The following is a 104,689-nucleotide window of genomic DNA, read 5'->3' as shown; positions in this document are numbered from 1 at the left end:
ACCTCTGGATGCCACCCGACCCGGTAACCGGCTGACCATCCCAGGATCGGCCGTACTCACGCATGCCTGAGGACGATCACACAGCGCGATCACCAGAAGCCGAAATGCGCTGGAGGTGAATGCTTACGTAGGGCTCACCTTGAGCGGACGCCGCCACGCTGGACAACTCAGCTGGTGGCGCCGATGTTCGGCGGTGTGTCGCGGGGGATCGGGGCGCCGTGGATGTCGCGATCGCCCGCATCGTGGAGGGCGAGACCGGCGCCGATGGCCGGGGAATCGCCGTTCAGCCGGAATCCGAGCAGGTTTTCCGGATCGACGAATTCCGGGTCCGCGACCACGGGGTTGGCGTGGTGTGGCGGCACGGCGACGTTGTGGTAGAGGTTGTGGTCGTAGACGCCCACCGCGTCATTGATGGCCGAGCCTTCTGCCCGGCCGGAGAAGATGTTGTTGGTGAAGGCGATCGGCGTGTGGTCGCCGCGGCTGCCGACGATGACGTCGGCGGCGGGGCTGTGGATCACGTTGTGGTAGAACTTCACGTTCCTGATCGCGTTGGCGCAGCCGTTGGCGACGACGGGGATCTCGAAATCCCCCAGGCGAAGGTCCTTGTCGTTCTGGCTGATGTTGTACCGGACTGTCGCGCCGTCGGTGTGCGAGCCGGGGATCGCGCAGAACAAAATGAACGGGCCCTCGTTGTCGTGGCTGTAGTTGTACTGGTAGACGAGGTCGGAATTGCCCGAGTCGACGCTGAGCGCGAAGGACGGCGGCGTGGCGGCGCCGCCCGTGATCTCGTTGCACTGCACGATGGGGCGGATCGAGTTGGACGCGAGAACTCCGGCACGGGATTCCGCCGTGCGCAGGCCGAATCCGTCGACCTTGTTGTGCTCCGTCAGCGAGTCCATGCCGTTCTGCACGAGGATCCCGTCACCGCCGAGCCCGCTGAGCTCGTTGCGGAAGATCCGCACATTGGTGATGGGCACGAAATGATTGGTGCCGGCCGAGAACAGTTCATGGCGATTCCACTGCGACAGCGTGCCGATGCCGATGTTGTCGACGTCGGACACGGTGCTGTGCGAGACCTGGATCCCGTCGAATCCGGTGGCCACCTTGGCGCCGGCGGCCTTGAACACGATGCCGCCGCTGTTCTCGAGGTCGGCCTTCAGCGCATCGGGGCCGGCCACGTCGTGGACCACCACATCGTCGACCACGTAATGCCGGCCGATGCCGTAGTCCTCCAGCAGAACGTAGATGCCCGCGCGCGCGGCCGCATCTCTGGGGCCGGGATTGGCGATGTCGAGCTCGCGGATCTCCCAGCCTTCCACGTTGTGCAGGAACACGGCGGCGCGGGCCCCGCCGCCGGTGATGGCGGGGCGGTCGCCGGTGCCGTAGGCGCCGATGAAGATGGGGTTTCCGACCGCGCCGGACCCCTGCGGCTTCAGCACGCCCTGATAGGTGCTCCCGCGGCGGAACAGGATCGAGTCGCCCGGTTTGAAGACGACCGAGTTGACCTGCTCCAGGGTCCGCCACGCCGCATGTGAGGACAGGCCGGTGGCGGAATCGTCGCCTGAACGGGAATCCACGTAGTAGCGCAGGCCGGTGGCGGCCGGAGCGCTGGCTCGACGAGGTGGGCTCTGCACCATGAAGCTCACTCCAGAAACGGGGACAGCCCCCTGCGGGAGGGGGCTGTCATGGGGACGGTCAGCTGACACAGGGCCCTTGGTAGGCGCCGATGTTCGGCCCGCTGGCAGGCACCTGGGAGCCGAAGATGTCGCGGCCGCCGTTGTCGGCGATGGCGACGCCGGCGCCGATGGCGGGCGAACCGCAACGCAGCCGGTATCCGAGGATGCTGTCCAGGCCGGTCCCGCTTCCCGGATTGACGAAGTTCGGGTCCGCGGTCACGGGGTTGGTGTGGTGGGACGGCACTTCGACGTTGTAGTAGAGGTTGTTGTCGTAGATTCCGACCGAGTCGTGGATGACCGAGTTTCCGGCGCGGCCGAAGAAGATGTTGTTGGTGAACTGGATGGGGGTGTGGTCGCCGCGGCTGCCGGAGATGACGTTGGCGTTCGGGCTGTAGATCACGTTGTTGTAGAACTTCACGTTCGGGATCCCGACGTCGCAGCCGTTGGCGACGACGGGGATCTCGAAGGTGCCGAGGAGCAGGTCCTTGTCGTTCTGGCTGATGTTGTAGCGGACGACCGCGCCGTCGGCGTGCGAGCCGGTGAACGCGCAGAACAGCATGAACGGACCGTCGTTGTCGTGGCTGAAGTTGTACTGGTAGACGGTGTTGGAGTTGCCGGCGTCGACGCTGAACGCGAACGACGGCGGTGTGGCGGCGCCGCCCGTGACCTCGTTGTACTGCATGACCGGCCGGTCGGAGTTGAACGCGACGACTCCGGCGTGCGAGGCGCTCGCCCGCAGGCCGAACCCGTCGACCTTGTTCCATTCCGTCAGCGAGTCGACACCGTTCATCACCAGGATGCCGTCGCCGCCCTGGTCGGAGACCAGGTTCCAGGAGACGCGCACCTTGGTGTTCGGCACGAAGGTGTTGGTGCCCGCGGGATACAGGGCCCGCTTGGACCACTGGGAGACGATGCCGATGCCGACGTTGTCCGTGCCCGAGACGATGTTGCGCGTGATCTCGATCCCGTCGAACCCGGTGGCCACCTTGGAGCCGGCGGCCTTGAACACGATGCCGCCGCTGTTCTCGAGCTCGGGCTGCAGGCAGTCACAGCCGGGCACGTCGTGGACCTTCACCCCGCTGATCTTGTAGTACTTGCCGATGCCGAAGTCCTCGAGCAGGACGTAGATGCCCGCGCGCGCGCTGCTGTCCCGGGTGGCCGGGTTGGAGATGTCGAGATCGCGGATCTCCCAGCCCTGCACGTTGTACAGGAACACGGCGGCGCGGGCCCCGCCGCCGACGATGGCGGGACGGGCTCCCGTGCCGTAGGCGCCGACGACGATGGGGCTGTCGGCCGTGCCGGACCCCTGCGGCTTCAGCACGCCCTGACAGGTGGTCCCGCGGCGGAACAGGATCGAGTCGCCCGGCTTGAAGACGATCGAGTTGACCTTCTCCAGGGTCCGCCACGCCGTGCTCGTGGACAGGCCCGAGGCGGAGTCGTTCCCGGAGGCGCAATCGACGTAATACCGGGTGCCGGCGGTGGTCGTCGTCGACGCTGCCGCCTGCGCGGGGGCACCGGCCATGACGAACGCGCTCATGACGGCGATGAGTAAGAGAATGTGGGCAGCGGGGCCACGGCTCCTCCGCACGATTTCCGACGTGTTATCCATGTGCTTTGCTCCAAGAAGGTATTGCTTGGGTCCAGGAAGGGACGTGGGAGCGAGTCTGAACCGACCGGCTCGACGGCCGCTCGATTAGGGCTGAACGGCCCATTCCTGGTGCCGCCAGGCGGCATCCGCGAAGGCCCACTCAAAACGTGCGCCAATGAGAAACTGCTCGACGAGCCGCTTCCTGTCGGCCTCCGAGCACTGCACGCCCACCTCGTCGACCATGGCGAGGTAGGCGTTCACGTAGCCCTCGTAGTCCCCGCCGGGCGGATACTGCGCGACCCACGAGGCATAGCGGGATCCGGGCTCGCAGCGCTCCCGCAGATCGTCGGAGACGAAGAGATGAAACCAGCTCATCGGCAGCAGACCGGCAATGCCGGCGGCGAACGAGATCGTGGGCGCGGCGAGCATGAAGGACGTGTAGGCGTGGATCACCGGGCGGGCCGCGGTGCTGTCCGAACCGGCCACGGGAAGCCCCGCGGCCAGGTCGGACAGTCCAGCGGCCAGCTTGGGCAGCGAGCCGAACGTGGCACTCGCCGCTGAGCAGAGCAGAGTGCCGTGCTCGTCCCGCTCGGCGAGCGCCGCGCACTGGGCCAGCGCCCGCGCATAGGTGGGAACGACATAGCGGGCGTCCTGCTCGGCGAAGTACCACAGTGATGACGGCGGCAGCGTGCCCGCACGCAGGCCCGTCCAGAACGGATGGTCCTTGACCTTGGCCACCAGCGGCCGCGCGATCGCCGACAGTTCCGCCCGCATGGACATCAGCGCGCCGCCGCCGTCACGCTGAGGCCGCCGGCGACCCGGCCGAGGACATCGGCCAGCACCTGCTCCGCGTCGGCCGCGCCGCCGCCCCGCCAGGCCACGAACGCGTCCGGCCGGACCAGGACGGCGCCGTCACGGGCGATGCCGAAGGTGGCGGCCCAGTCGTCGTCCTGCGGGACATAGTCGCCCTCCGCGCCCAGCCGTACCGCACACAGCGGCACGTCAGCGTGCTCGGCGAGCTTGGCCGCCGCCTCGTGCCAGGCGCCGCCGTCAGGGCCGGTGAGCAACACGTACGAGTCCCAGAACAGGTCGATGGTGGACAGCCGCTCGCCGTCGCGCTCCAGCCAGACGTGCGGCGCCCGGGTGCCCGGCTCGCCGGCCAGCTCCAGCGGCGCGGTCAGCGTCGGCCTCGGCGTCTCGGTCACCACCGCCTGGGAGCGGTAGCGGTAGCCGAGCGTGATGATGATGTCGTCGACCATCTCGTTCCGGACGTCTTCCGTGGCGTACCCGTGCCTGATGCGGTTCCTGACCATGGCCTGCTGGGCCATGGCGGCGCCCACCGCGTGGCGCTCGTCGTGATAGGTGTCGAGCAGCTCGGGGCCCGCCCAGCCGTGCAGCGTGGCCGCCAGTTTCCAGGCCAGGTTGTGCGCGTCGTGGATGCCCGTGTTGGCGCCGAACCCGCCCGCGGGCGGGTGCACGTGGGCGGCGTCCCCGGCCAGGAACACCCGCCCGACCCGGAAGCGCTCCGCCACCAGTTGCGCGCCCTCCCACGGCACCTTCGCCATGATCTCGACGTGCATGTCCGGCTTGCCGGACGCGGTGCGAACGATCTCCACGCAGCGCTCATCGGTGAAGTCGGCCGGTGACTCGCCCTTGTCCGGGTGGTAGATGGGGGCGGCCAGCCAGGGATCGCGCCCGTGCAGCCGGGACAGCCCGGTCATCGTCCCGCCCGCGGTCGCGTAACACAGGATGAACGGCCGGTCGGCCAGGATCTCCTCCAGCTCGGGCGCGCGGAAGTAGATGCTGAGCGCGTTGAACACGGTGCCGAGGCCGGTCCGGGAGACGCCGAGGATGTTGCGGACCGAGCTGCTCGCGCCGTCCGCACCCACGAGGTACTGCGCCCGGACCGTCGTGACCGTTCCGCTCGCCACGTCCTCCACCTGGGCGGTCACGCCGTCGTCGTCCTGCTCGATCGCGCGCAGCCTGGTCGCGAAGCGCACCTGGCCGCCGTACTCGCGGGCCTTGTCCGCCAGCACCACCTCGTAGCGGTCCTGGCCGCAGCCCATGACCCGCTCCGGGCTGATGGCCACGCCGTCCAGCGACGGAGCTTCGAGCACCTCGGCGTCGGCGATCTCGGAGAAGGTGTTGACCCGCAGGATCCCGCCCTCGAAGAACGGGTGCGAATCACCGATCTCCAGCGCCCGGACCTCCTTGCCCAGCCCCGCCGCCCGGAAGATCTCCATGGTGCGGGCCTGCAGGCCGGGCGCGCGAGGCAGCATGGAGGTCTCGCCACGCTTCTCGACGACCAGCGTCCTGATCCCGTGACGGCCCAGGAAGACCGCCGTGGACAGGCCGACCGGGCCGGCGCCCACGATCAGCACCGGCACGTTCTCGTCGTACATCAGATTCCTCCATCGACGTTGATCGTCTCGCCGTTCACGAACCGCGACAGGTCACTGGACAGGAAGGCGACGACTCCGGCTATGTCCGCGACGTCCCCGAGCCGGCCGAGGGGGATCATCTTCTGGTAGCGCTCGAGCACGGCGGGCGGCGTCGGCTCCTCGGTCTGGATCGGCCCCGGCGCCACCACGTTCACCCGGATCTGCCGCGGGCCCAGCTCCTTGGCGAGGGAACGGGTGAGCCCGACCAGGCCGGCCTTGGTGGCCGTGTAGTGGGCGCGCAGCGGGATGCCGACCGTGGCGACCCTGGAGCCCACGAAGATGACCGAAGCACCCTCGCTGAGCAGCGGCAGCGCCCGCTGCGTGACCAGGTACGGCCCGCCCAGGTTGTTGGTCACGACGCGCTGCCACTCCTCGAGCGGGAGCTCGGCGAACGGCACGTGGCTGATGACCCCCGCGTTGTGCACGACCACGTCAAGGGATCCGTACGCGGCGCGGCACTGCTCGACGAGGTTTTCCACGTCCGCCGGGTTGCTCACGTCCGCCCTGACCAGGTGGTGGTCGCCACCGGTCTCCTTGAGTTCGCGGGCCAGGCTCGTGACGGCCTCGCCCTCCGTGCGGTAGCACGTCACCACGTCGGCCCCCGCGCGGGCGAGGCCGAGCACGACGCCCCGCCCTATGCCCCGCGAACCGCCGGTCACGAGGATCTTCTTTGCGGTCAGATTGAGCTCCATCGTTCCATGGCTCCTGTGACATCTAGAGGAGGAGCGCCGCCGCCACGAGGTTGGCGATCAGCGCGGCCAGCGAGAGCACCACTCGCGCGGTGTTCCAGTTCTTCCAACGGACCCGCGGATCGCGTTCCGGCCAGTCGTTCGGTTGGCTCGCCGGGTCCAGCGCGGTCACGTACTTGTTGATCGGGACGTTCTTCACCAGGGAAATCGTCATGAGCACGGCCAGCAGTGCGGCGGCGAGCCAGAACAGGCCCGCCGCGTCCGCCCGCCTGCCGGAGCTCATCACCGCCAGGGCGACGTCCAGCCCGAACGCCAGCGCGTTCATGATGGGCAGGAACGGGTCGTAACGCGGCCACAAGAACTTGATCAGACTCACATACCCCGCGTACGGCAGGCGGAGGGCGAAGGCCGCCAGCCCGATCGCGTTGCCGAGCATGACGCCGGTCGCGACCCCGTTCGCGAACAGCGCCAGCGCGAGGAGCGCCCCGGTCATCCCGCGCCCTGCGGGGCCGCCGCAGCTGCCTTCTCCACCAGCCCCTTGATCCGGTTCATCTGGATCGCGGTGTTGTGGTTCAGGTACGCGGTCATCCCGTCGTCGTCGGCCGGGGCCTGCGGCTTCATGTGGAAGTCCTGCACCCAGCGCATCCGCACACCCTCAGGGACCTCGCGGTACTCCCAGAAGATGTTCATGTACTCGAACGGGCCGGTCTCGACCCGGTGCGCGCGCACCTCCCGCTTGACGGGGTCGGGGGTGCGCTGGGAGACCCAGCTCCACACCGTGCCGTCCTCGTCGGGGTGCATGGTGAGGCGGAAGGTGATCGTCTCGCCGTCGCGCTCCAGGATCTCCGCGGCGGCGTACTCGCTGAACAGCTGGGGCCACGAGGCGACGTCGTTGGTCATCTCCCAGACCAGGTCCATGGGGGCCTCGATGACGATGGCGTTGTCCGTGTGTCCGGCCATGGCAGGTTTCCTCCGTTCAGTTCGCCAGACGAACGTTGACGTAGTCGGCCAGGGCGCGGGGCGTGGGCAGCTGCTCCACCACGTCGTCGGGGATCACGACGCCGAGGTGGTTCTGGAGCTTGGCCGTAACCTCCAGCACCGCGAGCGAGTCGTAGCCGAGGTCGACGAACGGCACCTCGGAGATGTCGTCGCCGAGGTTCACGTTCTCGGCGGCGCCGGCGCACTCGATCATCGTGACTTTGAGGTCCTCGACGGTGAAGGGAGTAGGAGTGGTCTGGGTCATCTGGTGCTCCGTTCGTTCGTGACGATGACTGCCGCGTTGAATCCGCCGTGGCCGCGGGCGACGACCATGGCGGTGCCGAGGTCCGCCTCGCGTGGCGCCCCGCGGACCAGGTCGATGTCGCACCCAGGGACCAGCTCGGTCACCCCGGTCGTGGGCGGGATGACGCCGTCGCGAATGGCCAGCAGGGCGCTCGCGAGGTCGAGGGCCGCGCCGCCCGCGTAGAGCCGCCCGGTCATGGTCTTCGGCGCCGTGACCGGCGGGCGGCCCGGGCCGAACACCGCGCGGATCGCCGCGGCCTCCTGCAGGTCGAGCTCCGGCACGCCGGCCGCGTCCGCGAAGATCACATCGACGTCGCCGCCGGTCAGCCCGGCGTCGGCGAGCGCCAGCTCCATGGCCCGACGCAGGCCCGGCTCCCGGCCCGAGCCAGGACGCGGATCGAAGGTCGAGGCGTAACCGGCGATCTCCCCGTAGACCCGCGCGCCCCGGGCCCGCGCGTCCTCGGCGTTCTCGACGATCAGCATCGCGCCGCCCTCGCCCGGCACGTAGCCGGACGCGCCGACCCCGAAGGGCAGGTACGCCGTGCCGGGATCGGTCGACTCGCTGAGCCGCCCGTTGCTGTACTGGGCGGTCACGCCGTAGGGGCACAGGGAGGCGTCGGTTCCGCCGGTGACCACCAGCCGGGTGCCGTTCCTGACCAGCTGGCGTGCCTGGCCGGCCGCGTCCAGCCCGCCCGCCTGCTCGGCGCAGATGACCCCGCAGGGTCCGCGCATCCCGTGGCGGATGGAGATCTGGCCGGTCGTGGCCGCGTAGAACCACGCGATCGACTGGTAGGCGCCGACCCAGGAGGGCCCCTTGGACCACAGCAACTCGATCTCCCGCTGGCCGAACTCGGTCCCGCCGGAGGAGCTGGCGGTCACCACGGCCATGTCGTACTCGGGGATGGCCGAGGGGTCGGCGCCCGCGTCCTGCAGCGCCCAGGCCGCCGCGGCCAGCCCGAGGTGGGTGCCGTGGTCCGTCTGCGGGATGAGCCGGCTCGGGATGTGCTCGCCGGCGGTGAAGCCGCTCACCTGCCCGGCCAGCCGGACCGGGTAGCCGGAGGCGTCGAAGCGGCTGATCTCCCTGATGCCGCTCTGCCCCGCCAGCGTGGCCGCCCAGTACTCCTCGATGCCGAGCCCGTTCGGCGCCGCGATCCCGAGTCCGGTGACGACAGCCTGCCTGCTGGTTGTCTCGCTCATGCCGACCTCACGATGGCCATGGCGGTCTGGAAACCGCCGAACCCGCTGCCGACGCTGAGCACTCCGTCGATCGCGTGCTCCCGCGCCGTGAGCGGCACGTAATCGAGATCGCACTCGGGGTCCCGCGTGTGCAGGTTCGCCGTCGGCGGCACCACCTGGTGCTCGATGGCCAGCGCGCAGGCGGCCACCTCGATGGATCCGATGGCGCCGAGGGAGTGGCCGACCATGGACTTGATGGAGCTGACCGGCACCTCATACGCACGCCGGCCGAGCGCGCGCTTGAAGGCCGCGGTCTCGTGCCTGTCGTTCTGCTTGGTCCCCGAGCCGTGCGCGTTGATGTAGTCGATGTCCGAGGCGTCCAGCCGCCCCATGGCCAGGGCGTTGCGGATCGCCTCGGCCATCTCACGGCCGTCCGGCTTGAGCCCCGTCATGTGGTACGCGTTGCTGCGGCTGGCGAATCCCGCTATTTCGGCATAAATGTGCGCACCCCGTGCCACCGCCGCCTCCCGCTCCTCCAGGACGAAGACGGCGGCCCCCTCCCCGAGGACGAACCCGTCCCGGTGCGCGTCGAACGGACGGGACGCGTGGGCCGGATCGTCGTTGTTGGGCGAGGTCGCCTTGATCGCGTCGAAGCAGGCCGCGGTGATGGGCGAGATGGGTGCGTCGGTGGCGCCGGCGATCACCACGTCGGCACGGCCGGTCCAGATCTGCTGGGCGCCGTTGCCCACCGAGTCCAGCCCCGCCGTGCAGCCCGTGGAGATCAGGGAGACCGGCCCCTCGGCGCCCGCCGCCCAGGCGACCTCGCACGCGATGGTGCTCGGCGCCATGTATCCGTACAGGTGCCGCACCACATAGTCGGGATCCACCAGCCAGCGCCGGCCGCCGTCGCTCAGCACGACGTACTCCTCTTCGAGGCCCATCGTGCACCCCACGGCGCTGCCGATGCTGACCCCGATGCGCTCCGGCGGCACCCCTTCGAGGCCGCTGTCGGCCAGCGCCTCCCTGGCGCACACCACGCCGAACTGCGCGGCCCGGTCCATCCGGCGGATCTCCGCCGGGCTCAGCCCCTCCGCGGCCGGGTCGAAGTCGGCCTCGGCCGCGACGCGGGAGCGGAAGCCGGACGCGTCGAACAACGAGATCGCACGGGTGGCGGTGCGGCCCTCGGACAGCAGATCCCAGAACGCCTTCGTTCCGATGCCGCCCGGGGCCACCACGCCGATCCCGGTGATCACGACGCGCCTGTCAGTGCGCATCAGTTCGGCCCTCCAACATCAGGTACCGCGTGCTCCGCCCCGGGGTTCGGCAGCGGCTCGGTGTCGACGTGGCCGAGCTCGGGCCGCGGCGCCAGCGGGCTCAGGTGGAAGACCGCGTACACCTCTTCCGCGCCGTCGTTCCAGACCCGGTGCGGCACACCCTTGGGCACCATCAACCCTTCGCCGGCCTCCAGGTCCAGCACCTGCGTGCCGATCCTGGCGGTGAGCCGGCCGCGCACCACGAAGAGGAACTCCTCGGAGTACGGGTGATAGTGCTCGGCCACGAACTCGCCGGGGACGAGCGTCAGCGTGCCCATGAACCCGGAGGTGGAGGCGACCGTCTTCGGGCTGAGCACCACCCGGATGTCACCTCCGCGGCGCCGGTTGGCGGCCACGTCGTCCGCGCGCACCTTGGCCACTACGGCGAGCTTCTCCGCTGCGTCACTCACCGTTCGCCTCCCAGACGTAGAAGGGGTTGGCCATGGCGTCCTTCGGCTCGCGCCAGTTCGGGTCGTAGGGCCGGATGTGCTGCGCCAGCCGCTGGTTGATGTCGTCATAGAGCGGGTGGCTGCGCGCCTTGTAGAGATTCGGCGTGATGTCGTCATCCGCCTCCACCAGGTGGAAGTAGAGGTTGTGGAAGCGGAAAAGCGTGCGTCGCGACACTCCGATCATCCGGGGCAGGTCCGTGGAGTCAGAGTCCCTGAAGATCTGAGCCACGTTGTCAGCCTCGGCCGGTTCCATGCGGGCGACGATCAATGTCCGATGCACCCGGAGCTCCTCTCGTTTTGATGCCCCATGGTTGACCCGATGGTTCTGGTCTCGGTCGAATCCCGCTCGAATCGGGCGGCGCGAGTCCATTTCGAGCCGCGGACCGCACAGTGGCGGCGGGATTTCAGAACCGTCGAAAGGTGACTGCTGTGAGCGGCGAGAACGAGCTGGCCTTCATCGGTCTTGGCGGCATGGGCGCCGGCATGGCGCTGTGCCTGCGCGAGGCCGGATTCCCGCTGGTGGTCTACAACCGCACGGCGGCCAAGACCGTGCCGCTGGCGGAGGCGGGAGCACGCGTCGCCGCCTCGGCCGGCGAGGCCGGCCGCGACGCCTCGATCGTCCTGCTCAGCCTCAGCGACGAGGCGGCGGTCGAGCAGGTCCTGTTCGGCGAGCTGTCCGGGCGGCTACGTCCGGGCGCGCTCGTGGTGGACACCTCGACCGTTTCGCCGGCCTACTCCGCGGACGCGTCCGAGCGGCTGGCCAGGACCGGCGCCCGCCGCGTCGAGGCGTGCGTGATCGGGAACCCGCCGATGGCCAGGGCGGGCCAGCTGCGGATCTTCACGGCCGGGCGGAGCGAGGACGTGGACGGCGCCCGCGAGGTCCTTGAGGCACTCGCCCAGGAGATGGTGCACGTCGGCCCGGCCGGCTCGGCCTGCGGGCTGAAACTCTCCTTCAACCTGCTCCTCGGCAACCAGATCGCCGCGCTGGCCGAGGCGGCGCAGCTGGCCGTCAGCGCCGGCGTCGACCGCGACCTGTTCTTCACGACCATCGCCAAGAGCGGGTTCAGCTCGCCGGCGCTGGCCTTCCGCGCGGAGCTGATGCGGACCCGCCGCTACGAGCCGCCGGCGTTCCGCAGCACGCTGATGGAGAAGGACCTGCGCCTGGCGGTGGCCGGTGCCGCCGCGCACGACCTGGAGCTGCCCGTCACGGCGGGCGTGGCCGAGCGGTTCGGCGCGGCGATCCGCGCCGGTGACGGCGACAAGGACGCCGCCGCCATCGCCGAGCTGCGCACCCCCGCCCGCTGAGCCGGGCTCAGCGGGCGACGTCAGATCGCGATTCCGCCGTGGACCTCGAAGACGCTGCCGGTGATGTACGAGGCCCGGTCGGAGGCCAGGAACGCGACGAGATCGGCCACCTCTTCGGGGTGGCCGAACCGGCGCAGCGCGATCGCGTCCAGCAGCCGCTTGGTGGCCCGCTCGCTGAGCTGGTCGGTCATGTCCGTGGTGATGAGACCCGGCGCGACCACGTTGGCGCGCACCCCGTGCCCGCCGATCTCCTTGGCCAGCGCCCGGGTGAAACCGATGATGGCCGCCTTCGACGCCGAGTACGTGGTCTGCGTCGCGTTGCCGTACACACCGGCGACGGAGGACATGGTGATCAAACAGCCCGACCGGCGCTTCATCATGCCGAAGACCGCGGCGCGGCACAGGTGGTGCACACCGCCGATGTTGGTCCGCAGCACCGCCTCCCAGTCGGCCTCCTCCACGAGCATGAGCGGCCCGTCCCTGGTGATGCCGGCCGACGTCACGACCGTGTCGATCGGGCCGAGCTCGGCTTCCACGCGGTCGACCCAGTCACGCATCGCCTGACCGCTGGCGACGTCCGCGCGGACCGGGAGCACCTGGCCGCCGAACTCCCTGGCCTCCTTGGCCACCGCCGCCGCGCTCTCCTCGGCGCTGTGGTAGCAGAAGCTGACATCGAATCCGTCCCGTGCCAGCCGCAGCACGATCGCCCGGCCGATGCCGCGCGAGCCGCCGCTGACGAGCGCGACCTGCCTGTCTGTGTGGCTCATTACCACAGAGTCGCACCGGGCCCGGAGGGACTGCTCGAGGCCGGCTCGAGAACCGTACGCCCCGCGGCCTGCGCTCACGCGGCCGGTCGAGCCCTGTTCCAGCCCGTCGCGAGCGCGACGGCCCAGCATCGGCCAAGACGTGCCCTGAGCGGAGGTTGATCGTGGATCTTGAACTGGCCGGCAAGCGGGTCCTGGTGACCGGCGGCACGCATGGGATCGGCCGGGCGACCGTACTGGCGTTCGCCCGGGCCGGAGCCCGTGTGGTCGCCTGTAACCGCAGCCCGGGAGAGGCGGCCGACGGCCTGGCCCGTGAACTGAAGGAACTGGGTGACGGCCACCGGGTGGTGCAGGCCGACGTGACCGAGCCCGATGGCGCGGCCACGCTCGCTGCCGTCTGCCAGGAGGCGCTCGGCGGTCTGGACGTGGTCGTGAACAACGTCGGCGTCGACGGCCGCGCCCGTTTCGCGGAGCTCACCGAGCAGGAGTGGGACCGCGTGATCACGGCGAATCTCACCAGCAGCTTCCTGGTGACCCGGGCCACGCTCGGGCTGCTCGCCGACCACGGCTCCGTCGTCTACATCGGGGCCTCGGCCGGCATGCGCGGGCGGCCGGAGAGCGCCCACTACTGCGCTTCCAAGACCGCGCTCTCCGGACTCACCCGGTCGCTGGCCAGGGAGCTCGGCACCCGGGGCGTGCGGGTCAACACCGTGGCGCCCGGCGTGATCGTGAAGGGGCCGGATGACGGGCCGCCGCCCCCGGTCGCCGACCTCATCAAGGCGGTGACGGCGCTCGGCCGTCTCGGCTCTCCCGAAGAGGTGGCGGCGGCCGTGCTCTTCCTGGCCAGCGACGTGTCCCGGTACATCACCGGGGTCACTCTCAACGTGGACGGAGGCGTCTGATGCCCTATGCCGCCATCACCTACAACGTCCGCCCCGGATTCGACGACGAGATCGCGGAGATCTTCGCCGACTTCCAGCGGGTGGACACTCCCATCCTGCGCGGCGCGACCGGCGACGAGGCCGGCCGGCTGCTCGGCACGGCCGTATTCCTCAAGGACGGCGTGCTGGTCCGAGTGATCCACTACGAGGGCGACTTCCGGGCTGTCGCCGCCCACATGGCCGGGCAGAAAGGCGTGCACATGATCGAGGAGAAGCTGGCGCCCTACCTCGTCGACCAGCGCGACACCTCGACGCCGGAGGCGTTCCAGGCGTACTTCCGCAACGCGCTCATGCGCTGCATCGTCCAGCTCTCCGTGGACACGCATCCTGCGGGCCGATGATGGAGCTGGGCATCGGGCTGCCGACGATGGTGTCGGGGATCGCCGGCAGCGACCTTCTCACCTGGGCCCGGAGGGCCGAAGAGCTCGGTTTCTCGTCACTCGGGGCGCTCGACCGGCTGATGTACGACGGCTACGAGCCCCTGATCGCGCTGGCCGGAGCGGCCGGCGCGACGAGCCGGATCCGGCTGGCCACCACCATCCTGATCGCCGCCTACCGAGGTGACCGGGCGCTGCTCGCCAAGCAGCTGGCGAGCCTGGACCGGCTGTCCGGCGGACGGCTCGTGGTGGGCGCCGCCGCCGGCGGACGGCAGGACGACTACGAGGCGTGCCGTACCCCTTATGCGGAGCGCGGCCGGCGGCTCGACGAGCTGCTCGCCGAGCTGCGCGGGTTCTGGAGCGGGGAGAGCGACGAGCCGGTCCCCGGGCCGCGCGCCGAGAAGGGCGGGCCGCCGCTGTTCGTGGGCGGCCACTCGCCCGCGGCCATGCGGCGCGCGGCCGCCTTCGGTGACGGCTGGATCGCCGGGGGCAGCTCGGCGTCCGCATATGGCGAGCTGGTCGGCCGGGTCAGGCAGGCATGGGAGGCGGCCGGCCGGGCCGACCGGCCGCGCCTCATGGCGATCGCCTACGTGTCGCTGGGGCCGGACGGGCGCGAGCAGGCCGCGCACCACCTGCTGGACTACTACTCCTTCATGGGGTGGAAGGCCGAGATGGCGGTGCGGAGCGTGCTCACCGACGCGCACCAGCTGCGTGACTTCGTGGCCGGCTACGAGGCCGCCGGCTGCGACGAGCTGCTGCTGTTCCCGTGCGTCCAGGACCCGCGGCAGGCGGATCTGATCGCCGACGCCGTCTGGAGGTGAGCTCACCATGCTGAACGTCCTGTCCGTGCTGGTGCTCCTCGGCAGCGGCACGGTGGCGGGCGTGCTGTTCGCGGTGGCCGTCAGCACCGTGCCGGCGCTGGCGGCGATGCCGCCGGACCGTTACGTCTACACGCACACGCTGCTCGGCCGGAACTGGGATCCGACCATGCCGCTCATCGTGCTGGGCACGACGCTGCTGGACATCGTCCTGGCCTTCTGGGCGCCGGGAGGCGTCGCCCTCGCGCTGGTCATCTGCGCGTCGGTGTGCCTGGCCGGCGTCTCGTGGGTCTCGCACCTGCGCAACGTGCCGATCAACAAGCGGGTGCACCAGACCGATCCGGACGCCGTCCCGCCGGGGTGGGAGGATCCGCGGCCGGTGTGGCGGCGCTGGCATCTGCTGCGTACGTCGCTCGCGATGGTGGCGCTCGCCGCCAACAGTCTCGCGCTCACGTTGATCTTCTGACCGGTCGAGGCCCAAGGGATCTCCCTTGGGCCTCGACCTTTTTCAGGTGGCCCAGGAACGGGGCGAGCGGTAGCGGTACCACTCCCGGCGCGGACGCCTGGTGGAGGGGGACGGCTCAGGCCGTGCGGCCTGAGCCGTGCTCAACGTGGTGAGCGCGCAGACCAGCGCGCAGATCTCTTCGTCCGTCGGATGTCCCGACACGATGTGCAGTTCCATCACATCGGCGGGTTTCCGTGCTTGCGCTGCGGGCCCGCCGAATGCTTGGCCCGGAGCAGGGCGAGCGCTCGGATCAGGGTCGCCCTGGTCTCCCGCGGGTCGATGATGTCGTCCACGAGACCGCGCTCGGCCGCGTAGTACGGATGCATGAGGACGTTGCGGTACTCCTCGACCCGCCTGGCCCGCTGCGCCGCCGGGTCGGCCGCCGCGGCGATCTCCCTGCGGAAGATGACGTTGGCCGCGCCCTCCGCGCCCATGACCGCGATCTCGTTCGTGGGCCACGCGAAGGAGAGGTCCGCTCCGATGGAGCGGGAGTCCATCACGATGTACGCGCCGCCGTACGCCTTGCGCACGATCAGCTGGATCCGGGGCACGGTGGCCGCACAGTACGCGTACAGCAGCTTGGCCCCGTGGCGGATGATCCCCCCGTGTTCCTGGTCGGTGCCGGGCAGGAAGCCGGGCACGTCGACCAGGCTGACGAGCGGGATGTTGAACGCGTCGCAGAGCTGGATGAAGCGGGCCCCCTTCTCCGAGGCCTTGATGTCCAGGACACCGGCCAGGTGACGCGGCTGGTTGGCGACGATACCGGTCACCTCGCCGTCGAACCTGGCCAGCCCGCAGATGATGTTGCCCGCCCAGCCCGCGTGGAACTCGAAGAACTCCCCGTCGTCGACGATCTCCTCGATGACGGCCGACATGTCGTACGGGATCGACGGCTCGGAGGGGACGAGATTGAGCAGGCTGTCGTTGCTCCGGTCCGGCGGATCGGTGGCGACGGTGGACGGCGGCAGTTCCTGGTTGTTGGACGGCAGCATGGACAGCAGGAAACGCACGTCCTCCAGGCACGAGATCTCGTCGGGATAGACGAAGCCCGCCACCCCGGAGACCGTCCCGTGCACGCGCGCGCCGCCGAGGCAGTCGGCGCTGATCTCCTCCCCGGTCACCGCCTTCACGACATCGGGGCCCGTGATGAACATCTGGGCGATGCCGTTGACCATGAACACGAAGTCGGTGAGCACGGGGGAGTACGCGGCGCCGCCGGCGCACGGCCCGAGCATCACGCTGATCTGCGGGATCACCCCGGACATGCGCACATTGCGCTGGAAGATGCCGCCGTAACCGGCGAGCGCCGTCACCCCCTCCTGGATGCGCGCGCCCGCGCCGTCGTTCAAGCTGATCAGCGGGACCCCGGCGGCCTCGGCCAAGTCCATCACCTTGTGGATCTTGGCTGCGTGCGCCTCCCCGAGTGCCCCGCCGAACATGCGGAAGTCGTGCGCGAAAACCATGACCCGGCGGCCGTGGACGCGTCCCCAGCCCGCCACCACACCATCGGTGTGCGGGCGGCGGTGCTGCATCCCGAAGTCGGTCGCCCGATGCCGGCGGAAGGCCTCGACCTCCACGAACGAGTCGGGGTCGAGCAGCACCTCCAGCCGTTCGCGTACGGTCAGTTTGCCCTTGGCGTGCTGTCTCGCCGTCGCCTCGGAATCCGGCCCGCTCCTGATGTTCTCCTTGAGGAGGGCCAGCTCCGTGACGCGATCGCTCATCGTCTCACGCGGCAAGTCGGTCAACGGCGAATCAATGATCCCGGTGTCTTCCCGCTCCAGCATGCGTTCCCCTCACCTGTTGTCAGGTTCTGCAGAATCCAGAGGAACACACGCGTTCCGGGCAGGGGCACCCCTACCGGACCACTAGAAGGCAAGAGACGCAGGTAGATCGCTTCGGCCGCCGATGTTGAGCTTGCGGTAGGTACGGGTCAGGTGCTGCTCGACCGTGCTGACGGTGAGGTACAGCTGGCCGGCGATCTCCCGGTTGGTGTGCCCGGCGGCCGCCAGCGCCGCGACCCGCCGCTCCGCCTCGCTCAGCACGGTCACCTCCCCGCCGGCCTCCCGCGCCGCGGGGGTGTCGGCCTCCTCCGCCGCCGGGAGCGCGGTGTCGAACGCGGCGCCGCATTCGTTCGCCACCGTCCTGGCCCGCACCAGGATCATGCCGGCCCGCCTGCGCTCGCCGAGCTTGCCGTACGCCTCCGCCAGGTCGAACAGCGACCGGGCCAGCTCGTAGTCGTCGCCGCTGGACTGCAGCAGGTCGACCGACCTCCTGAGCAGGTTGGGGCGGTGCCGCATCTCGCTGGTGGCGGCGAACAGGCGCATCGAGATGCCCTGGATGCGCATCGAGGAGGAGCCGAAGCGGACCAGCTGCTCCTCGATGAGGTGCCTGGCCTGCTCCGGATTGCCCAGCCGCAGGAGGGCGTCGGCGGCGTCGGTCCGCCAGGGGAACAGGTCCGGCGCGTTCAGGTTCCACTTGTCCATCAGCTCACCGCAGCGCTGGAAGTCGTCGAGCGCCGAGGCGACGTCGCCGATGGCCAGGCTGTAGCGGCCCCTGGCGTACAGGTAGTGGAGGCCGTATCTGGTCTCGAACATGGCGTCGAGCATGGGCTGGTCGAGCAGGTCGTGGGCGGTGTCGTAGTGGCCCATCGCGGTGTGGGCGATGACGAGGCTGGCGAGCGGGCCCCCGACCGTGACGCCCCAGCCGCTGGCCGGCATGAGCTCCAGGCCGGCGCTCGCCTGGTGCACGGCCGTACGCAGGTCACCCTGGCGGATCGCGATCTCGGCCCGGAGCGCGGCCAACCTGGCCAGCCGGCTCGGAGCCTGTCTGGCCGACGCCTCGCCGAGGAAGAGCTCGCACAGGGGCGCGGCCTGCTCGGGGCGCCCGCCGTAGGTGAGCGTGAGCAACGCGCTCTCCACCGTGTCCATCGACATCTCGTCGAGGTGGCTCACGCGCAGGATCCGCTCGGCGGTCGCGATGGCCTCGGCCTGCGGACCGTTGACGATCACCTCGGTGAGGGCGGCGGTGGACTCCAGCCGGTGGATGGCCGCCAGCGGGGCCAGGGTGGTGCGCGGCTGCGCCTCGCCCAGCGGGACCTTCATGGACGGGTACGTGGAGCGCAACCACGAGCCGGCGATGGCCAGCTCCATCGTGGTCTCCGGACCGTGGGCGGCATCGGACTCGGCCAGATGGTCGAACACCTCCTTGGCGTCGTCCAGCTTGCCGTGCCAGAGCAGTGCCTTGGCGAGCACCACCGCGTCGCTCCCGTCGAGCCAGCCACGCTGCATCGTCTCGAACAGGTCGGTCAGGCGCCTGGCCGGCGCCGCGGGATTGATCCGCCACTCGGCGCGCATGAGCAGAATGGCGAGCCGCGTGCGCTCCCGCTCGTCGCAGGCGGTGTGCCAGGCCAGCCGGAGGTATTCGATGGCGGGCTTGACGCGCCCTTCCCGCAGCGCGCTCGCCGCCGCGTCGGTGAGCACGGGAACGACCCAGGCGGCATCGAGCGGGCCGGCGTGGAGGAGGTGATCGGCGATCACCTCGGTGGGGGCGCCGTCGTCGTGGCGGAGCTCGGCGGCCCGGCGGTGCAGGTCCATGCTGTCCGCCGGATCCAGCTCCGCCAGCACCGCGAGCCGGGCCGCCTCGTGCAGGAAGCGGCCCGAGCCGAGCACACCGGACATGGCCAGGGAACGCAGCGCCTTGTCGAGCCGCGTACGCTCGATGCCGAGCAGCCGGTCGAGGGAGTCCGCCTGGCCGAGCACGGCCAGCCCGCGCGCCACGCCGAGCAACTCGGCCTCGCCGCGGTGCAGGCACTCCAGCACGGCCTGGCCGTACCTGTAGCCGGGCACGGGCCTGCCCTCCGAACGCTCCTCCAGCAGGGCCCGCAGCAACAGCGGGTTGCCGGCGCTGTAGGTGTGCCAGTCCTCGGCGTACCGCTCGGCCTCCTCGGCCCCCACCTGGGCGGCGACCAGGGACAGCACGCCCGCGCGAGAGAGCGGGCGCAACTGGATCGTGTGGCAGCGGGGCCCGGAGAACAGCTGCGCGCACGAGAACGCGCCGGAACCCGACTCCCACACGGCGTCGGAGTGGCTGAGGACCATCATGATCCGGGCGAGCCGCACTCGCCGGGACAGGTACGCCAGGCAGAGCAGGGACAGGCGGTCGGCGTAGTGGGCGTCGTCCACCACGATCACCAGCGGGTAGCGCTCGGACAGCTCGATGAGCACCGTGCAGAGCGCGTGCACGACCTGGGCGTGGGGCTGGCCGAGGCGGTCGGAGCCGAGGTCCTGCTGCGCGCCCTCCCGCAGCAGGGCCATCGCCCTGGCGCGTTCCGCCTCCACCAGCGGCGCCTCGTGGATGAGCTGGCCCAGCACGCCCAGCGGCAGGTCCTGCTCCACGGGCGAGCCCGACGCGGCGATGGACAGCGCGCCGCGCTCGGCGGTCCCCTGAGCGAACGTGTCGAGCAGCCTGCTCTTGCCCGTGGCGACGGGACCGCCGACCACGGCGACACATCCTCGGCCCGAGAGTATGTTCGCGAGCAGGTCCTCCAAGCTAGTGAGCGCTTCGTCGCGCTCGATCAGGTCCATTTCCGATCTCCCCCTGGCAGGCACTCGTACAGTTCTCGTATCCGGTTCGGAGCGATCTCCGTGCCTTCGCCGTCCGCCTGCTGCTGGACGATCCGCGCGAACTCGATCTGCAGCCGGCGGGGCAGGCGCACCCCGTAGTGGGCCCGCATGACGTAGGCGACGCCACCCTTGCCCGACTGGCTGTTGATCCGTACCACGGGCTCGTAGGAGCGGCCGACGTCCGCGGGATCGACCGGGAGGTACGGCACGGCCCAGGGCAGCTCGCGGGTGGTCGCGCCGGCCCGCTCGGCCTCGCGCTGGAGCGCGTCGAAGCCCTTGTTGATGGCGTCCTGGTGTGAGCCGGAGAAGGCGGTGTAGACCAGCTCCCCGCCGTACGGATGGCGTGGGTGCACGGCCATGCCGTTGCACTCTTCCACCGTGCGGCGGATGGCGTCGATGTCGGAGAAGTCCACGCCCGGGTCGACTCCGTGGCTGAACAGGTTCATGCCGAGCGTGACCAGGTCGACGTTGCCCGCCCGCTCCCCGTTGCCGAACAGGCAGCCCTCGATGCGCTGAGCCCCCGCGAGCAGCGCCAGCTCGGCCGAGGCGACCCCGGTGCCACGGTCGTTGTGCGGGTGGACGGACAGGCAGATGTGCTCGCGCCTGGACAGATTGCGGCTGAACCACTCGATCTGGTCGGCGAAGACGTTCGGCGTCGTGCGCTCGACCGTGGTGGGCAGGTTGACGATGGTCTCCCGGCCGGGGCCCGGCTGCCAGACGTCCATGACGGCCTCGCAGACCTCGAGGGCGAAGTCCGGTTCGGTGTCGTTGAAGAGCTCGGGCGAGTACTCGTAGCCGAGGTCGCAGTCGCTCAGCCACTTGTCCGCATATTTCATCAGAAGACGGGTGCCCTGGACGGCGAGGTCCTTGCACTCGTCCCTGGTCATGCCGAAGACCAGCCGCCGGAACATCGGTGAGGTGGCGTTGTAGAGGTGGATCGTGGCCCGCCGCGCACCGGCCAGGCTCTCCGTCGTCCTCCTGATGAGGTCGTCCCGGGCCTGGACGAGCACGGAGATCCGCACATCGTCGGGGATCAGGTCATGCTCGATGAGGTGACGGACGAACGCGTGGTCGTCCTGGCTGGCCACCGGGAAGCCGACTTCGATCTCCTTGTAGCCCATCCGCACCAGGAGGTCGAACATCTTGCGCTTGCGCGCCGGGTCCATGGGGCTGGCCAGCGACTGGTTGCCGTCGCGCAGGTCGGTCGACAACCAGCGTGGAGCGGAGGTGATGGTGTTGTCCGGCCATCGGCGGTCGGGGAGCGACATCGGTGTGGGAGCGCTGTAGCGCCGGACCGCCCTTGTAATCCCGTTCAATGGCAGTCCCTCCTCTGGTTCAAACGTTCGTCGGGACCGAAATATGTGGCCCCCTACCGATGCCCAGACTGCGGTATGCGGCTATTCGCCCGGCTTCGGGTGGCTATTTCCCCTGCGACCTGCTCGGCGCGGGAACCCCTAATCCCCCTGGTGAGGGGCCGCGGACCCTAGACATGGGTTGCGGGACTTTTGACCGGAAATAGCGGTCCTTATCGTAAAAATATGATCAGAGCCAGGAGGCGCCCCGGACGGCTTTGGGGGATAAGCGACCTGCATGTGTCCCATCCCCGGAATCGCCAGGTCATGGAGTCTCTCCGGCCTCAGTCCGACGACGACTGGCTGGTGGTCGCCGGCGACGTCGCCGAGCTGACCCCGGACATCGAGTGGGCGCTGACCTTCCTCAAGGAACGGTTCGCCACGGTCGTCTGGACACCGGGCAACCACGAGCTGTGGACGCTCGGCAGCGATCCCGTGCAGCTCCGCGGCGAGGAGCGGTACCGCTATCTCGTCGAGATGTGCCGGCGCATCGGCGTGGTCACCCCGGAGGATCCCTACCCCGTCTGGACGGGCCCCGGCGGCCCCGCCACCATCGCTCCGCTCTTCCTGCTGTACGACTACAGCTTCCGGCCGCCCGAGGTCGCCCGGCAGGACGCGCTGGACTGGGCGAGGAAAGCCGGTGTCGTGTGCACGGATGAGTTCTATCTCCACTGCGATCCCTATCCGAGCAGGGACGCATGGTGCGGCGCCCGGGTGGAGCTGACCGAGCGCAGGCTGGCCGAGCGGACCCCCGACATCCCGACGGTGCTGGTCAGCCACTACCCGCTGATCCGCGAACCCACGCTGGTGCTGCGCCATCCGGAGTTCGCCATGTGGTGCGGAACGGAGCGGACCCACGACTGGCATCGCCGCTTCACCGTTCAGTGCGCTGTCTATGGTCATTTGCACATTCCGAGAACCAGCTGGAGCGACGGGGTGCGTTTCGAGGAGGTCTCCCTCGGCTACCCGCGCGAATGGCTCCAGTGGACCAGGTCCGGCACCGTGCTCAGATCGGTGCTCCCCGCGGAGGAACCGGCATGATCGAGTCCATCCTGCCCCCGTACGTCGTATCTTCCGACACCACCGAGGACGAGCTGGAAGGGAGGCTGTTCCCGGAGGAGGAGGCGATGATCAGCAAGGCGGTGGGCAAGCGGCGCAAGGAGTTCACCACCGCCCGGATCTGCGCCAGGCGGGCCATCCGCATGCTCGGCCGGCAGCCGACGCCGATCCTGTCCGGACAGAGCGGGGAGCCGCTGTGGCCTCGGGGGCTCATCGGGAGCGTCACCCACTGCAAGGGCTACCGCGGTGTGGTGGTCGCCACGCAGGTGGAGGCGGCCGCCATCGGCATCGACGCCGAGCCCAACAAGCAGCTGCCGCTGGGCGTGCTCGAGGCGATCGCGCTGCCCCAGGAGGAGCGGATGGTGCGCGAGCTGCGCGAGCAGCGGCCCGAAGTCTGCTGGGACCGGTTGCTGTTCTGCACCAAGGAGTCGGTCTACAAGGCGTGGTTCCCCTTGGCGCGCCGGTGGCTGGGCTTCCACGACGTGGTGGTCGACATCCGGCCCGGTGGCACGTTCGAGGCGCGGCTGCAGGTGCCCGGGCCGCTGTTGAACCGGCACCGGCTGACCGGTTTCTCCGGACGCTGGCTGGCCGGGGACGGGCTCATCCTGACCGCGATCGTGATGCCGTCCTCCATCTACACCCCGGCCCGCAAGGGTTTGATGGCCGTGGTCAGCTGATCGATCGGCGGCGCGCACACGAACGCCCGGCTGGGAGGACCAGCCGGGCGTCATGGCGTTCTCATGGGCCTAAGCGGCCCTGACGACCTCGTCCCACTCGATGTGGTAGTCGTACTGCTTCATCATGAACTTGCTGTTGGCCGTCAGCTTCATGACGATCGGCATGAACGCGTCCCTGATCGCCGCGCCCATGGGGCTGGGGGCCTTGTTGTTGTTGATGCTGCTGGCCACCTTGATGATGAGCTCGACGCGCGGGCGGCGCAGCTTCTCGAAGGCGGCGAACGCCTGCTTCGGGGTGGGCAGGTCGCGCAGGCACTGGGCCAGGACCACGCCGTCCTCGATGGACAGCGAGGCGCCCTGCCCGGAGGTGGGAGTGGGGGCGTGGGCGGCGTCGCCGATGATGACCATGCGGTCGTTGTGCCAGGTCGACAGGTTGGGCACGGAACGGGTGGGCGTGGCGCGCAGGTTCTCGGGGTTGCGGGTGGCCTTGATGAGGTCGACCGCGGGGCCGGAGTCGTGCTGGAAGTAGCTGATGAGCTTGCGCTGCCAGCCCGGTCCGTCGGTGGCGTCCAGCTCGCCCTTCTTGGGCTCGTTGGGGTGCGGAAGGCTCGCGTACCACCACACCTCGCGGCTGGGCAGAACGGCGTAGCCGAAGAAGGCCCGCTTGCCGAACATCATGCTGTAGCTGCACGATTCGGTGTCGACTCCGACTCCGTCGGTGTAGCCGCCGAGGTTGATCAGGCCCGTGTAGTGCGGAGCGGGCGCCGTGGGGTCGATGATCTTTCGTACGGTGGAGTCGATGCCGTCGGCGCCGATGATGATGTCGCCGGTGGCCTCGGTGCCGTCCGCGAAGACCGCCCGCACGCCGTCGGCGGTCTGCTCGGCCTCGACCAGGCGCTTGCCACCCTCGATGCGGATGCCCCGCTCGGCGGCCTCGTTCTGCAGGATGCGGTAGAGGTCGGCACGGCGGATGGTGTGGCTGGTGGTGCCGTCCGGCAGACGGGCGCCGGTGTTGGTGCCGCCCAGGTTCTTCCCGGCGCTGTTGCGCAGGGTGATCTTCGGAGTGGGGAATCCGGCGGCCAAGATGTCCTTGCCGGCGCCGATCGTACGCAGAGCGTCGATGCCGTTGGTGGCAACCGTGAGGAACACGCCGACGTCGTCGGCCGGGGTGGCGTACGCCTCGTAGACCACCGCTTCAATGCCGGCCTTCTGTAAGGCCATGGCGGCCGCGGGCCCCGCGACGCCGCCACCGATGACCAGCGCTTTCCGAACTGAAGTCATGTCTGGCTCCCTAGGGTTTCCTGCCATGCCCGCATGTAGGCCGGCTGCTTGAATGACTCGATGAGCTCAGCGACGAACTGACGCTCGGCTTCCAGCAGGGCGAGCCGGAAGTCGTCGTCGATCAAGAACACCCACAGCACCCCGTCGTTGCCGGCGCTGTGCCTGCTCTTACGGATCTGTTCGGCTTGATTGTTGAGGCGCTCCAGCCGCTGCGTGAGCAGCCGGACCGACTCGGCGGGCGGCAGGACGCTCATGAGCGACAAGGCCACCCCGAACTGGGGATAGTCGTTGACCGGTTGGGCGACCAGGTCGCTCAGCCAGTCGAACAGCTCGTGCCTGCCCTTCTCGGTGAGGGCGTAGACGGTGCGCTCGGGCCGCAACGTGTCACGCACTGTCTCCTGGGAAGCGATGAAGCCTGCCTTCGTCAGTTGCTTGACGACCATGTAGAGCGAGCCCTGGTTGTACTTGATGGATTGGTCGGTGTCGTGTCCTTTGAGGCGCCGTCCGATTTCATAGGGGTGCATGGGCTCGACCATCAGCTCTGCAAGCACCGCCAACGCCAGCGGGTTGGTCACCTTGCGCTGCTTCATCACTGTCCCATCCACACTCCCTTGGTTCCTTACTCAGGATGCACTAGTCAGCCCTATATAGTCAACACCAACTATGTGACACCAACTATTCCGACGCTCCACCCGATCTCCCCGGTTCTAACCGGGCGCGCTCGTAGCTGCCTCGAAGGCAGGCTCCAGCGGCCGTCTAGCCCCGGCGCCTAGCGTTTCGCCACCGGCACAACCCAAGCGTTCGGGAGGCTCGACGATGGCAATAGGCAGCGCGCTGGTCATCGGGGGCGGCATCGCCGGTCCGGTGCTGGCGCTGGCGCTGCGCAAGGCGGGCATCGAGGCGACCGTCTACGAGGCGTACGCCGGCCCCGCCGAGGGGGTCGGGAGCGTGCTGACGATCGCGCCGAACGGCTTCGCCGCCCTGGGCATCACCGGCGCGGACGCCACGGTGCGCAAGGTCGGCCAGCTGACCAGGCGCATGGTCGTCGCGAACGGCCGCGGGAAGCGGCTGGGCGAGCTGCCCGGCCTGCCGGGCCTCGAAGCCAGCCAGACCATGTGGCGCAGCGATCTCTACGGCCCGCTGCACGACCACGCCACGGCGAACGGCGTCAGCATCAGGTACGGCAAGCGCCTCGTCGGCGCCGAAGAGACACCGGCGGGCGTCACGGCCAGGTTCGCCGACGGCAGCACCGCGAGCGGGGACATCCTGATCGGCGCCGACGGAATCCGCTCCACGGTGCGCACCCTCATCGACCCCGGCGCTCCCGGACCGCGCCACGTTCCGCTGCTGAACTTCGACGGCCTGGCGGACCACGCCGTCCCCGCCCATACGGACGAGCTCTGGATGGCCTTCGGCCGGCGGGCGTTCCTCGGATACTGGCTGCAGCCCGACGGCAGGACCGGATGGTTCGCCAACCTCCCCCACGCGGAGCCGATGACCGCCGCCCAGGCCCGCCAGGTGCCGGCGGCCGAGTGGCTGCGGCGCCTGGCCGAGGTCTACGCCGGCGACGTGCCCGCCCGCGACCTGATCCGGCACACCGGCCCTGACAGCCTGATCGTCCTGGGCACGGTCGAGATCATGCCGAGCGTGCCGCGCTGGCACCGGGGCCGGATGGTCCTCGTCGGCGACGCCGTGCACGCGCCCTCGCCCAGCTCGGGCCAGGGCGCCTCGCTGGCGATCGAGAGCGCGGTCCAGCTGGCCCGTTGCCTTCGCGACCTGCCCGACCCCTCGAGCGCCTTCGCCGCGTACGAGCGCCTGCGCCGCCCCAGGGTCGAGCGGGTCATCACACAGGCCTCGAGAACCAACGGCAGCAAGCTGCTCGGACCGGTGGCGGGCGGGCTGATGAGCATGCTCCTGCCCCTGGCGCTGAGAACGGTCCTGCGACCGGAGCGGACTTTCGGTTACCAGCACCGCCACCGGATCGACTGGGACGAGCCGGTCGCTTCGGATGCCGCGCCGCTGACCGGCGCCAGGACGAGATGAGGTGTGGCATGGCCCGTCGGAGGAGTTACGACTTCATGTACCGCGTCGGGGCGCCCTGGGAGACCAGCGAGCCTCGACCGGAACTCGCGCAGTTGCTGGCCGGCGGCGAGATCTCGGGTCCCGGCCGCGCGCTGGACCTCGGCTGCGGCGACGGCACGCAGACGGTCTTCCTGGCCCGGCACGGGTTCGAGACCACCGGGGTGGACTTCTCTCCCGCGGCGCTGGCCAAGGCACGCAGCGCGGCCAGAGCCGCGGGCGTGGAGGTGGACCTCGTCCGGGCCGACTTCACCGCGCCACAGGTGGACGGCGTGGCCGGGCCGTACGACCTGATCGTGGACTACGGGTCGCTCGACGACGTGGCCCCCGCGAAACGGGCGGCGGTCGCGGCGCACGTGGCCGAGTGGACCCGCCCGGGCGGGCTCGTCCTCATGTGGTGCTTCTACAACGACATCCCCTGGTGGAAATGGACGCGCATGCGATATCCCGGCCGGCTCCGGCCGGGAGAGGAACGGGAGCTGTATGAGGAGACTTTCACGATCCGCCGGCTCGCTGCCCCGGTCGCCGGCAGCGGCTCAGCCTGCTTCTTGCTGCGTCGTCGCCCTTGACCGGTGTACGAGCGACCTTCAACCCGAGGACGGAAGGATCCAGTCATGCGCGAATCAACCCAGGTTCTGATCATCGGGGGCGGCCCTGCCGGCTCGACCGCGGCCGGATTACTGGCCCGCGAGGGCTTCCAGGTGACCCTTCTGGAACGCGACCGTTTCCCCCGCTACCACATCGGCGAGTCGATCCTGCCCTCCTGCCGCCCGATCTTCGAACTGCTGGGGGTCTGGGACAAGGTGGAGGCCCACGGCTTCCAGCCCAAGGGCGGCGCCTTCTTCGCCTGGGGCCCCGAGGAGTGGGAGGTGAAGTTCAGCAACATGGGCGACGAGACCCCCAACGCGTGGCAGGTCGTACGCAGTGAGTTCGACCAGCTGCTGCTCGATCACGCCCGCGAGCTCGGTGTCGAGGTGCACGAGGGGGTGAGCGTGCGGGACGTCGAGTTCGACGGCGACCGCGCGGTCGCGGCCACCTGGTACGAGACCAAGGACTCCAGCCGGACGGGACGCATCGAGTTCGGCCACGTCATCGACGCCTCGGGCCGCGGCGGCATCCTGGCCACCCGGCATCTCAAGAGCCGCCGGATGCACGAGGTGTTCAAGAACGTCGCGGCGTGGACGTACTGGAAGAACGCCAAGCCGCTCGACAAGGGGCCCAAGGGCGCCATCGCGGTGTGCTCCGTCGAGGACGGCTGGTTCTGGGCCATTCCGCTGCACGACGGGACGTTGAGCGTCGGCCTGGTCACCGGGCGCGACCTGTTCAGAGACAGCCGCAACCGGCTGAACGGCGACATCCAGGCGGTCTACGACGAGGCGCTGGCCAAGTGCCCGACCGTGCTGGCCATGCTGGAAGGCGCCGAGCAGGTGGGCGGGATGAAGGTCGAGCAGGACTACTCCTATGTCACCGAGACCTTCGCCGGTCCCGGTTACCTGCTGGCCGGTGACGCCGCCTGCTTCCTCGACCCGCTGCTGTCCACCGGCGTGCACCTGGCCACCTACAGCGCGATGCTCGCCGCGGCGAGCCTGTCCAGCGTGCTGCGCGGGGAGGTCGAGGAGGAGGACGCGGGGCGTTTCTACTCCCACGTCTACCAGCACGCCTACCAGCGGCTGCTCGTGCTGGTCTCGGTGTTCTACGAGAGCTACCGGGGCAAGGAGCACCACTTCTACAACGCGCAGCGGCTGACCTCCGGCGAGCGGGATCACCTGGAGGTGCAGGCCGCGTTCGACCGCATCATCACCGGAATCGCCGACCTCAACGACGCGGAGCAGGCGTACAAGCTGGTCCAGGCCCACCTGCAGGGGGCCGAGAGCGGCGATCCCAACCCGCTGAACAACCTCAACCGGGTCCACGAGATCAAGCAGTCGCCGCTCGACCCGGCCAACGCCGTCGGCGGGCTGTACCTGGTCACCCAGCCCCGGCTGGGGTTGCGTTCGAGCCAGCCCGCGGAGGAGCTCGACGCGGTCGGCTGAGCAGACACCACGAGAACCGGCCCTCACCTCCCGGGTGGGGGCCGGTTCTGCGTGAAATCGTCAGCGGGAGTCGGCCGCCTTGCGGAGCCCCCGCAGCGTCGTCGCCGGGTCGGCCAGTACGGGCAGCGCCGCGAGCATCCCCGTGACGCCCACGGACTCCAGCACCTTCAGCTGCTCGGCCACTTCCGGGACGGTCCCCGCCACGCCGGTGAGCGAGAGCGCGAAGTCGGTGAGTCCCAGCTCCTCCAGCAGGCGCGCGTTCTTGCCCCCGTGCACGAAGTCCCACACGTCGTAGCGGCGCTCCATCTCCTCCACCGCGCCCAGCAGGGCGGGGGGGACGAGCTTGCGCATGTGCTTGGCCTTCAGGCGCAGGGCGACGTCGGAGGCCAGCGCCGCGGCGATCTCGGAGATCGCCTCCTCGCGGGTGTCGCGGACGGACATGAAGCTGAAGCCCCAGATCTCGATCGCGTCGGGGTCGCGGCCGGCCTGCTCCGCGCCGGCCCGGATCATGGCGATCTTCCGCTCCACGTGCTCGGCCGACATCCCGACCGTGGTGATCACACCGTCGGCCGTCTCGCCCGCCAGGCGCAGGCTCTGCGGGTAGTCCGCGGCCACGTGGATCGGCATGGGATGCACCCGGGTGAGCGCCTCGGTGGTGAAGCCGTCGACCTCCGCCGTCCCGCCGTTGAGGATCTCCCGTACGGCCCGTAGATAGTCGAACAGCTGCCGCGGCGAGCCCACGGGGGAGCGGCCGACGACGCGCCTGGTGCTGCCGCCGTTGCCCAGGGAGAGATGGACCCGGCCGCCCGTCAGCTCGTGCAGGGTGGAGATCGCCGTGGCGGTGGCGACCGGGTGGCGCAGAAACGGCGTGGTCACCATGGTCGTCAGCGTCGCGTTCTTGCTCTCCTGCGCCGCCACGGCGAGCGACACGAACAACTCGTAGGCCCGGGCCGGAGTGTCCCCGACCCCGATGACGTCATATCCGAGCTCGTCGGTGAGGCGAACCACATCGCGAAATACGGCGAGGTCGTCCGTCCACTCGATGATCGCGCCCAGCTTCATGGCATACCTTTCGACGGTCGGCTAGGAAGCCGAAAATAGCCAGGCGAACTCGACGCGTCGTCGAACGCGCCGGACAGGCGTATCGACCCAGGCTCGACCGCGCCCCCAGTGACCGCTCGGAGACTTGTGCACGCCGGTAGCCAGGCAAGCACAGAGGAGCGTTCATGGATATCGGAGTATGCCTTCCGACTACCATTCCCGGCGCTGACGGCAGCCAGCTGATCGAGTTCGCGCGCCGCGCCGAGCGCCTCGGATTCAGCAGCCTGACGGTGGTCGATCGAATGGTCTACGACAACTACGACGGCATCGTCACGCTTTCCGCCGCGGCGGCCGTGACCGAGCGGATCAAGCTTGTGACGGCGATCCTGCTGGCCGCCTACCGGCCGAGCGCCGTTGAGCTGGCCAAGCAGCTCGCCAGCCTGGACCGCCTGTCCGGGGGCCGCCTCATCGTCGGCGTCTCCGCCGGAATGCGCGAGGACGACTACGTCGCGACGGGGACCGACTACCACACCCGCGGCAGGCGGCTGGACGCGATGATCGAGGAGCTCAGGGAGGTCTGGAAGGGCGAAGGCCCGGTTCCGGGCGTCGGTCCCCGTCCCGTCAACGGGGACATCCCGATCTGGGCCGGCGGGCACTCGCCCGCGGGCCTGCGCAGGGCGGCGAAGTACGGCATCGGCTGGATCTCGCCCGGCGGCCCGCCGCACAAGTTCCCCGAGCTGGTGGCCAAATTCAAGGAGCTCTGGGACGAGGAGGGCCGCACGGGCACGCCGAGAATGGGCACCAACTGCTACGTGTCCCTCGGCCCCGACGGCAAGGAGCGGGCCACCGAGCACATGCTCAGCTACTACGCCTACATGGGCACCATGGCCGAGCATCTCGCGAAGGGCGCCGTCACGGACGAGAGCGTGCTCAAGGACGCGGCGGCCGCCTACGCGGCCAACGGCTGCGACGAGCTGCTGATCCTTTCCTGCACGGCCGATCCGGACCACCTCGACCGGATCGCCGACGTGGTGCTGTGATGCCGCTACGGATCATCATCATCGGCGGCGGCATCGGCGGGCTCTGTCTCGCCCAGGGGCTGAAGCAGGCGGGTGTCGAGGACGTTCACGTCTACGAACGGGACGCGTCGCCCCGCGGCCGGATGCAGGGCTACCGGCTGCGGATCAGCCCGGAAGGGGAGAGCGCGCTGCGGGACTGCCTGCCTCGCCGCGCGCAGGACCTGCTGGCCGCGACCGCGAACCTGCGGCACGAGCAGGGCCTGGCCGCCTACGACGAGCAGCTGAACCCGCAGTGGGCCCCCGAGTTCGGCGACGCCCGCGGCGACGCGCCCGACAAGATCGACGCGGTCGACCGCATGACGCTGCGGCGCGTGCTGCTCGCGGGCCTGGACGGGGTGGTGCACTTCGGCAAGCGGTTCACCGCTTTCGAGCAGGTGGGCGACGAGGTCGTGGCGCATTTCGCCGACGGCCACTCGGTCACGGGCGACGTGCTGGTGGCGGCCGACGGCGCCCACTCACAGGTGCGCAAGCAGCTGCGGCCGGATTACCGGCCCCTTGACCTCGGTGTCCGCGCGATCCTCTCCCGTACGCCGAGGGCCGCCGCCATCAAGGCCGGCCTGCCGGAGGTGCTGCGCGACCGGTTCGTCAACGTCACCGGGGCGAACGGGCTCCGGCTCGCGCTGATGCCCATGGTCTTCCGCGACATGCCGCGCGAGGCGGCCGAGCGGTTGTGGCCGGGGGTGGAGTTCGACCAGGCCGAGGACTACTACATGTCGGTCTTCAGCGTGCACCGCGACGTGCTCGGCCTGCCCGACAGCGTGTTCCTCGCGATGACCGGCGAGGAGCTGCGCGAGCTGGTGCTCGAGCGGACCGCCGGCTGGCATCCGGACCTGCGCGGCGTGTTCGCGCACGCCGAACCGGCCGAGACCTACCCGCTGACGCTGAGGGCGACGGTGCCCGTCGATCCCTGGGGCGAGGGGAAGGTCATCCCCCTCGGGGACGCCGTGCACACGATGCCGCCGACCGGCGGCGTCGGGGCGAACACCGCGCTACGCGACGCGAGCGCCCTCAGCCGGGGCCTGGCGGCCGTGGCGCGGGGCGAGGTGTCGCTGGCGGACGCGGTGGCCGCCTATCAGGCCGAAATGGTGCGATACGCGACCGAGGCGATCGAGATGTCGCTGAAGATCGCCAAATGGTCCATGCGGAAGATCGATGTCGACCCAGAATCGTAGGGAGATGCGTACGTGACGACTACAGCCGTGGACACCAGCAAGCCTTCCGGGATCATCCGGCTGGCCAACTCCTTCTGCGACGCCAAAGCGCTGCTGACCGCCGTGGAACTCGGTCTGTTCACCGCGTTGCACGGTGGCGAGGCCTCCGCCGAGGAGATCCGCGAGCGCCTCGGCCTGCACGGCCGCGGCCTGTCCGACTGGCTCGACCTGCTGGTCGAGCTGAACCTGCTGGAGCACGAGGACGGCCGCTACCGCAACAGCGCGGGCGCCGACCAGTATCTGGTGCGTGGCTCGGAGCCCTACATCGGCGGGTTCATCGAGAGGTCCAACCGCAACCTCTATCCGGCCTGGGGCAGGCTCTCCGAGGCGTTGCGCACCGGAGAGTCGCAGACCGGCAGCCACTTCGACGAGGTGGTCGAGAACCCGAAGATCCTGGGGCAGTTCATCAACTCGATGGATGCGCTGACGCGCACGCTCGGCCCGCAGCTGATCGAGGCCTACGAGGGCTGGGGCGACTACAGCTCCGTGCTGGACGTCGGCGGTTGCCGTGGCGCTCTGGTCTCGCAGATCGTCAAGGCGCATTCGCACCTCGCCGGCGCGGTGTTCGACCTGCCGCAGATGGCGCCGTTCGCCGCGGAGCTCGCCGCCGCGCAGGGGCTGACGGGCAAGGTGACCTTCCACGGGGGCAGCTTCTTCAACGACCCGTTGCCCAGTGCCGACATCGTGGTCATGGGGCACGTTCTGCACGACTGGTCGGCTGAGCAGCGGAAGTTCCTGGTGGAGAAGGCCTACAAGTCCGTCAACCCCGGGGGCGTGCTCGTGGTCTACGACCGCATGCTCGACCGCAAGTCCAGCCGGATCGAGAACCTGGTGATCAGCCTCGACATGCTGCTGGTGACCGACGGGGGGTCGGAGTACACCGTGGGCGAGCTCCGGAGCCACGCGGAGGCGGCCGGGTTCACGTCGGTCGAGGTGCGCCTGCTCGGCGACGACGACACGCTCGTGATCGCCCGCAAGGCGAGCTGAGCTCCTGCCGCAAGGCCAAGGCCGGTGACGGATCAACCGTCACCGGCCTTCGGCGTTGCGGAATGTGCGGAACTCAGTGGAGGACGGTGGAGGCCGCCGGCTCGCCGGTCTCGGCCGGCCGGACGATGCCCGCCGCGATCCGGTCACGCCGGTAGGCCACCGCGAGACCGAAACCCGTGACGATCACGGCGATGACCAGGTAATAGAGGGAGTCGGGGACGACCGCGGTCACCCGTACCACCTGGCTGGCCAGGCCGGCGCCCAGCGCGGAGAACAGCCACCACAGACCGATCATCCGGGCGCGGAAGGCCGGGGGAGCGACCTCGAAGGCGGCGCTGATGCCGACCGCCGCGATGATCAGCTCGCCGAGGGCGTGCAGCAGGTAGACCGAGACCAGCCACAGGGGTGAGACCTTCTCGCCGGACGCGGCCAGCCAGGCGGCGCCCGCCATGATCAGGAAGCTGAACCCGACGATGGCGAGTCCCACCGAGAACTTCACTGCCACGTTGACGTGCTGCCCGTGGCGCTTGAAGTACCGCGCCAGCAGCGGTGCGGCCAGCAGGATGAACAGCGGCGTCGCGGACTGGAGCCAGCTGGCCGGCAGGACGAAGCCGAAGACCTCGCGGTCGGTGGACTGCTGGGCGAAGAGATTCAGGATCGAGCCGTCCTGCCCGGCGACCAGCCAGAACAGCGCCGAGCCGAACAGCGGCCACAGAAAGACGGTCAGGCGCCGCCGGTCGGCCGCCGTGAGGTCGGGGTGGCGGCGGAGCAGCCAGAAGGACACGAACGGCACCACGATGATGCCCAGGCCGCAGATGGCGATGGTCAGCCCGAGCGGCACCAGGCCCACCGCCGCCGCCAGCAGGAAGACCGCGGGGATCGCCGCGCGCACGCCGAATCGCCGCAGCTCCGGACTGCTCACCCGGTTGACGGTGAGGGCGCCGGCGGTGTCGAAGTGGCGGCTGCCGCGCCAGTAGGTCAGCGCGCAGATGACGGAGGTCACCCCGGTCGCGGCGAAGCCGGCGTGCCAGTCGACCCGCTCGCCCAGGTAGCCGGTCACCAGCGGGGCCAGCAGCGCGCTGACCTGGATGCCCACGTAGAAGACGGAGATCGCCGCCTCGCGCTCGCTGCGTACGCGTTCGTAGTGCAGGTTGAGCATGGTGGTGAGGTTCGGCTTGTAGATCGCCGTGCCCATCGCCACCAGCAGCAGGCCGATGCCGGTCACCGCGGTCGTGGGTGCGGCGAGCACGAAGTAGCCGGCCGACACGATGACGGCGCCGTACAGCGTGGCGGCGTGCGGGCCGAGGATCCGGTCGCCCACCCAGCCGCCGAGCAGGGACAGCATGAAGGTCAGGCCGAGGTAGACCCCGACCAGCGCCGCGGAGTCGGTGGGCGCGAGCCCGAGGCCCCCGTCGGCGGCGGGTGCGCTGAAGTACAGGACCAGGATGGCGAGCATGCCGTAGAAGCCGAAGCGCTCCCACAGGTCGCTCATGAAGAGCGTGACGAACGAACGTTTGGACCAGGATGGGGATGTCATGCTCCGAGCGTCCGCTCGGGGGATCGAGCCAGGCTCAAGGACGACCTGAGCGCGTGCTTATGGTCGCGCTCCCTCGGGCCTCCGCTGGTTACGGGCTGGACGCCCTTCCGCTCTCCGGCCCGGCTCGCCGCTGCGTGTTTATGGTCGCGCTCCCTCGGGCCTCCGCTGGTTACGGGCTGGACGCCCTGCCGCTCTCCGGCCCGGCTCGCCGCTCCGACAGACGACCAGGGTCTCGTTGTGGTCGAGCGGCTGGTGGCTCACGGAGGCGAAGCCCGCGGACGAGGCGAGTTCGACGAGCTCGTCGATGGCGTACTCCTCGCCCTCCTCGGTGACCAGGGCCATCACCAGGCTCGTCACCAGGTTGTCCACGGTCGGGTGCGCGGCGTCGATCATCCGGTCGTGCACCAGGAGCACGCCGCCGGGGTTGACGGCCTTGAAGGCGGCGCGCATCAACTGCTCCCGGCGCTCACGTGACCAGTTGTGCAGGATGTGACCGAGGATCAGCACGTCGGCACGGGGCAGCGGGTCGGCGAAGAAGTCCCCGGAGTGGAACCGGGCCCGCCCGGTCGTGCCCAGTTCGGCCATGTGCTCGTCGAACAGCGGCTCCATCTGCGGCAGGTCGAACACGTGCCCGGTCAGGCCCGGGTGGGCCTGGAGGAGCTGCCCCACCAGGTCGCCCCGGCACCCGCCGACGTCCAGGACGGTCCGGTGGGCCGGCCAGTCGACGGCCTTGAGGATTCCCGGCACGAGCGGTTGCAGGGCGCCGTCCATCATGCGGGTGTATCGCCGCAGCTCCGCGGGGTCGTTCAGCATGGCGGCGAAACCGTCGGCGGCCGATCGCGGCCGGCCGCTGCGCAGCGTCTCGGTCAGCTCGCCCCAGAGCGGATAGAGGTTCGCCTTGGCGCCGAGGAGCGCGCCGCCGACATAGCCGGGCCTGCCCTCGACGAGGTGGAGCTCCGCGACGTCCGCGTTGCGGTAGCGGCCGTCCTCCTCCCTGAGCAGGCCGAGCGCGACGAGCAGCCGGAGGAGGTCACGCAACCCGCGGCCGTGCAGGTTCAGCAGGCGGCGGATGTCGGGTTCGGTGGCCGGGCCGTCGCACAGCACGGTGAACAGGTTGAGCTCCACTGCGGTGAGCAGCGCCTGGGCCTCACAGAATGCGTTGCCGAGCCGGAGAATGTCGTGCACGGAGCCGGGTGCGCTGCGCGTCATCGGCCGGCCTCCTTCCATCCATAGCGCTCTGACGTCACCGAGACCATGGCGCAGCGCCGTGGAACCTCACTCGAAGACAGGTCCTCGAGCCGCTCGCGAACCGCGTTTCGCACAGTGAGACCTTCCCTACCGAAACGGGTGAGTGCGATGCATGTGAGCGCGACGAAGGACACGTGCGCGGTGGCCAGCCTGTGCGTCTACGGCGTCCCCGAGGTCTTCGACCAGGACGAGGACGGTCTGGTCGAGGTGCTCGACCAGAACCCGTCCGCCGAACTGCACGACGCCGTACGGCACGCGGCCCGCGGCTGCCCGACCCGGTCGATCCGCATCCGGGAGACGGCCGGCTAGGCCCCCGTCGAATGCTCGGTCGAGTGGTCGTCGAGGTCGGCTGGACTCGGCGGTCACATCCTGGGGCGAAGCCTTGCGGACCAACCGAAGGAGATGTGGATGTGCGGTATCGCCGGCTGGGCGGACTTCGGACGAGACCTGACGCCCGAGCGGGCGACGTTGCAGGCGATGACGGACGCGCTGGCCAAACGAGGCGTTGACGACCGGGGCCTGTGGCTGCGTGGCCATGTCGGGCTCGGGCACACACGTACGGCGATCATCGATGTGGCCGGTGGTGCGCAGCCCCTCGCCGTCGAGGAGGACGGCAGCACCGTCGCCGTGATCGTCTACAACGGCGAGGTCTACAACTTCAAGCAACTGCGGACGGAGCTGCGGGCCAGAGGGCACGAGTTCCGCACGCGCAGCGACACCGAGGTGGTCCTCCGCTCCTACCTCGAGTGGGGGAGCGACTGCGCCAAGCGCCTCGAGGGCATCTTCGCCTTCGCGATCTGGGATGTGCGCAGGGAGGAGCTGTTCCTGGTCCGCGACCGCCTCGGGGTCAAGCCCCTCTTCTACACCAGGCTGCCGGGCGGGATCCTGTTCGGTTCCGAGCCCAAGGCGCTGCTGGCCAACCCGCTGGTACGGCCCGCCGTGACGCTCGACGGGCTGCGCGAGCTCTTCGCCACCGCCAAGACCCCGGGCCGGGCCGTCTTCCGCGACATGCAGGCCGTGCTGCCGGGTCACTCGCTGACCGTCGGCCGCGACGGCGTGGTGGACCGGACGTACTGGGCGCTGGAGGCACGGCCGCACGACGACGACATCAAGGAGACCATCGGCCACGTCCGCGAGCTGCTCGAGGACATCGTCCTGCGCGAGCTGGAGGCGGACGTCCCGCTGTGCACGGCGCTGTCCGGCGGCCTGGACTCCAGCGCCATCACCGCGATCGCCGCCAAATGGCGGTGGAAGCTCGACGGCGAGCGGGTGCGCACGTTCGTGACCACGTTCGACGCATATGCCCAGAACTTCCGGCCGGACGACGTCCGGTTCTCGCCGGACGAGCCCTACGCGGCCGAGATGGCGCGGCACATCAGCTCCGACCACATCAGGATCATGCTGAACACGAGCGACCTGATGGACCCGCGGACCCGGCTGGAGGTGCTGCTGGCCCAGGACATGCCGACGACGCTGGGCGACATGGACACCTCCAACTACCTCACCTCCCGTGAGATCAAGACGCATTCCACGGTGGCGCTGGCGGGGGAGGTGGCCGACGAGATCTTCGGTGGCTACAACTGGATGTACGTCCCCGAGCTGCTGAAGGCCGGCACCTTCCCCTGGACGGCCAACGAGCTGCGCCAGCCGGGCTCGCCCCGCGGCCAGGGCAGGGGCCTGTTCGACCAGGGCCTGATGCGCAAGCTCGACATGGAGACCTTCTACGCCGACGGCTACAGCCAGGCGCTGGCGGAGGTGCCGCATCAGGAGGGAGGGGACGCCGAGGAGCGGCAGATGCGCTCGGTCGGCTACGTCACCCTGACCCGCTGGCTGCCCATGCTGCTCGACCGCGACGACCGCCTGTCCATGGCGCACGGTCTCGAGCTGCGGGTGCCGTACGCCGACCACCGGCTGGTCGAGTACATGTACAACACGCCGTGGAGCTTCAAGACCTTCGACGGCAGGGAGAAGAGCATCCTGCGCGCCGCCGTACGCGATCTCGTGCCCGGCTCCGTGCTGGACCGCAAGAAGAGCCCGTGGCCGGTCACGCAGGACCCGGCCTACACGCGGATGCTGCACGGCGAGCTGACCGAGCTGATCAACGATCCCTCGTCGCCGGCCCTGCCGCTGCTCGACGTCGACGCGATCCGGCAGACGGTCGAGCAGCCGTCCGATCGCGCCAACGAGTGGATCAGCAGGATGCACATCGAGATGACGTTGCAGTTCAACACCTGGATGAGGCAGTACAACGTAGAGCTGGAGATCTGAGGATGGACTTCGCCGACGTGCTGCGCAAGCGCCAGATGATGCGCAGCTACAAAGATCAGCCCGTGGCCGACGAGGTGTTGCAGCGCATCCTGCAGGCGTTGCGGCGGGCGCCCAGCGCGGGTTTCAGCCAGGGGCACCGGCTCGTCGTCGTCACCGATCCCAAGCTCCGGCAGCAGGCCGCCGACATCGCCGAGGGCCGCTACGTCGACCTGGGCTTTCCCCGGTGGATCGCGTCGGCGCCGGTGCACATCTACCTGTGCACGCGGGAGCAGTCGTACCACGAGCGTTACGGGGGCGCCGAGGAGGTCAGGCCCGGCTACACCGAGATTCCCTGGCCCGTGCCGTTCTGGTGGTTCGACTGCGGCGCGCTGTTCATGCTGCTGCAGCTGGCCGCACTCAACGAGGGGCTCGCGACCGGCTTCTTCAGCTCCGTCTACACCGATGAGCTGGCCGAGCTGGCGGAAGTGGCCGGCCTGCCGGACGACCTCGCCCTGGCCGGCGTGATCACCGTCGGCCACCCGGACCACGACCGCGTGCTGCCCGTGCCGCCCAACGCCGCGACCCGCCTGCCCAACGACCAGCTCATCGAATGGCGGGTGTGACCGGTGAAACCGCGCATCGTCGTCCTCGGGGGCGGCATCGCCGGCCTGGCGGTCTCCATCGGCCTGGTCCGGCACGGCTATCCGGTCACGCTGATCGAGCGGGACCCGCCGCCTCCCGCCAACCCCGAGCTGGACCCCTTCCTGGCGTGGAAGCGCCGTGGCGTGCCGCAGTTCCGCCTGCCGCACGGCTTCTCCGCCCGGGCGCGCACCCTGCTCGCGGCGCACGCGCCCGAGGTCCTCGACCAGCTCAGGGCCGATGGCATCGAGGAGGTCAACGTCTTCAAGACGTTCATCCCGCCGGAGCTCTGGGAGCCCTCCGACGAGGAGTTCACCGTCGTGTGGGCCCGCCGGTCCGCCTTCGAGCTCGCGCTGCGGCGCTGTGCCGAGGCCGAGCCCGGCATCACCTTCCTCTGCCCCGAGGTCGTGGGCGGGTTGCGCTTCGCGCCGGGAGAGCCGGGGCCGCCCCGGGTCACCGGGGTCCGCCTGGCCGACGGCCGCGAGCTGGCGGCGGACCTGGTGCTCGACTGCGGTGGCGGGCGCTCACGCGTCTCCCGTTGGCTGGCCGCCGCCGGCGTTCACGTCCAGACCGACACCCAGGACTGCCAGACTGTCTACTTCAGCCGGTATTACCGTTTCACGCCCGGCTGCGCCCTGCCGAAGAACGCCATGCTCGTCCGGGGCGAGCTCGAAAGCCTCATGTACATCGGCTTCCCGGGCGACCACGACACGTTCGGCCTCTGCCTCGAAGTCCATCCCAGCGAGAACCTGCAGCCGCTGCGCAACACGTGGACCTGGGAGGCCGCCGCGCGCAGCATCCCGGCGCTGGCGCCGTGGATCGACCCGGCCAACGCCACCCCGCTGGCCGGCGTCCAGATCATGGGCGGGCACCACAACGTCCGCCGGCGGTTCGTCGCCGACGGGCGGCCGGTCGTGACGGGACTGCTGCCCGTCGGGGACGCGCTGTGCACCACCAATCCCGCCTACGGCTGGGGGGCGTCGATGGCGCTCACTTATGCCTTCGCCGCCGCGGAGGCGGTCGCCGCGCATGACCGCGATCCGGTGGCCATGGCGCTCGCGTACGACGCCGCCACCGCCGCCGAGGCCGACGCCGTCTATCGGGAGTCGGCGGCGATGGACCGGGCCCGCATCTACCGGATCACCGGTCAGGACGTGCCCGAGCACGATCGGGCCGAGATGGAGCGGCAGCGGCTCATCGCCGAGGGCGTGGCCGCGGGGGTGCTGTCCGACGTGGAGCTCTCCCGGGCCTTCTGCCGCCGGATCAACCTGACCGGGCCCGCCGCGGCCGTGATCAACAATCCCGAGATCGTCCTGCGGGCCGAGGACAACCTGCGGCAGCTCCAGGCCGCGCCCCCCGTCGAGCGGGGGCCGGGCAGGGCGGAACTCCGGGAGATCGTCCTGGCGGCCGACGCGCACGGCGGGGCCGGAGAAGGGGAGCGAGCGCGGCTCGAAAGCTCGCCCGCCTGACCGCGGACAAAAGGTGGCCGCACCGCGTACGTACGCGGTGCGGCCACCTTTTCTGACCTGTTATGCGGAGTAGGCCGCGGTGACCTCGTAGATGCCGAACGGCCTGCCGCCAGGCGCCCGCTGGTGGCGGCGGAGCGGAGCCGTCGTGTCGCGGTGCCCCGCACCCTCCTCCCAGCGGCGGAACGCGGCGAGGCTCTCCCACTCGCTCATGACCACGAACGCCGCGGGGTCGTCGGCGGCACGCAGCAGCTCGTTGCCGAGCAGGCCGGGCGTGCCCGACAGGGCGCTGCTGATCTGGTGGTAGGCCGCCTCGACGGCGCCCGGCTCCTCGGACGGCGCGGCGGCGTAGATCAGCACCCTGGCGCGTGCGGTGGGCATCAGCGCTTTCCCCCCATCGCGTACACGACCTGCATGGTCGTCATCGTCCCGCCGGAGCGGAACGGGTGGAGCTTGGTGCGGTGCTCGAGATGCCCGGGGCTGTGCTCGAACTCGCGGAAGCGCGGCTCGTCGGCCCAGTCGCTCATGATGTAGTAGACGCCTTCCTCCTCCTCACTCTTGGCGAGCCACTGGCCGAGGTTGGCGGGGTGATCGGTGACGGCCTTGCCGACCTGGTACCACGTCCGCTCGAACTCCTCCTCCATGCCGGAGTGGATGTTCATGCGCAGCAGGACGCGGAAGACGGGCTGGGACTGTGACATGAGACGACCTCAATCCTCGGGTTGGAGAAACTCGCGGTTCAACCGTTCACGTGCGTAGAGCCGGGTGAGTCTGTGCATTCCGTAGCGGATGCTGCCGGCGTCGTCCGCCCGGACGTCGAGCAGGTGGCAGCCGGCGAGGCGGGTCAGGCGGGCCTCCACCGCGTCGGTGGCGTTGCCGAGCAGGCCGGCGGCGGTCACGGCGGTGAAGTCCTGCGCGGGCAGCAGGCTGAGGAGGCGGAGCGTGCTGCGGTCGTGCGGGTCGAGCCGGAAATAGGCGTGGTCGTAGTCCGCGCGTACGTCGAATTCGGCGAACCGCAGCTGGTCGAGGGGCGCAGGGGACGACTCCAGCAGCGCCGCCATCTTCTCCAGCGACCAGACCCTGGCGGCGGCGAGACGGGAGCCGACGCATCGCAGGGCCCGGGGCAGCCGCCCGCAGAGCTCGGCGATCTGCTCGGCGTACTCCGGCTCGGCGGCCACCCGGTCGGCCCCGATGATGCGGCTGAGCAGCTGCGTGCCCTCTGACAGGCTCATGACGCCGAGCTCGACGTTGGTCACGCCCGGCATGCTCTGCAGGCCCTCGCGGCTGGTGACGATCACGACGCAGTGGGGCGTCGCGGGCAGCAGGGGCGTCACCTGGGCGGCCTCGCTGGCGTTGTCGAGGACGACCAGGATCCGCCGGTTGTTGCTCCAGGTGCGGAAGAGGTTGCTCCGCTCCTCGAGCGTCGGCGGGATCTGCTGGTCCGGCACACCTACCGAGCGCAGGAAGCCGGCGAGCACGTCGCCCGGCGCCGCCGGGGTGGCCGAGGCGCCGTGGAGGTCGGTGAAGAGCTGGCCGTCCGGGAACTGGGCCCGATGCAGGTGCGCGGCGTGCAGCGCCAGGGTCGTCTTCCCCACGCCGCCCATCCCGGTGATCGAGATCGTCCTGGCCGCGGTGCTGCCGGGCTGAGGCGCGGCGAAGACCTGGGCCAGGCGGGCGAGCTCCGCCACGCGTCCCGTGAAATCGGATATGTCGGGCGGTAGCTGCGCGGGAACGGTCAGCGCGGCCGGCGGCTGGGTGGTGCCCTGTGGCCGGGCCGGGGCGGTCCCGGCCGGTTTGGGGCCGTCGGTGTTCAGCAGCGACTGGTGGAGGCGCTGCAGGGCGGCGGACGGTTCCAGCCCGAGCTCGTCGATCAGCACCTTGCGCAGCTGCCGATAGACCTCCAGAGCCTCGTACCGGCGCCCGCACCGGTTCAGGGCCGTCATGAGGTCGCCGTAGAAACGCTCGTGCAGGGGATAGCTGTGCACGAGCGTCTTCAGCTCGCTGATGAGCTCGCGATAGCGGCCGAGGCGCATGTCGGCCTCGATGTGCAGTTCCAGGGCCCGCAGCCGGTTCTCCTCCAGGCGGGTCACATGGGCGGAGAGGATCTCCCCCGTGGTGACACCAAGGAGTGCCTGGCCACGCCACACGCCCAGCGCCTCGGACAGCAGCTCGCCGGCGCGCTGCGCGTCGCCGCTCTCCAGCGTCAGACGGCCCTCACGCGTCGCCTTTTCAAAGATGCCGACATCGACGCTTTCGTCAGGAACCTCCAGCAGATAACCGCACTGCTGCGTGTGCAAACGGGCCAGGCCGGACGGGTCGAGGACTTCTTTCCTGAGTTTGTAGATGTAGGTCTGCAGGGTGGTCATCGCGCTCTCGGGCGGATGATCTCCCCATAACTCGTCGATGAATTCACTGATTTGCACGATCTGGCCCTTGCGGACCAGCAGAAAGGCCAGTACCTGGCGGACCTTGGGTGCTGTGGGAGTGATGTCCCTGCCCTCGTGTATGACCGCGAGCGGGCCGAGTATGCGGAAGCTCATTGTGCCCTTCAATCTGCGCACGGCATGTTGAGGGAATCAACGTTGATTCCGGCGGAATTCGGACGTCCGGCATCAATTCCACTCGAAGGCTAATTTTTGAGCTTCTTTGCTACAACCCCTAGGGTTGCGGGTCGCGGCCTACTCGTGAGTACTAGGGGTGATCCGGCACAGCACGGCGCCGGACGAGACGCTCTCTCCCGGGGTCGCGGACAGGCCGGCGACCACGCCTGGTTTGTGGGCGGTGACGGGCTGCTCCATCTTCATCGCCTCGATGACCAGAATGGTCTCGCCTTCCTCGACGGTGTCGCCGTCGGCCGCGAAGACCTTGACGACGGTCCCCTGCATCGAGCTGACCAGCGCGTCGCTGTCGGCGGCGGCCAGCTTCGACGCCTTGGCGGGGGCGCGGCGGGGGGCCGCCGCCGGCGCGCCGCCGTTCGCCAGAGCGCCGTTCACCAGGGCGGGAGGCAGCACGACCTCGAGGCGGCGGCCGTCCACCTCGACGCTGACGCGCTCGCGCGGAGCGGCCTCCGCCGGGGCGTCGGGCTGCGGGTGCGGCTCGATGGGAGTGGCGAACTCGGTCTCGATCCACCGGGTGTGCACGGCGAACGGCTCGCCCGTGAAGGCGGGTTCCGCCACCGCGGCGCGGTGGAAGGGCAGGAGCGTGGGCAGGCCCGCGATCTCGAACTCGGCCAGCGCCCGCCGGGCACGCCGCAGCGCCTGTTCCCGATCACTGCCGGTCACGACCAGCTTGGCGATCAGCGAGTCGAACTCCCTCGGCACGTCCTGGCCTGACGTGTACCCGGAGTCCAGCCGCACGCCCGGCCCGCTCGGCGGCTGGAAGTCCGCGATCGTGCCAGGGGCGGGCAGGAATCCGCGCCCGGCGTCCTCGGCGTTGATGCGGAACTCGATCGAGTGGCCGCGCGGCTCCGGGTCGTCGTAGCCGAGAGGCTCGCCCTGCGCGATGCGGAACATCTCGTGCACCAGGTCGATGCCCGTCACCTCCTCGGTGACCGGGTGCTCGACCTGCAGCCGGGTGTTGACCTCGAGGAAGGAGACAACGCCGTCCAGGCCGATGAGGAACTCGCAGGTGCCCGCGCCGACGTAGCCGGCCTCGCGCAGGATCGCCTTGGAGCTGGTGTGGAGCTGCTCACGCTGCTCGGCGGTCAGGAACGGGGCCGGCGCCTCCTCGACGAGCTTCTGGTGACGCCGCTGCAGCGAGCAGTCCCTGGTCGACACCACCACGACCTGTCCGTACGCGTCGGCCAGGCACTGGGTCTCCACGTGGCGTGGCCGCTCCAGGTACCGCTCCACGAAGCATTCGCCGCGGCCGAAGGCGGCGACCGCCTCGCGTACCGCCGACTCGTACGCCTCCGGGATCTCCGCCGCCGTGCAGGCGACCTTCAGTCCCCGGCCGCCTCCGCCGTACGCCGCCTTGATCGCGATCGGCAGCCCGTGCTCGGCGGCGAAGGCCAGCACCTCCTCCACCCCGGCGACCGGCTCGCCGGTGCCGGCCACCATCGGCGCGCCGACCTTCTGCGCGATGTGCCGTGCGGCGACCTTGTCGCCCAGCGCCCTGATCGCGGCCGGCGGCGGGCCGATCCAGGTGAGCCCCGCCTCGAGGACGGCCTCGGCGAAGTCGGCGTTCTCGGCGAGGAACCCGTAGCCGGGATGGACCGCGTCCGCGCCGGAACGGGCGGCGACGGAAAGCACCTTGTCGAAGGCCAGGTACGTCTCTGCCGGGCTGGTCCCGCCGAGCGCGTAGGCCTCGTCGGCGAGCTTGACGTGGAGCGCGTTCAGGTCCTGCTCGGAGTAGATGGCGATGCTGGTCAGGCCCAGGTCCTTGCAGGCTCTGACGATCCGGACCGCGATCTCGCCACGGTTGACGATCAGGACCTTGGAGATGCCGCTCATGACGTCTTCGCCAGAGTCCGGCCGAGCACGCCGCGGAGCGTCGCCTCGGGGTTCGGGTCCGGCGAGGGCCCGCACCAGGCCACGTAGCCGTCGGGCCGCACGAGCACCGCGCCGTCCCGGCCCACGCCGTAGCGCTCCTCCCAGGCGCCGTCCACATCGACCAGCTCCCGGCCGACGCGATAGGCCCGCAAGGGGACGCCCGAGGAGGCGGCGCACTTGTCCGCCGCCTCCGTCCACCCGGCGCCGTCAGCCCCCGTGAGCAGCACGAACGCATCGTGGAACAGGTCGTGCACCGTGATCCGCCGGCCCTCGTGACGCAGCCACAGGTGCGGCGCGCGGGCGCCGGGAACGGCTCGTGGCACCACCTGGTCGCCGTAGACCGAGTCGTGCCCGTAGCGCTGGCCGAGTGCGCACACCAGGTCGTCGACGTCGTCCTCGTACGGCTGGTCCGAGAACCTGGCCTGCTGCCGCCGTACGGTGATGTCCGCCAGCGTCCGCGCCACCGGCCTGCGCTCGGCTTCGTAGGTGTCGAGCAGGCTCTCTCCCGCCCACCCGTTGAGCACCCCGGCGAGCTTCCAGGCCAGGTTGTGCGCGTCCTGGACGGCGGCGTTCGCCCCCATCGCACCCGCGGGCGACCAGACGTGCGCGGAGTCGCCGGCGAGGAAGACCCGGCCGTCGCGGTAGCGGTCCGCGACCCCCACGGCCTCCTCCCAGCAGGCGATGTCCAGGACCGTGACGGGGATGTCCCGGCCGATGACCGTTCTGGCCACCTTCTCGCAGCGCGCCGGGGTGAAGTCGGCGGCGGATTCCCTGGCGGGGTCGTAGGTGAAGCTGATCGCCCACTGGCCGGGGACCGCGGTGGTGAGGAACGAGCCGAAGCCGATCTCGGCGTTGACCACGATCCAGAGCATGGCCCGCTGGGGCAGGAGCTCGGCCAGGTCCGCCTCGACGATGAAGGTGACCCAGTTCTGGGTGACCCCGGGCCCCGTGTGGTCGATGCCCAGCCGGCGCCTGATGGCGCCGCGGAAGCCGTCGGCCGCCACCAGATAGTCCGAGCGAATGGTGCGGCGCTGCCCGCTGACCCGGTCCTCGGTCACCGCCGTGACACCCTCGGCGTCCACCTCGACCGACAGGCACTGCGTGTTGAACCGGATGTCGGCTCCCAGGCCACGAGCGGCCTCGACCAGGATCGGCTCCACGCTGCGCTGGTCGGCCATGACGTACTCGCCGGCGGTCAGCTCGGGAAAGGTCCGCGGCGAATCGTCGTCCAGCAGCCAGGTCCACTCGCTCGCCAGGCTCTCGCAGCGGACGACACCCGACTCGCTGTCGAAGGGCGCGCCGGCCGCCGCGATGCGCGAGGCCAGGCCCAGGGGGCGGTAGAGCTCCATGGTCCGCTGGTTGATCCCGCGTGCGCGGCCCTGGATGGACACGCCCGACTGCTTGTCGACCAGCACCGGGCGCACGCCGTGCCCCGACAGGAACAGTGCCGAGGCCAGGCCCGCGTATCCGCCACCGACGATGAGGACCGGGGCGTTCTCGTCAGGCGTCGTCATCAATGGTCTCCTTCTCCGGCTGCATCGGTGCGCTTGCCGGAGGGTTCCACGGCAGGCTCAAGCCTCGCTCGGGTCGCGGGCGGCTTCGAGTCTCATCCGAGTACGGCGGTGCATGCTGCGTGCCGTACAGACCGGGATTTCCCTTGGGAGGACACGATGCCCTTCACGGCGATCGTCTATGACATCAAGAGCGGCTACGAGGACCAGGTCGCGGAGGTCTTCTCCGGCTTCCAGCGGCCGAAGTCGGCGGTGGTGCCGGGGGCCGACGGCGAGCAGGCCGGGCGGATCCTGGCCACGGCGGTGTTCATCAGGGACAACCTGCTGGTCCGGTTCATCGAGTTCGAAGGCGACCTCGACGCCGTGGCGCGGCACATGGCCGTCCAGCCGGGCGTTCAGGAGGTCGAGCGCAAGCTCAAGCCGTACCTCAACTCTCCCCGCGACACCGGCACCCCCGAGGGGTTCGTCCGCACGTTCAAGAGCAGCATGCTGCGCTCCGTCACCCAGCTCGCCGTGCCGCGGTGAGTCGAGGGCGCCTCCAGTACTGCTCGAGGCATCGACCACCGCGCCGTGGTGCCCTGGGCGCATGCGGATAATCTTCACGACCTGGGCGTGGCCGTCCCACCTGTACGCGATGGTGCCGCTCGCGTGGGCCTGCCGGGCCGCCGGGCATGACGTGCTGGTGGCGAGCCAGCCGGAGCTCACCGGCGCGATCCTGCGTACCGGCCTGCCGGCGGCGCCGGTCGGCCGGGACGTGGACGCGGTGGCGACCTTCCACGACATCGTGTTCCCGCCGCCGTCGGCGCAGCGGCCGGCCGGTGGCGGGCCGCGGGTCTTCGGCCTGCTGGCCGAGCTGGCGGAGGCGATGGCGGACGATCTCATCGCGCTGGCCGGGCGGTGGCGCGCGAACCTCATCGTGTTCGAGCCCACCGCCTTCGCGGGACCGCTGGCCGCCGCCGCGCTGGGCATCCCGGCCGTGCGGCACCTGTTCGGCACCGATCTGATGAGCGTCGTCGGACGGTTCCTTCCGGACGCGCTCGCCCCGCTCAGCGCGAAGCTGGGGCTGGACGCCGTCGATCCGTTCGGCGTGGCGACCGTGGACCCGTGCCCCGCCGGGCTGCAGGTTCCCGTCGGCTCCCGCCGGCTGCCGATGCGCTATCTCCCGCACAACGGTCCCGGCAGTCTGCCCGCGGGGCTGCCCGAGCCGTCCGGCCGTCCGCGCGTGTGCGTCACCTGGGGCACCACGCCGAGCCGGGTGGCTCCGGAGCTCTTCCTGGCGGGGGAGGTGGCCAGGGCGATCGGCGACCTCGACGTGGAGGTGGTGGTCGCGGTCACGCCGGAGCAGCGGCCGCTGCTCGGCGAGCTGCCGCCCGGCGTGTACGTCACCGAGGGAACGCCGCTGGATCTCCTGCTGCCGGCCTGCGATTTCGTCGTGGCCCACGGCGGCGCGGGCACCCTGCTGACCGGGCTGGCGCACGGGCTGCCGCAGCTGCACCTGCCGCGGCTGCCCGATCACCAGCGCCACTCCGGGCGGCTGGCCGAGACCGGCGCCGGCCTGGTGCTCCCGGCGCCGGACGCGGAGCCGAAGGCCATCAGAGAGCACCTCACGGAGTTGCTGGCGAACCCGGACTTCGGAGCCGCCGCGCGGCGGCTGCAGGCCGAGATGTCCGGCCAGCCGTCCCCGGCCCAGGTCGTGAACGCTCTTGAAAGCCTCCTCGTCGAGCCGGGCGCGAGCCGCCCTCAACCGTCTGCGGTGACTGTCGAACAATGAGATCCACCCCGAAATTCGCGCACGAGTCATTCGCTCGGCGACACCGCGGCGGGATGCTGCTCGAAAGGCACGGCATCGATCTCTACCCGCATCCCTTTCTCGGCTTCACCCTCCCTCCCGGCCACCGCTCGCCCATGCTGAACACCGATGAGGAGGGGTTCCGCCTCTCCGACTCACCGTTCGGCACGGTGGACACCACCTCGTGGCTCGCCGCGGGCGGTGGCGGGATCATGCTGGGCAACTCGGTGGCCGTCGGTCTCGCGGCGACCTCCGACCGCAACTCGCCCGCTTCGCATCTGGCCTTCATCTCCGGGATCCGGCAGCTCAACCTGGGCCTGTGCGCGGCGGTCTCGCTCCAGGAACTGGTCGCCGCCACGCCGTTCCTGCACGCCGCGTCCACCGTGGTGATCATCGGCGGGGGCTCTGACTTCGTCAATCTCGTGGGCTCGCTCGACCCGGGCGGGCTGTTCGGAGCCGTCTCCTACGAGCGCACCTTCGCCGAGCTCGCCGAGATCCCGCTGTTCGACCTGGCCACCCTCGCCGCCGGCGAGGCGGTTCCCGATCTCGAGTCCCGCCGCCGCAAGCGCGGCAAGCCCGCCGCCTGGGACCTCGCCGACGCCGTGCCGCGGATGGAGGCGGCCGCCCGCAGGCGGCTCGAGCATCTCGCGTTCCTCGCGCGGGCGACGGGCGGTCGTACCCGGATCCTGTTCTGCCTGCAGCCGTTCGTGACCTCGCGCACGAGAGATCTCAGCCCCGAGGAGAAGGCACGGTTCGACTTCGACGCCCCCGTGTTCGGCATCCTGCACAGCGCCATCGAGAAGAACTGGGACGCCTACGCCCGCCTGTTCGCCAAGGGCTGCGCCGATCTGGGGATCTCCTTCCTGAATCTGTCCGCCGACTTGTTCGAGGGCGACGCGTTCGCGGACATCGTGCACTTCACCGATGACGGCAACCGGCAAGCCGCGGAAATGATCCACCGGGCGCTCGAGGGCGCCGCCTAAACCGAGAGGAAACATGATGTCCCACGTGGCGATCCAGGCTGAGCGGCTCCAGCAGATCCGTGACATCCTCGTCGACGTCCTGGAGATCGAGCCTGACGAGCTGACGTACACCAGCGACTTCGTCAACCAGCACGGCGCCGACTCGTTGCTGGCCATCGACATCATCGCCAGCATCGAGCGGTCCATGGGCGTGCGCATCCCGAGCGAGGCCCTTCCCGAGATGGTCAACCTGGGGGCCGTGGTGGAGCTCGTGCTCCGTTACGAGGACACCGATGCCTGAAACGGCGTCGCGCCGGGTCGTGGTCACCGGGCTCGGAGCGGTGAGCAGTCTCGGAACCGGGGCCCGCGCCTTCGCGGACGCCATCAGAGCGGGCCGGAACGGCGTGTCGCCCATCCGGAGTTTCGACGCCAGCGGGTTCCCGCACACCTACGCCGGTGAGGTCCACGACTTCGACCCCCGTCAGGTGCTGCGCAGGCTGCGCGTCGAGGAGTGGGGCAGCAGCAGCCTGCTCGCCGCCTCCGCCGCGCGGCTGGCGCTGACCGACGCTGAGATCGACCCCGCGCAGGTCTCGGCCGCGCGTGCGGGCTCGGCGATCGGGACGACGTTCGGCGAGTCGGTGGTGATCGAGAAACTGGTGAGCCAGTGGGTCAACGAAGGACTCAAGGATATCGACCCGGTCCTCGCCCGCCGGGCGCCGGCCAATCGCATCGCCGCGGCGGTCAACGCCGAGCTCGCCCTCACCGGGGAGGCCCACACCATCGCCACGGCCTGCTCGGCGAGCAATTACACGCTTGGTTATGCCTATGACCTGGTGCGTACCGGCGAGGCGGACTTCATGATCAGCGGCGGGGCCGACTCGGTCAACCGCTGGGAGCACGCCGGTTTCTACCGGCTCGGAGCGCTGGCCGAGTCGGTGTGCCGGCCCTTCGACACGCACCGCTCGGGGATCCTGACCGCGGAAGGCGGGGTCGCGCTGTTCCTCGAGCCGCTGGAGGGGGCTCTCGCCCGAGGCGCCCGCATCTACGCGGAAGTGCTCGGATACGGCGTCAACTGCGATGCCAAGCACCCGGTGGCGCCCGACCCCACCAGCATCGCGGAATGCATCCGGGCCGCGCACCGCAACGCCGGGGTACGCGCTGACGAGATCGACTACATCTGCGCGCACGGCACAGGAACCCCGACCAACGACGCCACGGAGGTGAAGGCGGTGCGGGAGGTATTCGGCGACAGGCTGCCGCCGATCAGCTCGATCAAATCCATGATCGGCCACACGATGGGCGCCGCCAGCGGCTTCGGCGCGCTGATCTGCTGCATGGCGCTGCATGACGGGTTCCTGCCGCCCACGGCCAACGTGACGGAGATCGATCCGGCGCTGGGGCCCGGGGTGGACTGCGTCCCCGGGACGGGCCGGCCGGCCTCGCCGCGGATCGTGCAGAACCACGGCTTCGCCTTCGGCGGGAACAATGCGATCACCATCCTGGGGAGGGTCGCGTGACGACGTCGGCGCCACTCGTGATCACCGGTTGCGGTGTGGTCTCGCCTTCGGGCATCGGCCTGGAGGCGCTCACCGCGCCACGGAACGGGGCAGCGCAGGCGGAGCCTCCCGAAGGGGAGTTTCCGCCCATCCCGCTGGCGGTGATTCCCGATCTCAGGGTCGAGGATTATCTGGGCAAAAAAGGGATCAGAACCCTTGACCGGACCACGCGGCTCGCTCTGGTGGCGAGCAACCGGGCGCTGGCGACGCTGGACACCGCGCTGAGCGATGAGGACCGCGCGCGAACCGGCGTGGTGATCGGGACCAGCACCGGCAGCATCCGCAGCTCCTCCGAGTTCTCCCGCGAGACGCTGGTGCGTGAGAAGCCCTACCTGGTGCAGGCCACGCTGTTCCCGCCGTCGGTGATGAACTTCTGCGCGAGCCAGATCGCCATCTGGAACTCGCTCCGCGGCGTGAACGCCACGATCGCCGACGGCCGCGTGTCGGGCCTGGGCGCGGTCAGCTACGCCAGGAACGCGATCATCCAGGGCCACATCGAGCGTGCGCTGGTCGGTGCGGTGGAGGAGCTGTGTCCCCAGTCCGCATGGGCCTGGCACCTGTCCGGCGCGCTGGCGCCGGACGCCGCGGTGGGGGAGGGGGCGGCGGTCTTCGTCATGGAGACCGCCGAAGGCGCCGCCGCCGCGGGCCGCGCGCCGCTGGCCGAGGTGCTCGCCTGCGAGGTCGGCACCCTGGGCATGTCCGACGTACGGCGGGGCCTGGCCACCTGCATCGGCCGGGCTATGCAGCGCAGCGGCGTGCCCGGCGCGGCGGTCACCACGGTCTCCTTGAGCGCGTCGGCCCTGCGCGGGCTGGGTGCGGCCGAGGAGGCCGGCGTCCGCAGCGCCCTGGGCGGGTCGCTGCCCGCGCAGCTCAGGACGGCGGGCCTGCTGGGCGAGAGCTTCAGCGCCACTGCCGCGCTGCAGCTGGCGGACGTGCTCGCGGCCTGGCGCACCGATCCCGTCGCGGCTGGTGCGGTGGCGCTGGTCGTCGTCACCGGCGACGACGGGAACGTCGGCTGCCTGGTGCTGCGCCGCCCGCCCGGTTAGGCCGGTGCCGAAAAGAGACGGCCCGGAGAGCGTGCTCACTCACGCTCCCCGGGCCGGTTCCATGTTCTCAGGAGACCGTTCGAAGCGCGCGCTCGCGCTCCCCTGGCTGGTCGGCCACGCGGTTCATCGCCAGGCGCAGCAGCGGCGGCGCCATCAGGGACGTGATGACGGCGACCAGGATGAGGATGGTGTAACTCGCGGTGTTCAGCACCCCGAGCCGTAGGCCCACCATCGCGACGATCACCTCGATCACGCCCCTGGCGTTCATCCCCGCCCCCAGCGCGAGAGCCTCCCAGCCCGACAGACGGCTGCTCAGCGCGCCGATGAAGGCGCCGACGAACTTGCCGGCGATCGCGATCACCACCACCAGGAGCGCGGCCAGCAGGATCGCGGAGTCGCCGAGCGCCGTCAGATCCATGCGCAGCCCCGCCGTGGCGAAGAAGATCGGGGCCAGCACGGCCAGCACGACTGTGCGCAGCGGCGCGAGGAGGCTCAGGTCGAAGCCGGGCGCCTGGCCGATGAGAATGCCCAGGATGAAGGCGCCGAAGACGGCCTCCAGCCCGAGGGCGTGAGTGGCGGCGGCGCCGCCCAGGAGCAGGACCACCACGGCGGCCACCGCCGGCCCCGGCGACCTGGAGACCGGCCGCAGGAGCACCCCGACGGCCGTCCGCCCGACCGTGACGACGATCAGGACGAAGACCGCCAGAGCGACCAGGGACTGGACGATGCTGCCCGCGCGCAGGCCGGTGGTCGCCATGGCGGAGACCACCGACAACATCAGCCAGCCGAAGACGTCGTCGATCGTGCCCGCGGCCAGGGTGAGCTGGCCGACCTCACGGTGGAGCAGGTTCATGTCCATCAGCGTCTTGGCGATCACCGGGATGGCGCTGACGCACAGCGCGACGCCGAGGAACAGGGCGAAGACCGTCCTGTCGCCCTGCGCGGCCATGAGCGATCCGGGCAGCAGCAGCCCCACCCCGACGCCGCAGAGCAGCGGCACCACGAGCCCGGCGACGCTGACCCTGACGGCTGTCGTGCCCTTGCGTTTGATCAGGTCGAGGTCCAGGTGCATGCCGGTGATGCCGACCAGCAGCAGGACACCGATCTGGCCGACCGCGTCGAGCATGTGGAACTGGGCGGCGTCCCTGGGCAGCAACCATTCCGACACCTCCGGCGCGATGTGGCCCAGCAGGGAGGGGCCGAGCAGGACGCCGGTGCCCAGTTCGCCCACGAGGGCGGGCATGCCGAGCCGGGTGGCGAGCCTGCCGAGCACCAGGGCGACCAGCAGGAGCAGCCCGACCTGGAGCAGGAAGATCAGGAGACTGTCCGCCGCGATGGGCGGCACCGGATTGGTGACGTGCATGTTCAGCCCCTCAGCGCCCGCCGGCGGTGTGCACGACTTCGCCGTTGATGTTGCCGTTCGCCGCGGAGCACAGGAAGACGATGAGGCGCGCGACGTCGTCCGCCGTGCTCAGGCGCCCGCTCGGGGTCTCCTGCACGGCCCGCTCCAGGAGCACGGGGTCCACTGCCTCCAGGCTCTCCGTCAGCGTGCCGCCGGGCGCGACCACGTTCGCGAGCACTCCGTCGCGCGTCCACATCAGCCCGCGGACGAACCCGTGCAGCGCCGCCTTGGCCGCGCTGTAGAGCTCGGAACCGGGATTCCCGTGGGTCGCGGTGACCGAGGAGAGCAGCACGATTCGGCCCCATCCCCGCTCCCGCATGCCGCCCAGCGCCTGGCGGACGGTCCACAGGTGGCCTTCGACGTTCTCGCGGAACAGCCCGAGCCAGTGGTCCATGGGGAAGTCCTGATAGGGCGGGATGTCCTCGGGATTGATCCACACCCACGACTGCGCGTTGGCCACGACGACGTCGACCCCGCCCCAGCGCTCCTCGACGGCCGACACGGCCTGCCTGATGGAGTCGGGATCGGCCAGGTCGTACGGCAAGGCGCACGCGCGGTCCTCGCCGCCCAGCTCCTCCACCACGCGCTTGGCCGCGGCGTCGGAGGTGTGATACGTGATGGCGACCCGCGCCTGTTCCGCGGCGAAGACGCGGGCGGTGGCCAGGCCGATGCCCCGCGTGGCGCCGGTGATCAGTACCCGCTTGTCCGCCAAGCCAAGATCCATGTGACGTCCTTACATCGGCGTTCGGAACCACAAATCTGCGGCAGTGGGCTCGAGAACGGCTTGGCACCGCCTGGTGCCGGACTCCAGAGGGCTTCTAGGGCGGGTCTCTACCTTCCGGAGCGGAGTTCACGACGCGACAGGGGAAGGCCGATGCTGCACGAAGAGCTCAAGGAGATCAGGGACCCGGTGTTACGGAAGGTGCAGGACCATCCGTTCTGGTCCGGCCTTCGCGACGGCTCGCTGCCCGGCGAAGCCCTTGCCTATTTCGTCCAGCAGGACACCGGTTTCCTGCTGCCCGCCTACGCCCGAGCGCTGGCCAGATGCGCCGCGGCGGCTCCGGACGACGCCGACGCGTTCCTGCTCGGTCAGTCCGTGGCAGGCACGCTCGAGGCCAAGGACCGCCTGCGCCAGGCCTACACCGGGCTGGCCGGAGAGCTGGGCCTGCCGGAGCTCGGCGAGCAGATCCCGGTGGATCCGGCCACGCACGCGCACGCCTCGTTCTTCGCGGCCGCCACCGCGCGCTCGTTCTACGCCGGGATCGGCGCGTTGCTGCCCATGGTGTGGTTCAACGCCGAGGTGTCGGACAACCTGAAGCTCAACGCGACGCCCGGCTCGCGCTATCTGCCGTGGATCGAGGTCTACCACCCGGGAGAGGACTACCGGTACGCCGTGCAGGCGTTCCTGGACATGATCGACCGGGCCGGCGAGAGCTGCTCGGCCGCGGAGCGTCGGCTCATCGTCGAGCAGTTCTCCACCAGCATCCGTTACGAATGGGCCTTCGCCGAATGCTGCCTGCGGCAGCCCTCCTGGCCGGTTTGAGGAGAAAGGTCGCCGAATGACTACGAAAACCGCAATTCCCTACCCCTTCGCGTGGACACCGCCGATGGAGGTGCCCGAGGGGCTGCGTGGCCTGCGGAGCAAGGCTCTCGTCGAGGTCAGGCTGCCCAGCGGTGACACGGCGGTGATGGTGACGCGCTATAAGGATGTCAGGAAGCTCTTCGCCGACGAGCGGCTGAGCAAGAACATCGCCAGGCCCGGTGTCGCGCGGATCTCCGCGGACAACGAGCTGTTCGTCGACCCCGAGATCGACGCCGACCCGCCGGACCACACCAGGATGCGCAGCCTGGTGACCAAGGCGTTCACGGCACGCCGGATCGAGCGGCTGCGGCCCTATGCGCAGGCGACCGTGGACCAGCTGCTGGACGAGATGGAGGCCGGGCCCAATCCGGTCGACCTCAACGAGGCCGTCGCCTTTCCGCTCCCGATCCTGGTGATCTGCAAGCTGCTCGGCATCCCGCCGGAGGACAGGAACAGGTTCCGCCGGCTGGTGGACGGCTTCCTCTCGGTGACCAAGCTGCCCGCCGACGAGGTCGAGGAGTGCCGGAAGGGCCTGTGGGGCTATCTCGTCGAGCTGATCGCCGCCAAGCGGGAAGACCTGGGCGACGACCTGATCAGCGCCCTGATCAAGGTACGCGACGAGGACGACAACCGCCTGTCCGAGCACGAGCTGCACTTCTGGACCCAGAGCCTGCTCATCGCCGGCTACGTCACCACCGCCAGCCAGATCGGCACCGGGACCGCGGTGCTGCTCCACCGGCAGGACCTGGTCAAGGAGATCCGGGCCGACTACTCGCTGGTGCCGTCGGCGGTGGAGGAGCTGCTGCGTACGCAGATCATGGGCTCGTCCATCGGGACCCTGCGCTACGCGCTGACGGACATCCCGCTGTCCGACGGCACGGTGATCAAGGAAGGCTCCAGCGTCCTGCTGTCCGAGGAGTCGGCCAACATGGACGAGACCGTGTTCAACGACCCCTTCACGCTGGACATCCGGCGTAAGGAGAACCACCACATGACGTTCGGCGCGGGCATCCACTACTGCGTCGGCGCGGCGCTGGCCCGGATGGAACTCCAGGTGGCGACCGAGACCCTGCTGAGGCGGTTCCCGAACCTCCGCCTCGCGGTGCCCTCGGAGGATCTGCCCCGGGGGCTGGGCGGGTTCATGGAGGGCTTCAGCGAGATTCCGGTCACGTGGTGACCGGGCAACGCACCGCCCTCGTCACCGGGGCCAACCGGGGGATCGGCCGGGCCGTCGCCGCCGAACTGCACCGCAGGGGCCTGCGGGTGGTGGTGACCGCGCGGGACCCCGAGACGGCCCTCGCCACCGCCGGTGACATCGGTCCCGGCGCCCGCCCGCACGTCCTGGACGTCACCGATCCCACCGGCGTCATGCTGTTGCGCAAGGAGATCGAGCACGTCGACGTGCTGGTGTGCAACGCCGGAGTGCTGCTCGACGCGCGCACCGACCCGCTCACCGCACCGCTCGACCTCGTCGACCGGACACTGCGGGTGAACCTGCTCGGCTCGTGGCGGCTGGCCCAGGCCTTCGTCCCGGCCATGATCCGCCGTGGCTGGGGTCGCGTGGTGTTGATCTCCAGCGGCACCACCGCCGAGTTCGGCGGCGCTCTCTTCGCCGGCGCACCCGGCTATTCGATCTCGAAAAGCGCCTTGAACGGGCTGACCACGATGCTGGCCGCCCAATGCGAGGGCACCGGGGTGCTGGTGAACGCGGTCAACCCGGGACGCGTGTGCACCGACATGATGCCCACCGGGCACATCACGCCGGAACAGGCCGCCCGGTTCATCGCCGACGTGGCGACCCTGCCGGCCGGCGGGCCGAACGGCAGCTTCCTCACCGAGAAACGCAGTCAGGGTTAAGGAGACAGCATGGAATTCGACCTGTCCGGCAAGACGGCCGTGGTCACCGGGGCCGGCGCCGGGATCGGGCTGGCGGTCACGCGGAAACTGGTCTCGGCGGGCGCTGACGTCTTCGGCGGGGCGCGTACCGTCACATCGGACCTGCTGGCCACGACGCCGCACACCCTCGAAGTCGACCTGCTCACCAAGCAGGGCCCGCAGTCGCTGATCGACGCGGCGCTCGCCAAGTTCGGCGGCATCGACATCCTCGTCAACAACGTGGGCGGCGGCGTGAAACTCGCCTCGGGCTTCCTGGACATCGACGACGACGTCTGGCAGCACACGTTCGAGCTCAATGTCCTCACCACGATCCGGGCGACCCGCGCGGCGCTGCCCAGCCTGATCGAGCGGAACGGCGCGGTCATCAACATCGGTTCGATGAACTCGAGCATGGTGGACCCGCGGCTCGGCCACTACTCGGCCGCCAAGGCCGCGCTCACCAACATCGGCAAGGCGCTGTCCGCGGAGTTCAGCTCACGTGGCGTCCGGGTCAACACCATCTCGCCCGGGCCGGTCCGTACCCGGCTGTGGACGAACCCCGAGATCGCGCGGCGCGCGGGGATGACCCCGGAGGAGTTCGTCGCCGCCGTGCCCAAGATGACGGGGCTCTCCACGGGGGAAATGATCGAGCCTGACGAGATCGCGACCCTGGTCGTCATGTTCGCGTCCGGCAAGGTCCGCAGCATCACGGGCGCGGAAGTCATGATCGACGCCGGCATGGCTCCTCCGGCTCACTACAATCGCCCCTCCTGAGGGGCCGTACGCACGAGGCCGGCTCGCCGCCACGCGGCAAGCCGGCCTTGATGGTGTGACAGCGGTGCGCCGGACTGCCCGCGATGCGACAGCTGTGCGCCGGACTGCCCGCGCGATGGCAGGCGAGGGCGGTGGCTCTCAGCAGGCGTCGCCGGCCAGGCGGCGGCGCTCCTCCGGGAGCAGGCCGCCCCAGATGCCGTGGTTCACCTGCAGCTGTACGGCGACGGCCAGGCACTGCTGGGCCACCGGGCAATCGCGGCAGATCGCCTTGGCGCGGTGGGCGGCGATGTGGCCGGCGTCGTGGAAGAACAGATCGGGGTCGCTCTGCGCGCACCCGGCCCGGGTCGTCCAGTGCTCGGCGACGTGCGAGCGTTCCAGCCGCGTGAGGGCGTCGTCGCCGGGGTGGGCCGGAAGGGTGAACGTCTTCATGTCTGCCCCCTCGTTTCTCCCAGCGTGCACGCCGTGGCTCGACGCCTGTTCGATGTCCGCTGGACCGGCCCAGTGGACCGGCGGGGAGCGGCGTCCAGACAGGGTCGAGCGGGCCAAGTGACAATCCATCACCTGCACGACGCCGAAGGAGGGTGAAGGGCGTGTTAGCTCGGCTTGCCAGAGGGCTCATCAAGTTCATCTGGGACGGCCTGGTGGGTGTTGGGCGCTTCTCCGGAATGGCCCCTTTCCTGGTGATCCCCCCGGACAACCCGCCTCCTTCTCTCCCGGAGGGACATCCGGAACAGCTCATCCCCGATGTGCCGCCGACCCCGGAGGAGGCGCGCCTCTGGAAGGAACTGAACCGGCCCTGACCGCGGCGCTCAGCAGCCCAGGTCGGCGCGCACCTGCTCCACGACCACCGGATCCATCTCCGCGGCCAGCGACAACGCCTCCGCAACGGCCTGCTCCGCCGTCGCCTGATCTCCAGTGGCGGCGTGGGCCCCGCTGAGCTGGGTGAGCACCCGGACCTCGTACAGCGGAGCGTGGATCTTCCGGCAGAGCGCCAGCGCCTGGTCCAGATAGTGGACGGCCTTGTCCGGCTCCCCACGGGCGGAGGCGAGCTCGCCCTGCCCGGTGAACCCCTTGACCTCGGCCAGCCGGGACCGGGCGCTGCCCGCCAGATCGATGCACCGGTCGAGCGCGGTGGCCGCCTCGGAGAACTCGCCGCGGCGCAGCCGCGCGAGCGCCAGCTGGTGCAGCGCGTACGCCTCTCCGATGGCATCGTCCATCGCCCGCACCATCGTCAGCGACGACTGGAGCACGTCGACGGCGCAGGAGAGCTCGCCCGCGTGAATGTGGGCGTCACCGAGCCAGCACAGCACCTGTGCCTCGACCCGCTTGCTCCCGGCGGTGCGGCTGAGTCGGAGCGACTCGTCGAGCAGCCGCTTGGCCTCGGCGGGGTCGCGTAGCTCCAGCCGCGTCCTGGCCAGGCTGTGCAGGACGAACGCGGCGGCGGCCAGGTCCCCGTTGGCGTGAAAGATCTTCAGCGCCCGGCGGTAACCGGTCTCGGCGTCGGTGAGCCGGCCGTACATCCGGTCCAGGAACGCGAGGTCGCGGATGGCCAGCGCCTCTCCCTGGTCGTTCCCCTCGGTCCTGAACATCTCGGCGGCCGACTCGAAGTCGCGCCGGGCGTCGTCGAAGCGCTGCTCGGCGCTGTGCAGCGAGCCGAGCGAGTAGAGCATCGTCGCCTGGCCGCGTACGTCCCCGGCCCGGCGGGCGGCCTCCAGGGCGACCTCGTGGGTCTGCCGCCAGTCGTCGTAGTAGATGCGCGCCTCGAACAGCGTCACCGAGGTGATCGCCAGGTCCCAGCACAGCTCGACGAGCCCGGCGCGGGCGGCCTGCCGGATCGCGGCCACCAGCGTCGCGCGTTCGCGCTCGAACCACTGCATCGGGACCCCGATGATCGTTTCCATCTGCTCGGGCGGGGCCGGCCAGGACGGCGCGGCGCCGCGCACCTTGACGTAGTCGCCGCCGTACTCCAGGCTGTGCGCCTGCTGGGCGAGGGCGAGCAGGGCGCTGAGCACCCGGGTCAGCTCGTTCTTGCGCTCCACCGCGGACTCTTCCGCCACCACCCGCTCCCGCGCGAACACCCGGGTCAGCTCGTGCAGGTGATACTGGGCGTGCCCGTCCTCCGCGCCGGACATCTTGATCAACTGGGCGTCGGACAGGTCGTCGAGCAGGTCCTCGGCCTCGCTGAGCGGCGCGTTGAGCAGTGCGGCCGCGGTCCAGCCGGAGTAGTGGGTGAAGTCGAGGATGGCCAGCCGCCGGAGCAGGCGGCGGGCCGGTTCGCTCATGCTCTCGTACGTCAGGGCAAGGCTGGCCCGGATCCCCATTTCGCCGTACCTGAGCTCGTCCAGCCGCCGTGCCTCGTCGGCGAGCCGCTCCACCAGGTGGCCGATGGTCCAGTTGGGGCGGGCGGCGAGCCGGGCGCCGGCGATGCGCAGGGCCAGCGGGAGGTGGCCGCAGAGCTGCGCCAGGGCTGCGGCGGGCTCCGGATCGGACTGGATGCGGTCACTGCCGGCGATGCGCTTGAGCAGGTTGATCGACTGTTGCGACTCGAACGTCTCGATCTCGACGGACATGGCGCCGGGGAGTCCCACCAGGCGGCTGCGGCTGGTGACCACGACGGCGCAGTCCGGGTAGCCCGGCACCAGCGGGAGGACCTGGCTCTCGCTGCCGGCGTCGTCGAGCACGATCAGCATGCGCCGGTTGGACAGCATGGTGCGGTAGACCTCGGCCCGCTCTTCCAGGCCGTCGGGTATCTCCGTGCCCGGCAGCCCGAGCGCGCGGAGGAAGCGTTCGAGCACCTGCTTGGGATGGACCGTGGGCGATGCGGCGCCGTGCAGGTCGGCGAAGAGCTGGCCGTCGGGGAACCTGTCGGCGATGGCGTGCGAGGTGTGCACGGCGATGGCGGACTTGCCCACTCCTGGCTTGCCGTAGATGACCACGACCGGTACGGCGAGCTGGGAGTGGTCCGAGGTCAGCAGCCGTCGTATCGTCTCCACCTGCTGCCGGCGGCCGGTGAAGTCGGCGATGTCGCTGGGTAATAATCGCGGCATGCCCGAGGGGACGGCGGGCGGGGATTCACGTGCGGGTGCGGGCGGGGCCGGGGCGTTGAGGCTCTCGTGCGAGGTGAGGATCGCCTGGTGCAACTGGCGGAGCTCCTCATTGGGCTCCAGGCCCAACTCCTCGATCATGGTCTCTCGTGTGTGCTGGTAGACCCGTAACGCCTCGGCCTGCCGCCCGGAGCGGTACAGCGCGGTCATGAGCTGGCCGCGTAACCGTTCCCGGAGGGGGTGTCGCTCGACGAGCTCGGTGATCTCGGCCACCAGCTCGCGATGCCGGCCGAGCTCGAGTTCGAGCTCGATGCATTCCTCGTTGACGGTGATCTGCCGCTCGGTGAACCTGGTCACCGCCGAGCGGACCAGTCGGCTCTCGATGCCCTCCAGCGGCCCGGTGCACAGGGTGAGCGCCTCGCGGTAGCCGCGTACGGCGTTGTCGAGCTGCCCGGCGTCACGCGCGCGCCGTGCTTCTACGGTGAGCCGGCGGAATCGCTGGGCGTCGATCTGGTGGTCGTCGCAGCGGAAGATGTATCCCTGCGACTCGGTGGTGATGATGTGGGGGTACCCGTACGACGCGAACAAGCGCCGGAGGGACGAGATGCAGATCTGGATCTGCGCCCGCGACGTGGCCGGCGGGTCGTCGCCGTAGATCGCTTCCATGAGCCGGCGGACCGAGACGACGCGCCCCGCCTCGAGCAGGAGCACGGCGAGAACGGTCTGCTGCCGAGGGCTGCCGAGGTCCAGCCGCTTTCCCTCAATCGTGATTTCCAAAGGGCCGAGGATCCGAATCTCCACCCCGTGTCTCCCGTTCAGCCCGGTGATGGCGTACGAGCAGCCGACATCACTGGTACGCCCATCACCGCCATCCGCGCAGGATAGGCCCCCTGACCGGCTGCGATAGAGGCTCGATGGATTGCCCCTTACTCGCGGAGTGTACAGCGCGGTGCATTTGGAAGCCAGATAAAATCTATTTCTTCGCGATCTGTTCGCGACGAGGTCGCCTCTCATGCCGCAGCGGTACTCCATTGTCCTGAACCTGTGTGCACACGTGAAAGAGAAAACGGCCGCCCCTATGTCTTCGGCCTGACGAGAAGGTCAGACCAAGGGGCGGCCGCTAGGGCTTGTGCCGGGGAGCGCCGGGTCAGTCCCAGGGCGTGCCATCCCCGTGCACGGAGCCTGGATTTGCCGACAGTGCGACCGAGGCGCCGGCGGGAAGCGCGCCGGCCCAAAGGATTCCCGCGGAGAGGGCCGCGGACAGAGCGAGCGCGATGATGCTTTTCGAGATACGACGCCACATCATGTTTTACCTCGCGTTAACAATTGGGGCGCCTGCCGCCGCCCGGCGGGCTGCCTGTTGATCCGAAGCTATGAGCGCCCTCCATCCATTCATTATCCGTTCCCTTCTCGGGCGGCATCCTCCCAGGTCAGGACAGAGATAGAGTGGGGTGGACCGGTCGGCTGCCGATGAATAGGGCCCCGCCTGTCCGGCGACCTCGCGTTACCCCCGCATGGGCTCCCGGGCCGCCCCCGGGGCGTCGCCGTTACCACGAAGCGGGAGGAAAGGGAAGGCTGTCCGGCCGGTGCTCCAGCATTGCGCTGACCGATTATATTGCCGGTATATCTCCGGAGTTGCGCGCGTCCTTGACTGCGAACCTCACCATGCGGATCCCGGGTTGAATCGCCGCATATATCGTCCGGGCGAGTTGTGCGAAATGCGGCCACGTAGATTATGACGGCAACCGCCGGCCGTCATGAGCGAGCCGCTTCGGTGTTCCGGCCGCGCTCGCCGGGATAGCGTTATCGCCAGGATTTCCCACCGGCTCAGGACCGACTTTCCGGCGAGAATAGGCGCTGTTTTCTCCCGTGCCGCCCGCGCGAAAACCGGGGAGTGCCCGGCCGGCCGCCGGCGATGGTTCTCGAGGAAATCGAAGCCCATTTTCCGGAGGCCGGTCGGGGCGAGTGCGTGTTCGTGTGCGGGCTCGCCGGAGAGCGTCCCGTGTCCGGCCACGCCACGATCAACGTGCCGGTGCGGACGGTGAAGAGCTGATCGAACGCACGAGCGGAGCCCCGCCGTCCCGCCATGCGCCGTGATTGACCGAGGTAATGCGACGTTTCCCCTGTTCAGCCGCATAGTGCGCTAACTGCCCGATGCCTGCGCAAAGGGCTCGTCATAGCTCAAACGCGCATGGTTATCGAGCCGGCCAGACGATAACCGCGAGGCCCCGAACTCGGCATGCAGTATTCATCGGAGCTGTTCCACGACACGACGCCTGACTTGTTACGTGAGGTTTGCGCGTGGTTGCGCGACGTGTTAGACCGCGAGCCGGGAGGGAAATGGTTCTCAGCTTCCCGGCCGCGGTGGAGCGCGCCATGCCCTGCGTCTAGGCGGGCCGGATCTAATGGACGGTCCGCAAGCCGCTGAGAAGGCGCCTGCCGGTCCATCCGCACAACGACCGCGGCACTGGCGCGGTGCCGGTGGAGCGGCCCCTACCGGGCCGGGTAAGAAGGGCTCCTGTTCGGCAACGGTGAACCGGCCGGCAACGTGTGCCAGATCACTCTTACGCCGGTCTTGTTGACACTCGGACTTGACCTTGGTAATGCGTCTCCGACATCCGCTAAATCCGGCGTGCCGTCGAATTAGCGGTGCATCGGCGCCACTCTCGCGGGCAGAGATCTCGCGTGTGCCCCGGTCTCCGGCTCGCACCAGGACGCGATCAAGAACGGCGTCGGGCCCTGGCGCGCGAGGCGACCGGGCGGGAACGATCCCCGGATCCGCGGGACGGCCCCGGTGTGGATCATGCTCCGGACGTCTCCGCACAGCCGCACGCCGCGCTGGCCAGGCAGGCGAATAGCAGCTGGAAGGCGCAAGGATAGAAAGCGTCGGAATGGTGAAGACATGAATATCTCTGCGCAGGTGCTCGACGGAGTGTACGGCCGGCCGGCGTCGGGCCTGCGAGTGCGTTTGGAGCAGTCGGTTGACGGCTTGTGGGACGACATCGGGAGAGCTGAGACCGACGGCGACGGAAACGTCAGCAAGTGGGCCGAGTCGAGGCTGTCCCGCGGGCTGTATCGCGTGGTGTTCGACAGTGACTACTATTTCTCCGGCCTCGGCATCGAGGCGATCTATCCGGAGATCGTGGTCGTGTTCCGCATCCGCGACGAGTCCGGCGTCTGCCAGATCTTGATCATGCTGTCTCCGAGCACATACTCCGCGTACTTCGGCACCAGGAGCTGAACGCCGGGGGCCCCGCGCGCTAGGCGCGGCGCCGGGCGCGGTAGGCGGCCACGTGCATGCGGTTGCCGCACGTCCGGCTGTCGCAGTACACCCGGGACCGGTTGCGGGACTCGTCGACGAATACACGGTCGCAGTCGGGGGCCGAGCAGGTGCGCAGACGCTCGACCTCGCCCTCCACCAGCAAATGGGCCAGGGCCACCCCGCAGTCGGCCGCCACGTGCTCGGCCAACGTCGCGTCGGCGGCGAAATAGTGCATGTGGAGCGGGTGGCCGTCGTGCTCGGTCATGCGGGGCGTGATCCGGGTCTCCGACAGCAGGGCGTTCAGCGTGCGGACCGCCGTGGGCTGGTCCGGGGCGGTGAAGACACGGTGGAACGCCTCGCGTACCATCCGCACCTGGCCAAGGTCGCGGGGTGTCAGCTTGGTGACGCCGCTGATCTGGCGGGACTCCACGAATGCCTGCAATTCGGCCAGGCCGGGCAAGCCCTCGTCGCCGCCTGTTGACGGTGAGGTGTTGACCAGCTCGACAACAGTGGCCAAAGAATGCACCATGTCATGGCCAAACGGCATGTTGACTCCTGTCCGCGCCGGGTTCTAGCGTTGTCGCACTGTATCTCCTACATGGACGTCCGGGGGTCACCATGAGTGCACATCGCCGTATCGTGCTGATCGCGATCGCGGGTGCACTGATCATTTCCACCTCCGGCCCCTTGGTGCGGCTCTCAGGTGTATCGCCTGCCACGTCCGCACTGTTCCGCTGTGCGTACGCCGTGCCGCCCATGCTCGTGCTGGCCTGGCTGGAACGGCGCCGGCTCGGGCCGCTGCCCGTCAAGGGGCTCGTGCTCGCCTGGCTCGCAGGGGTGGTGTTCGCGCTCGACCTGCTCTTCTGGCACCACGCGATCGAATACGTGGGCGCGGGACTGGCCACCGTGCTGGGGAACCTGCAGGTGTTCATCGTGGCCTTCGCGGCGTGGGCGGTGTTCCGGGAGCGGCCGTCCACGCGGTTGATGATCGCCACGCCGGTGGTGTTCGCCGGGGTGGTGCTCATCTCCGGGATATTCGACAGCGGCGCCTACGGGAGCGATCCGGTCATGGGGGTGTGGGCGGGGATTGCCACGTCTGTTTCCTATGCGGCGTTTCTGCTGCTGATGAAGGCCGGACCCGCGCGGGCGGCGGGGCCGCTGGCACACGCGACCGTGGTCGCCACCGTGGCCATCGCCGCGCTCAGCCCGCTGTTCGGGGGCGCCGACTTCGTGCCCAGCTGGCCGGCGCACGGGTGGCTGCTGCTGCTCGCGCTGGGGCCGCAGGTGCTGGGCTGGTCGCTGATCACGTTCTCACTGCCGCGCCAGCCCGCCGCGCTCACCGCGCTGCTGCTGCTGATCCAGCCCATGACGACCGTGGCGCTGTCGTCGGTGGCGCTCGGCGAGCGGCCGTCCGTCCTGCAGCTCGCCGGGTGCCTGGTGATCGTCCTTGGCGTTCTGTACGGCTCCGTCAGCCGTTCCCGGGCCCGCGAAGTCCACGACGAGGAGCTGTCGAAGGTCGCGTGAAGCGGGCTCAGCCCACCTTGGCCGGGGCCGAGGAGCAGGACGCACAGGTGCCGAAGACCTCCACCGTGTGGGTGATCTCGGTGAAGCCGTGCTCGCTCCCCACGGCCTCCGCCCACCGCTCGACCGCGGGACCGGCCACCTCCACCGTGTGGCCGCAGCGACGGCAGACCAGGTGGTGGTGATGGACCTCGCTGGCGCACGCGCGGTAGACCGACTCGCCCTCGTCCGTGCGTAGCACGTCGACCTGCCCGCCGTCGGCCAGCGCCTGCAGGGCGCGGTAGACGGTGGTCAGGCCTATCTTGGCGCCGTGCAGACGCATCTCCGCATAGACGTCCTGCGCGCTGCGGAAGCCCTCGCTCTTGCGGAGGGTGTCGTGCACGGCATCGCGCCTCGTCGTCATGCGGCCTCCTCCACGCGCATCTTCGCTCGCTCGTTCACTGTCGACTCCTGGGTACGGCCTCGCCGTACGAATCTACCGATCCCGAGCGCCAGGACGAAGCCGGCGAGAGCAAGAAGCACGATCGCGGCCCCCGGAGGCACCTTCGCCGAGTAGGTGGAGGCCAGCAGGCCGCCCACCGAGGCGAGCACCCCGAACAGCATGGCCAGCCCCATCGTGGTGCGGAACCCCCGCGTGAGCTGCTGGCTCGTGGCCACCGGGATCACCATCAGCGCGCTCACCAGCAGCAGGCCGACCACGCGCATGGCGATCACCACGGTCAGCGCGGCCGTGACCGCGATCAGCAGGCTGAGGAAGCGCACCGGCAGGCCGCTCGCCCTGGCCATCTCCTCGTCCTGGCAGAGCACGAACAGCTCCCTGCCGAAGATCACGACCACCGCGATCACGGCGACGGCCAGCGCGGCGATGACCCAGATGTCCTGGGGCGTCACGCTGGCGATGGCGCCGAACAGGTACGAGTTCAGCTTGGCGTTGCTGCCGCCGGGCGCGATGCCCATGAGCATGACACCGCCCGCGATCCCGCCGTAGAACAGCAGCGCGAGCGCCACGTCGCCGCTCGTCCGCCCGCGGGCCCTGACCAGCTCGATGGCCACCGCCCCGACCACCGCGACGATCACGGCCGTGAGCACGGGCGCAGTGCCCGTCAGGAAGCCCAGGGCCACGCCGGTGAGCGCCACGTGGCCGATGCCGTCGCCCAGCAGCGCCAGCCTGCGCTGCACGATGAACGTCCCCACGGCGGGCGCGCACAGGCCCACCAGCAGCGCGGCGACCAGGGCGAGCTGGAAGAGCTGCTCCTGGAGAAGATCTATGATCATGATACGTCCCCCTGCCACCCCGCCAGCGGTCCCACCGCCGGAGCGGCCGCGTGCGGGTGCTGATGCTCGTGGCCCGGCCTGGCGCACTCGCCCTCCGGGCGCGGCGGGCGGCCGTCGTGCGCGACGCGGCCCTCGCGGATCACCACGCCGCGCGTGATGATCGGCTCCAGCGGCCCCAGCTCGTGCGCGACCAGCACCACCGTCTTGCCGTCGTGCACCAGCCCGGCCAGCGTATCGGCCAGCAACTGCTGCGTCTCGGCGTCCACGCCCGCCGTCGGCTCGTCCATCACGTACGTGTCCGGCTCCCCGGCCAGCGCCCGGGCGATGAGCACCCGCTGCTGCTGCCCGCCGGACAGCGACTGGACGGGGTCGCCGGCGCGGTCGGCCAGCCTGACCGCCTCCAGCGCGTCGGCCACGGCGGCCCGGTCGGCCGGGCTGGTCCTGCGGAGCCGGCTCTGCCTGGCGATGCGGCCCGAGGCCACGACCTCCCGGACGGTGGCGGGCACGCCGCCGCCGACGTGCAGCCGCTGCGGCACGTAGCCGATGCGCCACCAGTCGCGGAACTTGCCGGGCGGGGCGCCGTACACCAGCGTCGAGCCGCCGGACAGCGGCGTGAGGCCGAGCAGCGCGCGGACCAGCGTCGACTTGCCCGAGCCGTTGGCGCCCAGGAGGGCCACGACCTCCCCAGGACAGACGGTCAGGTCGATCCCCCGAAGGACGGGCTTGCCATCGAAGGAGACCCGGCCGTCAGTCATTGCGAAGGCCGTTTCGCTCATGCCGTACACCCCAGTGCTGTTTGTAGGGTTTTGAGGTTATCGCGCATGGCGGACAGGTAGTCGCCGGAGGGCTTGCTCTCCAGCGGGTCGAGCACGGCCGTCTTGGCGCCGACCTCGTTCGCGAGCACCTCGGCCACCTTGGGGCTGACCAGGGACTCGGTGAAGATCGTGGTCACGCCCTCGGACTTGGCGAGCTTGGCCACCTCGGAGATGCGCGCGGGCGACGGCTCGGTCTCCGGGTCGAGCGTGATGCCGACCTGCTTGAGCCCGTAACGGTCCGCCAGGTAGCCGAACGCCTCGTGCGCGGTGACCAGCGTCTTGGTCTTGCACGTGCTCAGGCCCTTGGCGAGCTCCTGGTCGAGCGCCCCGAGCGCGCTCGCCGTCTTGGCGGCGCGGTCCTTGTACCCCTGCGCGTGCGCCGGGTCGGCGGCGGCCAGGCGCTCGCCGAGCTTGGTGGCGACGGTGGCCAGGCGGGACGGGTCGAGCCAGAGGTGCGGATCGTAGGAGACCTCGTGGCCGTGCTCCTCCTCGCCCCCCTCTTCGTGCTCTTCGTGCGCTCCCGCCGGAAGTGTCTTGACGGCCGTCGCGGCGTCGAAGCTCTTGTCCGCGTCCACCGCGTCGTCCACGGCCGGCTGGACGCCCTTGATGTAGACGGTGAGTGCGGCTTTCTGCAGCTCGCTCACCTGCTGGATGCCCAGCTCCAGGTCGTGCGGCTCCACGCCGGGCGCGGTCAGCCCGCTCACGTGCGCGTCGGATCCTCCCACTTGCTCGGTCAGCCACTGGAGCGGGTAGAACGCGGCGACCACCTCGGGCCGGTCCCCCGAGACGGTCTCAGCGGAGCCCGAGCCGCAGGCGGCAGTGGTGAGGAGAGTGGCTCCGGCCAGCAAACCGGCAGCGTACGACCGGGAAAATCCTGACATCATGTGAGTCAGTATGCGCCAAAATGAAAATGGTTGTCAAAATCGGGATGCCGGACGGCGGCTGGGGGCCAGTGGCGCCGTACGGCATCCCGCCATCACCCCGGTGGGTGTGCGCCGGCTGAGCCGTTGCCGACGCCCGAGGTGACGCGCAAGCGCCGCTCGCCCGTGTAGACGTTCATCGAGTCGCCACGCAGGAACCCGATGAGCGTCAGCCCCTCCTCCGCGGCCAGTTCGGCCGCGAGCGACGACGGCGCCGAGACCGCGGCGAGCGCCGGGATCCCGCCCATGACCGCCTTCTGCACCAGCTCGAACGAGGCCCGCCCGGACACCATCAGCACGGTGCCCCGCAGCGGGAGCCGGCCGTTGCGCAGCGCCCAGCCGAGCAGCTTGTCCACCGCGTTGTGCCGGCCCACGTCCTCGCGCACGCACAGCGGCTCGCCGTCGGCCGTGAACAGGCCGGCCGCGTGCAGGCCCCCGGTGCGGTCGAACACCCGCTGGGCCGCACGCAGCCGGTCCGGCAGGGTGACGACGACTGACTGCGCCAGCTCGACCGGGTCGTCGCCGGCGCTCCAGCGAGCCACTGTGCGCACCGCCTCCAGCGACGCCTTGCCGCAGACGCCGCAGGAGGACGTGGTGTAGAAGTTGCGCGGCGCGGGCGCCTCGACGCCGGGCGCCAGCCGCACGTCGAGCACGTTGTAGGTGTTCCCGCCGTCCACCGTCGCGCCCGCGCAGTAGCGGATGGTGGCGATGTCGTCCGCCGAGCCCACGGCCCCCTCGCTGACCAGGAACCCGGCGGCCAGGTCGAAGTCGTCGCCGGGGGTGCGCATGGTGACCGTCAGCGGCGTCCCGTCGAGGCGGATCTCCAGCGGCTCCTCGGCCGCCAGCGAGTCGATCCGGCGCGTGCGGGCCGTGTCCTGCACGCGCAGGATCCGCCTCTTGACCGCGATCCTAGACATAGCCGTACCCGAAGCGGCCCTTGACGCACAGGTTGCCCTTGGTCACCGGGTTGTCGTGCGGCGAGGTCACCTTGACGATCTTGTTGTCCTGCACGTGCAGGGTCAGGTTGCAGCCGACCCCGCAGTAGCTGCAGATCGTGGTGGTCTCCGTCTGCCTGGACTCGTCCCAGGTGCCCTCTGCCCGCATGTCGAACTCGCTCTTGAACGACAGCGCGCCCGTCGGGCACACCTCGACGCAGTTGCCGCAGTAGACGCAGGCCGAGTCGGTGAGCGGGGCGTCGAACTCCGTGGAGATCGTCGCGTCGAAGCCCCGGCCCGCGACGCCGATGGCGAAGGTGTTCTGCCACTGGTCGCCGCAGGCGTCCACGCACTTGTAGCAGAGGATGCACTTGCTGTAGTCGCGTACGTAGAGGTCGTTGTCCACCTTGGCGGGCTGTTCCACCGTGGCCGCGTCGTCGCCGAACCGCGAGGGGTCGGCGCCGTACTCCTCGACCCACTCGGCGGCACGAGGGGTGGTCGACATGTCCACGGAGGAGCCGAGCAGCTCCAGCACCACCTTGCGGCTCTGCCTGGCGCGCTCGGTGCCGGTGCCGACCTTCATGCCCGGCTCGGCCTTCCTGGAGCAGGCGGGCGCGAGCGTCCTGGCGCCCTCCACCTCCACGACGCAGACGCGGCAGGCGTTCTTCGGGGTCAGGGTGTCGCCGTAGCAGAGGGTCGGGACGTCCTTCCCCGCCGCCTGGCAGGCGTCGAGGATCGTCGAGCCCTCCGGCACACGTACGTCCTCGCCGTCGATCTGGACGTCGATGAGCCGCCGGGGCGGCTGGAGCAGGATCATCTGAACACCCCCAGGCGGTCGATGGCGGATTCGACGGCGTTCCAGGCGGTCTGTCCCAGGCCGCAGATGGAGGCGTCGCGCATGGTCTGGCCGACCTCGCGCAGCAGCACGAGATCGTCGTCGGAGACCCGGCGTGACAGGCGGTGCAGGGCCTCCTCCTGCCGTACGGTGCCCACCCGGCAGGGCACGCACTGGCCGCACGACTCGTCGCGGAAGAACTCCGCGATGCGCAGCAGCAGCCGTTTCATGTCCACGGTGTCGTCGATGACGAGCACCACGCCGGAGCCGAGCGTGGCCCCCGCGTTCCTGGTGCCCTCGAAGGTGAGCGGGATGTCCAGGTCGGTGACGAACGCGCCGGCCGCGCCGCCGAGCAGGACCGCCCTGGTCGTGCCGGTGGTCCCGGCCAGCTCCACCAGTTCGCGCAAGGTGGCGCCGAACGTCAGCTCGTACACGCCGGGCCGCTCGACCGCGCCCGAGACGCAGAACAGCTTGGGCTCGGCCGCCGCGTACGCCTGGGCGCCGCGCTCCAGGATCGGCAGCACGTTGACCAGCGTCTCGACGTTGTTGACCACGGTCGGCTTGCCGAACAGCCCCTTCTCCACGGGGAACGGCGGCTTGCTGCGCGGCTCGCCGCGCTCACCCTCGATGGAGTTGAAGATCGCGGTCTCCTCGCCGCAGATGTACGCGCCCGCGCCTCTCCGCAGCTCGATGTCGAACGACAGCCCCTTGCCCAGGATGTCGTCGCCGAGCAGCCCCCGGGCGCGGGCGGTCGCGATGGCGTGCTGGAGTCGCGCGGTCGCACGGGGGTACTCGCCCCTGATGTAGAGGTAGCCCTTGGCGCAGCCGGTGGCGTAGCCGGCGATCGTCATGGCCTCCACCAGCGCGTACGGGTCGCCCTCCATGATGACCCGGTCCTTGAACGTGCCCGGCTCGCTCTCGTCGGCGTTGCACACCAGGTAGTGCGGGTGGTCGGGCTGCCGCGCGGTGGCGTCCCACTTGCGGCCGGTCGGGAACGCGGCGCCACCCCTGCCGACCAGCCCCGACTCCAGCACCTCACGGATCACCCCGGCGGGGCCCAGCTCGAACGCCCGCCTGAGCGCGCTGTAGCCGCCGGCCGCGCGGTAGTCGTCCAGGCTCCCGGGATCGGTCGTGCCGACCCTCCTGAGCAGGACCAGCCCGTCCTGCCCGGCCTGCGGCACGGCGTCCCGCACCGGGGCGTCGCCGGCCACGTCGAGGCTGGGGGTGCTGCCGTTGGGGCTCGGCGTGTCGGCGATCGTGTCGGCGTGCGCGGGGGCGTACACCTGGGCCTTCGGGGGTGTGCCCGCCTCCAGGGCGAGCGCGGCGGGGGCGCGTTCGCACAGGCCCAGGCAGGGGCTCTCGTGCCACGACCGGCCCTGCGGGCCGAGCGCCTCCTCGACCCGCCTGCGCACGTCCTCCGCGCCCTTCGCCTGGCAGGCCAGGTCGGTGCAGACGTGCAGCACCCGCTTCGGGCGCGGCTCCATGGAGAACAACGAGTAGAACGTGGCCACCCCGTACGCCTCCGCGGGCGGCACGGTGAGGCGGCGGCAGATGTACTCGAGCGCGCCCTCGCTGATCCACCCGACCCGGTCGTTGACCGCGTGCAGGGCGGGCAGCAGCAGCTCGCGCTGCGACTCGGCGCGGGCGGCCACCCGCAGGTCGGTCTCGGTCCTCGAGCCGCCCTCCCATGCGGTGGCGGGCGGTCCGAGCAGGGCGTCGACCGCCGCGCGCTCCTCCTCGGACGGCTCGGCGCCGCGGAACCTCAGATCCATCTGATCACCCGGCCTTAACGAGCTTCTCGACGCGTACGGCTGCCGCCTTGAACTCGGCCGTGCCCGCGATCGGGCAGGTGGCCTCGATGGTCAGGGCATTGGTGTCCACCTCGTCCGGGAAGTGGAAGGTCATGAACACCAGCCCGGGCCGCAGGGCGGGATCGATGAACACCGGCGCGACCACCGACCCGCGCCGCGAGCTGATCCGCACCTCCTCGCCCGCGACGACGCCGAGCCGCTCGGCGTCCTCCGGGCACAGCTCCACCGTCTCGCCGCGGCGCAGGGGAGAGGCGAACCCGGAGGACTGCACGCCCGTGTTGTACGAGTCGAGCCGCCGCCCGGTCGTCAGCCGCAGCGGATATTCCTCGTCCAGCAGGTCCACCGGCGGAGAGTGGCGCAGCACCGCGAACGGCGCCGGCACGCCCCGCTTGACCGGGTCGCTCTCCCACAGCCTGCCGTGCAGGTAGGGCGGCTCCAGCGAGTCCTCCGACGGGCAGGGCCACTGGATGCCCTGCAGGTCGGCCAGCCGCTGGTACGTCATGCCCTTGTGCTGGGGCGACATGGCGCGCAGCTCGTTCCAGACCTCCTCCGCGCCGTCGTAGTGCCAGTCGTGGCCCAGCCTGCGGGCGATCTCGCACATGATCCAGATGTCGTCGCGCGCCTCGCCCGGCGGTTCCACGGCCTTGCGCACCCGCTGGACCCGGCGCTCGCTGTTGGTGAACGTGCCGTCCGCCTCGCACCAGGCGGCGCTGGCGGGCAGCACGACGTCGGCCATCTGGGCGGTCTTGGTGAGGAAGATGTCCTGCACGACCAGGTGGTCCAGCATGGACAGGCGCTTGATGCAGGCCAGGGAGTCGGCCTCGGACTGCACGGGGTTCTCACCGATGAGGTAGCAGGTGGTCACCTCGCCCTCGGCCATCGCCTCCAGCATCTGGGTGAGGTTGAGGCCGTACCTGGGCTGGATCTCCCTGCCCCACGCGCCCTCGAAGCGCGCCCTGATGTTCGGGTCGAGAATGTCCTGGAAGCCGGGCAGGCGGTTGGGGATGGCGCCCATGTCGCCGCCGCCCTGCACGTTGTTCTGGCCGCGCAGCGGCGACAGGCCCGAGCCGTAGCGGCCGACGTGGCCGGTGAGCAGAGCCAGGTTGATGAGGGCCCGTACGTTGTCCGTCGCGTTGTGGTGCTCGGTGATGCCGAGCGTCCAGCACAGCTGGGCGCGGTCGGCGCGGGCGTAGGCGTGGGCCAGCTCGCGGATGGCGTCGGCGGGCACGCCGGTGACCTGTTCGGCGGCGGTGAGCGTCCACGGCTCGACCGACTCCCTGAACTCCTCGAACCCGGCCGTGGCCCGCTCGATGAACGCCTCGTTGTGCAGCCCGGCGTGGATGATCTCCCTGGCCACCGCGTGGGCGAGGGGGATGTCGGTGCCCACGTTGAGCCCCAGCCACAGGTCGGCCCACTGGGCGGTGCCGGTGCGGCGCGGGTCCACCGCGAACATCCGCGCGCCGTTGCGAATGCCCTTCAGCACGTGCTGGAAGAAGATGGGATGGGCGTTGCGCGCCGCCGAGCCCCACATCACGATCACATCGGTGTCCTCCACCTCCTGGTAGGAGGAGGTGCCGCCACCGCTGCCGAACACCGCCGACAGCCCGGCCACGCTCGGCGCGTGGCAGGTGCGGTTGCAGGAGTCCACGTTGTTGGTGCCGATCACCACACGGGTGAACTTCTGCCCGATGTAGTTCATCTCATTGGTGGAGCGGGCGCACGACAGCATGGCGAAGCTGTCGGGGCCGTGCCTGGCGATATTGCGGCGGAAACCCTCCGCCGCCCGCTCGAGCGCCTCCTCCCAGGTCGCTCTGCGCAGCACGCCGTTCTCGCGCACCAGTGGATGGGTCAGGCGGTCATAGCTCATGATCCCTCCATTCTGTATACAGGCTACGGTATTCGTGCTACCCCGCGCGGACAAGGTTCGCGTTGAGCAGGTCGCTCACCGCGTGGATCGCGCGCAGCGTCGGCACCTCGGCGCCGGTGAGGTCGGCCAGCTCGACCACCGCCGCCAGCAGCACGTCCAGCTCCAGCGGCTTGCCCTTCTCCAGGTCCTGGAGCGTGGAGGTCTTGTGCTCGCCTGCCTTCTCCGCGCCCCGCAGGCGGCGCTCGATCGAGATCCCCGGATCGCAGCCGACCCTCCTGGCCACCTCGACGGACTCCCGCATCATGGCCACGACCAGCTCCCTGGCGCCGTCGTGGCGGCAGATCCCGGCCATGGTCGCCCTGGCCAGCGCGCTGATCGGGTTGAAGGCGATGTTGCCCATGAGCTTGATCCAGACGTCGCGCCGCAGGTCGCGCTCCACCGGGCACTTCAGCCCGCCCGCGATCGCGGCCTCGCTGAAGGCGGCGCACCGCTCGGTCAGCCGGCCGTCCGGCTCGCCGATGGAGAAGCGGGTGCCTTCGAAGTGGCGGATCACGCCGGGCCGCTCGATCTCGGTGGCGGCGTACACGACGCAGCCGACGGCGCGGTGCAGGGGCAGCGCGGCCGTGACCGCGCCGCCCGGGTCGACACTCTCGATGCGGTAGCCCTCGTAGGGGCCCTTGAGCCCGTGGAAGTACCACCACGGGATGCCGTTCTGCGCGGCGATGATGCTCGTGGACTCGTGCAGGAGCGGCTTGATCATGGGGCCGGCCGAGGCGTAGCTGTTCGCCTTGAGGCCCAGGAAGACGTGGTCCACCGGGCCGACCTCGGCGGGGTCGTCGGTGGCATGGGGGTGGGCGGTGAAGTCGCCCCTGGGGGTGAGCACCCGCACACCGGCGCGGCGTATCGCCTGAAGGTGCTCGCCTCTCGCGATGAGGTGCACCTCGACTCCCGCCCGGTGGAGGGCGGCCCCCACGTATGCGCCGATGGCGCCGGCGCCAAGAACAGCGACCTTCAAAGCTGCGCTCCGTTCTCGCGTCGGATTTGCATTCGGTATACAGTATGGAAAAACGCGGGTCAAGGAGCGTGCCCATGACCGTTTCGCAGGTGGAGGCGACGACCTGGTCCGCCGCGCGCGCCCTCGCAGCGGCGTCCGCGGTCCCGCTGGGGCCCGTCTTGGCGCCGTTGTCCGACGCGCTCGGTTGCCGCCTCGCCGCGCCGTTGACGGCGCTGGTGGCGGTGCCGGGAGTGGACGTCGCGGCAATGGACGGCTACGCGGTGGCCGGCGCCGGTCCGTGGCGCGTGATGGGATGCGTGCTGGCCGGTGGTGCGCGCTACGGACCCGAGCTCCGGCCGGGCGAGGCGGTGGAGATCGCCACCGGTGCTCCGACACCCGCGGGGGCGTCGGCGGTGCTGCCCTACGAGCACGCGGCTGAGGTGTCGCTTGCCGGGCCGGTGGCGGTGCCCCGGGCGCGGGTGGAGGCGGAGCCGGTGTGGGTGGATGGCGCAGTGGAGGCGGGGCGGCACATCCGGCGGCGCGGCGAGGACATCGCCGAGGGTGCGGTGGTGCTCGGCGCGGGCGCGGTGGTGACCCCGGTGGCGCTGGGCCTGGCCGCCGCACTGGGCCATGACCAACTCCTGGTACGCCCGAAGCCGCGCGTGGCGGTGCTGGTGACGGGCGACGAGGTCGTGCACGAGGGCCTCCCCGCGCCGGGCCGGGTGCGCGACGCCATCGGCCCGTTCCTGCCGGGGCTGGTGGCGTGGGCCGGAGGCCGGGTGGCGAGCACGGACCGGCTGCCCGACGGCGAGCACGCGCTGCGCACCGCACTCGCCGCGCAGGCGAAGGCGGTGGCGGTGGCGGGCGTCGACGTGGTCGTCGTGTGCGGCGCGTCGTCCAAGGGCCCCGCCGACCACCTCAGGGCCGTGCTCGGCGACCTCGGCGCCGACGTGCTCATCGACGGCGTCGCCGTGCGGCCCGGACACCCGCAGCTCCTGGCCCGGCTGCCGGAAGGGCCACTGGTCGTGGGGCTGCCGGGGAACCCGTTCGCGGCCCTCGGTGCGGCCCTCACGCTGCTCGTCCCCATTCTGCGCGAACTGGCCGGAACCCCGGCCCGCACGGAGACGTCGGCGCTGGCCGGGGCGGTGCGGGCGCATCCGCACGACACCCGGCTCGTCCCGGTCAGGAGGTCCGGCCGGGGCGCGGTGCCGGTGGGGCACGATCGGCCGGGCTCGTTGTGGGGAGCGGCGCTGGCCGACGCCCTGGCCGTCGTCCCCCCGCGGTGGGCCGGTGAGCAGGTCGAGCTGATCGAGTTGCCTCCTGGGGGCTAGACAGGCCGATCGGGAGGGAGTAACCATTGCGGTCATACGGTATGCAGTATGCGGAAGACAGCGCCGGGAAAGGTGGCATGATGTCGGAAACGATCTCTGGCGGTCATCTCGTAGCCAAGGCACTCAAGGCCGAGGGCGTGGATGTGATCTACACGCTCTGCGGCGGCCACATCATCGATATCTATGACGGCTGCGTCGATGAGGGCATCGAGGTCATCGACGTACGCCACGAGCAGGTAGCCGCGCACGCGGCGGACGGGTACGCGCGCATCACCGGCAAGCCCGGCTGCGCGGTGGTCACCGCGGGACCGGGCACGACCGACGCGGTCACCGGCGTGGCCAACGCCTTCCGCGCGGAGAGCCCCATGTTGCTCATCGGCGGCCAGGGAGCGCTGAGCCAGCACAAGATGGGCTCGCTGCAGGACCTGCCGCACGTGGACATGATGACCCCGATCACCAAGTTCGCCGCCACGGTGCCCAGCACGGAACGGGTGGCCGACATCGTGTCGATGGCCTTCCGTGAGTGCTACCACGGCGCTCCCGGGCCGTCGTTCCTGGAGATCCCGCGTGACGTGCTCGACGCGAAGGTCCCGGTGGAGAAGGCCCGCGTCCCCAAGCCGGGGCACTACCGGGCCTCCACGCGTCAGCAGGGCGACCCCGAGGCGATCGAGCGGCTGGCGGACCTGCTGGCGCACGCCGAGAAGCCGTGCATCCTGCTCGGGAGCCAGGTGTGGACGTGCCGGGCGACCGACGCCGCGATCGACTTCGTACGGGCCCTGAACGTGCCCGCGTACATGAACGGCTCCGGCCGCGGCACGCTCCCGCCGGGCGACCAGCACCACTTCCAGCTCAGCCGCAGGTACGCCTTCACCAACGCCGACCTGATCATCATCGTCGGCACCCCGTTCGACTTCAGGATGGGCTACGGCAAGCGCCTCTCGCCGACCGCCACCGTGGTCCAGATCGACCTCGACTACCGCACTGTCGGGAAAAATCGGGACATCGACCTGGGGATCGTGGGCGACGCGGGCCTCATCCTCGCGGCGGCGACCCAGGCCGCCAGCGGCCGCATCGAGAACGCGGTCGCCAAACGCAAGGAGTGGATGGACGAGCTGCGCGCGGTCGAGACCCAGGCGTACGAGAAGCGCCTGCCCCGCCAGCTCTCCGACGCCCAGCCCATCGACCCGTACCGCCTGGTCCACGAGATCAACGAGTTCCTGACCGAGGACACCATCTACATCGGCGACGGCGGCGACATCGTCACCTTCTCGGGCCAGGTCGTCCAGCCCAAGTCGCCCGGCCACTGGATGGACCCGGGCCCGCTCGGCACGCTCGGCGTCGGCATGGCCTTCGCGATGGCCGCCAAGCAGGCGCGGCGCGACAAGGAGGTGCTCTGCCTGTTCGGTGACGGCGCCTTCAGCCTGACCGGGTGGGACTTCGAGACCATGGTCCGCTTCGACCTGCCGTTCATCGGGGTCATCGGCAACAACTCGTCCATGAACCAGATCAGGTACGGCCAGGCCGCCAAGTACGGCGAGGACCGCGCCCGCGTCGGCAACACCCTCGGCGACATCCGCTACGGCGACTTCGCCAAGCTGCTCGGCGGCCACGGCGAGGAGGTGCGCGACCCGGCCGAGATCCGCCCCGCGCTGGAGCGGGCCAGGGAGTCTGGCAAGCCCTCGCTGATCAACGTATGGGTGGATCCGGAGGTCTACGCCCCCGGAACCATGAACCAGACCATGTACAAGTAGGGGATACGCCAACATGAAGGCTCTCGAAGGTGTCCGCGTCCTCGACATGACCCATGTCCAGTCGGGCCCGTCCTGCACCCAGCTGCTCGCCTGGCTGGGCGCGGACGTGGTCAAGCTGGAGGCCCCGACCGGCGACATCACCCGGCAGCAGCTCCGCGACCTGGCGGGCGTCGACAGCCTCTACTTCACGATGCTCAACTGCAACAAGCGCAGCATCACCCTCAACATGAAGAGCGAGCGCGGCAAGGAGATCTTCACCGAGCTGGTGAAGAGCGCCGACATCCTGGTGGAGAACTTCGGCCCGGGCGCGGTCGACCGCATGGGCTTCACCTGGGAGCGCCTCCAGGAGCTCAACCCGCGCCTGATCTACGCCTCGATCAAGGGCTTCGGCACCGGCAGGTACGCCAAGTTCAAGGCGTACGAGGTGATCGCCCAGGCCATGGGCGGCTCGATGAGCACCACCGGCTTCGAGGAGGGCCCGCCGCTGGCCACCGGGGCACAGATCGGCGACTCGGGCACCGGCATCCACACGGTGGCCGGCATCCTGGCCGCCCTCTACCAGCGCCAGCAGACCGGCCGCGGGCAGCGCGTGCAGGTGGCCATGCAGCACGCCGTGCTGAACCTGTGCCGCGTCAAGCTCCGCGACCAGCAGCGGTTGGCGCACGGCCCGCTGCGCGAGTACCCGAACAAGACGTTCAGCGACGAGGTGCCCCGCTCGGGCAACGCCAGCGGCGGCGGCCAGCCCGGCTGGGCGGTGCGCTGCGCGCCCGGCGGCCCGAACGACTACATCTACGTCATCGTGCAGCCGATCGGCTGGAAGCCGATCTCCACCATCATCGGCCGTCCGGAACTGGCCGACGACCCCGAGTGGGCGACGCCGGAGGCGCGGCTGCCGAAGCTGGACAAGCTGTTCCAGCTCATCGAGGAGTGGACGATCCGCCACGACAAGTGGACGGTCCTCGACCGGCTCAACGCCGAGAACATCCCCTGTGGGCCGATCCTGTCCACCAAGGAGCTGGCCGAGGACGAGAGCCTGCGCGAGGAGGGCATCGTCGTCACGGTCGACCACCCGGAGCGCGGCGAGTTCGTGACCGTCGGCAGCCCGCTGCAGCTGTCGGACTCCCCGGTGGACGTCCGGACGCCGCCCCTGCTCGGCGAGCACAACCAGGAGATCTACAGCGAGCTCGGCGTGAGCGCGGACGAGCTGGCTGAACTGAAGACGAACGGAGTCATCTAGTGGAGCGGCGAGTAAGGCCCGACAGCGGCAGCCTCCAGCGTAACCAGGGAGGGCCCGTAGGGAGCGCGACCATGGGCGCAGTCGGGGAAGTCATCGAGAAGGCGCTCGCCGAGGGCCGCACGGCCCTGACGGCTCCCGAGGGGCGCAAGCTGTGCGCGGAGTACGGCATCGCCACCCCGGGCGAGGGCCTGGCCACCTCGGCCGACGAGGCGGTCGCCATCGCCGAGCGCATCGGCCTCCCGGTCGTGCTGAAGATCGTCTCGCCCGACATCCTGCACAAGACCGACGCCGGCGGCGTGCTGGTCGGGCTCAACACCGGGGAGGAGGTCCGGGCGGGCCACGACACGATCCTGGCCAACGCCCGCGCCTACAACCCCGGCGCCAAGATCGACGGCGTCCAGGTGCAGCAGCTCGTCGGCGGCGGTCACGAGGTCATCGTCGGCGCCGTCACCGACCCCACCTTCGGCAAGGTCATCGCCTTCGGACTGGGCGGCGTCCTGGTCGAGGTGCTCAAGGACGTGACCTTCCGGCTCGCCCCGGTCTCGGGTGAAGATGCCCTTGGGATGCTGGACGACATCAGGGCGGCGGAGGTGCTCCGGGGCGTCCGTGGCGCGGAGCCCGCCAACCGGGAGGCACTCGCGGAGCTGATCGAGCGCGTCGGCAGGCTGGTCTCCGACTTCCCCGAGATCGTGGAGGTGGACCTCAACCCGGTCTTCGTGGACGCGAACGGCGCGGTCGCCGCCGACGTGCGCATCCTCATCGGCGACAAGCCCGCCGAGGTCAGCCGGCTGCCGCGCGAGGAGATCCTTCGGCAGATGACGCGGATCTTCAAGCCGCGCTCGGTCGCCGTGATCGGCGCCTCGGCCGAGACCGGCAAGATCGGCAACTCGGTCATGCGCAACCTCATCAACGGCGGCTACCAGGGTCAGATCTTCCCGATCAACCCCAAGGCCGACGAGATCATGGGGCTGACCGCGTACAAGAGCATCTCGGATGTCCCGGGGGACGTGGACGTGGCCGTGTTCGCGATCCCCGCCAAGTTCGTGGCGCCCGCGCTGGAGGAGGTGGGGCAGAAGGGGGTGGCGGGCGCCGTCATGATCCCGTCGGGGTTCGCCGAGACGGGGAACGTCGAGGGCCAGAAGGAGATCGTCGAGATCGCGCGCAGGCACGGCGTGCGCATGCTGGGGCCGAACATCTACGGCTACTACTACACGCCGGAGAACCTCTGCGCGACGTTCTGCACCCCGTACGACGTCAAGGGCAGCGTGGCGCTGACCTCGCAGAGCGGCGGCATCGGCATGGCCATCCTGGGCTTCAGCCGGACCACCAAGATGGGCGTCTCGGCCATCGTCGGCGTCGGCAACAAGGCCGACGTGGACGAGGACGACCTGCTGACCTTCTTCGAGCAGGACGACAACACCAAGGCCGTGGCCATGCACCTGGAGGACCTCAAGGACGGGCGCGGCTTCGTCGAGGCCGCGCGCAGGGTCGTCAAGCAGAAGCCGGTCATCGTGCTCAAGGCCGGCCGCACCGCGATGGGCGCGCGGGCGGCGGGCTCGCACACGGGCGCGCTGGCGGGCGACGACAAGGTGTACGACGACATCCTGCGGCAGGCCGGGGTGGTGCGCGCACCGGGGCTGAACGACATGCTGGAGTACGCCCGCGCGCTGCCGATCCTGCCCGCGCCCGAGGGCGAGAACGTCGTCATCATCACCGGGGCGGGCGGCTCCGGCGTGCTGCTCTCGGACGCCGTCGTGGACGCCGGGCTGACGCTCATGGACATCCCGCCCGACCTGGACGCGGCGTTCCGCGCCTACATCCCGCCGTTCGGCGCGGCGGGCAACCCCATCGACATCACCGGCGGCGAACCGCCCTCCACGTATGAGAACACGGTCCGCCTGGGCCTGGCCGACGAGCGCATCCACGCGCTGGTCCTGGGCTACTGGCACACGATCGTGACGCCGCCGATGGTCTTCGCCGAACTCGTCGCCCGTGTGGTGGCGGAGGAGCGGGCGAAGGGCAATGTCAAGCCGGTAGTGGCGTCGCTCGCCGGCGACACCGAGGTCGAGGAGGCCAGCGAGTACCTGTTCGAGCACGGCGTGGTCGCGTACCCGTACACGACGGAAAAGCCCGTGGCGGTCCTCGGTGCGAAGTACCGCTGGGCCAGGGCGGCTGGACTGCTGCGCTAAGAGCCGAGCGCAGCAGCCAGAGGCGAGGGGGCTAATCGGGGCGCACGAGAAAGAACAACCCCCAGGAGGTCCGTAGGTGGACACATCGAAAACACCACCGGCGACGGCCACGCCGCCGGTCGAGGACGATCGAGTATGGAAAGCGGGCCGGCTTGAGCCGATGCCCATCAGGAAGCTGCCCGACGCGCCGCCGTCGGTGCACATTCTCGGGCCGACGGTCTTCCTCGTCGCGCTGGGCGTGGGCATGGGCGAGTCGTACATGTGGCCCAGGCTGGTGCTGCTGTTCGGGCCCGAGATCAGGTGGCTGTTCCTCATCGGCGTCACGCTGCAGGCCGTGGTGATGCTGGAGATGGCGCGGTACGCCATGGCCACGGGGGAGAGCATCTTCTCCGGCGCGGCCAGGGTGTTCAAGCCGATCATGTGGTTCTTCTTCGTCGTGGCCGTCGCCGTCTACATCTGGCCGGGACACCTGTCGGCGGGAGCGGCGGCGTTCGAGGAGATCACCGGCATCCCGTGGGTGGTGACCGCGATCGCCGGGCTCATCCTGGTCGGGGTGGTGTTCAGCCTGGCCAAGGTGATCTACAACGTGCTGGAGAACGTGCTGTCGCTGCTGATCGGCGCGCTCGTGCTCGGCACGGCGGTGGTCGCGGCCATGGTCGGGTCCTGGGGCGACGTGGTCTCCACGATCATCGGCATGTTCTCCTTCGGCTACTTCCCGTCGGAGGCCATGTCGGCGGCCTGGTTCCCCGTCATCGTGGGCGCGTGCGCCTTCGCGGGGCCGTCCGGCATGCAGCAGATGTGGTACACGCTGCACCTGCGTGACTCCGGGGCCGGCATGGGCGCGCACATCCCGCAGGTCCGCGGGCTGCGGCACGCGGGCGAGGAAGAGGAGATGCCCGCGCGCGGCTTCATGTTCGACACCGAGGACCCGGCCGAGATGGCAAAGTGGAAGGGCTGGCGGCGCTGGGTCACGTTCGACGCCCTGCTGCTGTTCTGGGGCATCACCATGCTGGTGACGATCTCGTTCACGGTGATCGCGCAGTCGGCCGTGCGGCAGAACCCGGGCGTGCGCGCGGTCATCCAGGGCGACGACCGCGAGGTCGCGCTCACCGCGATGGCCGACGCCGTCTCGTCGGCGGGCAGCTCGGTGCTCGGCGGGGTGTTCCTCGGGTTCATCGCGCTGATCGGGCTGAACGCGACTCTGGGGCTGTTCGACTCCTTCTCCCGGGGGCAGGCGGACATGACGTACAACTTCATCCCCGGGGCGAAGAAGCTGGGCATGTCACGCCTGTACGGGATCTTCCTCTGGGGCGTGATCATCTTCGGCATCCTGATCCTGCTGTTCGGGCCGGCCGACGGGCCGAGCGGGATCCTGGACACGCTGGCGTTCCTGTCGACGTTCGCGATGGGGGCGTACTGCGTGACGCTGCTCCTGGTGAACAACCGCATGCTGCCCAAGCCGATCAGGCCCAGGTGGTGGACGAACGTGATCATCGGGTGCGGCGCGGTGTTCTATCTCGGGATGCTGTTCTACAGCCTGTTCGCCTACGGCGTGGTCGTGGGCTGATGGGGGGACGGCACAGCATCGAGCTCGCCCTGCCAGGGGCGTCGATCGGAGCCGTCGCCGGAGCCATGGCCGGTGGGCTGACCCTGCTCGCGGGGCAGCCCACCGGGATGGCCGCGCTGTCGGCCCTGTCCCTCGCCGTGCCGCTCGCCCTCTTCGGCGGCCTGTACGGCGTGCTGCTCGGCCACGGCGTGTTCCGCCCGGGGACCTTCGGGCTCGTCGGCCTGTACTGGGTGGCGGCCTTCCCCGTGTCCCGGCTCGCGCAGGAGAGCCTGGCCGGGGTCGGCCTGGGCGACGGCGTGCTGCCGTTCCTGGCGTACCAGGCGATGGTGAGCCTCGGCTTCGCGATCGGCTTCGTCTGGCTGCACGAGCGGATCATGCCGCACTGGCTGTTGCGCCGCGCCCACGCGAACCCGCTCGCCAAGGCGCTGCTCGGCCTCTACGTACGGCACGCCGGCATGTTGCGCGCACGAAGGGAGCAGCGGCGGTGAACCTGCCCGTCTGGATCTGGCTGACCACGATCGGCGGGTTCGCGCTCGTGGTCGCGGTGGACTTCTGGATCGTCGCGAGGAAGGCCCCTGGGGCGCGAGCGTGCCTTTGACGCCAGGGCCGCCGCCTCGCAGGAGGTGGAGCCCGAGCCTGCGGAGCGCTGATCACGCCGCGGTCGGGGCCCGCCCCCTGCCGCGGCTCAGTGCCGTGGGCAGTCGCGTACGTCGTGCTCCGCCGCGGCCCACTCCCGCAGGTAGCGATCCGCGTCGTCGGCGGAGTAGTGCTTCTTGAGCGCCGTGCTCAGGCCCAGGCCGATCGCTCGGCCGTCCGCGGCCTGACCCGGGGGATCACCGAGGAGAAAGCGGATGAACGCCTTCATGGGTCATACACCTCCTGACTCTTCGGCTGACTCTTTGACCGATTCTCTGGCTCCACCCTCCACCCGAGGTGTTTCGGAGCATGTGCTCTTCTGTGAACGTCAGATCAACCGAGCTGCCGCGGGCGGCGCCGGCGTACCGGCTTGGGCGCCGGCTCGGCCGGCTCCTTCTCGCGCTGCGCCAGGTAGGAGGCGCGGGTGTGCTCGGTGTGCTCCCGCATGATCTTCGCCGCGCGGCGCTCGTCGCCCGCCTCGATCGCGTCGATCAGCGAGGTGTGCTCCTCCCACGAGGCCATGCCGCGCTGGCGGGCCACCGGCGTGTGGTACCACCGCACCCGCCTGGCCACCTGGCTGGCCAGCTCCGAGAGGACCTTGTTGCCCGACAGGGCGGTCACCAGGGCGTGCAGCTCGGAGTTGGTCGCCACGGCCGCCTCGACGTCGTCGGACTCCACCGCCGCGATGCCCCGCGCGCACAGGGCGCGCAGCCGCTGCACGCCGTCCTCGCCCGCGTGCTTGGCGGCCAGCCTGGCGGACTCGGTCTCCAGCAGCGTGCGGACGGCCAGCAGCTGGTCGGCCTCCTCCAGCGTCGGGACGTGCACGAACGCGCCCTGCCCCGGGAACAGGTCCACCCAGCCCTCACCGCTGAGTTGCTGCAACGCCTCGCGGACCGGCTGCCTGGAGACTCCCAGCAGCTCGGCCAGCTCGCTCTCGACCAGGTGCTGTCCCGGCTTGAGCTGCCCGGAGACGATGAGCTCTTGGATAGCCTCGATAACGCTCTCCCTGAGCGTGGCAGGGCGGGGAATCTTGGCGGCCGCCGCCTGACCGGCCTGATCCGACAGCAACATGTCTCGTCTCCAGGGCTGCGTTAAAGTTTTTCGTCGACTGCCTACAGCATACCGTCCAGGGGTTGTCTCTGACGGTGAGTCTCATCACAGGAACCCCTTGCGGATGGCCGGCGCGTCGCGCGCCGCACTCCGGCTGGGGTCCCTTCGGAGGGGGAGCGGGGCGGGACGGTGGCACCGCCATCTCGGGCCGTCACCGTCGTGCCGCGGTGCGCCGCCGTGTCACAGAGGGTGTCACGGGGGGATCGTGGCGGGGAGGCCCGGGATGCGGAGACGGGGGGTGGCCAGGGCGGGCAGCGCGGCGAGCGCGGTGGCGACGCCCAGCGCCGTCACGGCGCTGCTCAGGGCGAGCAGCGCCAGCGCGACGGCCGCGACTCCGGCCAGGGCCTTGGCGCTGTAGACGACGGCGTGGATCTCGCCCGCCCGCTCGACGCCGAAGAACTCCCGCACCAGGCTGGCGAGCAGCGGATAGAACGCCCCGCCCCCGAGCCCGGCGGCCACGACCCCCGACCACAACAGCGGTCCGCTGCCCGGCGTGGCGTGCTGGACGGTGGCGGCGAGGAGGAGTTGGCCGGCGGTGAGCGCCGTCAGCACGGCGGCCAGCACGCGCCGCCGCCCGAACAGCTCCGAGCAGCGCATCGCCACCGACCGGCTGGCCCCGTTCAGCGCCACCAGGACGGCGACCGCGCCCCACGAGCCCGTGCCCGCGACGACGATCACGTCGAGGACCGACACCGCACCCGCGCATGTCAGGATCAGGGCCAGCGCGGGCAGGGTTCGCGTGCGCAGCGCCTGAGTCAGCCCGAACTGCTTGGCCGCCTCCGGGGTCGTGCGCAACCTCGCCGCGTCCAGCGCGTGCGAGCGCGGGTCGACGCCGTCGGGCCACCACAGCGCCGGAGCCAGCCGCAGGTGCCGCGCCGCCGTTCCGATGACCGCCACGGCGACGGCGGCGACGACCAGGAACGCGGTGGCCGTCGCATCGGGGGCGATCCCGGCCCACACCAGCACGGGCACCGCGCCGTACCCGAAGGCGCCGGTGATCAGGCCGACCCGGGCGGCGGGCCGCTCCGGATACCAGGAGGAGACGACCTCGCCGCAGATCCCGTAGACCAGGCCCGCCCCCAGCCCGCCGAGCAGCGCGTAGCCCACAAGGGCGATGAGGCTCGGGCCGCTCGGCGCCGCGGCGGCGAGGCCGAGGGCGCTCAGTACGGCTCCGGCGGCCAGGCAGACGCGGACGCCGAGGCGGCCCCGCCGTACCAGGTGGAGGGCCGGCAGGGCGCCCGCGGCCTGGCAGGCGATCCACACGGCCAGCAGGGTGAGGCCGGTGGCCTCCTTGGCGAGGAGGGCGGCGTAGCCGTACTGGAGCGGGCTGATCGCCGCCATGGCGCCCCAGGCCAGCCAGAACATGCGTGTGCGGTCGGCGGGGACGGGGCCGGGGAGGTACGAGCGCCCGCGCCAGTCTCGAACTGCATTCTCCATACTGTATGGAATATCCAGAAGACGAGCGCCTGTCGAGACCCTAGACGAGGGATTTTCCATACGGTATACCGTCTACAAAGGAGGCTCGAATGGACCTGTACGAGTACCAGGCGAAGGAGCTCTTCGGGCGCCACGGGATCCCGGTCCCACCAGGCAGGATCGCGGCCACCCCAGCCGAGGCCCGCGAGATCGCGGCCGAGCTGAACGCACCCGTCGTCATCAAGGCCCAGGTGAAGACCGGCGGACGCGGCAAGGCGGGCGGGATCAGGCCCGCGGCGGGTCCGGTCACCGCCGAGGCGGAGGCCGAGCGCGTCATCGGGATGGACATCAAGGGGCACGTCGCGCGCAGTGTGCTGGTCGAGGCCGCGACCGTGCCGTTCGAGGAGTACTACGCGGCCTTTCTGGTGGATCGGGCCGAGGGCGGATTCCTGGCGATGGTGTCCGGTCAGGGTGGCATGGAGATCGAGGAGCTTGCGGCCACCGACCCCGACGCGCTGGTGAAGCTGCCGATCGACCCCGTGACAGGCGTGGACGCGGACACCGCGCGGCTGCTGGCGGCCAAGGCGGGCCTGCCCGACCAGGCAGCCGAGGTGCTGGAGAAGCTGTGGCGGGTCCTGGTCGCGGAGGACGCCCTGCTGGTCGAGGTGAACCCGCTGATCTGCACCACGGACCAGCGGATCCTGGCCCTCGACGGCAAGGTCACCCTGGACGACAACTCCGCGTTCCGGCACTCCTGGGAGTACGCCGAGCAGTCCGACAGCCTGGAGGACCGCGCCCGGGCCAAGGGCTTGAACTACGTCAAACTGGCCGGCTCCGTAGGGGTGATCGGCAACGGCGCCGGACTGGTCATGAGCACGCTCGACGTGGTCGCCGGGGCCGGGGCCGCCCCCGCGAACTTCCTGGACATCGGCGGCGGCGCGTCCGCCCAGGTCATGGCCGACGGGCTGGAGATCATCCTGGCCGACCCCGACGTGCGTTCGGTGCTGGTCAATGTCTTCGGCGGCATCACGGCCTGCGACGCGGTGGCCAACGGCATCGTCACCGCACTCGGGCTCCTCGGCGAGCGCGGCCTCGGCAGGCCCATCGTCGTACGGCTGGACGGCAACAACGCCGAGGTGGGCCGGCGCATCCTCAGCGACGCCAGGCACCCGGCGGTCCGGCAGGTCTCCACCATGGACGGCGCCGCCGAGATGGCGGCCAGACTCGCGGCAGGTGCGTGATGGCGATCTTTCTGACCAAGGACAGCCGGGTGCTCGTGCAGGGCATGACCGGCGCGGAGGGCACCAGGCACACGGCCCGCATGCTGGCCGCGGGCACCGACGTCGTGGCCGGGGTGACGCCCGGCAAGGGCGGGCGGTCCGTGGACTTCGGCGAGCGCACGGTGCCCGTGTTCGGCTCGGTGCCGGAGGCGATGGAGGAGACCGGGGCCGACGTGTCGGTGGTGTTCGTGCCGCCGCGGTTCACCGGCTCTGCCGTGGAGGAGGCCGTCGCGGCCGGCATGCCGCTGTGCGTGGTCATCACCGAGGGTGTGCCGGTCCACGACACGGTACGGTTCCGCGCCCTGGCGAACGGCCGCACCCGGATCGTCGGGCCCAACTGCCCCGGCCTGATCAGCCCGGGCCAGTCGTCGGCCGGGATCATCCCCGCCGACATCACCTCGGCCGGACGCATCGGGCTGGTGTCGAAGTCGGGCACGCTGACGTACCAGCTCATGTACGAGCTGCGCGACCTCGGTTTCTCGACCGCCGTAGGCATCGGCGGCGATCCGGTCGTCGGGACCACCCACATCGACTGCCTCCAGGCGTTCCAGGACGACCCGGGCACAGACGCCATCGTCATGATCGGCGAGATCGGCGGCGACGCCGAGGAGCGGGCCGCCGCCTACATCGCCGCGAACCTCACCAAGCCCGTGGTCGCCTATGTGGCCGGGTTCACCGCGCCGGAGGGCAAGACCATGGGGCACGCGGGCGCGATCGTGTCCGGTTCGTCCGGCACCGCCCAGGCCAAGAAGGAAGCCCTGGAGGCGGCGGGGGTCCGCGTCGGCCGCACCCCGTCGGAGACGGCTCGCCTCATGCGCTCGGCGTTGGGCGCGCGATGAGGTTCGACGTCAATCTCTCCATCCTCTTCACCGACCTGCCGCTGCTGGAACGGCCCGCCGCGGCGGCCAAGGCCGGGTTCGACGCGGTCGAGCTGTGGTGGCCGTTCGGCACGCCGGACCCGGGAAGCGTGGAGCTGGCGGCGCTGCGGCAGGCGATCGAGGACGCCGGAGTCCGTCTCGTGGGGCTGAACTTCGACGCGGGGGACATGGCGGCCGGCGAACGCGGCCTGCTGGCCAGGCCGGACGGCTCCGCCCGGTTCCAGGCCAACATCGACGTGGCGGTCCAGCTGGCGGGCGAGCTGGGCTGCGGCGTGCTCAACGCCCTGTACGGCAACGAGCCGGGCACCGACCGGGCTCTGGCCGTGGCCAACCTGCGCAGGGCGGCCGACGCGGCGGCGAGCATCGGCGCGACCGTGGTCGTCGAAGCCCTCAACTCCCACGAGAACCCGAAATATGCGATCACATCGTCGCAGGCGGCGTTCGAGCTGATCGACGAGGTGGACCGGGAGAACGTGGCCTTCCTGGCCGACCTGTACCACCTGCACCGGATGGGCGAGGACGTGCTGGAGCTCATCGACCGGCACAGCGCCGGGTTCGGCCACGTGCAGATCGCCGACGACCCCGGCAGGGGACACCCCGGCAGCGGGCGCATGCCGTACGACGAGATCTTCCGTCGGCTGGCGGCCGCGGGCTATCGCGCCCACATCGGCCTGGAGTACCGGCACGAGGGGCCGGGCGCGTTCGACTGGAGGCACGCATGAACATCGGGTTCGTCGGCTTGGGGATCATGGGCAGCCCGATGGCGGCCAACCTCCTCAAAGCCGGACATGTCGTGACCGGGTATGACGTGAGCGTCGAGCGGGTCGAGCAGCTCGTGGCCCTGGGCGGCAAGGGCGCGTCCAGCGTGGTCGAGGCGGTTGGCGGCGCGGCGGTGGTGATCACGATGCTGCCCGACTCGCCGCAGGTGGAGGAGGTCGCGCCGCAGGTCATCGAGTACGGCCGGCCGAACCTCCTCTACATCGACATGAGCACCATCATGCCGGAGACCTCCCGCCGGGTCGCCAGGCAGGCCGCGGCCGTCGGCGTACGGGCGCTGGACGCCCCGGTCAGCGGCGGCGAGCGCGGCGCGGTGGACGGCACCCTGTCGATCATGGTGGGCGGCGAGGCGGAGCACTTCCAGGCGGCCCGGCCGGTGCTGGGAGTGCTCGGCACGACGGTCGTGCACGTCGGCCCGGCCGGCGCGGGACAGACCGTCAAGGCGGCCAACCAGCTCGTCGTCGGCGGCATCTACGGGCTCGTGTCGGAGGCCATCGTGCTGCTCGAAGCCTCGGGCGTGGACCCCGTGGCCGGCCTCGACGTGCTCGCGGGCGGCCTGGCCGGCTCCAGGATCCTGGAGCTCAAGCGGCACACCATGGTCAAGCGGGAGTTCGCCCCCGGGTTCCGGATCGACCTGCACCACAAGGACATGGGCATCGCCGTCGCCGCGGCCCGGGAGGCCGGCGTCAGCCTGCCGCTCACCGGGCAGGTCGCCCAGCTCGTGGCCGCGGCCAGGGCGCAGGGCCACGGCTCGCTCGACCACTCCGCCCTGCTCAAGGTCGTGGAAAGGCTGAACGGATGAGTCGAATTCCGTGCATGGAGGCCGTGGTCGCGGTGCTGGAGTCGGAGGGGGTGGACACCGTCTTCGGCATCCCGGGCGCGGCCATCCTGCCGCTCTACGCCGCGCTCCAGCGCAGCTCGATCAGGCACATCACCGTACGCCACGAGGAGGGCGGCACCCACGCGGCCGACGGCTGGGCCAGGGTGACCGGGAACGTCGGCGTCTGCGTCGGCACCTCAGGCCCCGCCGGCACGAACATGATCACCGGCCTCTACACCGCACTCGCCGACTCGATCCCGATGATCTGCGTCACCGGGCAGGCGGTGAGCTCCAAGCTGCACCAGGAGGCGTTCCAGGCGGTCGACATCGTGGAGATCGCCCGCCCGGTGACCAAGTGGGCGGTGCAGCTCAAGGAGCCCGCGCAGGCGCCGTGGGTGTTCAGGGAGGCGTTCAGGATCGCCCGCTCGGGACGGCCGGGGCCGGTGCTCATCGACCTGCCGCTCGACGTCCAGCGCGGGACCTGCAGGTACGACCGGGAGCTGGACGCCCCGCTGCCCGTCGAGGAGCCCGGACCGTTGCCCAGGGCCGTCCGCAAGGCCATGGACCTGCTGGCCGGGGCCAGGCAGCCGATCATCCTGGCAGGCGGCGGCGTGATCATCGCCGAGGCGTGCGACGAACTGCGTGCGCTGGCCGAGCACCTCCAGGTGCCCGTGCAGGTGACACTCATGGGCAAGGGCGCCTTCCCCGAGGACCACCCGCTGTTCGCGGGCATGGCGGGCATCCAGACCCAGACAAGGTGGGGCAACGCCGCCTTCCTGGACAGCGACCTGGTCCTCGCCGTGGGCGCCCGCTTCGGCGACCGGCACACCGGCGACCTCGACGTCTACCGCAGGGGGCGCACGTTCGTGCACGTGGACATCGAGCCCACGCAGATCGGCCGGGTCTTCGAGCCCGACCTGGGGATCGTCGGCCACGCCCGCCCCGTGCTGGCGGAGCTGCTGGCCGAGGCGCGCCGCCGTACGGCGCCGAAGGAGCCCGGCAAGTGGGTACGGAGGATCGCCGACCTGCGCCGGACCATGACCCGCCGCGACGACTTCGACGACGTGCCGATCAAGCCGCCACGGGTGTTCAGGGAGATCAACGAGTATTTCGGCAGGGACACCACCTTCGTCACCGCCATCGGGCTCTACCAGATCTGGTCCGGCCAGTTCCAGACAACCTACCTGCCGCGCCGCTACCTGGTCTGCGGCCAGGCCGGGCCGCTGGGCTGGGAGGTGCCCGCCGCCATGGGCGTCAAGTGCGCCCATCCCGAGCGCCAGGTCGTGGCGGTGGTGGGCGACTACTCCTTCCAGTTCCTCATGGAGGAGGTCGCGGTGGCCGCACAGTACCGCGTCCCGTTCGTCATCGTCATGATCAACAACGAGTACCTGGGGCTCATCCGGCAGGCCGAGCTCCCGTACGGCATGAACTACGCCGTGGACCTGCACTACGGGGAAGGCGGCATCGATCACGTCAAGGCCATGGAGGCGTTCGGCTGCCCGGCGCGGCGGGTGGAGCTGCCGGGCGACATCCGCGACGCCCTCGCCTGGGCGACGGCGGAGTCGGCGCGGGAGCGGCTGCCGGTGCTGGTGGAGGTGATGGTGGAGCGCGAGGCCAACGCCGCCATGGGGCCCTCGCTTGAGGCGATCAAGGAGTTCGAGCCGCTGCCCGAGCTCATCACCGCCGACTGGTCCGACTGAGGAGGGGCACATGCGACTCAAGCCGGGTACGGCCTGGCGGGACGCCTACGACAGGTGCTGTTCCGCGGCCCCCGAGGCCTTCCACGACGACCGGGTGCTGAACCACTGGGGCGGCATCTGGCACCGCGACGGGCGCCCCGTGCCCGGCTTCTCGCCGCTGGACGGCACCGCCATCGCGGGCCTGCCCAGGCTCGACCGGGCGGGCGCGGGACGGGCGGTGGCGGGCGCGGCCGAGGAGCACCGGAGGTGGCGGCACGTGCCGCTCGCCGAGCGCAAGGCCATGGTGTCCGCCGCGGTGGAATCCATGGCCGCGCACCGCGACCTGCTGGCCCTGCTGCTGGTCTGGGAGATCGGCAAGCCGTGGAAGACCGCCTGCGCGGACGTGGACCGCTGCCTGGACGGCGTGCGCTGGTACGTCGCCGAGATCGACCGCATGGTCGCCGGGCGCACGCCGCTGCCCGGGCCCGTCAGCAACATCGCGAGCTGGAACTACCCGATGAGCGTGCTCATGCACGCCATGCTCGTGCAGGCGCTGGCCGGCAACGCCGTGATCGCCAAGACGCCCACGGACGGCGGGCTGTGCTGCCTCACGCTCGCCTGCGCGCTGGCCGTACGGGAAGGGCTGCCGTTCACGCTGGTCAGCGGGGGAGGGGCGGAGCTGTCGCCGGTGCTCGCCGGCGGGCGCTCGCTGGGCTGCGTGTCGTTCGTGGGCGGCAGGGACGCGGGGGCGAAGGTGGCGACCTCGCTGGCCGACCTCGGGCGCAGGCACGTGCTGGAGCAGGAGGGGCTCAACTGCTGGGGCGTGTGGGAGTACGGCGACTGGGACCTGCTCGCCCGGCAGATCCGGGCGTCGTTCGACTACGGCAAGCAGCGGTGCACCGCCTATCCGCGGTTCGTGGTGCAGCGGTCGTTGTTCCACGAGTTCCTGAGGGCGTACCTGGCGGCCGTGGGGTCTCTGCGGTTCGGACATCCGCTCGCGGTGGACTCGCCCGGCGACCCGCTGCCCGAGCTGGACTTCGGGCCGCTGATCAACGCCTCGAAGGCCAAAGAGCTGGCCGACCAGGTGGACGAGGCGGTGGCCAGGGGCGGGGTGCCGGTGCACCGGGCGCCGCTCGACGCCGGACATTTCCTGCCAGGGCGGGATATTTCGGCGTATTTCGCGCCGACGGCGCTGCTCAACCCGCCCCGCTCGTCGCCGCTCTTCCACGCCGAGCCGTTCGGCCCGGTGGACACGTTCGTGCTGGTGGACACGGAGGCGGAGCTGCTGGCCGCGATGAACGCCAGCAACGGCGCCCTGGTGGCGACGCTCTCCTGTGACGAGGAGGAGACGTTCCGGCGGCTGGCGCCGGAGGTGCGGGCGTTCAAGGTGGGCCACAACCGGCCGCGCTCGCGGGGAGACCGGGAGGAGCTGTTCGGTGGACTCGGGGCGTCATGGCGCGGCGCGTTCGTCGGCGGCGAGCTGCTCGTACGGGCCGCCACCACGGGCCCGGAGGGCGAGCGCCTGCCGGGCAACTTCCCGCACTACACGCTGCTGCCTCAGCAGTAGCAGGCCCGTCAGAAGGTCACTCAGAAAGCGCCGAAGCGGGTCGCCACCACCAGGGCGAGAAAGATCAGCACGGCGACCCGCAGCAGTCTGCCGCCGGCCCCGAGCGACGGCCATGACAAGTACGCCAGCCACCCCACGAACGCCAGCACGACCAGCGCGGCCAGCCCGCCGAGCCAGTTGCTCACGGCGAACCCGGTCAGCAGCAGGATCACCAGAATCGCGGGCGCCACCCACCGGGGCACCTGCGTGAACAGATATGTCATCGGCACGGCGCTGCGCTGCTCGACGGCCTTGCGCAGACCGGTCGCGCCCGGCGTGAAGAACTGCTCGCCCTTGGGAAGCGGGCGCTTGCTGTCAGGGGCCACTCCCAGAGCCTACGGCAGTCGGCGTGTCGGCCACCCGTAACGCGTTTAATCTGGTCGGGTGCTCGCCGTGATCCGATACACCGTTCCAGAGTCCCAGTCCCAAGATTTCGTCAAGCAAGGCCAAACCATCCTCGAGACGCTCGCCGCCCAGCCTGGCTTCCGGCATGGCAGGCTGGCCCGTTCGGTCGACGAGCCCAACCTGTGGGCGCTTGTCACGGAATGGGAGGGCGCCGGCTTCTACCGCAGGGCTTTGTCGGCTGCGAGGATGGCGATGTACCCGCTGATGATCCTCATGGTCAACGAACCCAGTGCCTTCGAGGACGTCTATACGCAAGACGGGGCGTAACGATTAGTGGCGCGCGAGAGGGTGCGTGCGTCCCCTAAGCTGGGATCTCACGAATTTCACCTCGCCGACCTCCAGCCGGAAAGAGAATCAACCAAAATGGCACGACGCACCGACGTCATGGACACCATCGTCAGCCTCGCCAAACGCCGCGGGCTCGTATACCCGTCGAGCGAGATCTACGGCGGACTGCGCGCGTCGTGGGACTACGGTCCACTGGGTGTCGAGCTCAAGAACAACGTCAAGCGGCAGTGGTGGCTGTCGATGGTCCAGTCGCGCGACGACGTGGTGGGCCTCGACTCCTGCGTCATCCTGGCGCCAGAGGTGTGGCGGGCCAGCGGCCACGTCGAGACCTTCACCGACCCGCTGACCGAGTGTCTCTCCTGCCACAAGCGCTTCCGCGCCGATCACCTCATCGAGGCGTATGAGGAGAAGAACGGCAAGTCGCCCGAGGGCGGCCTGGCCGACATCACCTGCCCCAACTGCGGCAACAAGGGCACCTTCACCGAGCCCAGGCAGTTCAGCGGCCTGCTCAAGACCTACCTCGGCCCGGTCGAGGACGAGTCGGGGCTGGCCTACCTGCGGCCCGAGACCGCGCAGGGCATCTTCATCAACTACCTCAACGTGCAGCAGTCGGCGCGCAAGAAGATCCCGTTCGGCATCGGCCAGGTCGGCAAGTCGTTCCGCAACGAGATCACGCCGGGCAACTTCATCTTCCGCACCCGCGAGTTCGAGCAGATGGAGATGGAGTTCTTCGTCAAGCCGGGCACGGACGAGGAGTGGCACCAATACTGGATCGACGAGCGCTTCCGCTGGTACTCCGACCTCGGCATCAGCAAGGACAACCTGCGTCTCTACGAGCACCCGAAAGAGAAGCTGTCCCACTACAGCAAGCGCACGGTGGACATCGAATACCGCTTCAACTTCGTCGGCTCGGAGTGGGGTGAGCTCGAGGGCGTCGCCAACCGCACCGACTTCGACCTCAGCTCCCACTCGAAGGCGTCCGGCACCGACCTCAGCTTCTTCGAGCAGGACACGGGCGAGCGCTACGTCCCCTACGTCATCGAGCCGGCGGCCGGTGTCGACCGGGCGACGCTGACGTTCCTGCTCGACGCCTACAGCGAGGACGAGGCGCCCAATGCCAAGGGCGTCATGGAGAAGCGCACGGTCATGCGGCTCGACCACCGGCTCGCGCCGGTCAAGGCCGCGGTGCTGCCGCTCTCCCGCAACGCCGACCTGTCGCCGAAGGCCCGCGACCTGGCCGCGCAGCTGCGCCGCCGGTGGAACGTGGAGTTCGACGACGCGGGCGCGATCGGCCGCCGCTACCGCCGCCAGGACGAGATCGGCACGCCGTTCTGCATCACGGTCGACTTCGACACGCTCGAGGACCAGGCGGTCACCATCCGGGAGCGCGACTCGATGGCCCAGGAGCGCATCTCCATCGACGGTGTCGAGGCCTACCTGCGCCAGCACCTGAACGACTGAGCCCGTCGTCACGGAAGGCCGTCCGCGCCACTCCGGCGGGCGGCCTTTTCTCGGCCGATGCGACAGCTTCGGACTCTTCCCGCTCGCAGTGACCGGATACATCGCGGGCACGGCCCTTCTCGGAGGAGCTGTCATCCTCCGCTACCGGCCTGGCGTGGTGATGTCGGTGCTGGCCCTCATCGGTGTTGCGGCGATCGCCTTCCTCGTCGGCGTTCTGGCGTTCTTCAACGCCTTCGCCCGCTGTTTCGAGTTCTGATCAGGCTCAGGCGCCTGGACGTCCGGCCGGATCACGGCTCTGCACGCCGGGCCGGGTCGACTTCGGTCACGGCCGTCTTCCCGTCCAGCTCCCAGCCCTTCCCGTACGCTGCCGCGAAGGCTTCCTCGCCCAGCGCGGCCCGCCCCCGGCGGGTGAGCTCGCGAACCTGCCGATCGGTGCGGTCGTGAGCGCCGCGCAGCCGGGAGGCGGCGCCGAGCAGGACGGCCGACTCGTGATGCCGCCCGTGCGCCTCGGCGAGCGCGGCCGCGTTCACCGCCACCAGCGACAGGATCGGCAGGTCCCTTGTCTCCAGCGCCGCCGCGTACGCCTTCGCCAGCGCCTTCTCCGCGCCGGCCAGGTCACCCAGCTCCAGGCAGAGCGCGGCCCGTACGCTGCCGGCCAGCGTCCGCGCGTGGTCACCGGGAAACGTGGTGTCGCCGTGCAGACCCCGTTCGGCGCCGTCGAGCAGTTTCCGCGCCCGGTCCAGGTCGCCGAGCCGCACCCAGAAGACGGCCTCCCACGCGTCGACCAGGGCCGGCATCTCCGGCGAGGTGGCGCGCAGCGCCCGCTCCCGGGCCGAGTCGATCATCGCGATCGCCAGGTCGGTGTCGCCGCGCCGCAGGTGCAGGTCGATCCAGCGCAGGTCCATGAACACCTCGTCGCCGAGGCTGAATGAGCCGAACTCACCGGCCAGCGACCGTGCCTCGCGCAGGTCGGCCAGCGCGCCGTCGAGGTCGTCGTCGTACTGCCGCAGCTGGGCGCGCATCGGCAGCGCGGTGGCCTGGCCCCAGCGGTCGCCGGCCTGCCGGAAGCAGGCCAGGGCCGCCTCCACGTCGGTGCGCATCTTGTCGAGCTCGCCCGCGTTCTCGGCGAACTGGGCCCGGAACATGCGGGCCAGCCCCGACAGCCACACGTCGTCGCCGTCGGCCAGGCGCTCGATGATCGGCAGCGTGCTCTTCTCCTCCTGCAGGAACGCGAGCGGGAGCGCGGTGAGCGCGCCGTACGGGCCGGGCAGCTCCGGGTACGCGAGCAGCCGGTCGGCCAGCTCGCGCAGCTGCGCCCGGTCGTCCGCGGCCTCCTCGGCGGTCATCCCCGGCCGGGTGCCGACCCGGTTGATCAGGTAGATCGCGTGGGCGCAGTCACGGTCGGGCGACGGCTCGCCGCCGGGCACCGCCAGTGCCTCGCCCAGCCAGTAGGCCGCGTCGCGGTCCCGGCCGAACATGTGCCAGTACCAGGTCAGGTTCAGCGCGAGAGCGACCGCGCCTGAGGCGTCGCCGGTGTCGCACCGCTGGCGCAGGGCGGCCAGCGCGTTGTCGTACTCGGCGCTGATGACTCGCATGGCCGCCAGCTGGCCGGGCCCGCGCAGCTGCGGCTCGTACCGGGCCATCAGCTCGGCGAAGTAGCCGGCGGCCAGGTCGCGGACGGCGCCGAGGTCGCCCGTCTCGGCCAGGCGGTCGGCGCCGTACTCGCGCAGCGTCTCCAGCATGCGGTAGCGGCCCGGGTCGGGCGCGAGCTGCAGCAGCGACCGGTCGACCAGGCCCGCGAGCAGCTCGGGGAGCTCGGCGGCCGGCACTGCGGTGCCGGCACAGGCCGCGGTGGCCGAGGCCGGCGTGACGCCGCCGGGCAGGATCGAGACGCGTTCGGCGACCGTACGCTCGTGCTCGCTCAGCAGCTCCCAGCTCCAGGCGATGACCGCGCGCAGCGTGCGGTGCCGGGGCAGCGCGGTGCGGCTGCCGGTGGTGAGCAGCCGGAACCGGTCGGACAGCCCGTCGGCCAGCTCGGGCAGCGACAGCGTCCGCAGCCGGGCCGCGGCCAGCTCCAGCGCCAGCGGCATCCCGTCCAGGCTGCGGACCACCCGCCGGACCTCGGGCAGCGTCGTCTCGTCCACGCCGAAGCCCGGGCGCACGGCCGCGGCCCGCTCGGCGAACAGGCGTACCGACGCCGCCCGCCGGGCCTGCTCGACCCCATCGTCCGGGCCGGGCAGCGCGAGCGGGCCGAGCGGCACCAGCGCCTCGCCGTCGACCGCGAGGGGTTCGCGGCTGGTGGCGAGCACGCGCAGCCCGGAGCAGCGGGACAGCAGTGCCGCGACCAGGTGGGCCACGGCGTCGATCAGATGCTCGCAGTTGTCGACCAGCAGCAGGCTCTCCCGGCCGCCGAGCTGGTCGGCGAGTACGTCCAGGTCGGAGCCCTCGACCCGCATCCGGGCCTCGAACATCGCGCCGCCGCGCAGCCCGATCCCGGCGAGCACGGCCGCGCCGACCTTGGCCGGCTCGGTGACCGAGGCGAGGTCGATCATCCAGGCGCCGTCGCGGTACTCGTGGCGGTGGCGGCGGGCGGCCTCGACGGCGAGCCGGGTCTTGCCGGCGCCGCCGGGACCGAGCACGGTGACCAGGCGCCCGGCGGCGAGCAGCGTGCCGATCCGGGCGAGGTCGTCGTCACGCCCGATGAAGCTGGTCAGCGGCGCGGGCAGGTTACTCGGCCTGGTCTGCGCGGCGTCGGCGGCCGGGGCGGGCCGCTCGGCGCGCAGCAGGCGCAGGTGGCGCTCGTGCAGGGCGGCGCCCGGGTCGGTGCCGAGGACGTCGGCTAGGGTCTCGCGGACCCGCTCGTACAGGGCCAGGGCCTCGGCCTGGCGACCTTGGGCGGCGAGCGCGTCCATGAGCAGCGCGGCCGCCCGCTCGTGGACGGGCTGCTCGGCGAGCAGGGCGGTCAGGCGGGCGGCGGCGGCGTCGGCACGGCCCAGGGACAGCTCGGCGGCAGCGAGGTCGGCGACGGCCTCGACCGAGGCGTGGGCCAGCCGGGTCGCGGCGGCGGGCGCCACCGCGGCGACGACCGCGGGCTCGGCGCCGGGACGGTCGTTCCACAGCGCCACGGCCTCGCCGAGCACGGCCACCGCGGCATCCGGGTCGCCGGCGCGCAGGCGGTCACGGCCGGCGGCGGCGAGTTGCTCGAACCGCAGCGCGTCCACGCCTGCCGCGTCCACGCCCAGCCGGTAGCCGCCCGCGGCCTGCGCGACGTCGCCGGCCGAGCCGAGGGTCCGGCGCAGCCGCGAGACCAGGGCCTGCAGAGCGTGGGCGGGGCCGGCCGGCGGGTCCTCGGCCCAGATCGCGTCGACCAGGACGCCCTGCTCGACCGCGCGCCCGCCGGCGAGCGCCAGCCGTACGAGCAGCCCCTGTAACCGCGCACCCCGAACGGGCAGGGCGGCGTCACCGCGAGACGCCTGAAAGGCGCCGAGCAGCGTGACACGAAGCCGCGCATCCCCGTCCATCTCCCGATCCTCGCGCACGCACCCTCGAGTCCCCAAATCACGGCAGGGCTCCGGCTGCCCCTTCGCTGACGCGTCGCAGGACGGGAGTGTCAGCGCCATGTGTGCCCCCGTCAGCGCCGTGTGTGCCCCGTGTGAGCGGCCCGCGTCAGTCTTTACGTGCCTGAAGAGAACAGGACGGCGAGCTTCGGAAGGGGAGTTCTCGTGCATGACGTAGTGATCGTGGGCGCCGGCCCGGTTGGTCTGTTCCTGGCCTGCGAGCTTGGCCTCGCGGGCTGCTCTGTCCTGGTGCTTGAGCGGGAGCCGGAGCCCCGCTCCCCGTGGAAGGCGGACCCGCTCGGGATGCGGGGCCTGTCCGCCACGTCGGTCGAGGCGTTCTACCGCCGCGGGATGCTGGACCCGCTGCTGAAGGCGTCGGGCGTCGACGACTATCCCGGCGCGGAGGAGCCGGCGCCCCCTCGTGGCGTGGGCCATTTCGCCGGCATGATGCTCGATCCGGCCAAGGTCGACGTCGCCGCCCTGCCGTTCCGGCTTCCCAGCCCGGCAATGGAGGGCGTGATGACAAACCTCGAAGCGGTCGAGTCGGTGCTGGCCGAGCGGGCATCCATGCTCGGCGTGGAGGTCAGGCGCGGCGTCACGGTCTCAGCCATAGCGCAGGACCATGAGCTCGTGGTCGCGCAAGCTGGCGAGCACGAGTACGCGGCTCGCTGGCTCGTCGGCTGCGATGGCGGACGCAGCGCGGTGCGCGGGCTCGCGGGCTTCGACTTCGTCGGCACCGAGCCGCAGTTCACCGGCTACGCCGCGCTCGCCACCATCGCCGGCCCCGAGAAGTTGCGCCCGGGGTTCAACCTGACGCCGACCGGCATGTACCTCCAGATGCCCGTGAAAGGGCACATCGGCATGCTGGAGTTCGACGGCGGCGCGTTCGATCGCTCGCAGCGGCCGGCCCGCGAACACCTCCAGGCGGTTCTGCGCCGTGTATCCGGCACCGACGTGACCTTGAGCGACGTCCATCTCGCCTCGAGCTTCACCGATCGGGCGATGCAGACGACGACCTACCGGCTGGGGCGCGTCCTGCTCGCGGGCGACGCCGCTCACATCCACTCTCCCCTCGGAGCGCAGGGACTCAACCTCGGCATCGGCGACGCCATGAACCTGGGCTGGAAGCTCGCGGCGACCGTGCGTGGGCACGCGCCGGACGGGCTTGTCGACACCTACACCCGCGAGCGCCATCCGATCGGCGCATGGGTGCTCGACTGGACGCGCGCCCAGGCGGCGGCCATGAGACCGGATCCGCATGCCCAGGCGATCCAAGGAGTGATTCGCGACCTGATCGGGACCCGTGACGGAACGACCTACGTGTTCGACAAGGTATCGGGATCGTCGATCCGCTACGACCTTGGCAGCGAGCACCCGCTGGCCGGCCGCAACGCCCCGGACCTCCGTCTTGAGGACGGCACTCGCCTCGGCGACCTGCTGCAGGATGGTCGAGGCGTCGCGCTCGATTTCAGCATCGACCGATGCCTCCGCGGTTCAGCGATGGGCTGGGAGAGCCGGATGCGGTATGCAGCAGGGCCGGCGAGAAACGACCTCGGATTGGGTGCCGTGCTTGTCCGGCCTGACGGCATAGTCGCCTGGGCAGGTGATCGCGACCCCGATCGTGAAGCGTTTGAGCGGGCCGCCGGCCATTGGTTCGGCAGTCCGGCGAGCTGAGGCGGCTACCCCGCCGCCTGAATGTCAACGTTGACATCCCCGTAACCGATGTGAACCTTTCCTCTCCTCAACCGAGCTCCAGGAGCGCACATGACGATCACCCTCCGACCGGGCAGCACCGTGATGTTCACCGGCGATTCGATAACCGACTGCCAACGGCTGGAGAGCGAACAGGGCCTCGGGTTCGGCTACCCGCTGCGCATCGCGGGCGAGTGGGGACTCCGGCACCCGGAGCGGGCCGTGACCTGGCTGAACTCCGGGATCGCCGGCAACAAGGTGATGGACCTCGAACCCCGGTGGCAGGCGGACGTGCTCGACGCGCGCCCGGACGTGGTGTCGATCCTCGTCGGCGGCAATGACATGGGCTGGCACTCGTACGACCCGGACGGCTACGTGATCCCCGCGGAGGACTTCGCGGCAGGTTACGACCGCCTGCTCGCGCCCCTCGCCGAGGCCGGCGCCGACCTGATCCTCATCGAGCCGTTCCTCCTGCCGATTCGCGGCCGCGTCGAGGTCGGCGACGCGCACCTCGGCGTGGAGGACCGGAAGAAGTGGCGCGCCGACCTGGACCCGAAGATCCAGGTCGTGCGCGAGCTCGCCCGCAAGTACGGCGCGCACCTGCTCGCCGCCGACGGCATGTTCGCCGAGCTCGCCGCGACGACCGGGCCGGAGTACTGGGCTGCGGACGGCGTGCACCCGACGCCGGCCGGTCACGCCGCACTCGCGGCGGCCTGGCTGCGCCTGGTCGCGTGACCGTGCCTCGCGAGCCCAGTCCGGGGGTGCTGCCGCTGAACGCGCCGAGCGGGTTCTGCGCCTTTGGGTGAGCGGAACCTAACGTGGCACCTTCCTGCGGTGTACGGCTATCGCCGCCCCGAGGGCGAGGGCGGCATATCCGCAGGTCACGGTCAAACCTGCCCATGGCGGGAGCGGGTAATAGCCTCCGAGCAGTGACGTCCCCACGTCCACATGCGCGAACGTGGGGACGCTCTGCGTGATCGCGAACCCGGCGGCAGGGGTGATCATCAGCAGCCATGGCGCCAAACCCGCGCTCGCCAACAGGTAGGGCACGACGACCAGCGCGATGGCCAGCCCGATGGCGACGAAGGCGCGCTTGACCAGCGCGGCGAGCCCCAGAGCCAGTACGGCGGCGGTCGCGGTCAGCGCCGCGTAGCCGACGATCACCCGCAGCTCGGTACCCAGGGTGATCGGCTGAATCGGGTTCTGATTGGCACGCAACATCGCCAGGCCGACGGGGACCACGACCCCGGAGGTCACCAGCCCCGCCACGAACGCGACCGCGCCGACCACCACGGCCTTGGCCGCCAGCCGCCGCGCTGGATGCGGCTCGGCCGGCAGACCGGTCCCGATCAGCACCCGCCGGTGTTCCGCGGTGAAGAACGTGACCGCCACCACGAGCACCAGGATCAGCCCCACGGCCCCGCCGATCAGCGTGAGGTCGGCGCGCAGACCGCCCTCCACCGTGGCGGGCCCGATGTCACCGACCCCGGTCACGAGGAGCTTGTCGCCGGACTCGACGACCCCGCCCGGGTGATGCAGGGTCTTGCCGTCGGGCCCCAAGGAGACGCCGACGTCGTCACGCCGCCACGAGCCGTTCGCGCCCTGCAGCGTGATCTGGTCGAAGGTGGCGGTGACCTGGGCGAAGGCTTCCGCCATCGCCCACAACGCGCCTGGCGAGGTGGCGAACAGCCCGATCTCCACCGTCTCCGGCAGGCCGGTCAGCTCGACCGTGCTGACCTCGGTCCACGTCCTGCCGTCACCTGACTCGTACCCGGTGAGAGTGTCGCCCGACCTGGTCAGCCGCAGCCACCGTGGCCCCTGAACAGGACCGCCGGCCACGTCGTGGGTGAAGTTGTGCTGCATCCGCACGCCGTGGCCGCCGGTGATCATGACAGCGGCGTACGGCGTGCCTCGCTTGAGGCTCTGCCTGACCAGGAGCCCGGCCTTCGCCCACGGCACCACCCCCTCCTTGACGTTGCGCACCCCGGGTACCACGTCCGGCAGCCGCATCTGCCCGGTCATGTCCGACACGCGGGCGGTGATGCTGCCGTTCCCCTTGAGCGGCTGGTGCACGAAGTAGTACTTGTCGCTCACCGCCGTGCCATCGGGACCCACCAGAGGCGCGGGGCAGGGACCCTCGCCCTTCCAGGTCACGCAACTGCTGCGGGCACCCCCGGCGACCAGCAGTCCGAGCGACACGGTGACCAGCACGGAGGCCGCCATGGCGAGCACCCAGCCCCGCACCGAGCGGAACCTGGCCCACTCCGCGCGCAGCAACTCGGGCAAGCCGTCCTGCCCGGCCTGCCGGCTGGATCGGTGAGGCGTGAATGAACTCATGCCGACGGTTGTACGCGGCACCCGGTTCCAGCCGGGTCGCAGCGGCTGCGACCCAGCTGCGACCGGGGTTCTGGCATCGTTTGAGTCATGGCACCTCGACCCGGCGGCCGGTTCGGCCGCCCCACCCGCGCGACGACCGGCGGTGAGTGGCGGTGAGGGTCCTCGTCGTCGAGGACTTCGAGGTCCTCGCCCGCTCCATCGGAACCGGGCTGCGCCGCGAGGGCATGGCCGTAGACGTCGTCCTGGACGGAACCGCCGCCCTCGACCGCCTGGCCGCTACCCGCTACGACGTGGTGATCCTCGACCGCGACCTGCCCGGCGTCCACGGGGACGAGATCTGCCGGCGACTCGCTCACGGTCGCTGTCAGACCCGCGTACTGATGCTCACCGCCTCCGGCACGATCGAGGACCGCGTCCACGGGCTCAGCCTCGGCGCCGACGACTACCTGCCCAAGCCGTTCGCGTTCGCCGAACTGGTCGCCCGCGTCCGTGCCCTGGCCCGCCGCGCCACCCCGCCGCTGCCGCCCACCCTGGCATGCGGGGACATCACCCTCGATCCGGCCCGCCGTACCGCGTTCCGGGCCGGCCGGCGCCTGGAGCTGAGCCCCAGGGAGTTCGCCCTGCTCGAATGCCTGCTCGCCGTGCCCGGCCTGGTCATCTCCGCCGAAGAGCTGCTCGAACGCGTCTGGGACGAGGCCGCCGACCCCTTCAGCAGCGCCGTCAAGCACACCATGCACCGGTTGCGGGCCAAGCTCGGCGACCCGCCCGTGATCGAGACCATCCGCGAAGGCGGCTACCGCATCGGACCGTCATGACCTCCAGAAAGCCCGCCAGAAGGTCCCTGCAGACGCGGCTCGCGCTCGCCTACGCGGCGGGCATCTACGCCGCAGGGGTCTTGGTGGTCGTCTTCGTCGACGTCCCGCTCGCCAGCATCCAGGCGACCAGCCCCAAGGGCCACCCCTCATCGAGCGCGATCACCGGAACCGGGCCCGGGATCAGCCTGCCCCAACTCCTCGCCGGATCCGCCGTCGCCCTGGTCGTGCTGATTCCCGTCGCCCTGGCTCTCGGCTGGTACGTCGCCGGCCGGTTCCTGCAACCGCTGCGCGCCATCACCGCCACCGCCAAAATCATCTCCGCCGGAGACCTCCACCGGCGCCTTGACCTGGGCGAGCCCACGGACGAGCTGACCGAGCTCGGCCACACCCTCGACGACCTGTTCGCCCGCCTCGAGGCCTCCTTCGACGCCCAACGCCACTTCGTCGCCAACGCCTCCCACGAGTTGCGCACCCCTCTGGCCGGCCTGCATACCCTGCTTGAAGTCGCTCTCGCCGACCCCGATGCCGACACCGACACCCTGCGCTCGGCCTGCCAGGAGGCCCTCGCTCTGGGCGGACACCAGGAGCGGCTCGTCCAAGCACTGCTCGCGCTGGCCACCAGCGAGCGCGGCGTCACCCGCTGGGACACCCTCGACCTCGCCCACGTCGTCGAAGGAGTGCTCGCCTCCCGCCGCGGCCAAGCCACGCAGACAGGCATCGACCTCGCCGAACACCTGACGCCCGCGGTGACGGCCGGGGACCCGAGACTGATCGAAAGCCTCGTCGCCAACCTCGTCGACAACGCCATCCGCCACAACCACGCAGACGGGCACGTAGAGATCACCACGCAGACCTCCGGCACGCAGGCGGCCCTTACGGTCACCAACAGCGGGCCGGTCATCCCCGGCAACCAGCTCCAGCGCCTCTTCCAACCCTTCCAGAAACTGGCGCCCGAACGTCACGGCCGCCGCGACGGCTACGGCCTCGGCCTCGCCATCGTCAATGCCGTCACCCATGCTCACCACGCCACCCTCACCACCACCGCACGCCCAGAAGGCGGCCTGTCCATCACGGTGCGGTTCGCGCACGGATCTCATCCGAACCGTCCCTGACGTCAGGACCCGGCCGGTGAGCTGGAGGGCGTCAGGCACGACGATGCCGCCGGACGATGTGGTCACGGCGGAGGTCGGCTTCCTGCGCGGCTGTCGGTGATGGCTCGGTGCCGGGCGGCGTCGCACAGCAGTCGGCGGCGGCGACGAAGGTCCGGACGGTGTCGAGGTCCATGCCGATGCCCTATGACTACAACCGTTCGTTGTGGCCGACGGCTCTGCAGTTGTTTGATTCCCTGGTACGGCGCGCGCTTTGATGCTTGCGATCGCGGATCGGTTGTGCGGGTGAGTGGCGAGGGGCGTCGGGCATGCGGAGCGGGCACCGGTTGGGGCGGCAGTTCGGGTGGCTCTGGGGAGCGTACGGGACCAGCGCGCTCGGCACGTGGCTCGCCTTCGGCGCGTTCCCGCTGATCGCCATCCAGGTGTTGCACGCCGGACCGGCCGAGGTCGCCGCGCTCTCCTGCGTGGGGGCCGTGGTGGGCGCGGCCGTGGCGGTGCCGCTCGGCCCGTGGGTGGAGTTCCGCCGCAAGCGGCCGCTGCTGATCGCGATGGACCTGGTGCGGTTCGCGGCGCTGCTGACGATCCCCACCGCGTACGCGCT

Annotated in this window: 96 protein-coding genes and 2 pseudogenes; 50 read left to right on the top strand and 48 right to left on the bottom strand. The window is 70.4% G+C overall.

Annotated elements, in window-relative coordinates; all coding sequences use genetic code 11:
- Positions 1-167: 167 nt before the first annotated feature.
- From ABN273_RS44045 to ABN273_RS43990, 12 genes are all read right to left on the bottom strand, one after another.
- Positions 168-1,637 (bottom strand): hypothetical protein, encoded by a 1,470-nt coding sequence (locus ABN273_RS44045; protein WP_349455530.1) that lies wholly within the window; start codon positions 1,635-1,637, stop codon positions 168-170.
- A gap of 58 nt (positions 1,638-1,695) precedes the next feature.
- Positions 1,696-3,213 (bottom strand): hypothetical protein, encoded by a 1,518-nt coding sequence (locus ABN273_RS44040; RefSeq protein WP_349455529.1) that lies wholly within the window; start codon positions 3,211-3,213, stop codon positions 1,696-1,698.
- Between the two features lie 156 nt (positions 3,214-3,369).
- The gene (locus ABN273_RS44035) at positions 3,370-4,038 is read right to left on the bottom strand and encodes a TenA family protein (RefSeq protein ID WP_349455528.1); all 669 of its coding nucleotides are present in this window, start codon (positions 4,036-4,038) and stop codon (positions 3,370-3,372) included.
- A gap of 5 nt (positions 4,039-4,043) precedes the next feature.
- Positions 4,044-5,666, bottom strand: a complete 1,623-nt coding sequence (locus ABN273_RS44030; protein WP_349455527.1) for an FAD-dependent monooxygenase — start codon at positions 5,664-5,666, stop codon at positions 4,044-4,046.
- Positions 5,666-6,397 (bottom strand): SDR family NAD(P)-dependent oxidoreductase, encoded by a 732-nt coding sequence (locus tag ABN273_RS44025; RefSeq protein WP_349455526.1) that lies wholly within the window; start codon positions 6,395-6,397, stop codon positions 5,666-5,668. The genes ABN273_RS44030 and ABN273_RS44025 overlap by 1 nt, the downstream gene beginning before the upstream one ends.
- A 22-nt stretch (positions 6,398-6,419) precedes the next feature.
- Positions 6,420-6,887 (bottom strand): anthrone oxygenase family protein, encoded by a 468-nt coding sequence (locus ABN273_RS44020; protein ID WP_349455525.1) that lies wholly within the window; start codon positions 6,885-6,887, stop codon positions 6,420-6,422.
- Positions 6,884-7,354 (bottom strand): SRPBCC family protein, encoded by a 471-nt coding sequence (locus ABN273_RS44015; RefSeq protein WP_349455524.1) that lies wholly within the window; start codon positions 7,352-7,354, stop codon positions 6,884-6,886. The genes ABN273_RS44020 and ABN273_RS44015 overlap by 4 nt, the downstream gene beginning before the upstream one ends.
- 16 nt (positions 7,355-7,370) lie before the next feature.
- Complete coding sequence (locus ABN273_RS44010; RefSeq protein ID WP_349455523.1) at positions 7,371-7,637, bottom strand: acyl carrier protein; 267 nt, start codon at positions 7,635-7,637, stop codon at positions 7,371-7,373.
- Positions 7,634-8,872, bottom strand: coding sequence for a ketosynthase chain-length factor (locus tag ABN273_RS44005; protein WP_349455522.1), 1,239 nt, complete (start codon positions 8,870-8,872; stop codon positions 7,634-7,636). Before ABN273_RS44005 ends, ABN273_RS44010 begins: the two co-directional genes overlap by 4 nt.
- Positions 8,869-10,125 (bottom strand): beta-ketoacyl-[acyl-carrier-protein] synthase family protein, encoded by a 1,257-nt coding sequence (locus ABN273_RS44000; protein WP_349455521.1) that lies wholly within the window; start codon positions 10,123-10,125, stop codon positions 8,869-8,871. Before ABN273_RS44000 ends, ABN273_RS44005 begins: the two co-directional genes overlap by 4 nt.
- Positions 10,125-10,574, bottom strand: coding sequence for a cupin domain-containing protein (locus ABN273_RS43995; RefSeq protein WP_349455520.1), 450 nt, complete (start codon positions 10,572-10,574; stop codon positions 10,125-10,127). The genes ABN273_RS44000 and ABN273_RS43995 overlap by 1 nt, the downstream gene beginning before the upstream one ends.
- Complete coding sequence (locus ABN273_RS43990) at positions 10,567-10,893, bottom strand: TcmI family type II polyketide cyclase (protein ID WP_349455519.1); 327 nt, start codon at positions 10,891-10,893, stop codon at positions 10,567-10,569. Before ABN273_RS43990 ends, ABN273_RS43995 begins: the two co-directional genes overlap by 8 nt.
- Positions 10,894-11,042: 149 nt before the next feature.
- Between ABN273_RS43990 and ABN273_RS43985 the strand changes: the two genes are divergently transcribed.
- A complete protein-coding gene (locus tag ABN273_RS43985) occupies positions 11,043-11,918 on the top strand; it encodes an NAD(P)-dependent oxidoreductase (protein WP_349455518.1) in 876 nt (291 codons plus the stop codon).
- A 20-nt stretch (positions 11,919-11,938) separates the two neighbouring features.
- Here ABN273_RS43985 and fabG read toward each other — a convergent pair whose 3' ends face one another.
- The gene (fabG, locus tag ABN273_RS43980; RefSeq protein WP_349455517.1) at positions 11,939-12,685 is read right to left on the bottom strand and encodes a 3-oxoacyl-ACP reductase FabG; all 747 of its coding nucleotides are present in this window, start codon (positions 12,683-12,685) and stop codon (positions 11,939-11,941) included.
- A 161-nt stretch (positions 12,686-12,846) separates the two neighbouring features.
- On the opposite strand from fabG, the gene ABN273_RS43975 reads away from it, so the two are divergent.
- Genes ABN273_RS43975 through ABN273_RS43960 form a run of 4 tightly spaced genes read left to right on the top strand, consistent with a single transcriptional unit; the run spans position 12,847 to position 15,284 of the window.
- Positions 12,847-13,584, top strand: coding sequence for an SDR family NAD(P)-dependent oxidoreductase (locus ABN273_RS43975; protein WP_349455516.1), 738 nt, complete (start codon positions 12,847-12,849; stop codon positions 13,582-13,584).
- Positions 13,584-13,964 (top strand): SchA/CurD-like domain-containing protein, encoded by a 381-nt coding sequence (locus tag ABN273_RS43970; RefSeq protein ID WP_349455515.1) that lies wholly within the window; start codon positions 13,584-13,586, stop codon positions 13,962-13,964. The genes ABN273_RS43975 and ABN273_RS43970 overlap by 1 nt, the downstream gene beginning before the upstream one ends.
- Positions 13,961-14,821, top strand: a complete 861-nt coding sequence (locus tag ABN273_RS43965) for an LLM class flavin-dependent oxidoreductase (RefSeq protein WP_349455514.1) — start codon at positions 13,961-13,963, stop codon at positions 14,819-14,821. Before ABN273_RS43970 ends, ABN273_RS43965 begins: the two co-directional genes overlap by 4 nt.
- 7 nt (positions 14,822-14,828) lie before the next feature.
- Entirely contained in the window at positions 14,829-15,284 is a 456-nt protein-coding gene (locus ABN273_RS43960; RefSeq protein WP_349455513.1) for an anthrone oxygenase family protein, read from the top strand.
- A gap of 42 nt (positions 15,285-15,326) precedes the next feature.
- Here the strand turns inward: ABN273_RS43960 and ABN273_RS43955 are convergent, their stop codons facing one another.
- The 4 genes and pseudogenes from ABN273_RS43955 to ABN273_RS43940 all read right to left on the bottom strand — a co-directional run.
- On the bottom strand, positions 15,327-15,500 hold the full coding sequence (locus tag ABN273_RS43955; protein ID WP_349455512.1) for an acyl-CoA carboxylase subunit epsilon: 174 nt from the start codon (positions 15,498-15,500) through the stop codon (positions 15,327-15,329).
- Complete coding sequence (locus ABN273_RS43950; protein ID WP_502911219.1) at positions 15,500-17,107, bottom strand: acyl-CoA carboxylase subunit beta; 1,608 nt, start codon at positions 17,105-17,107, stop codon at positions 15,500-15,502. The genes ABN273_RS43955 and ABN273_RS43950 overlap by 1 nt, the downstream gene beginning before the upstream one ends.
- Before the next feature lie 81 nt (positions 17,108-17,188).
- Positions 17,189-19,906, bottom strand: coding sequence for an AAA family ATPase (locus ABN273_RS43945; RefSeq protein WP_349455511.1), 2,718 nt, complete (start codon positions 19,904-19,906; stop codon positions 17,189-17,191).
- A gap of 26 nt (positions 19,907-19,932) precedes the next feature.
- Positions 19,933-21,267, bottom strand: a pseudogene (locus ABN273_RS43940) (2-isopropylmalate synthase); the annotation flags it as partial.
- 216 nt (positions 21,268-21,483) lie between these two features.
- Between ABN273_RS43940 and ABN273_RS43935 the strand changes: the two are divergent.
- Complete coding sequence (locus tag ABN273_RS43935; protein WP_349455510.1) at positions 21,484-22,338, top strand: metallophosphoesterase family protein; 855 nt, start codon at positions 21,484-21,486, stop codon at positions 22,336-22,338.
- Positions 22,335-23,033 carry a 4'-phosphopantetheinyl transferase family protein gene (locus ABN273_RS43930; protein ID WP_349455509.1) on the top strand — a complete coding sequence of 233 codons (699 nt, stop codon included), beginning with the start codon at positions 22,335-22,337 and terminating at the stop codon, positions 23,031-23,033. Before ABN273_RS43935 ends, ABN273_RS43930 begins: the two co-directional genes overlap by 4 nt.
- Before the next feature lie 69 nt (positions 23,034-23,102).
- Here the strand turns inward: ABN273_RS43930 and ABN273_RS43925 are convergent, their stop codons facing one another.
- Both ABN273_RS43925 and ABN273_RS43920 read right to left on the bottom strand, forming a co-directional pair.
- A complete protein-coding gene (locus ABN273_RS43925; RefSeq protein WP_349455508.1) occupies positions 23,103-24,314 on the bottom strand; it encodes an FAD-dependent monooxygenase in 1,212 nt (403 codons plus the stop codon).
- Positions 24,311-24,904 (bottom strand): PadR family transcriptional regulator, encoded by a 594-nt coding sequence (locus ABN273_RS43920; protein ID WP_349455507.1) that lies wholly within the window; start codon positions 24,902-24,904, stop codon positions 24,311-24,313. Before ABN273_RS43920 ends, ABN273_RS43925 begins: the two co-directional genes overlap by 4 nt.
- A 226-nt stretch (positions 24,905-25,130) precedes the next feature.
- Between ABN273_RS43920 and ABN273_RS43915 the strand changes: the two genes are divergently transcribed.
- From ABN273_RS43915 to ABN273_RS43905, 3 genes are read left to right on the top strand one after another with little or no spacing between them, the layout of a single operon-like run.
- The gene (locus tag ABN273_RS43915) at positions 25,131-26,357 is read left to right on the top strand and encodes an FAD-dependent monooxygenase (protein ID WP_349455506.1); all 1,227 of its coding nucleotides are present in this window, start codon (positions 25,131-25,133) and stop codon (positions 26,355-26,357) included.
- 8 nt (positions 26,358-26,365) lie between these two features.
- Positions 26,366-26,962 carry a class I SAM-dependent methyltransferase gene (locus tag ABN273_RS43910; RefSeq protein ID WP_349455505.1) on the top strand — a complete coding sequence of 199 codons (597 nt, stop codon included), beginning with the start codon at positions 26,366-26,368 and terminating at the stop codon, positions 26,960-26,962.
- A gap of 45 nt (positions 26,963-27,007) precedes the next feature.
- Positions 27,008-28,426, top strand: a complete 1,419-nt coding sequence (locus tag ABN273_RS43905; RefSeq protein ID WP_349455504.1) for an NAD(P)/FAD-dependent oxidoreductase — start codon at positions 27,008-27,010, stop codon at positions 28,424-28,426.
- A 60-nt stretch (positions 28,427-28,486) separates the two neighbouring features.
- Here ABN273_RS43905 and ABN273_RS43900 read toward each other — a convergent pair whose 3' ends face one another.
- Entirely contained in the window at positions 28,487-29,488 is a 1,002-nt protein-coding gene (locus ABN273_RS43900) for an LLM class flavin-dependent oxidoreductase (RefSeq protein ID WP_349455503.1), read from the bottom strand.
- Between the two features lie 164 nt (positions 29,489-29,652).
- On the opposite strand from ABN273_RS43900, the gene ABN273_RS43895 reads away from it, so the two are divergent.
- Genes ABN273_RS43895 through ABN273_RS43885 form a run of 3 tightly spaced genes read left to right on the top strand, consistent with a single transcriptional unit; the run spans position 29,653 to position 32,744 of the window.
- Positions 29,653-30,507: an LLM class flavin-dependent oxidoreductase gene (locus ABN273_RS43895; protein ID WP_349455502.1), complete on the top strand. Its 855-nt coding sequence runs from the start codon at positions 29,653-29,655 to the stop codon at positions 30,505-30,507.
- Entirely contained in the window at positions 30,507-31,718 is a 1,212-nt protein-coding gene (locus tag ABN273_RS43890; protein ID WP_349455500.1) for an FAD-dependent oxidoreductase, read from the top strand. Before ABN273_RS43895 ends, ABN273_RS43890 begins: the two co-directional genes overlap by 1 nt.
- 12 nt (positions 31,719-31,730) lie before the next feature.
- Positions 31,731-32,744, top strand: a complete 1,014-nt coding sequence (locus tag ABN273_RS43885) for a methyltransferase (RefSeq protein WP_349455498.1) — start codon at positions 31,731-31,733, stop codon at positions 32,742-32,744.
- 73 nt (positions 32,745-32,817) lie between these two features.
- Here ABN273_RS43885 and ABN273_RS43880 read toward each other — a convergent pair whose 3' ends face one another.
- Positions 32,818-34,281, bottom strand: coding sequence for a peptide MFS transporter (locus ABN273_RS43880; protein ID WP_349455496.1), 1,464 nt, complete (start codon positions 34,279-34,281; stop codon positions 32,818-32,820).
- A 138-nt stretch (positions 34,282-34,419) separates the two neighbouring features.
- On the bottom strand, positions 34,420-35,490 hold the full coding sequence (locus tag ABN273_RS43875; RefSeq protein ID WP_349455495.1) for a methyltransferase: 1,071 nt from the start codon (positions 35,488-35,490) through the stop codon (positions 34,420-34,422).
- A gap of 147 nt (positions 35,491-35,637) precedes the next feature.
- Between ABN273_RS43875 and ABN273_RS43870 the strand changes: the two genes are divergently transcribed.
- From ABN273_RS43870 to ABN273_RS43855, 4 genes are all read left to right on the top strand, one after another.
- Positions 35,638-35,838, top strand: a complete 201-nt coding sequence (locus ABN273_RS43870) for a ferredoxin (protein ID WP_349455494.1) — start codon at positions 35,638-35,640, stop codon at positions 35,836-35,838.
- 99 nt (positions 35,839-35,937) lie between these two features.
- Entirely contained in the window at positions 35,938-37,797 is a 1,860-nt protein-coding gene (gene asnB, locus ABN273_RS43865) for an asparagine synthase (glutamine-hydrolyzing) (RefSeq protein WP_349455493.1), read from the top strand.
- A 2-nt stretch (positions 37,798-37,799) separates the two neighbouring features.
- Entirely contained in the window at positions 37,800-38,399 is a 600-nt protein-coding gene (locus tag ABN273_RS43860; protein ID WP_349455491.1) for a nitroreductase family protein, read from the top strand.
- 3 nt (positions 38,400-38,402) lie between these two features.
- Positions 38,403-39,884: an FAD-dependent oxidoreductase gene (locus tag ABN273_RS43855; protein WP_349455490.1), complete on the top strand. Its 1,482-nt coding sequence runs from the start codon at positions 38,403-38,405 to the stop codon at positions 39,882-39,884.
- Between the two features lie 60 nt (positions 39,885-39,944).
- Here ABN273_RS43855 and ABN273_RS43850 read toward each other — a convergent pair whose 3' ends face one another.
- From ABN273_RS43850 to ABN273_RS43830, 5 genes are all read right to left on the bottom strand, one after another.
- Positions 39,945-40,262 carry an antibiotic biosynthesis monooxygenase family protein gene (locus tag ABN273_RS43850; RefSeq protein ID WP_349455488.1) on the bottom strand — a complete coding sequence of 106 codons (318 nt, stop codon included), beginning with the start codon at positions 40,260-40,262 and terminating at the stop codon, positions 39,945-39,947.
- Positions 40,262-40,582, bottom strand: a complete 321-nt coding sequence (locus ABN273_RS43845) for an antibiotic biosynthesis monooxygenase family protein (RefSeq protein WP_349455486.1) — start codon at positions 40,580-40,582, stop codon at positions 40,262-40,264. Before ABN273_RS43845 ends, ABN273_RS43850 begins: the two co-directional genes overlap by 1 nt.
- Positions 40,583-40,591: 9 nt before the next feature.
- Positions 40,592-42,421, bottom strand: a complete 1,830-nt coding sequence (locus ABN273_RS43840) for an AfsR/SARP family transcriptional regulator (RefSeq protein WP_349455485.1) — start codon at positions 42,419-42,421, stop codon at positions 40,592-40,594.
- A 138-nt stretch (positions 42,422-42,559) separates the two neighbouring features.
- A complete protein-coding gene (locus ABN273_RS43835) occupies positions 42,560-44,323 on the bottom strand; it encodes an acetyl/propionyl/methylcrotonyl-CoA carboxylase subunit alpha (RefSeq protein ID WP_349455533.1) in 1,764 nt (587 codons plus the stop codon).
- Between the two features lie 5 nt (positions 44,324-44,328).
- A complete protein-coding gene (locus ABN273_RS43830) occupies positions 44,329-45,885 on the bottom strand; it encodes an FAD-dependent monooxygenase (protein WP_349455484.1) in 1,557 nt (518 codons plus the stop codon).
- A 156-nt stretch (positions 45,886-46,041) separates the two neighbouring features.
- On the opposite strand from ABN273_RS43830, the gene ABN273_RS43825 reads away from it, so the two are divergent.
- From ABN273_RS43825 to ABN273_RS43800, 6 genes are all read left to right on the top strand, one after another.
- A complete protein-coding gene (locus tag ABN273_RS43825) occupies positions 46,042-46,407 on the top strand; it encodes a SchA/CurD-like domain-containing protein (protein WP_349455483.1) in 366 nt (121 codons plus the stop codon).
- Positions 46,408-46,468: 61 nt separating this feature from the next.
- Positions 46,469-47,653: a nucleotide disphospho-sugar-binding domain-containing protein gene (locus ABN273_RS43820; protein WP_349455482.1), complete on the top strand. Its 1,185-nt coding sequence runs from the start codon at positions 46,469-46,471 to the stop codon at positions 47,651-47,653.
- A gap of 53 nt (positions 47,654-47,706) precedes the next feature.
- A complete protein-coding gene (locus tag ABN273_RS43815) occupies positions 47,707-48,654 on the top strand; it encodes a hypothetical protein (RefSeq protein ID WP_349455481.1) in 948 nt (315 codons plus the stop codon).
- Between the two features lie 25 nt (positions 48,655-48,679).
- Entirely contained in the window at positions 48,680-48,934 is a 255-nt protein-coding gene (locus ABN273_RS43810; protein WP_349455480.1) for an acyl carrier protein, read from the top strand.
- Positions 48,927-50,150 carry a beta-ketoacyl-[acyl-carrier-protein] synthase family protein gene (locus ABN273_RS43805; protein ID WP_349455479.1) on the top strand — a complete coding sequence of 408 codons (1,224 nt, stop codon included), beginning with the start codon at positions 48,927-48,929 and terminating at the stop codon, positions 50,148-50,150. The genes ABN273_RS43810 and ABN273_RS43805 overlap by 8 nt, the downstream gene beginning before the upstream one ends.
- Positions 50,147-51,235: a beta-ketoacyl synthase N-terminal-like domain-containing protein gene (locus tag ABN273_RS43800; protein WP_349455478.1), complete on the top strand. Its 1,089-nt coding sequence runs from the start codon at positions 50,147-50,149 to the stop codon at positions 51,233-51,235. The genes ABN273_RS43805 and ABN273_RS43800 overlap by 4 nt, the downstream gene beginning before the upstream one ends.
- A 67-nt stretch (positions 51,236-51,302) precedes the next feature.
- Here ABN273_RS43800 and ABN273_RS43795 read toward each other — a convergent pair whose 3' ends face one another.
- Positions 51,303-52,598: a cation:proton antiporter gene (locus tag ABN273_RS43795; RefSeq protein ID WP_349455477.1), complete on the bottom strand. Its 1,296-nt coding sequence runs from the start codon at positions 52,596-52,598 to the stop codon at positions 51,303-51,305.
- A gap of 10 nt (positions 52,599-52,608) precedes the next feature.
- Positions 52,609-53,361: an SDR family NAD(P)-dependent oxidoreductase gene (locus ABN273_RS43790; protein ID WP_349455476.1), complete on the bottom strand. Its 753-nt coding sequence runs from the start codon at positions 53,359-53,361 to the stop codon at positions 52,609-52,611.
- 150 nt (positions 53,362-53,511) lie between these two features.
- Here ABN273_RS43790 and ABN273_RS43785 point away from each other — a divergent pair, with 150 nt between their 5' ends.
- From ABN273_RS43785 to ABN273_RS43770, 4 genes are read left to right on the top strand one after another with little or no spacing between them, the layout of a single operon-like run.
- The gene (locus tag ABN273_RS43785) at positions 53,512-54,180 is read left to right on the top strand and encodes a TenA family protein (RefSeq protein ID WP_349455474.1); all 669 of its coding nucleotides are present in this window, start codon (positions 53,512-53,514) and stop codon (positions 54,178-54,180) included.
- 16 nt (positions 54,181-54,196) lie between these two features.
- Positions 54,197-55,396, top strand: a complete 1,200-nt coding sequence (locus ABN273_RS43780) for a cytochrome P450 (RefSeq protein WP_349455472.1) — start codon at positions 54,197-54,199, stop codon at positions 55,394-55,396.
- Positions 55,393-56,076 carry an SDR family NAD(P)-dependent oxidoreductase gene (locus ABN273_RS43775; protein ID WP_349455471.1) on the top strand — a complete coding sequence of 228 codons (684 nt, stop codon included), beginning with the start codon at positions 55,393-55,395 and terminating at the stop codon, positions 56,074-56,076. The genes ABN273_RS43780 and ABN273_RS43775 overlap by 4 nt, the downstream gene beginning before the upstream one ends.
- Before the next feature lie 9 nt (positions 56,077-56,085).
- Positions 56,086-56,868, top strand: a complete 783-nt coding sequence (locus ABN273_RS43770) for an SDR family NAD(P)-dependent oxidoreductase (RefSeq protein ID WP_349455469.1) — start codon at positions 56,086-56,088, stop codon at positions 56,866-56,868.
- A gap of 138 nt (positions 56,869-57,006) precedes the next feature.
- Here ABN273_RS43770 and ABN273_RS43765 read toward each other — a convergent pair whose 3' ends face one another.
- Complete coding sequence (locus ABN273_RS43765; RefSeq protein ID WP_349455468.1) at positions 57,007-57,297, bottom strand: WhiB family transcriptional regulator; 291 nt, start codon at positions 57,295-57,297, stop codon at positions 57,007-57,009.
- 152 nt (positions 57,298-57,449) lie between these two features.
- Here ABN273_RS43765 and ABN273_RS43760 point away from each other — a divergent pair, with 152 nt between their 5' ends.
- Positions 57,450-57,668 carry a DUF6059 family protein gene (locus ABN273_RS43760; protein WP_349455467.1) on the top strand — a complete coding sequence of 73 codons (219 nt, stop codon included), beginning with the start codon at positions 57,450-57,452 and terminating at the stop codon, positions 57,666-57,668.
- A 9-nt stretch (positions 57,669-57,677) separates the two neighbouring features.
- Here the strand turns inward: ABN273_RS43760 and ABN273_RS43755 are convergent, their stop codons facing one another.
- Positions 57,678-60,689: an AfsR/SARP family transcriptional regulator gene (locus ABN273_RS43755; RefSeq protein ID WP_349455466.1), complete on the bottom strand. Its 3,012-nt coding sequence runs from the start codon at positions 60,687-60,689 to the stop codon at positions 57,678-57,680.
- Between the two features lie 2,125 nt (positions 60,690-62,814).
- Here ABN273_RS43755 and ABN273_RS43750 point away from each other — a divergent pair.
- Positions 62,815-63,153 carry a hydroxyisourate hydrolase gene (locus tag ABN273_RS43750; protein WP_349455465.1) on the top strand — a complete coding sequence of 113 codons (339 nt, stop codon included), beginning with the start codon at positions 62,815-62,817 and terminating at the stop codon, positions 63,151-63,153.
- A 19-nt stretch (positions 63,154-63,172) separates the two neighbouring features.
- Here the strand turns inward: ABN273_RS43750 and ABN273_RS43745 are convergent, their stop codons facing one another.
- Entirely contained in the window at positions 63,173-63,700 is a 528-nt protein-coding gene (locus tag ABN273_RS43745; protein WP_349455532.1) for a CGNR zinc finger domain-containing protein, read from the bottom strand.
- A gap of 92 nt (positions 63,701-63,792) precedes the next feature.
- Between ABN273_RS43745 and ABN273_RS43740 the strand changes: the two genes are divergently transcribed.
- Positions 63,793-64,698 carry a DMT family transporter gene (locus tag ABN273_RS43740; protein ID WP_349455464.1) on the top strand — a complete coding sequence of 302 codons (906 nt, stop codon included), beginning with the start codon at positions 63,793-63,795 and terminating at the stop codon, positions 64,696-64,698.
- Positions 64,699-64,705: 7 nt separating this feature from the next.
- Here the strand turns inward: ABN273_RS43740 and ABN273_RS43735 are convergent, their stop codons facing one another.
- From ABN273_RS43735 to ABN273_RS43695, 9 genes are all read right to left on the bottom strand, one after another.
- Positions 64,706-65,098, bottom strand: a complete 393-nt coding sequence (locus tag ABN273_RS43735; protein ID WP_349455463.1) for a Fur family transcriptional regulator — start codon at positions 65,096-65,098, stop codon at positions 64,706-64,708.
- Positions 65,095-65,967, bottom strand: coding sequence for a metal ABC transporter permease (locus ABN273_RS43730; protein ID WP_349455531.1), 873 nt, complete (start codon positions 65,965-65,967; stop codon positions 65,095-65,097). Before ABN273_RS43730 ends, ABN273_RS43735 begins: the two co-directional genes overlap by 4 nt.
- Entirely contained in the window at positions 65,967-66,746 is a 780-nt protein-coding gene (locus tag ABN273_RS43725) for a metal ABC transporter ATP-binding protein (RefSeq protein ID WP_349455462.1), read from the bottom strand. The genes ABN273_RS43730 and ABN273_RS43725 overlap by 1 nt, the downstream gene beginning before the upstream one ends.
- The gene (locus tag ABN273_RS43720) at positions 66,743-67,669 is read right to left on the bottom strand and encodes a metal ABC transporter substrate-binding protein (RefSeq protein ID WP_349455461.1); all 927 of its coding nucleotides are present in this window, start codon (positions 67,667-67,669) and stop codon (positions 66,743-66,745) included. The genes ABN273_RS43725 and ABN273_RS43720 overlap by 4 nt, the downstream gene beginning before the upstream one ends.
- Before the next feature lie 92 nt (positions 67,670-67,761).
- On the bottom strand, positions 67,762-68,622 hold the full coding sequence (fdhD, locus tag ABN273_RS43715; RefSeq protein ID WP_349455460.1) for a formate dehydrogenase accessory sulfurtransferase FdhD: 861 nt from the start codon (positions 68,620-68,622) through the stop codon (positions 67,762-67,764).
- On the bottom strand, positions 68,615-69,457 hold the full coding sequence (locus ABN273_RS43710) for a 2Fe-2S iron-sulfur cluster-binding protein (RefSeq protein WP_349455459.1): 843 nt from the start codon (positions 69,455-69,457) through the stop codon (positions 68,615-68,617). The genes fdhD and ABN273_RS43710 overlap by 8 nt, the downstream gene beginning before the upstream one ends.
- Positions 69,454-71,247, bottom strand: a complete 1,794-nt coding sequence (locus ABN273_RS43705) for an NAD(P)H-dependent oxidoreductase subunit E (RefSeq protein WP_349455457.1) — start codon at positions 71,245-71,247, stop codon at positions 69,454-69,456. Before ABN273_RS43705 ends, ABN273_RS43710 begins: the two co-directional genes overlap by 4 nt.
- A 4-nt stretch (positions 71,248-71,251) precedes the next feature.
- A complete protein-coding gene (locus tag ABN273_RS43700; protein ID WP_349455456.1) occupies positions 71,252-73,153 on the bottom strand; it encodes a molybdopterin oxidoreductase family protein in 1,902 nt (633 codons plus the stop codon).
- Between the two features lie 37 nt (positions 73,154-73,190).
- Positions 73,191-74,168, bottom strand: coding sequence for a 2-dehydropantoate 2-reductase (locus ABN273_RS43695; RefSeq protein WP_349455455.1), 978 nt, complete (start codon positions 74,166-74,168; stop codon positions 73,191-73,193).
- Positions 74,169-74,242: 74 nt separating this feature from the next.
- On the opposite strand from ABN273_RS43695, the gene ABN273_RS43690 reads away from it, so the two are divergent.
- The 6 genes from ABN273_RS43690 (at position 74,243) to ABN273_RS43665 (ending at position 82,710) form a co-directional block, all read left to right on the top strand.
- Positions 74,243-75,478 (top strand): molybdopterin molybdotransferase MoeA, encoded by a 1,236-nt coding sequence (locus ABN273_RS43690; RefSeq protein WP_349455454.1) that lies wholly within the window; start codon positions 74,243-74,245, stop codon positions 75,476-75,478.
- Positions 75,479-75,555: 77 nt separating this feature from the next.
- Positions 75,556-77,229, top strand: coding sequence for a thiamine pyrophosphate-binding protein (locus ABN273_RS43685; protein WP_349455453.1), 1,674 nt, complete (start codon positions 75,556-75,558; stop codon positions 77,227-77,229).
- 13 nt (positions 77,230-77,242) lie between these two features.
- Entirely contained in the window at positions 77,243-78,466 is a 1,224-nt protein-coding gene (frc, locus tag ABN273_RS43680; RefSeq protein WP_349455452.1) for a formyl-CoA transferase, read from the top strand.
- Positions 78,467-78,537: 71 nt separating this feature from the next.
- Entirely contained in the window at positions 78,538-80,655 is a 2,118-nt protein-coding gene (locus tag ABN273_RS43675; RefSeq protein WP_349455451.1) for an acetate--CoA ligase family protein, read from the top strand.
- A 76-nt stretch (positions 80,656-80,731) separates the two neighbouring features.
- Positions 80,732-82,222 (top strand): Nramp family divalent metal transporter, encoded by a 1,491-nt coding sequence (locus tag ABN273_RS43670; protein ID WP_349455450.1) that lies wholly within the window; start codon positions 80,732-80,734, stop codon positions 82,220-82,222.
- Positions 82,222-82,710 (top strand): hypothetical protein, encoded by a 489-nt coding sequence (locus tag ABN273_RS43665; protein WP_349455449.1) that lies wholly within the window; start codon positions 82,222-82,224, stop codon positions 82,708-82,710. Before ABN273_RS43670 ends, ABN273_RS43665 begins: the two co-directional genes overlap by 1 nt.
- Before the next feature lie 197 nt (positions 82,711-82,907).
- On the opposite strand, the gene ABN273_RS43660 is transcribed toward ABN273_RS43665, so the two are convergent.
- From ABN273_RS43660 to ABN273_RS43650, 3 genes are all read right to left on the bottom strand, one after another.
- The gene (locus tag ABN273_RS43660) at positions 82,908-83,087 is read right to left on the bottom strand and encodes a hypothetical protein (protein WP_349455448.1); all 180 of its coding nucleotides are present in this window, start codon (positions 83,085-83,087) and stop codon (positions 82,908-82,910) included.
- 104 nt (positions 83,088-83,191) lie between these two features.
- Positions 83,192-83,929 (bottom strand): GntR family transcriptional regulator, encoded by a 738-nt coding sequence (locus ABN273_RS43655; protein WP_349455447.1) that lies wholly within the window; start codon positions 83,927-83,929, stop codon positions 83,192-83,194.
- A 231-nt stretch (positions 83,930-84,160) separates the two neighbouring features.
- Positions 84,161-85,405 (bottom strand): MFS transporter, encoded by a 1,245-nt coding sequence (locus tag ABN273_RS43650; protein WP_349455446.1) that lies wholly within the window; start codon positions 85,403-85,405, stop codon positions 84,161-84,163.
- A gap of 89 nt (positions 85,406-85,494) precedes the next feature.
- Between ABN273_RS43650 and sucC the strand changes: the two genes are divergently transcribed.
- Genes sucC through ABN273_RS43620 form a run of 6 tightly spaced genes read left to right on the top strand, consistent with a single transcriptional unit; the run spans position 85,495 to position 92,385 of the window.
- Positions 85,495-86,625: an ADP-forming succinate--CoA ligase subunit beta gene (sucC, locus tag ABN273_RS43645; RefSeq protein ID WP_349455445.1), complete on the top strand. Its 1,131-nt coding sequence runs from the start codon at positions 85,495-85,497 to the stop codon at positions 86,623-86,625.
- Positions 86,625-87,503 (top strand): succinate--CoA ligase subunit alpha, encoded by an 879-nt coding sequence (gene sucD / locus ABN273_RS43640; RefSeq protein WP_349455443.1) that lies wholly within the window; start codon positions 86,625-86,627, stop codon positions 87,501-87,503. Before sucC ends, sucD begins: the two co-directional genes overlap by 1 nt.
- Complete coding sequence (locus ABN273_RS43635) at positions 87,500-88,264, top strand: hydroxypyruvate isomerase family protein (protein ID WP_349455442.1); 765 nt, start codon at positions 87,500-87,502, stop codon at positions 88,262-88,264. Before sucD ends, ABN273_RS43635 begins: the two co-directional genes overlap by 4 nt.
- Entirely contained in the window at positions 88,261-89,121 is an 861-nt protein-coding gene (locus ABN273_RS43630; RefSeq protein WP_349455441.1) for a 2-hydroxy-3-oxopropionate reductase, read from the top strand. Before ABN273_RS43635 ends, ABN273_RS43630 begins: the two co-directional genes overlap by 4 nt.
- Complete coding sequence (gene gcl / locus ABN273_RS43625; protein ID WP_349455440.1) at positions 89,118-90,839, top strand: glyoxylate carboligase; 1,722 nt, start codon at positions 89,118-89,120, stop codon at positions 90,837-90,839. Before ABN273_RS43630 ends, gcl begins: the two co-directional genes overlap by 4 nt.
- Before the next feature lie 10 nt (positions 90,840-90,849).
- Entirely contained in the window at positions 90,850-92,385 is a 1,536-nt protein-coding gene (locus tag ABN273_RS43620) for an aldehyde dehydrogenase family protein (protein ID WP_349455439.1), read from the top strand.
- 20 nt (positions 92,386-92,405) lie between these two features.
- Here ABN273_RS43620 and ABN273_RS43615 read toward each other — a convergent pair whose 3' ends face one another.
- On the bottom strand, positions 92,406-92,750 hold the full coding sequence (locus tag ABN273_RS43615; protein WP_349455438.1) for a DUF6703 family protein: 345 nt from the start codon (positions 92,748-92,750) through the stop codon (positions 92,406-92,408).
- A 58-nt stretch (positions 92,751-92,808) separates the two neighbouring features.
- On the opposite strand from ABN273_RS43615, the gene ABN273_RS43610 reads away from it, so the two are divergent.
- The 3 genes from ABN273_RS43610 (at position 92,809) to ABN273_RS43600 (ending at position 94,834) form a co-directional block, all read left to right on the top strand.
- Positions 92,809-93,096: an antibiotic biosynthesis monooxygenase family protein gene (locus tag ABN273_RS43610; RefSeq protein WP_349455437.1), complete on the top strand. Its 288-nt coding sequence runs from the start codon at positions 92,809-92,811 to the stop codon at positions 93,094-93,096.
- Positions 93,097-93,192: 96 nt separating this feature from the next.
- A complete protein-coding gene (locus ABN273_RS43605) occupies positions 93,193-94,578 on the top strand; it encodes a glycine--tRNA ligase (protein WP_349455436.1) in 1,386 nt (461 codons plus the stop codon).
- Between the two features lie 88 nt (positions 94,579-94,666).
- Positions 94,667-94,834: a hypothetical protein gene (locus ABN273_RS43600; RefSeq protein WP_349455435.1), complete on the top strand. Its 168-nt coding sequence runs from the start codon at positions 94,667-94,669 to the stop codon at positions 94,832-94,834.
- 31 nt (positions 94,835-94,865) lie between these two features.
- Here ABN273_RS43600 and ABN273_RS43595 read toward each other — a convergent pair whose 3' ends face one another.
- Entirely contained in the window at positions 94,866-98,099 is a 3,234-nt protein-coding gene (locus tag ABN273_RS43595; RefSeq protein WP_349455434.1) for an AfsR/SARP family transcriptional regulator, read from the bottom strand.
- A 201-nt stretch (positions 98,100-98,300) separates the two neighbouring features.
- Between ABN273_RS43595 and ABN273_RS43590 the strand changes: the two genes are divergently transcribed.
- Together ABN273_RS43590 and ABN273_RS43585 are read left to right on the top strand one after the other, a co-directional pair.
- Positions 98,301-99,809, top strand: a complete 1,509-nt coding sequence (locus ABN273_RS43590) for an FAD-dependent monooxygenase (RefSeq protein WP_349455432.1) — start codon at positions 98,301-98,303, stop codon at positions 99,807-99,809.
- Between the two features lie 90 nt (positions 99,810-99,899).
- Positions 99,900-100,562 (top strand): GDSL-type esterase/lipase family protein, encoded by a 663-nt coding sequence (locus ABN273_RS43585; protein WP_349455429.1) that lies wholly within the window; start codon positions 99,900-99,902, stop codon positions 100,560-100,562.
- A 78-nt stretch (positions 100,563-100,640) separates the two neighbouring features.
- Here ABN273_RS43585 and ABN273_RS43580 read toward each other — a convergent pair whose 3' ends face one another.
- Entirely contained in the window at positions 100,641-102,164 is a 1,524-nt protein-coding gene (locus ABN273_RS43580; protein WP_349455428.1) for a DUF1349 domain-containing protein, read from the bottom strand.
- Between the two features lie 152 nt (positions 102,165-102,316).
- Between ABN273_RS43580 and ABN273_RS43575 the strand changes: the two genes are divergently transcribed.
- Positions 102,317-102,979, top strand: a complete 663-nt coding sequence (locus tag ABN273_RS43575; RefSeq protein WP_349455427.1) for a response regulator transcription factor — start codon at positions 102,317-102,319, stop codon at positions 102,977-102,979.
- Positions 102,976-104,091, top strand: coding sequence for a sensor histidine kinase (locus ABN273_RS43570; protein WP_349455426.1), 1,116 nt, complete (start codon positions 102,976-102,978; stop codon positions 104,089-104,091). The genes ABN273_RS43575 and ABN273_RS43570 overlap by 4 nt, the downstream gene beginning before the upstream one ends.
- Before the next feature lie 31 nt (positions 104,092-104,122).
- Here ABN273_RS43570 and ABN273_RS43565 read toward each other — a convergent pair whose 3' ends face one another.
- A complete protein-coding gene (locus ABN273_RS43565; RefSeq protein ID WP_349455425.1) occupies positions 104,123-104,263 on the bottom strand; it encodes a hypothetical protein in 141 nt (46 codons plus the stop codon).
- 133 nt (positions 104,264-104,396) lie between these two features.
- Here ABN273_RS43565 and ABN273_RS43560 point away from each other — a divergent pair.
- Positions 104,397-104,689 (top strand): annotated as a pseudogene (locus tag ABN273_RS43560) (MFS transporter); the annotation flags it as partial.

Origin of the sequence: Nonomuraea sp. B19D2 (genome assembly GCF_040137845.1) — a bacterium.
In the GTDB taxonomy this organism is placed as follows: Bacteria; Actinomycetota; Actinomycetes; order Streptosporangiales; family Streptosporangiaceae; genus Nonomuraea.
The sequence above is the reverse complement of the archived record's forward strand: the minus strand, read 5'-3'. Positions and strand labels throughout refer to the sequence as shown.

Bases quoted from the DNA above. Each gene is read 5' to 3' on its own strand.
- ABN273_RS43655 (WP_349455447.1), bottom strand. From the start codon at position 83,929: ATGTTGCTGTCGGATCAGGCCGGTCAGGCGGCGGCCGCCAAGATTCCC.
- ABN273_RS43665 (WP_349455449.1), top strand. From the start codon at position 82,222: ATGGGGGGACGGCACAGCATCGAGCTCGCCCTGCCAGGGGCGTCGATC.
- ABN273_RS43690 (WP_349455454.1), top strand. From the start codon at position 74,243: ATGACCGTTTCGCAGGTGGAGGCGACGACCTGGTCCGCCGCGCGCGCC.
- ABN273_RS44040 (WP_349455529.1), bottom strand. From the start codon at position 3,213: ATGAGCGCGTTCGTCATGGCCGGTGCCCCCGCGCAGGCGGCAGCGTCG.
- asnB (WP_349455493.1), top strand. From the start codon at position 35,938: ATGTGCGGTATCGCCGGCTGGGCGGACTTCGGACGAGACCTGACGCCC.
- frc (WP_349455452.1), top strand. From the start codon at position 77,243: ATGAAGGCTCTCGAAGGTGTCCGCGTCCTCGACATGACCCATGTCCAG.
- ABN273_RS43895 (WP_349455502.1), top strand. From the start codon at position 29,653: ATGGATATCGGAGTATGCCTTCCGACTACCATTCCCGGCGCTGACGGC.
- ABN273_RS44015 (WP_349455524.1), bottom strand. From the start codon at position 7,354: ATGGCCGGACACACGGACAACGCCATCGTCATCGAGGCCCCCATGGAC.
- ABN273_RS43965 (WP_349455514.1), top strand. From the start codon at position 13,961: ATGATGGAGCTGGGCATCGGGCTGCCGACGATGGTGTCGGGGATCGCC.
- sucC (WP_349455445.1), top strand. From the start codon at position 85,495: ATGGACCTGTACGAGTACCAGGCGAAGGAGCTCTTCGGGCGCCACGGG.
- ABN273_RS43850 (WP_349455488.1), bottom strand. From the start codon at position 40,262: ATGCCCACCGCACGCGCCAGGGTGCTGATCTACGCCGCCGCGCCGTCC.
- ABN273_RS43570 (WP_349455426.1), top strand. From the start codon at position 102,976: ATGACCTCCAGAAAGCCCGCCAGAAGGTCCCTGCAGACGCGGCTCGCG.
- ABN273_RS43595 (WP_349455434.1), bottom strand. From the start codon at position 98,099: ATGGACGGGGATGCGCGGCTTCGTGTCACGCTGCTCGGCGCCTTTCAG.
- ABN273_RS44010 (WP_349455523.1), bottom strand. From the start codon at position 7,637: ATGACCCAGACCACTCCTACTCCCTTCACCGTCGAGGACCTCAAAGTC.
- ABN273_RS43700 (WP_349455456.1), bottom strand. From the start codon at position 73,153: ATGAGCTATGACCGCCTGACCCATCCACTGGTGCGCGAGAACGGCGTG.
- ABN273_RS43805 (WP_349455479.1), top strand. From the start codon at position 48,927: ATGCCTGAAACGGCGTCGCGCCGGGTCGTGGTCACCGGGCTCGGAGCG.
- ABN273_RS43605 (WP_349455436.1), top strand. From the start codon at position 93,193: ATGGCACGACGCACCGACGTCATGGACACCATCGTCAGCCTCGCCAAA.
- ABN273_RS43795 (WP_349455477.1), bottom strand. From the start codon at position 52,598: ATGCACGTCACCAATCCGGTGCCGCCCATCGCGGCGGACAGTCTCCTG.
- ABN273_RS43820 (WP_349455482.1), top strand. From the start codon at position 46,469: ATGCGGATAATCTTCACGACCTGGGCGTGGCCGTCCCACCTGTACGCG.
- ABN273_RS44045 (WP_349455530.1), bottom strand. From the start codon at position 1,637: ATGGTGCAGAGCCCACCTCGTCGAGCCAGCGCTCCGGCCGCCACCGGC.
- ABN273_RS43650 (WP_349455446.1), bottom strand. From the start codon at position 85,405: ATGGAGAATGCAGTTCGAGACTGGCGCGGGCGCTCGTACCTCCCCGGC.
- ABN273_RS44000 (WP_349455521.1), bottom strand. From the start codon at position 10,125: ATGCGCACTGACAGGCGCGTCGTGATCACCGGGATCGGCGTGGTGGCC.
- ABN273_RS43905 (WP_349455504.1), top strand. From the start codon at position 27,008: ATGCGCGAATCAACCCAGGTTCTGATCATCGGGGGCGGCCCTGCCGGC.
- ABN273_RS43580 (WP_349455428.1), bottom strand. From the start codon at position 102,164: ATGAGTTCATTCACGCCTCACCGATCCAGCCGGCAGGCCGGGCAGGAC.
- ABN273_RS43830 (WP_349455484.1), bottom strand. From the start codon at position 45,885: ATGACGACGCCTGACGAGAACGCCCCGGTCCTCATCGTCGGTGGCGGA.
- ABN273_RS43565 (WP_349455425.1), bottom strand. From the start codon at position 104,263: ATGGACCTCGACACCGTCCGGACCTTCGTCGCCGCCGCCGACTGCTGT.
- ABN273_RS43950 (WP_502911219.1), bottom strand. From the start codon at position 17,107: ATGCTGGAGCGGGAAGACACCGGGATCATTGATTCGCCGTTGACCGAC.
- ABN273_RS43925 (WP_349455508.1), bottom strand. From the start codon at position 24,314: ATGACTTCAGTTCGGAAAGCGCTGGTCATCGGTGGCGGCGTCGCGGGG.
- ABN273_RS43585 (WP_349455429.1), top strand. From the start codon at position 99,900: ATGACGATCACCCTCCGACCGGGCAGCACCGTGATGTTCACCGGCGAT.
- ABN273_RS43910 (WP_349455505.1), top strand. From the start codon at position 26,366: ATGGCCCGTCGGAGGAGTTACGACTTCATGTACCGCGTCGGGGCGCCC.
- ABN273_RS43770 (WP_349455469.1), top strand. From the start codon at position 56,086: ATGGAATTCGACCTGTCCGGCAAGACGGCCGTGGTCACCGGGGCCGGC.
- ABN273_RS43825 (WP_349455483.1), top strand. From the start codon at position 46,042: ATGCCCTTCACGGCGATCGTCTATGACATCAAGAGCGGCTACGAGGAC.
- ABN273_RS43960 (WP_349455513.1), top strand. From the start codon at position 14,829: ATGCTGAACGTCCTGTCCGTGCTGGTGCTCCTCGGCAGCGGCACGGTG.
- ABN273_RS43880 (WP_349455496.1), bottom strand. From the start codon at position 34,281: ATGACATCCCCATCCTGGTCCAAACGTTCGTTCGTCACGCTCTTCATG.
- ABN273_RS43900 (WP_349455503.1), bottom strand. From the start codon at position 29,488: ATGAAGCTGGGCGCGATCATCGAGTGGACGGACGACCTCGCCGTATTT.
- fabG (WP_349455517.1), bottom strand. From the start codon at position 12,685: ATGAGCCACACAGACAGGCAGGTCGCGCTCGTCAGCGGCGGCTCGCGC.
- ABN273_RS43710 (WP_349455459.1), bottom strand. From the start codon at position 69,457: ATGATCCTGCTCCAGCCGCCCCGGCGGCTCATCGACGTCCAGATCGAC.
- ABN273_RS43860 (WP_349455491.1), top strand. From the start codon at position 37,800: ATGGACTTCGCCGACGTGCTGCGCAAGCGCCAGATGATGCGCAGCTAC.
- ABN273_RS44025 (WP_349455526.1), bottom strand. From the start codon at position 6,397: ATGGAGCTCAATCTGACCGCAAAGAAGATCCTCGTGACCGGCGGTTCG.
- sucD (WP_349455443.1), top strand. From the start codon at position 86,625: ATGGCGATCTTTCTGACCAAGGACAGCCGGGTGCTCGTGCAGGGCATG.
- ABN273_RS43790 (WP_349455476.1), bottom strand. From the start codon at position 53,361: ATGGATCTTGGCTTGGCGGACAAGCGGGTACTGATCACCGGCGCCACG.
- ABN273_RS43955 (WP_349455512.1), bottom strand. From the start codon at position 15,500: ATGGAACTGCACATCGTGTCGGGACATCCGACGGACGAAGAGATCTGC.
- ABN273_RS43815 (WP_349455481.1), top strand. From the start codon at position 47,707: ATGCTGCTCGAAAGGCACGGCATCGATCTCTACCCGCATCCCTTTCTC.
- fdhD (WP_349455460.1), bottom strand. From the start codon at position 68,622: ATGTCTAGGATCGCGGTCAAGAGGCGGATCCTGCGCGTGCAGGACACG.
- ABN273_RS43945 (WP_349455511.1), bottom strand. From the start codon at position 19,906: ATGGACCTGATCGAGCGCGACGAAGCGCTCACTAGCTTGGAGGACCTG.
- ABN273_RS44035 (WP_349455528.1), bottom strand. From the start codon at position 4,038: ATGCGGGCGGAACTGTCGGCGATCGCGCGGCCGCTGGTGGCCAAGGTC.
- ABN273_RS43735 (WP_349455463.1), bottom strand. From the start codon at position 65,098: ATGACGACGAGGCGCGATGCCGTGCACGACACCCTCCGCAAGAGCGAG.
- ABN273_RS43935 (WP_349455510.1), top strand. From the start codon at position 21,484: ATGATCAGAGCCAGGAGGCGCCCCGGACGGCTTTGGGGGATAAGCGAC.
- ABN273_RS43630 (WP_349455441.1), top strand. From the start codon at position 88,261: ATGAACATCGGGTTCGTCGGCTTGGGGATCATGGGCAGCCCGATGGCG.
- ABN273_RS43635 (WP_349455442.1), top strand. From the start codon at position 87,500: ATGAGGTTCGACGTCAATCTCTCCATCCTCTTCACCGACCTGCCGCTG.
- ABN273_RS43685 (WP_349455453.1), top strand. From the start codon at position 75,556: ATGATGTCGGAAACGATCTCTGGCGGTCATCTCGTAGCCAAGGCACTC.
- ABN273_RS44020 (WP_349455525.1), bottom strand. From the start codon at position 6,887: ATGACCGGGGCGCTCCTCGCGCTGGCGCTGTTCGCGAACGGGGTCGCG.
- ABN273_RS43785 (WP_349455474.1), top strand. From the start codon at position 53,512: ATGCTGCACGAAGAGCTCAAGGAGATCAGGGACCCGGTGTTACGGAAG.
- ABN273_RS43740 (WP_349455464.1), top strand. From the start codon at position 63,793: ATGAGTGCACATCGCCGTATCGTGCTGATCGCGATCGCGGGTGCACTG.
- ABN273_RS43705 (WP_349455457.1), bottom strand. From the start codon at position 71,247: ATGGATCTGAGGTTCCGCGGCGCCGAGCCGTCCGAGGAGGAGCGCGCG.
- ABN273_RS44030 (WP_349455527.1), bottom strand. From the start codon at position 5,666: ATGTACGACGAGAACGTGCCGGTGCTGATCGTGGGCGCCGGCCCGGTC.
- ABN273_RS43875 (WP_349455495.1), bottom strand. From the start codon at position 35,490: ATGACGCGCAGCGCACCCGGCTCCGTGCACGACATTCTCCGGCTCGGC.
- ABN273_RS43780 (WP_349455472.1), top strand. From the start codon at position 54,197: ATGACTACGAAAACCGCAATTCCCTACCCCTTCGCGTGGACACCGCCG.
- gcl (WP_349455440.1), top strand. From the start codon at position 89,118: ATGAGTCGAATTCCGTGCATGGAGGCCGTGGTCGCGGTGCTGGAGTCG.
- ABN273_RS43930 (WP_349455509.1), top strand. From the start codon at position 22,335: ATGATCGAGTCCATCCTGCCCCCGTACGTCGTATCTTCCGACACCACC.
- ABN273_RS43675 (WP_349455451.1), top strand. From the start codon at position 78,538: ATGGGCGCAGTCGGGGAAGTCATCGAGAAGGCGCTCGCCGAGGGCCGC.
- ABN273_RS43870 (WP_349455494.1), top strand. From the start codon at position 35,638: ATGCATGTGAGCGCGACGAAGGACACGTGCGCGGTGGCCAGCCTGTGC.
- ABN273_RS43750 (WP_349455465.1), top strand. From the start codon at position 62,815: ATGAATATCTCTGCGCAGGTGCTCGACGGAGTGTACGGCCGGCCGGCG.
- ABN273_RS43725 (WP_349455462.1), bottom strand. From the start codon at position 66,746: ATGAGCGAAACGGCCTTCGCAATGACTGACGGCCGGGTCTCCTTCGAT.
- ABN273_RS43920 (WP_349455507.1), bottom strand. From the start codon at position 24,904: ATGAAGCAGCGCAAGGTGACCAACCCGCTGGCGTTGGCGGTGCTTGCA.
- ABN273_RS43845 (WP_349455486.1), bottom strand. From the start codon at position 40,582: ATGTCACAGTCCCAGCCCGTCTTCCGCGTCCTGCTGCGCATGAACATC.
- ABN273_RS43765 (WP_349455468.1), bottom strand. From the start codon at position 57,297: ATGAAGACGTTCACCCTTCCGGCCCACCCCGGCGACGACGCCCTCACG.
- ABN273_RS43840 (WP_349455485.1), bottom strand. From the start codon at position 42,421: ATGAGCTTCCGCATACTCGGCCCGCTCGCGGTCATACACGAGGGCAGG.
- ABN273_RS43915 (WP_349455506.1), top strand. From the start codon at position 25,131: ATGGCAATAGGCAGCGCGCTGGTCATCGGGGGCGGCATCGCCGGTCCG.
- ABN273_RS43970 (WP_349455515.1), top strand. From the start codon at position 13,584: ATGCCCTATGCCGCCATCACCTACAACGTCCGCCCCGGATTCGACGAC.
- ABN273_RS43720 (WP_349455461.1), bottom strand. From the start codon at position 67,669: ATGATGTCAGGATTTTCCCGGTCGTACGCTGCCGGTTTGCTGGCCGGA.
- ABN273_RS44005 (WP_349455522.1), bottom strand. From the start codon at position 8,872: ATGAGCGAGACAACCAGCAGGCAGGCTGTCGTCACCGGACTCGGGATC.
- ABN273_RS43660 (WP_349455448.1), bottom strand. From the start codon at position 83,087: ATGAAGGCGTTCATCCGCTTTCTCCTCGGTGATCCCCCGGGTCAGGCC.
- ABN273_RS43890 (WP_349455500.1), top strand. From the start codon at position 30,507: ATGCCGCTACGGATCATCATCATCGGCGGCGGCATCGGCGGGCTCTGT.
- ABN273_RS43620 (WP_349455439.1), top strand. From the start codon at position 90,850: ATGCGACTCAAGCCGGGTACGGCCTGGCGGGACGCCTACGACAGGTGC.